This window comes from Bordetella genomosp. 2 (genome assembly GCF_002261345.1).
Lineage (GTDB): Bacteria > Pseudomonadota > Gammaproteobacteria > Burkholderiales > Burkholderiaceae_B > Bordetella_A.
Map to the genome: position 1 here is coordinate 1,063,007 of NZ_NEVT01000003.1, position 115,343 is coordinate 1,178,349.

A 115,343-nucleotide genomic window follows, 5' to 3' on the forward strand; every position below is an offset into this window, starting at 1 on the left:
GGCCGAATATACGGCGCCCGACACGATCCCCGGTTTCGAGCGCGAAACCGGCATCAAGGTGCGCTACGACGTCTACGACAACAACGACACCCTGCAGGCCAAGCTGCTGACCGGCAAGTCGGGCTACGACGTGGTGGTGCCATCCACGCACTACGCCTCGCGCCAGATCGAGGCCGGCCTGTACCAGAAGCTCGACAAGTCCAAGATTCCCAACTGGAAGCACCTGGATCCGGACATCATGGCGCTGGTGGCGTCCGTCGATCCCGGCAACGAGCACGTCATCCCCTGGGGCTACGGCACCAACGGCCTGGGCTACAACGTCACCAAGGTCAAGGAAATCATGGGGCAGGACGCCGACCTGGCCAACTGGGACATGCTGTTCAAGCCCGAGAACGCGGCCAAGCTGAAGGACTGCGGCATCTCGGTGCTGGACGAGGCGGCGCAGGTGTTCCCGGCGGTGCTCAAGTACCTGGGCAAGGATCCCAACAGCGACAACCCGGACGACTACAAGGCCGCGCTCGACCTGCTCAAGCAGATCCGCCCGTACATCCGCCAGTTCAGCTCGTCGGGCTACATCGACGAGCTGGCCGTGGGCGACCTCTGCATGGTCTACGGCTTCTCGGGCGATGTGATGATCTCCCGCAAGCGCGCGCAGGACGCCAAGCGTCCCTACGAAATCAACTACTTCATCCCGAAGGGCGGGGCGCCGGCCTGGTTCGACGTGATGGCCATCCCCAAGGACGCGCCGCACCCCGAGGCCGCCCACGCGTTCATCAACTACATCGAGACGCCCCAGGTGCATGCCGCCATCACCAACACCATGTTCTACCCGAACGCCAACAAGGCGGCGCGCGAGTTCGTGGTGAAGGACGTGGCCGACAATCCCATGATCTACCCGCCGGCGGACGTGGCCAAGACGCTCTATGTGATCAAGGCCCAGCCCCTGAAAATCCAGCGCCTGCAGACCCGCATGTGGGCCGAACTGAAGTCCGGACGATAGCCATCATGAGCGAAAGCCGTTACGCGGCGCAGCATTCGGCCGACCCCGACGAGTTCGTCCGGGTGGCCGACCTGGTCAAGATCTTCGGCGACGTGGTCGCCGTGCGCTCGGTCAACCTGGCGGTGCGCCGCAACGAGATCTTCGCGCTGCTGGGCAGTTCCGGCTGCGGCAAGTCGACGTTGCTGCGCATGCTGGCGGGCTTCGAGGAAGTCACCTCGGGCCAGATCGTGCTCGATGGCGAGGACATCACCGCCGTGCCGCCGTACCGGCGCCCGGTCAACATGATGTTCCAGTCGTACGCGCTGTTCCCGCACATGACGGTCGAGGCCAACGTGGCCTTCGGCCTCAAGCAGGAAGGGGTGGACCGCGCCGAGATCCACGACCGCGTGTTCGAGGCGCTCGACCTGGTCCAGATGGCCGGCTATTCGCGCCGCAAGCCCCACCAGCTGTCGGGTGGCCAGCAGCAGCGGGTGGCGCTGGCGCGCAGCCTGGTCAAGCGGCCCAAGCTGCTGCTGCTGGACGAGCCCATGTCGGCGCTCGACAAGCAGATCCGCCAGAAGACCCAGATCGAGCTGGTCAAGATCCTCGAGCAGGTGGGCGTCACCTGCATCATGGTCACGCACGACCAGGAAGAGGCCATGACCATGGCGCACCGCCTGGCCGTCATGACCGAAGGCCAGATCGTCCAGTGCGGCACGCCCCAGGACGTCTACGCCTTCCCGAATTCGCGCTTCGTGGCCGGCTTCATCGGCTCGACCAACCTGCTCACCGGCACCATCGTGGTCGACGAACCCGACCACGTCGCCATCGAGTGCGCCGAGCTGACCCGCCCGCTGTACGTCAGCCACGGCGTCAGCGAGCCGCTCGGCATGGAAGTGCACGTGTCGATCCGGCCCGAGCGCCTGGTGGTGTCGCGCACCCAGCCCGAAGGCGAGTACAACTGGGCCCACGGCATGGTCAGCCACATGGCCTGGATGGGCAGCTACGCGCTCTACCAGGTGCGGCTCGATTCCGGCAAGATCGTCGAGGCCAGCGTGCCCAGCCTGCAGCTGGCCCAGATCGACGCGCCGGGCATCGACGAGGAAATCTTCGTCAGCTGGGACGCCGACAGCGCGACGGTGCTGGCCTCATGAAGCCGTCCTCGCTGCGCGACTGGATGCCGTCGGGGCGCACCCTGGCGGTGGCGCCGCCGTTCCTGTGGCTGGCGCTGTTCCTGCTGGTGCCGTTCCTGCTGGTGCTCAAGATCAGCTTCGCCGAGCTGCAGTTCGGCATCCCGCCCTACACGGCGCTGGCCGAGTTCAAGGACGAGGCCGTGCAGCTCAGCCTGCACCTGCGCGGGTACATCCTGCTGTTCACCGACAGCCTCTACCTGGCCACCTACCTGAATTCGCTGAAGATGGCGGCCGTCACCACGGTGTGCTGCGTGCTGATCGGCTATCCCATCGCGTACTACATCGCGCGCTCGTCGCCGTCGATACGCAACGTGCTGCTGCTGGGGGTGATCCTGCCGTTCTGGACCTCGCTCCTGCTGCGGGTCTATGCCTGGGTGGGCATCCTGCGCAACGACGGCCTGCTCAACAAGCTGCTGATGGGCCTGGGCATCATCTCGAGCCCGCTGGAAATCTACCGGACCGACCTGGCGGTGTACATCGGGCTGGTCTATGCCTACCTGCCGTTCTTCATCCTGCCGCTCTACGCCAACCTGGTGAAGATGGACCTGCGCCTGCTGGAAGCGGCCTACGATCTCGGCGCGCGGCCCTGGCAGGCGTTCTGGCGCATCACGGTGCCGCTGTCGCGCCCCGGCGTGATCGCCGGCGCCATGCTGGTGTTCATCCCGTCGGTGGGCGAATACGTCATCCCGGAAATGCTGGGCGGGGCCGACACCCTGATGATGGGCCGCGTCATGTGGAATGAATTCTTCAACAACGCCGACTGGCCCATGGCCTCGGCCGTCACGTGCGTGATGGTGCTGTTGCTGCTGGTGCCCCTGGCGCTGTTCCAGTACAACCAGGTGCGCCAGCAGGAAGCCCTGCAAAGGGGGCGCGCATGAAAGGGCCCAACAAGACCGCGCGCGGCCTGGCGCTGGGGCTGGGGTATTTCTTCCTGTACGCCCCCATCCTCAGCCTGATGGTGTTCTCGTTCAACGATTCGCCGCTGGTCACGTCCTGGAGCGGTTTCTCGCTGCGCTGGTACGGCTCGCTGCTGAACGACAGCGCGCTGCTCAGCGCCGCCTGGCTGTCGTTCAAGATCGCCGCCCTGACCGCCACCGCGGCGGTGGTCATCGGCACCTGGGCCGGCTACGTGCTGGGCCGCATGGGCCGGTTCCGCGGCTTCGCGCTGTACGTCGGCATGCTGAGCGCCCCGCTGGTCATTCCCGAGGTCGTGCTGGGCATCTCGCTGCTGCTGATGTTCGTCGAGATGCGCGGCGCGCTGGGCTGGCCGGCCGAGAACGGGGCGTTCACCATCTGGGTCGGCCATGTCACGCTCTGCATGGCGTTCGTCGCCGTAGTGATCCAGGCGCGCATCCGCGACCTCGATCGCTCGCTCGAAGAGGCCGCGCTCGATCTCGGCGCCACGCCGCTGACCGTGTTCTTCCGCATCACCCTGCCGCTGATCGCGCCGGCGCTGGTGTCGGCCTGGCTGCTGTCGTTCACCTTGTCGCTGGACGACGTGGTGCTGGCCTCGTTCCTGTCCGGGCCGGGCTCGACCACGCTGCCCATGGAAGTATTCTCGCGCGTGCGGCTGGGGCTCAAGCCCGAGGTCAACGCGCTGGCCACCCTGTTCATCCTGGCGGTGGGCACCTGCGTGATCCTGGTCAACCGCCTGCAACAGCGCAAGGAAGCAGATTCCAGATGAAGCCGCAAGCTACCCTCTATGGCCTGAACAAGTGCAGCACCTGCGTCAAGGCGCGCGACTGGCTGTCCGCCCACGGCGTGCCCCACGAGTTCATCGATTACCGCGACCATCCCGTGCCGGCGGCCACCCTGAAGGCCTGGGCCGGCAAGGTGGGCGGCTGGGAAAAGCTGGTCAACCGCACCTCCATGACCTGGCGCAGCCTGTCCGAGGACCGCAAGGCCGCGCAGAGCGACGCCGACTGGACCCGCCTGATCGCCGACTATCCCGCGCTGGTGCGCCGGCCGGTCACGGTCACGCCCGACGGCGAAGTCACGGTCGGCTTCTCGGAAAAGCGCTACGGCGAGCGCTTCGCCTGAAGATGGCCGCCGCCTCCGCCCGGCCGCGCGCCGCCGCGCCACGCGGCAAGGCCCCCGGGCCCGCGCTGCCCGACAGCTTCTTCGACCGCGATCCGGCCCAGCTGGCGCGCGAGCTGCTGGGCAAGGTGATCCGGCGGCGCCTGGACGGCCTGTGGCTGTCGGCCCGCATCATCGAGACCGAGGCCTACTACCTGGCCGAAAAGGGCAGCCACGCCTCGCTGGGGTATACCCACAAGCGCCGCGCCCTGTTCATGGACGGCGGCACCGTCTACATGTATTACGCGCGCGGCGGCGACTCGCTGAATTTCAGCGCGGGCGGGCCGGGCAACGCGGTGCTGATCAAGTCGGGCCATCCCTGGGTCGACGACGTCTCCGGGCCGGACGCGCTGGCCCGCATGCAGGCGCTCAATCCGGACGCGCGCGGCCAGCCCAGGCCGCCGGCGCGGCTGTGCGCCGGGCAGACGCTGCTGTGCCGCGCGCTGGGCTTGAAAGTGCCGGACTGGGACGCGCGCCGCTTCGACCCTGCCGAGTTCTTCGTCGAGGACGTCGGCCAGGCGCCCGAACGGCTGGTCTGCACCACGCGCCTGGGCATCCCGGCGGGCCGCGACGAGCACCTGCGCTACCGGTTCGTGGACCCCGCCTACGCGGCCTTCTGCACGCGCAACCCGCTGCGGCGCGGCCAGCAGCCGGGCCGCGACTACGACTGGATGGACCGCTACGGGGCCGTCCTGGCCTGAGCCGCGCGCGCTTCGTCGTACTGGCGCTGCAGGCGCGCGCGCCATTGCGCGTATTTGCGGTGCATGCGGCGCTTGTTCAGCCGCTTGCTCCAGGCATACAGGGGAATCAGCGGCAGCACGCCGAACCCGTCGATCAGGTACATGCCGGGCTTGCCGTCGGCATTGCGGCCCAGGGCGATGTTCTTGGCGGACATGTCGCTGATCACGATGTGGGCGTCGATCAGGTCCTCGAAGAACGCATCGAGCTGGTCGCTCAGCGCCGGGCCGATGCCGTCGCGCGCGATGACCTGCGCCAGGGTGGGCGCCAGCCCGCCGTCCTCGCCGGTGATCTTCTCGACCAGCTGGCCCAGCCCGAGGGTGGTCTGCGCCAGGCCGACCACGCGCGCCATGGGGACGTTCCAGACGCCCGACGGCACTGTGGTGGTGGTGACGTATTCGGCCAGTTCGTCGAGATAGACGCGATAGGCGCTCTCGCGCTGGAACTGCTTGTAGAAGCGCTTGAAGGGCTTGCGTTCCAGGTAGGCCGCGTAGGCTTCGGTGTTGATCACCTTGATCAGCAGTGAGGGCTCGTTGGGATGCTGGAACACGTAGCGGTCGGCGCCCCGGGCCAGTACCTGCGCGCCCGCCAGGTCGAGCGGCCCGAACACCGCGGCGTAGCCGGCCGACGGCGCCGCCGCGGGCGGCAAAAGGTCGAGCTGGCGGCCCCGCCCGCCGTGCGGGCCGGTGGTCAGGGTAGGGGAGTCGTGTTGCACAATAATGTCGGCGGGCGTTTCTCGTTGTCCTGCGATTGTCGAAGTTACGGGGGTTTTGCGCAACTTGGCGGCGCGGACGGCGCCGTCGGCCCGCCTACAATGCCGCTTTCAGGAGAATGCCCTTGATCGAAGCCTTGCCCTGGATCGCCGCCGCGGCGGCCGTGGCGACCTTGCTGGTGGCCGTGGGCCTGTGGCTGCGCCCGCCCGCCGACCCGCGCGTGACGCGACTGTTCGACGAGATGGACCGCCTCGAGCGGGCCCTGCGCGCGGGCCTGGACGAAAGCCATCGCGGGCTGCGCAGCGAGTTCGCCGAATCCACCCGCGGCGTGCGCGCCGAGCTGGCGCAGGGCCACGAGGCGCTGCGCGGGGCGCTGGCGCGCGATGCGCTGGCGGCGCGCACGGAATATGCGGATTCGCTGGCGCGCTTCGCGGCCCAGTTCGGCGAGCGGCTCGAAGGGCTGGTGGCGCTCAATGACCGCCGCATGCAGGAAGTGCGCCACACGGTCGACCAGCGGCTGCAGGCGCTGCAGGCCGATAACGGCGCGCGGCTCGATGAAATGCGCCGTACGGTCGACGAGAAATTGCACGCCACGCTGGAGCAGCGCCTGGGCGAGTCGTTCAGGCTCGTCTCCGACCGCCTGGAGGCGGTGCACAAGGGCCTGGGCGAAATGCAGTCGCTGGCCGCCGGCGTGGGCGACCTCAAGCGCGTGCTCACCAACGTGAAATCGCGCGGCACCTGGGGCGAGGTGCAACTGGCGCGGCTGATCGAGGACACCATGACGTCCGACCAGTACGCCGCCAACGTCAAGCCGGTGCCGGGCAGCGACGCCGTGGTCGAGTTCGCCATCCGGCTGCCGGGCCGCGCGGCCGGGGCCGAGCCGGTCTGGCTGCCGATCGACGCCAAGTTTCCCAAGGAAGAGTACGAGCGCCTCATGGAGGCCTACGACGCCGTCGACCCCGACGGCGAGCGCGCGGCCGGCGCGGCGCTGGCGCGCGCCGTCGAGCTGCAGGCGCGCCAGATCGCGGCCAAGTACGTGGCGCCGCCGCACACCACCGACTTCGCCATCATGTTCCTGCCCACCGAGGGCTTGTACGCCGAAGTGCTGCGGCGCCCCGGCCTGCTCGACAAGCTGCAGGGGCTGCGGGTCAACGTGGCGGGCCCGAGCAACCTGGCGGCCATGCTCAACAGCCTGCAGATGGGGTTCCGCACCCTGGCCATCGAACAGCGTTCCTCCGAGGTGTGGCAGGTGCTGCGCGCGGTCAAGACCGAGTTCGCCAAGTTCGGCGATTCCCTGGCCAGCGTGAAGAAGAGCCTGGAGTCCGCCAGCAACAAGCTGGGGCAGACCGAAGTGCGCACGCGCGCCATGCTGCGCAACCTGAAGACCGTCGAGGCCCTGCCCGACGGCGACGCGGAGCGGCTGCTGGGGCCGGCGGCGCCGGCGGGCGACGACGAGGCCTGAGGCGGTCCCGGGCGCGCATGCCCGATGCCCGGGCGATGCTTGCGCCGCCACATCAAAAGTGCTAACGGTGAAGTCTATCGTTGTGCCGCGCCGGAGGCCGCCATGCCGTCGTTCCAGACCCACGCCGTTTTCAACCAGGCCGCGCCCCTGGAGGACTATTCGCTGTACGACACGGACACGGTGCTGCAGCAGGCGGTGCAGCGCGAAGGCGCGGCCGCCTGGACGGACGGCTTGCGCGAGCACGGGGCCTGGCTGGGGAGCGCGCCCACCCTGGCCGCGGCGGCGCAGGCCAACCGTTTGCCGCCGCGCTGGCAAGGCTACGACCGCAATGGCCACCGGGTCGACCAGGTGGAGTTCGACGGCGCCTGGCATGCCTTGATGACGGGCATCGTGGCGCGCGGGCTGCACAGCCGGGCATGGCTCGAGCCCGCCCCGGGCGCGCAGGTGGCGCGCGCCGCGGCGTACCTGATGCAGGGCCAGGTCGAGGCCGGCACCTTGTGTCCCACCACCATGACCTTCGCCGCCGTGCCGCTGCTGCAAGGCGAGCCGGCCGGCGCCATCGACTTCGCGCGGCATTGGCTGCCGGCGCTCGGCTCGCGCGACTACGATGCCCTGGACGCGCCCGTGCCCGGCAAGCGCGGCGCCCTGATCGGCATGGGCCTGACGGAGAAGCAGGGCGGCTCGGACTTGCGCGCCATCACCACGCAAGCGGTCGCGGAGGGCCCGGGCGGACGCGGCGCGGTCTACCGTCTGACCGGGCACAAGTGGTTCTATTCCGTGCCGCATGCCGATGCGCACCTGGTGCTGGCCAATACGGAGGCCGGCCCCGGCTGTTTCTTCGTGCCGCGCTGGACGCCCGACGGCCCGCGCAATGCCGTGCGCATCCGGCGCTTGAAAGACAAGCTGGGCAACCGCAGCAATGCCAGCGGCGAAGTGGAGTTCGAGGAAGCGTGGGGCATGCTGATGGGCGAGCCCGGCCGGGGGCTGCCGCTGCTCTTGCAGATGGCCGCCACCACCCGGCTGGACTGCGTGCTGGGCAGCGCGGCGCTGCTGCGCCAGGCGCTGGCGCAGGCCTGCCATCATGCGGGCCAGCGCCAGGCTTTCGGCCGCGCGCTGTCCGGCCAGCCATTGATGCGCCAGGTGCTGGCCGACCTGGCCCTGGAGAGCGAGGCGGCCACCGTCTGGGCCATGCGGCTGGCCCGCGCCGTGGACGAGCGCGGCGACGCCGGCGCGCGCGCCCTGGTGCGGGTCGGGACGCCGGCGGCCAAGCTATGGGTGTGCAAGCGCGCCATTGCCGCCATCGGCGAGTGCATGGAGGTCTGGGGCGGCAACGGCTACGTGGAAGACGGTCCGCTGCCGCGCCTGTATCGCGAGGCGCCGGTCAATTCCATCTGGGAAGGATCGGGCAACATCATGGCGCTGGACGTGCAGCGCGCCCTGCAGCGCGAGCCCGATTGCCTGGCCGCCCTGCAGGCCGAGCTGGAGCCGGCGCGCGGCGCCTGGGCCGCCTATGACCGCGCCTGGGACGAGTGGTGGGCGCTGGCGGCCGGGCCGGCCGGACCGTCTCCCGACGCCGCCCAGGCGCGCCGGGTGGCGGCCGGCCTGGCCCGGCTGTGGCAGGCCGCGCTGCTGATCCGGCACGCGCCGCCGGCCGTGGCCGACGCCTACGTGGCCAGCCGGCTGGCGTGTCCGGGCGGCATCGCCGGCGAGCTGCCGCCGGGCATCGACCTGGACGCCATCCTGGCGCGCGCCTGGCCGGGTATCTGCTAAATTGCTGCGCTGGCACTCATGAACCGCGCGCCCGGCGCGCCATCGCACCATGCTCACTCAGCAAGAACTCAAGCAGCAGGCCGCCGACGCGGCGCTCGCCCTGATCGAACCCCTCATCGGCCCGGACGTCGTCATCGGCGTCGGCACCGGCTCCACGGCGGACCTGTTCATCGACGGGCTGGCCCGCTTCAAGGGGCGGCTGCGCGGCACGGTGGCCAGCTCTGAACGCAGCGCCGCCCGCCTGGCCGGCCACGGGCTGGCCGTACTGGACTTGAACGACGTGACGGCCATGCCCGTGTATGTCGATGGCGCGGATGAGATCGACGCCCGCCTGCACATGATCAAGGGCGGCGGCGGCGCGCTGACGCGCGAGAAAATCGTGGCCTCGGTGGCCGAGCGCTTCATCTGCATCGCCGACGAATCCAAGCTGGTGGAACGCCTGGGCGGCTTCCCGCTGCCGGTCGAGGTCATCCCCATGGCCCGCCAGGCGGTGGCGCGGGCGCTGGCGGCCCTGGGCGGCCAGCCGCGCCTGCGCGACGGCTTCACCACCGACAACGGCAACGTCATCCTGGACGTGGCGGGCCTGCGCATCGACGACGCGCCCGCCCTGGAGGCCGCCGTCAACAACCTGCCGGGCGTCGTCACCTGCGGGCTGTTCGCCCGCGCCGGCGCCGACGTGGCCCTGCTGGCCACCCAGGACGGCGTGCGGCGCCTGGACCGCGCCTAGGGGGCCGGTCCGCTCCAGCCGCCCGGCGCCGGCGGGCAAGCCAGGCGCGGCTTGCCGGTCTTCCGGGGGCGATTCATAATCCTGTCATACTCGAGTCATAACCTTGCGGGTCGGCGGGCCCCTCATCTCGCACCAGAAAGGGCAGTGCCATGAATACACCTACGCAGGGAGTCCGGATGACGGAGCACACCAACAAGCAATTCGACGCCGACCTGGAAAGCGTCCGTTCGCAGTTTCTGCAAATGGGCGGCGTGGTCGAGGCCATGATCCAGGAGTCGATCGACGCGGTTCCCACCGGCGACCTGGAGCTGGTCGAGAAGGTGCGGGAACGCGAAAAGCAGGTCAATCGGCACGAGGTCGAGATCGACGAGCGCATCAGCCTGATCCTGGCGCGCCACCAGCCCACGGCCATCGACCTGCGCACGCTGCTGGCGGTGTCCAAGATGCTCACCGACATGGAGCGCTGCGGCGACGAGGCCGAGAAAATCGCCAACACCGTGCGCCGCATGTACGAGGCCGAGCAGCGCCACATCCCGGTCATCGAGCTGCGCCACATGGCCAACAGCGTCGGCCGCATGCTGCACAACGTGCTGGATGCCTTCGCCCGGCTCGATCCGGTCCAGGCGGCGCAGGTGGTGCGCAGCGACAAGGAAGTCGACCGCGAATGGAAGGGCGCCCTGCGCAACCTGATCACCTACATGATGGAAGACCCGCGCACCATTTCGCGGGCCATCGACATGGTGTTCATCGCGCGCGCGCTCGAGCGCATCGGCGACCACGCCAAGAACATGGCCGAACGGGTCATCTACATGGTGAAGGGCGCCGACGTGCGCCATACCGGCGTCAAGAACGCCGAGCGCCAGGCTCGCGGCGAGGAAGACGAGCCGGCGCCGGCCCAGCAGCAGCCGGCCGGCGAAGCCTGAGCGGCGGTCGCGCGGTTCGCGCCCATGAAAAGGCCGCCCCTCGGGGCGGCCTTCGGCTTGCGGCGACGGTTCAGGCCGACGGCGGCACGAAGCCCTGGGCCTCGACGCTGCCGTCTTCGAACAAGTAGCGTTCCATCTGCTGCTGCAGGTACTTGCGGGCCCGGGCGTCGGCCAGGTTGAGGCGGTTTTCGTTCACCAGCCGGGTCTGCACCTGTTTCCAGTCTTCCCAGGCTTCCTTGGAGACGCTTTGCCAGATGCGCGTGCCGAGTTCGCCGGGATAGGGCGGGTAGTCCAGCCCTTCGGCCTCGCGCTTGAGTTTTACACAGTTGACGGTACGGGACATGGTTCGCTGCCGGTTTCAATGATGGACTTGCCATTTTAGCGGCCTGCGGCCCGGCTTGCCGCCCGGCCGCGGTTACAAACCCGGGGCCGCTCAGAGTTTCTTGATGAAAACCAGGCTGTTGCGCGAGCGGTTGTAGTTGTTCTGCTTCTCGCGCGGCAGGTCGGCGATGCCGCCCGGCACGAAGCCGCGCTTCATGAACCAGTGCGAAGTGCGGGTGGTAAGCACGAACAGGCGCCGCGCGCCGATGGCGCGCGCGCGCGATTCCATGTGGCGCAACAGCAATTCGCCCTCGCCGGAGCCTTGCCATTCGGGATGCACGATCAGGCAGGCCATTTCCGCCATGTGCTCGTCGGGATAGGGATGCAGGGCGGCGCAGCCGTAGATGACGCCGTCGTGCTCCAGCACCGTGAAGCGCTCGACTTCGCGCTCGATCACGCTGCGCGGGCGCGGCACCAGGGTGCCGTCCGCTTCGAGCGGCTCGATCAGGCTCAGGATGGCGCCGACATCGTCGAGGGTGGCGGGGCGCAGGTCGTCGAGGGTGTCCTCGACCACCATGGTGCCCACGCCGTCGTGGGTGAAGATCTCCAGCAGCACGCTGCCGTCCAGCGCGTACGGCACCACGTGGGCGCGCGCCACCCCGCGCTTGACCGCCAGCGAGGCGTGGCGCAGGAAGAAGGCCGTGTCTTCGTCCAGGTCGCCCTTCTGCAGCAGCGCGTCGGCGTCGATCCGCGCCAGCTCGGTATCCACCGAGCCGTCGGGCAGCAGCACGCCGGGCGAGCCGGACAGGAAGATCAGCTTCTCGGCGCGCAGCGCCACCGCGACGCTGGTGGCGAGTTCTTCCATGGCCAGGTTGAAGGCGTCGCCGGTCGGGGAAAAGCCGAGCGGCGAAAGCAGCACCACCGAGGAGCCTTTTTCGATGGCGAACTTCAGCGCGTCGACGTCGATCTTGCGGACCTGGCCGGTATGCTTGTAGTCGATGCCGTCCACCACGCCGGTAGGCCGGGCGGTGACGAAATTGCCCGAGATGACCCGGATGTGCGAATGCGACATGGGCGTGTTGGGCAAGCCCTGGCTGAAGGCCGCCTCGATGTCCAGGCGGATCTCGCCGGCCGCCTCCTTGGCGCATTCCAGTGCCGCCGGGTCGGTGGGCGCCAGGCCGCGGTCGAATTGCTGCGTGTAGCCTTTCAGGCGCAGCTGCTCGTTGACCTGCGGACGCGAACCGTGCACCAGCACCAGCCGCACGCCCAGCGCCGACAACAGGGAGAAGTCCTGCACCAGCGCATTCAGGGCGCCGGCCTGCACCAGCTCGCCGCCGAACGCCACCACGAAAGTCTTGCCGCGGAAGGCATGTACGTAGGGGGCGACTTCGCGGAACCATCGGACGAATTGCGCGGGGGCGAATTCGGGGGCATCTTGGGCGGAAACGGTGTCGGGTTCCAGGTCGGGCATGATGTGGCGGAAGGGCTTCCTGAGCAGTCGGTGGGCGCGCCCCGCGGGCGCGGCCGGCGCCGCGGTACGCGGCGCTCGCGGAAATTATAGGACTGCGCGCCCGGTTTGCCCGCGCCGTTCTGGCGCGGGCGGGCGTGCGCGCAACACTGTAGGGCCGGCCCTACAGGGTGCCGGGGTACAGGCCGCCGTCCAGCACCAGGTTCTGGCCGGTCATGAAGCCGGCCTGGGCGCTGCACAGGAACGCGCAGGCGTCGCCGAACTCGGCCGGATCACCGAAGCGCCGCGCCGGGATGCCGGCCTGCCGCGCGGCCATCACGTCGGCGACGCTGCGGCCGGTGTCCTGGGCGGTCTTGGCGGCCGTCTGGGTCAGGCGGTCGGTGGCGAAGGGACCGGGCAGCAGGTTGTTGATGGTGACGTTGTGCGCCGCCACCTGGCGCGCCAGCCCGGCCACGAAGCCGGTCAGGCCGGTGCGCGCGCCGTTGGACAGGCCCAGGATGTCGATCGGCATCTTGACTGCGGCGGAAGTGATGTTGACGATGCGTCCGAAGCGGCGCTCGATCATCTTGTCCACCGTGGCGCGGATCAGCTCGATGGGCGTCAGCATGTTGGCGTCCAGCGCCGCCACCCAGTCGTCGCGCGACCAGTCGCGGAAATCGCCGGGCTTGGGGCCGCCGGCGTTGGTGACCAGGATGTCGGGGGCGGGGCAGGCCGCCAGCGCGGCGGCCCGGCCCGCCGGCGTGGTGATGTCGGCGGCCACGGTCGTCACGCGCGCGCCGGTTTCCGCGCGGATGGCGGCGGCGGCCGCCTCCAGCGCTTCCTGGCCGCGCGCCAGCATCACCACTTCGGCGCCTTCGCGCGCCAGCGACAGGGCGCAGGCGCGCCCCAGCCCCTTGCTCGATGCGCACACCAGCGCGCGCTTGCCCTCGATACCCAGATCCATCGCTATCCTCCAGTAAGGCCGCCGCTGCGGCGAGATCACAAATTTTTATAATAGGTGTTCATAGAATAGAACGCACCCAATGCCCGAAGTCTCCCGACCGCCCGCGCGCGGCGCCGCGCCGCGCCCGGAGCGGCCCATTCCCGCCATCACCTATCCCGAAGACCTGCCCGTCAGCGCGCGGCGCGGCGAGATCGCGCGCGCCATCGCCGCGCACCAGGTGGTGATCGTCAGCGGCGAGACCGGCTCCGGCAAGACCACCCAACTGCCCAAGATCTGCCTGGAGCTCGGGCGCGGCCGCCAGCGCATGATCGGCCATACGCAGCCGCGCCGGCTGGCCGCCACGTCGGTGGCCAGGCGCATCGCCGAAGAGCTGAACACGGCGCTGGGCGAGGTGGTGGGCTACCAGGTGCGCTTCAATGACCGCACCGGCCCCAACGCCTCGGTCAAGCTGATGACCGACGGCATCCTGCTGGCCGAGTCGCAGCGCGACCCGCTGCTGCGCCGCTACGACACCATCATCATCGACGAGGCGCACGAGCGCAGCCTGAACATCGACTTCCTGCTGGGCTACCTGAAGCAGTTGCTGCCGCGGCGGCCCGACCTGAAAGTCATCATCACCTCGGCCACCATCGACGCCGAGCGCTTCGCGCGCCATTTCGCCGCCGCGGAGGACGCGCCGGCGCCGGTCATCGAAGTGTCGGGCCGGCTTTATCCGGTCGAAGTGCGCTACCGGCCGGTGCGCCAGGACGACGCCGAGGACGGCGCCGCCAGCGGGGCGCGGCCGAACCGCGAGCGCCTGGCCGGCGACGAAGAGCGCGACCTGATCGACGCCATCGTCGACGCGGTCGACGAGTGCGCCCGCCATGGCCCGGGCGACGTGCTGGTGTTCCTGCCCGGCGAGCGCGAGATCCGCGAAGCGGCCGAGGCGCTGCGCAAGCACCATCCGGCCGGCACCGGGATACTGCCGCTGTACGCGCGCCTGTCGCAGGCCGAGCAGGAACAGATCTTCCATCCGCGCGGCAATGCGCGGCGCGTGGTGCTGGCCACCAACGTGGCCGAGACGTCGCTGACCGTGCCCGGCATCCGCTTCGTGGTCGACAGCGGCCTGGCGCGCATCAAGCGCTACTCGTGGCGCAACAAGGTCGAGCAGCTGCGCATCGAGCCCATCAGCCGCGCCTCGGCCAACCAGCGCGCCGGTCGCTGCGGGCGCGTGGGCCCGGGCGTGTGCATCCGGCTGTACGACGAAGCCGATTTCAACGCGCGCGCGCCGTTCACCGACCCGGAGGTGCTGCGTTCCTCGCTGGCGTCGGTGATCCTGCGCATGAAGTCGCTGAAGCTGGACGACATCGAGCAGTTTCCCTTCGTCGAGGCGCCGCCCGGCCGCGCCATCGCCGACGGCTATCACCTGCTGCAGGAGCTGGGCGCGATCGAGCTGGCCGTGCCCGACGAGGATGCCGACGAAGGCGGCGAGGGCGCGCGCACGGGCTCTTCCTTCGTCCTGACGCGCACCGGCCACGAACTGGCCAAGCTGCCGGTCGATCCGCGCATCGGCCGCATGATCCTGGCCGCCCGCGAACAGCAGTGCCTGACCGAGATGCTGATCATCGCCGCGGCCCTGTCGGTGCAGGACCCGCGCGACCGTCCCATGGCAGAGCGCGAGGCCGCCGAGGCCGCGCATGCCAAGTTCGCCGACGACAAATCCGAATTCGTCTCCTTCCTGAAGCTGTGGCGCTGGTACGGCGAGCAGGTGCAGCACAAGGCGTCGCAGCGCAAGCTGGTGGCGCTGTTGCGCCAGAACTTCCTGTCGCCCGTCCGGCTGCGCGAATGGCATGACGTACATACCCAGCTCGCCGCGCTGGTGGGCGAGCAGGGCTGGCGCGTCAACCAGGCCGAGGCCACCTACGAGCAGCTGCACCTGGCGCTGCTGTCGGGCCTGCTGGGCAATATCGGCTTCAAGGGCGACGAGGGCGGCATGTATCGCGGCGCGCGCGACATCCGCTTCCACATCCATCCGGGCTCGCGCCTGGCCAAGAAGGGCGGCCGCTGGATCGTGGCGGCCGAACTGGTCGAGACCACGCGCCTGTACGCGCGCTGCGTGGCGCGCATCGAGCCGACCTGGCTCGAGCGGGTCGCCGCGCACTTGCTGCGCCGCAGCTGGTCCGATCCGCGTTGGGAAAAGAAGGCCGGGCAGGTGGTGGCCAACGAGCGCGCCACGCTCTACGGGCTGGTGGTCTATGCCGGCCGCCGCGTCCACTACGGGCGCGTCAACCCGCAGCATGCGCGCGAGCTGTTCATCCGTGAGGCCCTGGTGCCTGGCGAGATCGACACGCGGCTGCCGTTCGTGGCGCACAACCGCAAGCTGATCGCCGGCATCGAGAAGCTCGAACACCAGGCGCGCCGGCCGGACATCCTGGTCGACGACGCGCTGATCTACGCGTTCTACGACCGGCAGTTGCCCGACGGCATTTCGCAGACCGCCACGCTGGAAAAATGGGTGCATGGCCTGGACAAGCAGGCCGCCGCCGCGCTGCTGCTGACGCGCGACGAGCTGATGCGGCACGAGGCCGCCGGGGTCACCACCGACGTGTTCCCCAAGCAGGTCGAGTGGCAGGGCGTGACCATGCCGCTGGACTACCATTTCGAGCCGGGCTCGCCGCGCGACGGCGTGACGCTATCGGTGCCGCTGTTCGCGCTGAACCAGATCGACCCGGCGCGCTGCGAATGGCTGGTGCCCGGCATGCTCAAGGAAAAGGTGCATCTGCTGCTGAAGTCGCTGCCGCAGAAACTGCGGCGCCACTGCGTGCCGCTGCCCGACTATGCCGCGGGCTTTTATGAGCGCTGGTTCGAGCGGCTGGCCGACCCGCAGCGCGGCCTGGTCGACGCGCTGATCGCCGACATGTGGGAGCAGGTGCAGGTGCGCCCCGCGCCGGGCGATTTCAAGCAGGAAACCCTGCCGGCCCACTTGTTCATGAATTTCAAGGTGGTGGACGAGCACGGCCGCATGCTGGCGGCCGGCCGCAACCTGGCGCAGCTCAAGGCCGAATTCGGCAAGCAGGCGCAGGCTACGTTCCAGCAGTTGGCGGTGCGCGACACCGAGGTGGCGCAAGCCCTGGCGCACGAGAACCTCACGTCGTGGTCGTTCGGCCCGCTGCCGGAGATCATGGAGATCAAGCGCAAGGGCCAGTCGGTGATCGGCTACCCGGCGCTGGTCGACCGGGGCGCGCATTGCGACCTGGACGTTTTCGACGACCCCGACGAGGCGCGCCGCCATCATCGCGCCGGGCTGCTGAAGCTGTTCCGGCTGGGCTTGCGCGAGCAGGTGAAGTTCCTCGAGAAGAACCTGCCCGACCTGACCAAAATGAGCATGTTCTACATGAACCTGGGCACGCAGGAGGAATTGCGCGACCAGATCATCGATTGCGCCCTGGCCCAAGCCTGCCTGGCCGAGCCCTGGCCGGCCGACGCCGAGGCCTTCGAGGCGCGCCGCCAGGAAGGCAAGGGCCGCCTGGGCCTGCTGGCCCAGGAAGCGGCGCGCCTGGCGCACGCGGTGCTGGCGGAGTACGCCGCCTTGCAGCGCAAGCTGCCGCAGGCCAAGCCGCATGCGGCCGCCTACGCCGACCTGCAGCAGCAGATCGGCGCGCTCATGCCCAAGTGGTTCGTGCGCGATACGCCGCATGCGCAGCTGGCGCATTTTCCCCGCTACCTGAAGGCGGCGGTGGCGCGCATCGACAAGCTGCGCGCCGATCCGGCGCGCGATGCGCGGCTGATGGCCGAGATGGCGCCGCTGCTGACCCAGTACCAACGCGCCCGCGCCGCCCTGAAAGGCGCCCCTGACCCGCGCCTGGACGAGTTCCGCTGGCTGCTGGAAGAACTGCGGGTGGCGCTGTTCGCCCAGGAACTGCGCACGCCCATGCCGGTGTCGGTCAAGCGGCTGGCCAAGGCCTGGGAGTCGATGCGGCGCTAAGGCCGCTGCCCCCAAGGGCCTCGCGCTGCCCGCGCCGCTCATCGCGCGGGCAGTTGCCGGTGCTCCAGCCTGCTCAGCAGGCGCACCACCGGCCACAGCAGGGCCAGGTAGAACAGCGCCGCCAGCACGATGGGCGAGGGGTTGTACACCAGCGATTGGGCGTCGCGCGCCACGCGCAGCAGCTCGGGCAGCGCCACGGCGCTGGCCAGCGTGGTCAGCTTGACCACTTCCAGCGTATTGCTGATCAGGTCCGGCATGACATTGCGGGCGGCTTGCGGAATCTGCACATACCAGAGCGCCTGCCAGTTCGACAGTCCGGTGGAGCGGGCGGCCTCGATCTGGCCGCGCGGCACGCTTTCCAGGCCGGCGCGGAACACTTCGCCGTAATAGGAGGAGTTGTTCAGCATGAAGCCGATCGCCACCGCCAGCAGCTTGGGCAGTTCCAGCCCCAGGAAGGGCGAGCCGAAGTAGATGAAGATCAGCAGCACCAGCGGCGGCAGGGCGCGGAAGAAATCGATGTAGACCGCCAGCAGCAGGCGCGCCCAGCGGCGCTTGAGAGTGATCGACAGCACGCCGATCAGCAGGCCCGAGACCAGGCCCACCGGAATGACCAGGGCCGACAGCAGCAGCGTGCGGCCCAGGCCCTGCAGCAGGTAGGGCGCGACGTTCTTGTAGACATTCAGGTTGAAGAAGTTCTGCAGGATTTCATCCATGCCGTTTCCCCCGGGCCGTGCAGCGCGCCGCCGCGGCGTGGCGGCCGGCCGGTATTGGTATCAGTGCTTCCATTTGAAGCGGGTCTCGGTCCAGCGGCCCAGCAGCACGACCGGCACGAAGATCAGCAGGCTGGCCACCGCCGCCAGGGTCAGCGGCGTGGCGTTGCCCGCGTTGCTGCTGGCCGATTGGGCGTTGTTCAGGACTTCGCTCAGGCCGACCACGGAACCGAGCGCCGTGCTCTTGGTGATGGCGATGACGCGATTGGTGAGCGGCGCGACCGTCAGGCGCAAGGCTTGCGGCATGATCACGTAGGCCATGCTTTGCAGCCAGTTGAGCCCGGTGGAGCGGGCCGCCTCGCCCTGGCCGCGCGGCACCGACAGAATGCCGGCCCAGAAAATCTCCTCGGCGAAGGCGGCCAGCACCAGCGACAGCGACAGCCAGCAGGCGGTGAAGGCCGGCATGGCCAGGTTGATGTACGGGAAGGCGAAGAACAGCATCATGATCACGACCAGCGGCGGCAGGGCGCGCAGGATGTCGGCGAAGCACACGATCAGGAAGCTGAGCGGCCCGATGCGCGCGGCGCGCAGCACGGCCAGCGCCAGGCCGAGCAGCACGCCGGTGACGGCCACCGCGAGGCCGAGCTGCAGGGTCACCCACATGCCCGCCAGGATATCGGGCAGGTAGCGCCAGGCGATTTCGGCGTTGAAGAAGGAGAACAGCAGGGCGTTGAGATCCATCGGCGTCGTCGCGGCCGCCTCAGGCGGCATGTTCGGCCATGCGCGCCAGGAAGGCCTGGGTGCGCGGCTGGCTGGGGTGATTGAAAACCTGCTGCGGCGTGCCCTGCTCGACGATCACGCCGCCGTCCATGAAGACCACCCGGTCCGCCGCCGCCTTGGCGAAGCCCATTTCGTGGCTGACCACCATCATGGTCATGCCGTCCTGCTTGAGCTCGCGCATCACGTTGAGGACGCTGCCCACCAGTTCCGGGTCAAGCGCGCTGGTGGGCTCGTCGAACAGCACCACCTTGGGCCGCAGCGCCAGCGAGCGGGCGATGCCGACGCGCTGCTGCTGGCCGCCCGACAATTGATCGGGGTAGGCGGCCGCCTTGTCCGCCAGCCCGACCCGCTCGAGCGCTTCCAGGCCGCGCCGGTCGGCCTCGGCGCGCGGCAGCTTCTGCACCTTGCGCAGCGCCAGCGTGATGTTCGACAGCACGGACATGTGGCGGTACAGATTGAAATGCTGGAACACCATGCCGATGTTCTGGCGGATGCGGTTCAGCTCGGCGTCGGCGGCGGTAATCTCGTCGCCGTCGACATGGATGGTGCCGGCGGTCGGCTCTTCGAGCCGGTTGCAGCAGCGCAGCAGGCTGCTCTTGCCGGAGCCGGACGGGCCGATCATGAAGACCAGCTCGCCCTTGGCGACGTCCAGGTCGATGCCCTTGAGGACCGGATTGTCGCCATAGGCCTTGTACAGGCCGGCGATCTTCAGGATCGGTTCGTCCATGCAATGCTCCTCGTGATGACGGGGCGGCGCGCGGCAGGCCCGCGCGCCCGTGCTAGTTGCAGCGCAGTTCGGCCGGCGTGGCGTCGTAGCCGGGCAGCCCCGGCACGCCCTGGCCGGGCGCCACGGTCACGGCCGCCGAGCCGGGCGCCGGCGTGAAGCCGAACCATTTCTGTGCCAGCTTGGCGACGGTGCCGTCCTGCTTGAGGCATTTCAGCGCCATGGAAACGCGGTCGCGGCCGGCCTTGTCGTCCAGCCGGAACGCCAGCGCCCAGACCAGGCCGGTTTCGATGGTGTAGGTGGTGCGCACCGCCGGATTCTGCTTGGCGACCCAGGCCGCCACGGTGTTGCCGGCCAGGTTGGCGTCGGCGCGGCCCGCCTGCACGGCCTGGACCGCGTCCGCGTTGGAGGCGTACACGTCATAGGTGAAACCGTACTTCTGCGCATTGTCGCGCGCCCAGTGCTCGTAGGCGGAGCCCTTGTTCACCGCCAGCTTCTTGCCCTTGAGGTCGCCCAGCCCGCTGATGTCGGCGGCCTGCCTGGGCACCACGAAGGTGTAGTCGGTGTTCAGATACCCCTCGGAAAACAGCAGCGCGCGGGCGCGCTCTTCGGTGGCGGTGGTGGGCGCCAGCACGAAATCGTATTTTTTGGCGTTCAGCCCGGGGATCAGCGCCGCGTACTCCGTGCCTTCGATGTTGATGGTGGTGCCCAGCTGCTTGGCCAGCGCCTGGCCCAGCTCGATGTTGAAACCGTCCAGGCCGCCGCCCAGCTTCGGCATGGCGTGCGGCGCGAACGTGGCGTCGACGCCGCTGGTCAGCGGGCGTTCGGCATGGGCATGGCCGGCGGCGGCCAGCCAGAGCATCAGGCCGCAGCGGCCGGCCAGTGTCAGGGTGCGGGTAAGGCGGTTCATGTCGGGTCCTTTACGGAAGAGGGGCGCTGCCCAGCGCCGGGCCGGCGCCCGTGCGCTCGAGGATCAGGCCGTAGTGCTCCGGCCGGCGATGGGCCGCGAAGTTGAAGATGTGCTGCTTGAATGTGTCGGCCAGGGCCAGGTCGGCCTGGCAGACGATCACCTCGTCTTCCTCGCTTTGCGCCTGCGCCACGATTTCGCCGGTCGGCGCGACGATGGCCGACCCGGCGATCAGGTGGCTGCCATCTTCGATGCCGGCCTTGCCGGCGGCCGCCACCCATACCGCGTTCTGGTAGGCGGCCGCCTGCAGGCTGAGCAGATGGTGGAACATGCGCAGGTGGCTCGGTTCATTCCAGTGGATGTTCACCGAGGGCGTGTTGTAGCCGAGCGCGACGATCTCGGCGCCCTGCAGCGCCATCACGCGCCAGGTTTCCGTCCAGCGGCGGTCGTTGCACAGGCACATGCCGATGCGGGTATTCATGGTTTCCCAGACGTTGAAGCCTTCATTGCCCACTTCGAAGAACTTCTTCTCCAGGTGCTGGAATGGCGCCTGCGGCTTGTGGTCGCTGTGGCCCGGCAGGTGGATCTTGCGATAGCGCCCGACAATGCGGCCCTCCGCGTCGACCAGGATGCTGGTGTTGAAACGCCGGCCGTCGGCGGCGATCTCGGCATAGCCCAGGTAGAAGCCGATGCCCAGCCCGCGCGCCGTCTCGAACAGGATGCGGGTCTGCGGGCCCGGCATCTCTTTCTCGAAGTAGCGTTCCATCGCCTCTTCGTCGCTCATCCAGTAGCGCGGGAAGAAGGTGGTCAGGGCCAGCTCGGGGAACACCACCAGGCGGGCGCCGCGCGCGTGGGCCTCGCGCATCATCGCCAGCAGCCGGGCGACCGTCTGGCTGCGCGTTTCCTGGGGCTGGACCGGCCCCATCTGGGCCACGGCCAGGCCGAACGGACGTTTGCTCATGGAATCATCCTTGTCTGGACAGGCTGTTCGTGAAGTACTTGCGCACCAGCGCGTTGGGGTTGCCGTTCAGGCGCTGGCGCAATACGGGTTCGGGCGTGCCGCGTTGCAGGAACCGGCCGCTGCCGCGCTCGACCTTCAGTTCGCCATCCTCGACCGCGACCCGGCCGCGGCTGACCACTACTTCGGGCCAGCCGCGCACGGTCTTGCCCTCGTACGGCGTGTAGCCCACGTTGTCGTGCAGCATGCGGGTGGAGATCGTGACTTCGCGCTCGGGGTTCCATATGGCGAGGTCGGCGTCGGCGCCCACCGCGATGGTGCCTTTCCTGGGGTACAGCCCATAGGTGCGCGCGTGGTTGGTGGCGGTCAGCGCCACGAAGCGCTCGATGGAGATGCGTCCGGCCAGCACGCCTTCGGAGAACAGCAGCGGCATGCGCACCTCCAGCCCGGGCACGCCGTTGGCGACGTCCTTGAAGGTGGTCTGGTCGCCCTTGGGCAGCTTGCCGCTGGCGTCATAGCGATAGGGCGCGTGATCCGAGGAGTACAGCTGCAGCGTGCCGTCCGTCAGGCCCTGCCACACCGCCTGCTGCGAGGCCGCGTCGCGCGGCGGCGGGCTGCAGCAGTACTTGGCGCCCTCCAGGCCGGGCAGGTCGATGTCGCCCGCCTCCAGGAACAGATACTGCGGGCAGCTCTCGGCGTGGATCGGCAGGCCGAGAGCCTGCGACGAATGCACCACCTGCACCGCTTCCAGGCCCGCCACGTGCACGATCAGGATCGGCACGTCCATCATGCGCGCCAGCGCCACCGCGCGGTGGGTGGCCTCGCTCTCGGCGAGCGGCGTGTGCGCCACCGCGTGGTACTTGGGCGCGGTCATGCCGCGCTCGACCAGGCGGCGCGCCACCCAGCGGATCATGTCGTTGTTCTCGGCGTGGACCATGACCAGGGCGCCTTCGCGGTCGGCCACTTCCAGCACGTCCAGCAGCTGGTAGTCGTCGAGCTTCATGCGGTCGTAGGTCATGAAGACCTTGAACGAGGTGATGCCGCTCTTGATCAGCTCCGGCAGGTCGCGCTGCAAGGCCTGTTCGGTGGGGTCGGACAGGATCAGATGGAAGCCGTAGTCGATCACCGCCTTCTCGGCGGCGCGCCGCGCGTAGTCGGCCACCACCTCGGGCAGCTTGTCGCCGCGATGCTGGGCGGCGAACGGGATGATGCAGGTGGTGCCGCCGAACGCCGCCGACACGGTGGCGCTGTAGAAATCGTCGGCGCACATGATGCCCATGCCCGACAGCTGCTCGACATGGCAGTGGCTGTCGATGCCGCCGGGCAGCACCCAGCGGCCCGCCGCATCGATGTCGCGGCGGCCGGGCGGCAGTCCCGGGCCGAGCGCCGCGATCACGCCGTCGCGCACGCCGATGTCGGCGTGGAAGGTGTCGCTGGCCGTGCTGATGCGGCCGTTGCGGATGGTCAGGTCGAAGGGAGTGTCGGTCATGGCTGCCGCCCCTCAGGCCGAGATGTCCTGGCGGCCGCCGGCCGCCAGCGCCAGGCCGACGCGCCGCACGGTGGCTTCCAGTTCGGCGGCGGTCGCCGGGTCGATGCGCATGCCCGGGGCGCGCAGGGCGTGGCTCTTGATGGCGCCGCGGCGCTGGTAGACGTACTTGCGCAGGGCCAGGCCGATCTTGGGCTGGAATTCGTAGCGGATCAGCGGGCAGTAGCGGTCGAACACCGCCGCCGCGCCGGCGTGGTCGCCGCTGGCATAGCGCTCGTAGATGGCCACCAGTATCTCCGGGAAAGCGAAGCCCGTCATGGTGCCGACGGCGCCGCGCTGCAGCTCTTCCAGGAAGTACACGCCGCCCAGGCCGCCGAAGATCTTCATCGCCTCGTCGCCGGCCAGCTCGCGGATGCGGCTGATCTTCTGCGCCACCGGCGGCTCTTCCATCTTGATCATGTGCACCCCGCCCTCGCGGCCGAGCCGCGCCACCACTTCGGGGCGGATCTCGGTGCCGAACGAGTCGGGAAAATCGTGGATCACCACGGGAATCTTCACCGCGTCGGCGACCGCCTTGTAGTAGTCGAACAGCAGCGCGTCGCCGGCGTTGTCGAGCGGCGCGGCGAACACGGCGTCGGCGCCCAGGTCCTGCGCCTCGCGCGCCTGCTCGATGGCGCCGGCGATGCCGTGGGCGCGCACGCCGACCCAGACCGGCACGCGGCCGTCGGTATGCTTGACGAAGGTTTCCAGCACCTGCCGGCGTTCGGCGCTCGACAGCTTGTGCAGCTCGCCCAGGAAGCCCAGGATGGCCAGGCCGGTGACGCCGGTCTCGAGCAGGAAGTCGACCAGCGAGCGGATGCTGTCGGTGTCCACCGCCAGCGCATCGTCGAAGGGCGTCGGGCAAATGGTGAAGACGCCCTGGGCGTCGGGTATGGCGGCCATCATCTCTCCATCAGGATGCGTGGAAAACCGAAATCGGCAACTGCGTTTCGGATGTCATCCTAATGCGGAAGTTTTAGACCTCCACTTGCTTTTTTATTGCCTTTGTATAACAGCCTGTTAAGTCAAGGTTTACCCTTGGCAGGGCTTTCCCGCATTGGCTCCGTCAGCTCGAAGCCCTGCTCGCGCAGGGTGCGGCGCAGCGCGTCGACGAAATCCTGCGCCAGCTGCGACAAGGGCTCGAAGCGCGATTGCACCAGGTTGGCGGTGAGTATCTTGGCCTGGTCGATGGGCCGCACCACCAGGTCGCCCGAGCCGCGGCTCTTGACGGAAAACTCGTCGACGATGGCGATACCGGCGCCGGCCTGCACCAGCGAGCAGGCGTTCTGCGGCGAACTGACTTCCACCGCCAGGCGCCGCGTATGGCCGGCCTCCCGGTACATTTCCTCGACCAGCGTGCCGAACGGCGTGTGGATGCCGTACGAAATCAGCGGATACGGCTGCATGTCGGCGATCGACAGCAGCGAACGGTGCGCCAGCGGATGGTTGTAGGGACAGATGCACACCAGGCGCGCCTGGCCGACCGGCTGCGACAGCAGGTTGGGGTGCTGGACCGGCAGGATGACCACGCCGAGTTCGGCGTGATTGTCCAGCAGCATCTGCGTCAGCGGCTGGTAGGTCAGCGGCTGGAATGTGACCTTGACGTCGGGATGGGTGGCGCGAAAGCGCGCGATCGACAACGGGATCAGCATGTGCCCGATGCTCGGGCTGGACACCAGGTGCAGGATGCCGCTGCGCCGCTCGGCCAGTTCCGAGGCCAGCTCGCCGACGCGCCGCACGCCGGCGTACACGGCCTCGACCTCGCGGAACAGCTGGCGCGACTCGGGCGTGGGATAGAGGCGTCCCTTGATCCGTTCGAACAGGGTGAACCCCAGCCGCTGCTCGGTGTGCGAGAGCAGGCGGCTGACCGCGGGCTGCGAGACGAACAGCAATTTGGCGGCGCCGCTGATCGAACCGGTGGTCATGACAGCGCGAAAGACTTCGATCTGCCGGAGATTCAATTGCATGACGGGTGGGCCTCCCTGGGCCGAATGCTACATAACAAAGGGTTAAGGGTGTCGCACAAATCGACAATACTTGCTTATCGGCCGGCACGGCTAGACTGCTTGCCGTACGCAATGCGGCCGCGCGGCCGATGCGCCCGTCGAGGACAGCCGAATGGAACAGACCCTGTTTGTCATCAATCCCAATTCCACCCAGGCGGTGACGGATGCGTTCGACGCCGCCCTGGACCCGCTGCGCATGGGCGACGGTCCGCGCATCCAGTGCCTGACGCTGGCCGAGGGGCCGGCCGGGGTGCAGACCCAGCTGGACGTGGAAAGCGTGACGCTGCCGCTGGTGCGCCTGGTGCGCGAGCTGGACGCCAGGCATGGCGCGGCGGCCGCCGGCTACGTGATCGCCTGTTTCAGCGATCCCGGGCTGCACGCGGTGCGCGAGGCGACCGCCAAGCCGGTGCTCGGCATCAGCGAGTCCGGCATGCTGACCGCCCTCACGCTGGGGCAGCGCGTGGGCGTCATCGCCATCCTGCGCCAATCGCTGGCGCGCCATGGCCGCATGTTCGGCGCCATGGGGCTGGCCGGGCGGGTGGCGGCCGAATTGCCGCTGGATCTGGGCGTGGTGGAGCTGTCCGACGCCGCGCGCACGCGCGAGCGCCTGCTGCAGGTGGGCCGGCGCCTGCGCGACGAGCACCAGGCCGACGTGCTGGTGCTGGGCTGCGCCGGCATGGCGGCGTACCGCGGCTGGCTGCAGGAACAACTGGGCGTGCCGGTGGTCGAGCCGACCCAGGCGGCCACCGCGCTGGCGCTCGGCCGCATCCGGCTCAACTGGCATGGTGCCTGAGGCCGCCATGCGCATTCCGGAGCTGATAGAGCGCCTGACGCATCTGGTGGGCGACGACGGGCTGGTGCTGGATGCCGAGGGCCAGGCAGCCTACGTGCGCGACTGGCTCGGCAAGTGGCAGGGCAGCACGGCGGTGGTGGCGCGGCCGCGCAACGCCGCGCAAGTGTCGGCGGTGATGCAGCTATGCCACCAGACCCGCACGCCGGTGGTGCCGCAGGGCGGCAACACCGGCATGAGCGGCGGCGCCACGCCGGACGGCAGCGGCGCCCAGGTGATCCTGAGCCTGAATCGCATGAAGCGCATCCGCGAGGTCGACCCGGTCAACAATACCCTGTGCGCCGATGCCGGCGTGCTGCTGGCCGAGGTGCAGGAAGCCGCCCGCGCCGCCGGCCGGTTCTTCCCGCTCAGCCTGGGCGCGGAAGGCAGCTGCACCATCGGCGGCAACCTGGCCACCAATGCCGGCGGCACGGCGGTGCTGCGCTACGGCAACGCGCGCGACCTGGCGCTGGGGCTGGAGGTGGTGCTGCCCGACGGCCGCATCTGGAACGGGCTGCGCGGCTTGCGCAAGGACAACACCGGCTATGACCTGACCAGCCTGTTCATCGGTTCGGAAGGAACGCTGGGCATCATCACCGGCGCCGTGCTGAAGCTGTATCCGGCCGCGGCCGGCCGCGCCACGGCCTGGGGCGGCGCCGCCACGCTGCCTGCGCTGGTGCAACTGCTGACCCGCCTGCAGGCGGCCTGCGGCGAACGCCTGACCGCATTCGAGATGATGTCGGCCAGCTGCCTGGAACTGGTCCTGGCACACGTCAGCGGCGCGTCCAGCCCGCTGGCCGGACGCCACCCGTACTACGTGCTGTTCGAATTGACCGACACCGAACCGTCCGGGCTGTCCGCCCTGATGGAGCAGGCGGCCGGCGCGGCGCTGGCGGAAGGCCTGCTGCAGGACTGCGCCATCGCGATGAATGAAGCGCAGGCGCGGGCCATGTGGCGGCTGCGCGAGGGCATCTCGCAAGCCCAGGTGCGCGCGGGCAAGGCGGTCAAGCACGACATCGCCTTGCCGGTGTCGCGCCTGGCCGCTTTCGTGGAAGAGGCGGGTGCCGCGCTGGCGGCGGAATTCCCCGCGCTGCCGGTGGTGAACTTCGGCCACATCGGCGACGGCAACCTGCACTACAACGTGCTGCTGCCGCCGGATGTGGCGGCGCCGGAATACGCGCGGCTGACCGCCGCCCTGAACCGCCGGGTGCACGACCTGGTGGCGCAGCTCGACGGCAGCATCAGCGCCGAGCACGGCGTGGGGCAATTGCGCCGCGACGAACTGCGGCGCTACAAGTCGCCGGTGGAAATGGACCTGATGTGGATGATCAAGCGGGCGCTGGACCCGAACCACCTGATGAACCCGGGCAAGCTGCTGTAGCCCGGCCTGCCGCGACGCGGCTACAGCGTGGTCTTGTCGACCAGTTCGTCCTTGCCGTAGAACTTCACGCCGATGTGGATGCGGTCGCGGCCCTGCGAGCGCCGGTGGCGGTTGGTGTCGCGCAGTGAATACACGCAGCCGCAGTATTCCTGCTGGTAGAAGTTCTCGCGCTTGCTGATCTCGATCATGCGCTGCGAGCCGCCGCCCTTGCGCCAGTTGTAGGTCCAGTAGACCAGGTCGTCGTAGCGGGCCGCCGCGCGCTCGCCGCAGCCGTTGATCTGGTTCATGTCCTTCCAGCGCGAGATGCCCAGCGAGCTGGTGATGGTGTCGAAGCCATGCTCGTGCGCGTACAGCGCGGTGCGCTCGAACCGCATGTCGAAGCACACGGTGCAGCGTTCGCCGCGCTCGGGTTCGTTTTCCAGCCCCTTGACCCGCTCGAACCAGTTGTCCATGTCGTAGTCGGCGTCGATGAACTCGATGCCGTGCTGCTCGGCGAAGCGGATGTTCTCCTGCTTGCGGATCTCGTACTCTTTGACCGGGTGGATGTTGGGGTTGTAGAAGAAGATGGAATAGTCGATGCCGGAGGCCTGCATGGCTTCCATGACCTCGCCGGAGCAGGGCGCGCAGCACGAATGCAGCAGCACCTTGCGGCGGCCGGTGGGCAGTTCGAGTTTGGGGCGCACGAATTCGGACATGGCGAAGCAGTATTGCAGCGGTAAAAACCGTTATTTTACGCCGGGTTGGACGCCGCCGCCGGGTTGTCTCCCAGCACCGCGCGCCATAGCGCGTCGACCGCCGCGCGCTCGTCGACCAGCTGGTCCTGCGGCACCCGCGCCTTTTCGGTGCCCTGCAGGCGCAGCTGGTGCTGGGTGCGCCGCAGCGTGCGGTAGGCGTCGCCGGCCCGCTGCGCCAGCTCGGCGGGAATCAGCCCGGCCTCGCCGGCCAGGCGCAGCAGGGCGATGTTGCCCAGGTTGTTGACCAGCACCCGGTGCGTGCCGGCATGGCACAGCACCAGGTACTGGGTCACGAATTCCACGTCCACCATGCCGCCGCGGTCGTGCTTCAGGTCGAAGTCGCCGCTATGGTTCGGATGGCCGGCGCTGATCTTGTCGCGCATGGCCAGCACTTCCCGGCGCAGCGCCGCCGTGTCGCGCGGCTGCACCAGCACCTCGGCGCGGATGCGCTCGAAGCGCGCGCCCACCGCGGTATCGCCCGCCGCATAGCGGGCCCGCGTCAGCGCCTGGTGTTCCCAGGGCCAGGCATGCTTGAGCTGGTACTGCTCGAAGGCCTCGACCGAGACCGCCAGCAGGCCGGCCTCGCCATCGGGGCGCAGGCGCAGGTCGGTCTCGTACAGCCGCCCGGAGGAGGTCATGGTGGACAGCCAGGAGGTCATGCGGCGGCCCAGCTTGGCGTAGACCTCGGCCGCATCCTCGCGCGGGTCGTCGAACAGGAACACCAGGTCCAGGTCGGAGGCGTAGCCAAGTTCCTTGCCGCCCAGCTTGCCATACGCGATGACCGCGAAGCGCGGCTCGGCGCCGGGCAGCTTGTTGACCAGCGGCCAGGCGCGCCGCACCGTCTCGGCCAGCAGCATGTCGGCCAGCGCGGAAAGCTGGTCGGCCAGTTTCTCGACCGTGAGCTCGCCTTCCAGGTCTTGCGCCAGCAGCTGGAAACTGGCCTGGCGCTGCACATCGCGCATCAGGTTCATCTGGCGTTCGATGTCCGGCTCGCCGTCGGTCAGCCGGCAGGCGTCCAGGTCGGCCGCCAACTGCTGCGCCATCTGCGCGAAATCGAGCGGCTCGAACAGCGTGCGCCAGTCGATCAGGCTGTCGAGCAGCAGCGGGTGCTGGGTCAGGTACTGGGCCGCCCACGGACTGGCGGCCACCATGCGGGCGACCCGCGCCAGGGTGTCGGGGAACTCGGCCAGCAGGGCCAGGTAGGCGCTGCGCTGCGCGATGGCCTCGATCAAGTCGAGCAGGCGCACCGCGGCCTGCGCGGGCGCGCCGGTCTGGCGCGCGGCCGCCAGGGCCGCCGGCAGCAGGGCCTCCAGGCGGCGCCGGCTGCTCTCGGGCAGGCTGCGCACGCGATGGCTGTCGAGCAGCGATTCGGCGCGGCGCAGCAGGTCGTCGGCCGCGTCGCCGTAGGCCTGGCGGATCTGCTCGCCCAACTGGCTTTCGGCGTCGCCATTGCCGCCCGCCGCGGCCGCCACCGCCATGGACGGCGTGCCGCTGTCCTCCGCGTCGCCCATGCCGGCCAGCCGGAATGCGTTGCGGAACATCTGCGAAACGAAGGCGCGGTGCCCGGCCAGCGTGCGCTCGAATTCGCCGGCCTCCAGACCGAGCGCCGCGCCCAGCTGCGCGCGCTGGCCGGGGTCGCCGGGCAGTAGATGGGTCTGTTCGTCCTCGCGGTATTGCAGCGCGTGTTCGACGCGGCGCAGGAACCGGTAGGCCTGTTCCAGGCGCTGCGCGTCGTCGGCGCTGATGAGGCCGGCGGCGCGCTCCGCATGCAGGGCCTGCAGCAGGCCGCGGCGCTGCAGCGCCGGCATGCGGCCGCCGCGCACCAGCTGGAACAACTGCACCACGAATTCGATCTCGCGGATGCCGCCGTCGCCCAATTTGATGTTGTTGGCGCTGTCCACGCCGTTGCGCGCCAGCGCGCGCCGCTGCCAGTCCTGGCGGATGCGCTCGCGCAGCGCCCGCAGCGAGGCCAGCGCGTCGAAGTCGAAGTACTTGCGGTAGACGAACGGGATGCGCAGGCTTTCCAGTTGGCGCGCCTGCGGCGCGGCGTCGCTGTCGGGGAAGGCCTGCGCCGGGATCAGCCGCGCCTTCAGCCAGGCATAGCGTTCCCATTCGCGGCCCTGGGCCACCAGGTAGTGCTCGAACGCGTCCAGGCTCCAGGCCGGCGGGCCGGCGTCGCCATCGGGGCGCAGCCGCAGATCGGTGCGGAACACCTGTCCGTGTTCGTCGGCTTCGGACAGCACCGGCATCATGCGCCGCGTCAGGCGTCCGTAGAACTCGTGGTGGCTGATGCGGCGCGGCCCGTCGGTCTCGCCTTCCTCGCCATAAAGCATGACCAGGTCGATGTCGGACGATACGTTCAGTTCGCCGCCGCCCAGCTTGCCCATGCCGACGATCAGCATTTCCTGGGGCGCGTCGGTGGCCGGGTCGCGCGGGATGCCGTGCACGGCGGCCAGTTCGGCCGCCACGCTGCGGTAGGCGCCGGCCACGGCGAGGTCGGCCAGCGCCGTCATGGCGCCGCCCACCTCTTCCAGGTCGGCCAGGCCGGCCAGGTCGCGCACCATCAGGGCGGCGAAGGTCCGTTCGCGCAGCTTGCGCAGGGTTTCCCGGCACAGCGCCACCGGCAGCACGTCCGGCGCGCCGGCGCCGGCCAGTTCGGCCTGCCAGGACGCCAGCGCGTTGGGGGTGACCGGATGGCGCGCGGCGGTTTCCAGCCAGGCGGCCAGGTCGGGGTGGGCATCGACGCGGCGGCGCAGGTAGCCGGACCAGGCCAGGGCGGGGGCGAGCAGGGAAGCGGGCATGATGCGAACAGGCAGACGGGAGAGCGCGTTTCGGGTATAAGGGGACGATACCCCAAGACGCCTTCGCTGCCCACTGATCCGTGTCCTTGTCTGCCAAAGTCATCCGCTGTCTGCTCTGGAGCGTGCTGGCCGTCTACATCGTCGCGGCGCTTCTGCTGCTCGGACTGCGGTACTGGGTGCTGCCCGACATCGACCAGTGGCGCCCGCGCATCGAGGCCTACGCCAGCGAAGCGCTGGGGGCCCAGGTCTCGATCGACCGCATCGAGGCGGACTGGCGCGGCCTGAACCCGCGCCTGACACTCACGGGCGTGGCCATCCACGACACACAGCCCGAACCGGTGCTGGCCTTGCCGTCGGTCTCGGCGGTGCTGGGCTGGCGCAGCGTCGTGCTGCTCTCGCCGACGTTGCTCAGCCTGCGCATCGAGGGGCCGGAACTGCTGCTGCGGCGCGATGCCGGCAACCGCTTGTGGGTGGCCGGCCGCTCGGTGGACCTGGACGCCGCCGGCGACGGCCGCCCGCCGCGACTGCTGCAATGGCTGGCCGGGCAACGCGACATCGCGCTGGTCGACGCCACGCTGCATTGGCGCGACGAACGGCGCGGCGCGCCCGATATCGCCCTGCGCAACGTGAACCTGCGCTTGCACAATGGCGCCTTGTCGCATCGCTTCGCCTTGAGCGCCGAGCCGCCCGCCGGCCTGGCGCGCGACCTGTCGCTGCGCGGCCGCTTCGCGCGCAACCCGTTGCTGACCGGGCAGCAGCGCTTCACCGGCGAGCTGTATGCGGAGGTCAACGATGCCGAGCCGTCCGCCTGGGCGCCCTGGCTGGCGGTGCCGCCGGTGGCCGGGCGGGCGGCGGCGCGCGCCTGGCTGACCCTGGACCAGGGCACGGTGACGGATGTGACGGTCGACACCTCGGTGCGTGGCGTGCATTGGCAGGCCGAAGGAGCAACCGCGGGGTTCGGCCTGGACGAGGGCACGCTGCGCCTGCAAGGGCCGCCAGGCGCCGTGGTGCAGTTCGCCGACATCCCGCTGGCGCCCGGCGGCGACGGTGCCGGCCTTGCGCTGCGCGGCGAACTGGCGGGCCTGCGCATCGACCTGCCGGGGCTGTTCGATCCTGCGCTGCTGCAGGCCGACACGGTGCGCGTCGACGCCAGCGTGCGGCGCCCGGCGCAGCAGCCGGCGGTCGTGGATGTGCGTCAGCTCGACATCGTCAATGCCGACCTGGACGCGCGCCTGCACGGCCGCTGGACGGCGCAGGGCAGGACCGCGGCCGGCACGGCCGATTTCGGCGGCAACCTGGCGCGCGCGGCGATGCCGGCCATTCACAAATACTTGCCGCTGACCGTCAATGCCGATGCGCGCGAATGGCTGGCGCGCGGCCTGCCGGCCGGCCAGGCGCGCGACGCCTCGGTGACGGTCAAGGGCGACCTCGACGATTTTCCCTTCGGCCGGCCCGACGACACCGGCCAGTTCCGCATCGCCGGCGCCTACGACGGCGCCATTGTCGACTACGCGCCGGCGCGCGGCGACCGCAAGGGCTGGCCCCGGCTGGAGAACCTGGCGGGCCATTTCGCGGTGGACAAGGTCAGCCTGTCGGTCGACAGCCCCGGCGGCGCCATCATCCGCACCGGTGAAGGACATACGGTGGAACTGGGGGCGGTCACCGCGTCCATCCCCAACATGGAAGAGCGCGCCACGCTGTACATCGACGGCGCGACGTCGGGGCCGGTGCCCGCGTATCTGGCGCTGGTCGACAACTCCCCGCTGGGCCGCCTGCTCGACGGCGCCCTGGATGAGGCGCAGGGCAGCGGATCCTGGCAGGTGCCGCTGAAGCTCGAGGTGCCGCTGCTGGACGCCGAGGAAACCAAGGTCGACGGCCGCATCGTGTTCGGCGGCGACACGTTCCGCTTCGTGCCGGAGATGCCCGAATTGCGCCAGGCGCAGGGCGAGCTGCATTTTTCCGAGCGGGGCGTGCGCACCGACGGCGTGCGCACCGAATTCCTGGGCGGGCCGGCGCGCATCGCCGGCCAGCTGGAGCAGCGCGGCGATGCGCTGCGCTTCGACGGCACGCTGACCGCCGCGGGCCTCAAGCAGCTGGCCGACAGCCCGGTCATGGCGCGTTTCTCCGGCCAGACGCCGTACCGCGGGCAACTGTCGTACGGCGCCGGCGGGGCGCTGGATATTGCCGTCGAATCCGATCTCGCCGGCCTGGGCATCGACCTGCCGGCCCCGGTGGGCAAGGCCCGCGCCGCCGCGCGACCGCTCAAGGCGCGCTGGGGCCCGGCCGCCGGCGCGACCGGCCGCGACCAGCTGTCGGTCGCCCTGGGGAGCGACATGACGCTCCTGCTGGAGCACACCCGCGGCGCGCGCGGCGGCCCGTATTTCCCGCGCGGCGCGCTGGGTGTCGGCCGGGCGGCCGCGCTGCCCGCCGCCGGCCTGGCGGTGGATATCGCCGCGCCCGAACTGGACCTGGATGCGTGGGAAACGGTGGCCGACAGCGCCGCGCCCGCGCAGGACGGCAAGCAGGACGGCCGCGTGCTTCCCGAACTCAGCCGCATCGACCTCGAAACCGCGCGGCTGCGGGTGGCGGGGTGGGACCTGGACGAGCTCACGCTGCATGCCACCCGGCCGCAGCCGGCGCACTGGCAGGTCGACCTGCGTTCGCGCCAGGCGGCCGGATCGCTGGCGTGGCAGGAGGCCTCCGGCGCGATCGCCGGCCAGGTCACGGCGCGGCTGTCGCACCTGGCGCTGGGCAGCGAGGAAGCGTCGGAATCGCCGGCCGACGACACGCCCATGGCCGATGACGACCTGTCCGACATTCCCGCCGTCGATTTGCGCGCCGAGCATTTTTCCCTCTATGGCCGCGACGTCGGCGCGCTGGAACTGCTGGGCACCAATCTCGAGCGGGGGCGGCTGTGGCGCCTGGACAAGCTGCGCATCGCCAACGACAGCGCCACCCTCGACGCGTCGGGCAACTGGCGGCTCGACGGCGCCCAGCGCGGCCTGTCGGTCGAGGCCACGGCCCAGTTCAAGGACCTGGGCGGGTTCATGGACCGTATCGGCTACAAGCAGATGGTCGCCGGCGGCAGCGGTTCGGTGCATGGCAAGCTGACCTGGCGCGACCTGCCCTGGACGCACAATCTCGCCAACATCGACGGGCAGGCGCGCATCAGCCTGGACAACGGCCGCTTCCTGAACGTCAATTCGCGCAGCGCCCGGCTGCTGGAGCTGCTCTCGCTGCAATCGGTGCAGCGCCTGGCCAAGCTGGAATTCAATCCGGCCAACCTGCTGCGCGACGGCTTCCCGTTCGACACCATCCGCGGCGACATGGCGCTCAGCCGCGGCATCCTGCACACCGAGGGCTACAAGCTCAACGGCCCGGTCGCGACCATCGTGCTGGCCGGCGACACCGACATCATCGCCGAACGCTGGGACCTGAACGCGGTGGTGATCCCCAACCTGGACGCCAGCGGCGCGGCCGTGGCCACCGCGCTGGCGGTCAACCCGCTGATCGGCCTGGGCGCTTTCGTGACCCAGTGGCTGCTCAAGCAGCCACTGGCGCGCGCCATGACCATGGAGTACACGGTGACCGGATCATGGGACGACCCCAAGCTGGCGCCGGTCGAGTCCAAGGCCCAGCAGACGCCCAAGCCGGTCGAGGACCACATCGAGCATTGAGCCGGCCTTGCCGGATCCCGCCGGCCCGTTCCGGGTGCGCCCGGCCGCCGCGGGCCGCTTACCGTTGGGCGGCCAGCACCGCCGCGAGGCCTGCCCGCAGGTCCTGGACGAAAGGCCCCGGGACCTCCAGCGACGGAAAGTGCCCACCGCTTGCGGGCGTGCCCCATCGGACGATCCGGCGGTACCGCGCTTGCGCCCACGGGCGCGGGCATTTTTCGATGTCGCGGGGATAGATGCTGATGGCCGCCGGGACGTCGACCCGCAGCGCGGGGTCGAGCGAGTCGTGGCTTTCGTAGTAGATGCGGGCCGCGGATGCGCCGGTGCGGGTCAGCCAGTACAAGGTGACGTCGTCAAGAATGCGGTCTTTGGAAATCGTCTCGAATGGGCTGTCTTCGGTGTCCGTCCATTCGGCGAACTTGTCGAGGATCCAGGCAAGCAGCCCGACCGGCGAGTCGACCAGCGAGTAGCCGATGGTCTGCGGCCGGGTGGCCTGCTGCTTCGCATACGCCGCGCGGTAGCGCCAGAAGTGGCGGGTTTCCTCGGCCCATTGGCGTTCGGCCGCCGTCAGCCCGTCCAGGGGCAGTCCGGGCGGCGCCTGCGCCAGCGTCGAGTGGATGCCGAGCACATGCGCCGGAAACCGGCCGCCGAGGATGGTCGTGATCACCCCGCCCCAGTCGCCGCCGTGGGCGAGGAAGCGGTCGTAGCCGAGCCTGCCCATCAGTTCCACCCATGCGGCGGCGATCTTTTCGGTGCCCCAGCCGGTGGTGGCCGGCTTGTCGCTGTAGCCGAAGCCCGGCAGCGATGGCGCCACGACATGGAATGCCGGGGCGCCGGCATCCGGCGGGTCCGCCAGTTCGTCGATGACATCGGCGAACTCGGCAACGCTGCCCGGCCAGCCGTGCGTCAGGATCAGGGGAGTGGCGTCCGCGCGCCCGGACCGGCGGTGCAGGAAGTGGATGCCCAGGCCGTCGATGGTGGTGCGGAATTGGCCGATCCGTTCGAGGCGCGCCTCGAACGGCCGCCAGTCGTACCCGGTGCGCCAGTAGTCCACCAGGCCGGCGAGGTCGGCGAGCGGGACGCCCTGGTCCCAGCGGCGCGGGCCGGGCGGGGCGCGATGGACCGTCTCGGCTTCCGGCAGCCGCGCCGCGGCCAGGCGCGCGCGCAGATCGTCGAGATCGGCCTCGCTTGCGCGGGCTTCGAACGCTTGTATGTCGCTGCTTGAATAGGGCATGGGACCTCCGGGCTATCGGGGTGCCGGCCATGGCTATTGTGAACCGGCTAAGATGGTTCTAACATGTGCGCCATGACAACGTCAATCAAGCCCGGCGGCTCCCTGCGTGCCGGGTTCCCCGGTTTTCGCCTCGGCAGCGTGCTGGCGACCAGCTTCACGGGAACCCTGACAGAGCGCCAGGGCAACGCCGTGGAGCGCATCCCCACGCCGCGCCGCCTGATCGACTGGCTGGCCGTGTACGGCTTGGCGGTGGATTCCTGCAGCGCTGCCCAGCTCGGGCTCGCCCGCGAGCTGCGGGAGGCGATCCACGCCGCCGCGACCGCGGCCGCGATGGGACACGCCCTGCCCGCGTCCGCCATCCAGGTCATCAATGCGTGCAGCGCGCGGGGCCGGGCCGCCGCGATCCTGACGCCCGAGGGCCAACGGCAATGGCGGCTCGGCCCGCCACGTCGCGTGGAAGATGCCCTGAGCGTGATCGCCGCCGATGCGATCGGCATCATCGCCGGCGAGCGGGACGGAAAACTGGCCTTGTGCGCCTCGCCGACCTGCCGGGCCGCCTTCTTCGACACGAGCCAAAGCCGCACCCGCAGATGGTGCGACATGAACACATGCGGAAATCGCCAGAAGAAAGCGCGCTTCAATGCCAATCGGCGCGACAAGCCGGCCGGGGAGGACGCCGGACATTGAGCCGGGACAAGGAGGGAGGTGGTGCGAATGGTGCAGGTGTCAGACACCTCTGCGAGGTGTCTGACACCTGGCAAGGCATGACCGGGTATCCCACGATCGGGGACGCGCGGATCCGGCTCCGCCGGTCCGCAGCGTCGCCCCCCCTGGGGGGGAAGCGCGCAGCGCTCCGGGGGGGGACCCTACTTCTTCATCATCTCGAAGAATTCGGCATTGGTCTTGGTGGCGCGCATCTTGTCCAGGATGAATTCCATCGACTGGACTTCGTCCATGTCGTGGATGAACTTGCGCAGCACCCACACCTTCTGCAGCAGCTCGGGCTTGATCAGCAGTTCTTCGCGGCGCGTGCCGGACTTGTTCAGGTTGATGGCCGGATAGACGCGCTTCTCGGCCAGGCGCCGTTCGAGGTGCACTTCGGAGTTGCCGGTGCCCTTGAATTCTTCGTAGATGACCTCGTCCATGCGGCTGCCGGTCTCGATCAGCGCGGTGCCCAGGATGGTGAGCGAGCCGCCTTCCTCGAGGTTGCGCGCCGCGCCGAAGAAGCGCTTGGGACGCTGCAGGGCGTTGGCGTCGACGCCGCCGGTGAGCACCTTGCCCGAGGCCGGCACCACGGTGTTGTAGGCACGGGCCAGGCGGGTGATGGAGTCCAGCAGGATCACCACGTCTTTCTTCATCTCGACCAGGCGCTTGGCCTTCTCGATGACCATTTCGGCGACCTGCACGTGGCGGGTGGCCGGCTCGTCGAAGGTGGAGGCGACCACTTCGCCGCGCACGGTGCGCTGCATCTCGGTGACTTCCTCGGGGCGCTCGTCGACCAGCAGGACGATCATGACGGCGTCGGGGTAGTTGGTGGTGATGGCGTGGGCGATGTGCTGCATCATCACCGTCTTGCCCGACTTGGGGCTGGCCACGATCAGGCCCCGCTGGCCCTTGCCGATGGGGGCGAAGATGTCCATGATCCGGCCGGTCAGGTTTTCTTCGCTCTTGATGTCGCGTTCCAGGCGCAGCGGCTGGTTGGGATGCAGCGGCGTCAGGTTCTCGAACATGATGCGATGCTTGATCGCCTCGGGCGCCACGCCGTTGACCTTGTCGACCTTGACCAGGGCGAAGTAGCGTTCGCCGTCCTTGGGCGTGCGCACCTCGCCTTCGATGGAGTCGCCGGTGTGCAGGTTGAAGCGGCGGATCTGCGACGGCGAAATGTAGATGTCGTCGGTGCTGGCCAGGTACGAGGTTTCGGGCGAACGCAGGAACCCAAAGCCGTCGGGCAGGACTTCCAGCACGCCATCGCCGAAAATCTGTTCGCCCTGCTTGGCGCGCCGCTTCATGATGGCGAACATCAGCTCTTGCTTGCGCAAGCGGTTGGCGTTTTCGATTTCCAGGCCGGCGGCCATTTCCAGCAACTGCGAGACGTGCAGCGCCTTCAGTTCATTGAGGTGCATCGCGGTGAAAGGGGGAAAGTAGAGAAGGGCTCTGGCGGCGGGCCACGGACGGGCCCGCGCGGTACAAAGGCGCCGGCGGCGCCGGCGCGTGCGTGTGGTTTACAGCGCGTAGTTTACAACGTTACAGCGCGCCGTCCAGGAAAGCGGTCAGTTGCGACTTCGACAGGGCGCCCACCTTGGTGGCGGCGGCCTGCCCGTCCTTGAAGAGCATCAGGGTGGGAATGCCGCGGATGCCGTACTTGGCGGCGGTGCCCTGGTTTTCGTCGACGTTGAGCTTGGCGACCGTCAGGCGGCCGGCGTATTCGGTGGCGACCTCTTCGAGGATCGGCGCGATCATCTTGCAGGGGCCACACCAGGCGGCCCAGTAGTCGACCAGCACGGGCTGGCTGGACTTGATCACATCGGCATCGAAGCTGGCGTCGCTGACGTTCTTGATTTGCTCGCTCATGGTGATTCTCGGTTCAGCAGCATGGGTCACACCTTGCGGCCCTGCCGTTTTGTTCTACTGATAGGTTGGTAAGGGTTAAGCATACCACTGTTGATAACAACAGGGTTTGCCGGTTTTGTGTAGGATTGGCGACGCGGCCCGGGGAGCAGGGGCCGGCGCTTGCCGGCGCCGCCGCCTCCGGGCCGCCAGATTTGTCATCGTACCGAATTCGGGGCTGGTCAGGTCGTGCGCATCCCACCTCGGGCCGCGCAGAATCTGGACTTGTCCTTAAAATGTCGGTTTTTTTCCACAGATGTTGGGGATAACTTGGCTACACCACGTTACACCGAAGCCTCCATCCGGGTCCTGAAGGGCCTGGAGCCGGTGCGCCAGCGCCCGGGCATGTACACCCGCACCGAAAATCCGCTGCACGTCGTGCAAGAGGTCATCGACAACGCCGCGGACGAGGCGCTGGCCGGCTACGGCAAGCAGATCCAGGTCACCCTGCATGCCGACGCCAGCATCTCGGTCGAGGACGACGGCCGGGGCATCCCGGTCGGCCTGCACCCCGAAGAGAAGGCGCCGGTGGTCGAACTGGTCTTCACCCGCCTGCATGCCGGCGGCAAGTTCGACAAGCAGGGCGGCGGGGCGTATGCGTTCTCGGGCGGCCTGCACGGCGTGGGCGTGTCGGTCACCAATGCGCTGGCCACGCGGCTCGAGGTCGTGGTCTGGCGCGATGGCGGTTCCAACCGCCTGGTCTTCAAGGGCGGCGACGTGGCCGAGCCCCTGGCCCCGTATCCCGAGGCAGGCCGCAAGAAGTCCGGTACCCGGGTGCGGGTCTGGCCCGATCCCAAATATTTCGACAGCGCGCAGATCCCCCTGGGCGAGCTGACCCACCTGCTACGCAGCAAGGCGGTGCTGCTGCCGGGCGTGAAGGTCAGCCTGACCGTCGAGAAAACCGGCGACACCAAGAGCTGGCAGTATGAAGACGGCCTGCGCGGCTACCTGGCCGAGGCCCTGGCCGGCGCCGAGCTGATGGTGCCTTTCTTCGAGGGCCAGCAGTACGCCGGCGCGGACCACGAAACCTTCGCCGACGGCGAGGGCGCGCAGTGGGTGGTGGCCTGGACCGAAGACGGCAACGCCGTGCGCGAGTCCTACGTCAACCTCATCCCCACCCCGGCCGGCGGCACGCACGAGTCGGGCCTGCGCGAGGGCCTGTACGGCGCCGTCAAGGGCTTCGCCGAGCTGCACGGCCTGCTGCCCAAGGGAGTCAAGCTGCTGCCGGAAGACGTGTTCGCCCGCGCCAGTTTCGTGCTGTCGGCCAAGGTGCTCGACCCGCAATTCCAGGGACAAATCAAGGAACGGCTCAACAGCCGCGACGCCGTGCGCCTGGTGGGCGGCTTCTCGAAGAGCGCGCTCGACCTGTGGCTGCACAGCAATGTCGAATACGGCAAGAAGCTTGCCGAGCTGGCCATCCGCCAGGCCCAGGCGCGCGCGCGCTCGGCCCAGAAGGTCGAGAAGCGCAAGAGCTCGGGGGTGGCGGTGCTGCCCGGCAAGCTGACCGACTGCGAATCCTCCGACGCCAGCCGCACCGAGGTCTTCCTGGTCGAGGGCGACTCGGCCGGCGGGTCCGCCAAGATGGGCCGCGACAAGGAATTCCAGGCCATCCTGCCGCTGCGCGGCAAGGTGCTCAATTCCTGGGAGGTCGACCGCGACCGCCTGTTCGCCAACAACGAAATCCACGACATCGCCGTGGCCATCGGGGTCGACCCGCACGGCCCGAACGACACGCCCGACCTCTCCGGGCTGCGCTATGGCCGCATCTGCATCCTGTCGGACGCCGATGTCGACGGCTCGCACATCCAGGTGCTGCTGCTGACGCTGTTCTACCGGCATTTCCCCAAGCTGGTCGAGGCCGGCCACGTCTACGTGGCCAAGCCGCCGCTGTTCCGGCTGGACGTGCCGGCCCAGGGCAAGCGCCCGGCGCGCAAGATCTACTGCCTGGACCAGGGCGAGCTCGAAGCCGCGCAGGACAAGCTGCGCAAGGAAGGGGTGCGCGAGGGCGCCTGGAGCATCAGCCGCTTCAAGGGCCTGGGCGAGATGAACCCGGAGCAGCTGTGGGAAACCACCATGAACCCGGACACCCGCCGCCTGTTGCCCGTCGGCTACGGAAGCCTGACGCCCGAGGACACCACCCGCATGTTCGACATGCTGATGGGCAAGGGCGAATCGTCGCAGCGCCGCGCCTGGATCGAAGAAAAGGGCAACCTGGCCGAACTCGACATCTGAGCCGCGCCCCGGGCCGGCTCCCTGACAGTACACGCAACCGCTTAGACACATGACCGACAGCAATCAACCCGGCCTGTTCGACGAGGCCGCCGGCGAGGCCGACGAGGCCATCACGCTGGCCCGCTACGCCGAGCAGGCTTACCTGGACTACGCCGTTTCCGTGGTGCGCGGCCGCGCCCTGCCCGATGTGGGCGACGGCCAGAAGCCGGTGCAGCGCCGCATTCTCTATGCCATGCAGGACATGGGCCTGGGCCCCGGCGCCAAGCCGGTGAAATCGGCCCGCGTGGTCGGCGACGTGCTGGGCAAGTACCATCCGCACGGCGACCAGGCAGCCTACGACGCCATGGTGCGCATGGCGCAGGATTTCTCCCTGCGCTATCCGCTGATCGACGGCCACGGCAATTTCGGCTCGCGCGACGGCGACAACGCCGCGGCGATGCGCTACACCGAGGCGCGCCTGACGCCGTTCTCGCGCCTGCTGCTGGACGAGCTCGACGAGGGCACGGTCGATTTCGCGCCCAACTACGACGGCAGCCAGCAAGAACCGCAGATGCTGCCGGCGCGCCTGCCGGTGATGCTGCTGAACGGCGCCTCCGGCATCGCGGTGGGCATGGCCACCGAGATCCCGTCGCACAACCTGCGCGAGATCGCGCAGGCCTGCGTGGCGCTGCTCAAGCAGCCCAAGCTGCCGGACGAGGACTTGTACGCCATGGTGCCGGGGCCGGATTTCGCCGGCGGCGGTCAGATCATCACGCCGGCGGCCGACATCGCGCAGATCTACGCCGGCGGGCGCGGCTCGCTGAAGGCGCGGGCGCGCTGGCAGTTCGAGGAACTGGCGCGCGGCCAGTGGCAACTGGTGGTTCACGAGCTGCCGCCGGGCACGTCGTGCCAGAAGGTGTTGGAAGAGATCGAGGAAATCACCAACCCCAAGGTCAAGGCCGGCAAGAAGAGCCTGACGACCGACCAGCAGCAGGGCAAGGCGGTCATGCTGAACCTGCTGGACGCGGTGCGCGACGAATCGGGCAAGGATGCCGCCGTGCGCCTGGTGTTCGAGCCCAAGACCTCGCGCGTGGACCGCGACGAGTTCGTCAACACGCTGCTGGCCCAGACCAGCATGGAAAGCAGCGTGCCGGTCAACCTGGTGTGCATCGGCACCGACGGCCGGCCGCGCCAGAAGGGGCTGCGCGACATCCTCACCGAATGGCTGGCGTTCCGCACCGACACCGTGGTGCGCCGCACCCGCCACCGCCTGGACAAGGTCATCGACCGCATCCATGTGCTGGAAGGGCGCATGGTGGTGTACCTGAACGTCGACGAGGTCATCCAGACCATCCGCGAGTCCGACGAGCCCAAGGCCGCGCTGATGCAGCGCTTCAAGCTGTCCGAGCGCCAGGCCGAGGACATCCTGGAAATGCGGCTGCGCCAGCTGGCACGCCTGGAAGGCATCAAGATCGAGCAGGAATTGGCCGACAAGCGCGACGAGCAGGCGCGCCTGCAGGAGCTGCTGGACAACCCCGCCTCGCTCAAGCGCCTGCTGATCAAGGAGATCGAAGCCGACGCCAAGCAGTACGGCGACGAGCGCCGCACGCTCATCGAGACCGCCGAGCGCGCGGTGCTCGAGACCAAGGTGCTGGACGAGCCGGTGACCGTCATCGTGTCGCAGAAGGGCTGGCTGCGCGCCCGCCAGGGACACGGCCACGATGCCTCGCAATTCGGCTTCAAGCAGGGCGACGACCTGTACGGCGCGTTCGAGTGCCGCACCACCGACACGCTGATCGCGGTGGGCGACAACGGCCGCGTCTATTCGGTGGCCGTCGCGGGCCTGCCGTCGGCGCGCGGCGACGGGCAGCCGGTCACCACCATGATCGACCTGGAGCCGGGCACGCGCATCGTGCACAGCATCGCCGCGGCGGCCGATACGCGCTGGCTGCTGGCCACCCAGCGCGGCTTCGGCTTCGCGACGCGCCTGGGCGACATGGTGTCGCGCCAGCGCGGCGGCAAGCAGTTCATCACGCTCGAACAGGGCGATGCCCTGCTGCGGCCGGTGCCGCTGTTCGAGGGCGCGCGGCAGCTGGCGCTGCTGTCGGCCAAGGGCAAGTTCCTGGTGTTCGGGCTGGACGAGGTCAAGACGCTGGCGGGCGGCGGCCGCGGCACCATCCTGATCGGCCTGGACGCCGCCGACAAGCTGGCCCAGACCGTGCCCGTGGGGCCGGCCGGCCTGCGCGCCGCCGGCATCTACCGCAACAAGCCGACCGAGGACATCCTGGCCGGCGCGGCGCTCGAGGCCTACGTAGGCAAGCGCGCCCGCAAGGGCCGCGCGCTGGACGTGCGGCCCAAGCAGCCGGTGCTGTCGCCGGTACTGTGAGGGAACCGCGCGCTAGGGGTCTCGCGATAGGTGTCTGACACCCTCATGCGGCACGCGTGGCTTGCCCCGGGTGTCTCGGGGGTGTCAGACACCTGACTCCGGACGCCTGGTCGCCCGCCTACGTGATAGGTGTCTGACACCCCTATGCCGCGATAGCGGCTTGCCCCGGGTGTCTCGGGGGTGTCAGACACCTGGCTCCGGACGCCTGGTCGCCTGCCTACGTGATAGGTGTCTGACACCCCTATGCCGCGATAGCGGCTTGCCCCGGGTGTCTCGGGGGGTGTCAGACACCTGACTCCGGACGCCTGGCCCCCAGGCGCCTGCGCCTTCAGCGCAGGATCGCCACGCCGTCCGCCGCCTTGACTCCCTGGCCCTCGGGCAGCACGAACAGCGGGTTGATCTCCGCTTCGGCCAGTTTGTCCCCGAGTTCCTCCGCCATGTGGGCAAAGGCCAGGATGGCGTCGACCAGGGCCGGGATGTCGGCGCGCGGCGCGCCCCGGTAGCCTTCGAGCAGCGCGCGGGTCTTCAATTCGCGCACCATGGCCTCGGCGTCGGCCCGCGTCAGCGGCAGCAGGCGCAGCGCGGTGTCGTCGAACAGCTCGGCGGCGACCCCGCCCATGCCCAGCAGTATCGCGGGGCCCAGTTGCGGGTCGTGGTGCAGGCCCAGGATCATCTCCACGCCGCCGCGCACCATTTCCTGGACCAGCAGACCCTCGATGGGCGCATCGGTGGCGGCGCGCACGGCCTGCAGCATGGCCTGGCCGCGCGCCTCGACCTCGGCCGCCGGCACGCCGACCGCGACGCCGCCGATGTCGCTCTTGTGCGCCAGTTGCCGCGACAGCGCCTTGATCACCACGCGTTCGCCCAGCGCCGCGGCGGCCGGGCCCGCCTCGGCCGGCGTGGCGGCGATGGCTTCGCGCACGGTGGGGACACCGAAGCGCGCGAACAGCGCCTTGCTGTCGGCCTCGTGCAATGGGCCGGCGGGCAGGGCGCGCGCCTGGGCGCCGGCTTCCCGCCGCGCGGCGTCATCGGCGGGCGCGCCGCAGGCCGGCGTGGCGGCGGGCGCCGCGCGGCGCGCCAGCATGGCGGCGAATGCCGACGCGCAGCTCTCGGGCGCCGCGAAGGCAGGAATGCCCTGGCGGTTCAGGTCCGCCACGATGTGCGGCGCATGCGGGCTGACGTAGACCAGCACGGGCTTGTCGCTGTCCCGCAGGCAATCGCGCACGGCGCCGGACACCAGCCCGGGATGCTGCAGCGACGACGATCCGGCGATGACCACCGCGCCGTCGTAGCCCGGGCTGGCCAGCAGTGCGCCGAGCGCGCCGCGCAGCAGCTCGGGCTTGAGCCCGGCCAGGGTCAGGTCGATCGGATTGCGGCTCAGCACGGCGTCGCCGCCGCTTTCCAGCGCGTCCAGCCGCGCCGCGGTCGCGCCATCGGGGGCGGGCGTGTCCAGGCCGGCCAGGCCGCAACTGTCGGCCACCAGCGTGCCGGCGCCGCCGGTGGAGGTCAGGATGGCGATGCGCCGGCCCGCCAGCCGCCGGCCGGTGGCCAGCGCCGCCGGAATGTCCAGCAGGTCGGCGAAAGTCTGGGCGCGAATCACGCCGCATTGCGCGAACAGCGCGTCGTACATGCGGTCGGCGCCGGCCAGCGCGCCGGTATGCGACACCGCCGAGCGCGCGCCGGATTCCGACCGGCCCACCTTGAACACGACCAGCGGCTTGCCCAGCCGCGCCGCGCGCACGGCTGCGGCGCGGAAGGCGGCCGGCTTGCGCAGGCCTTCGATATACAGCGCGATGACGGCGGTGGCCGGGTCGTCCAGCAGGCTCTCGACCAGGTCGGCCACATCCAGGTCGGCCTCGTTGCCGGTCGAGACCAGTTTCGAGAAGCCGATGCCGCGGCTGGCGGCGCGCGACAGCATGGCCCCCAGCACGCCGCCGCTCTGCGACACGACGGCGATCGAGCCGCGCTGCAGGTCGTCCATTTCCAGCGCGCCGCTGGCCGACAGCGTGATGCCGTCGGTCAGGTTGACCAGGCCGATGGTATTGGGTCCCAGCAGCGGCATGTCGCCGGCGGCCTCGCGCAGCGCACGCTGCCGTTCCGCGCCGGCGGCGCCGGTTTCCTGGAAGCCGCTGGCCAGCACGATGGCCGCGCCGGCGCCGCGCCCGGCCAAGTCCCGCACGGCCTGCGCCGCGCGCGCGGCGCCCAGCAGCACCAGGCCCACGTCGGGTGCTTCGGGCAGGGACGCCACATCGGCATAGCAGGGCAGGCCGGCGATCGTCTCGCTGCGCGGGTTCACCGGATAGATCCGGCCTGCGTAGCCGTGCTTCTGCAAATAGGCGATCGGGCGGCCGGCGGTCTTGGCGGACTCCGACGAGGCGCCGATCACGGCCACGCTGCGCGGCCGCAGCAGGGAATCGAGCTGTCGCATGGTCTTGCCTACCTCTTGGCCGCGGTCTTGGCCAGGAACGCCGCCACCGAGGCGCGGTGTTCGGTCGTGGTGTAGCAGACCGCCTGGGCCTGGCTGCTCATGGCGAACGATTGCTCGGCGCTCAGCTCGAACGTCTGGTTCAGCATGGTCTTGGACAGCGCCAGCGCCGTCGGCGAGCCGTGCGACAGTTCGGCCGCCCAGGCGCGCGCCTGGGCCAGCAGCGTATCGGCCGTGGCGACGCGGTCGATCATGCCCAGCGCCAGCGCTTCGTCGGCCGCCACGCGCCGGCCGGAGAAGATCAGCTCCTTGGCGCGCGCCAGGCCCACCCGGCGCGGCAGGAAATACATGCCGCCGCCGTCGGGAATCAGGCCCCGGTGGATATACGTCATCGACAGATGCGCGCTGTCGGCCGCGATGACGAAATCGCACGACAGCGCCATGTCGCAGCCCAGCCCGGCGGCGGCGCCGTTGACGGCGGCGATGGTGGGCTTGGGCAGCTTGAACAGCGCGGTCACGGCATGATGCGTGCGCTGCTGGCGCGTCCAGCCGTTGAAGGCGACTTCGCCGGCCGGGGCGTCCAGGCGCGCCTGCATGCCCTTGATGTCGCCGCCGGCGCAGAAGGCCGGGCCAGCGCCGGTGACGACCAGCGCGCGTATCGCCGGGTCGCGCGCGGCGCGGTCGAGCGCCTCCAGCAGTTCGCCGCGCATGGCGTCGTCGATGGCATTGCGCACGGCGGGACGGTTCAGCGTCAGCACGCCGATGCCGTCCTCCACGCTGAGCAGGATGGCGGCGGTAGACGGGGGCTCAATAGGGGACATGGTCGATCCGGATGACAGGGGATAGGATGGAAGGTCAGTTCTGCTGCAGATGGGCGTCGCGCACCACTTGGCTCCAGCGCTGCTCCTCGGCTTTGACGTAGCTGGACAATTGCTGCGGCGGGCCGGCGTCCACCACCAAGCCCTCTTCGGCCACGCGTTCCTGGAAGGCCGGGGTGCGCACCGCGTGGGCGATGGCCGTGTGCAGCCGCTGCACCGCGGCTTCCGGCGTGCCGGCCGGCGCATACACGCCATACCAGCTTTCCGCCTGGTAGCCCGGCACGCCCGCCTCGGCCACGGTGGGCAGGTCGGGGAAGGCTTTCGAGCGCTCTGCCGACGTGACCGCCAGCGCGCGCAGCTTGCCGCTCTTGATGTGGGACGCGACGCTCGCCACGGTGGTGAACATGAGCTGGATCTGCCCGCCCATCAGGTCGTTCAGCGCCGGCGCGCTGCCCTTATAGGGCACGTGCACCAGGTCGACCTTGGCCAGGTTCTTGAACAGCTCGCCGGCCAGGTGCGCCGAGGTGCCGTTGCCGAACGACCCATAGTTGAGCGTGCCGGGCTTGGCGCGCGCCTCGTCGAGCAAGTCCTGGACACTGTGGAACGGCGATTGTGGATTGACCACCAGCACATTGGGCGAGTGCGCCACCAGCGCGACCGGGGTGAAGGCGCGCTCGGTGTCGTACGGCAGGTTCTTGTGCAGCGACGGGTTGACCGCGTGGGCGAAGGTGGCCATGACCAGCGTATAGCCGTCGGGTTCGCTGCGCGCGACGAACTGGGTGCCGATCACCGTGCCGGCGCCGGGGCGGTTCTCGACGATGACGGTCTGGCCCAGGTCCCGGCCCATGCCTTCGGCCAGCACGCGCGAGACGATGTCGGTGCCGCCGCCGGGCGCGAAGGGCACCACCAGCGTGACGGGGCGTTCGGGAAATGCGGCCCGCGCGGGATGGCTGCCCAGCGCCACGGCGGCGGCGGCCAGCACGCCGGCCAGCAGCCGCGGCGCGCGGCGCGTCCGGTCGGGGGAAGGGAAAAGCGGCATGGCTGTCTCCAGGATTTTTCGTCAGCGTTCCGTCGGGAGGCGGAACTGCAGCGAAATTGTGAGACGGCCGGGGCGGGGCGGACAATCAACAATTTGTCCGCCCCAGACTGACTTATTGTTGGGCTCGGGCCTGCGCCAGCGTCTGCAACAGCCAGGCGCGGAAGATGCGCAGCGCCGGGGATTCGCGCCGCCCGCGGGGTCGCACCAGGTAGTAGCCGCCCGGCAGCGTATGCGTCAGGGCGAAGGGCGCCACCAGCGCGCCCGAATCCAGGTAGCGCCCGACCAGCGCGCGGATGCCGATGGCGCAGCCCACGCCCTGGATGGCGGCTTCGTAGGCCATGGCGGAGTTCTCGAATTTCAGCACGCGCAGGCCGCCATCGCCGCGGCCGGCCGCCGCCAGCCAGGCCGACCAGTCGTCCGGCCGCGCCAGCGAATGCAGCAGCGTCACGCGCCGCAAGTCGCCCGGGCCGCGCAGGTTGCCCACCGTTTTCAACAGGCTCGGGCTGATGACCGGCAGCAATTCGATGGGGGCCAGGAAGTCGCTTTCGTAGTCGGGCCAGGCGCCGGTGCCGGAGCGGATCGCAGCATCCAGGTCGCGGTGCGCGAAATCGACCGCCTGGGTCGACGCGGACAGGCGGACTTCGATGCCCGGGTGTTTTTCGTGAAAGCGCGACAACAGCGGAATCAGGCCATGCTGCGCGAAGGTGGTGTAGGCCTGGATGGCCAGCACGTCGGGGCGGTTGCGGCGGCTGACCAGCGCGGCCGCGTGCGAGATTTCATCGAAGGCGCGGCCGACCGCGGGGTAGAGGCGGGCGCCCGCGTCGGTGAGCTCGATGGAGCGCGGGCCGCGCCTGAACAGTTCCACGCCCAGGTAGCCTTCCAGCACCCGCACCTGGCGGCTGATGGCGACCTGGGTGACGTTCAGCTCCTCGGCCGCCCGGGTGAAACTGAGCAGGCGCGCCGCGGCCTCGAAGGCGCGCAGGGGGTTCAGCGGGACGGGAACGCGTTTCATGGGGCGATTCTAATCGCCGGCGGGGGCTGCCTTCAGTTCGCGCCGCAGGATCTTGCCCACCGGCGAGCGCGGCAGCTCATCGCGGAACTCGACGTGGCGCGGCACCTTGTAGCCGGTCAGGTGGGCGCGGCAGTGCGCGATCAGGGCCTGGGCATCCAGCGCCGGGTCGCGGCGGATGACGAACAGCTTGACGGCCTCGCCCGAGCGCGCGTCGGGCACGCCCACCGCCGCCACTTCGCGCACGCCCGGGTGCAGCGCCGCGACGTCCTCGACCTCGTTGGGGTATACGTTGAAGCCCGACACCAGTATCAGGTCTTTCTTGCGGTCCACCAGGAACACATAGCCGCGCTCGTCCACGTAGCCCATGTCGCCGGTGCGCAGGAAGCCGTCGGGATAGAAGGCCAGGGCGGTTTCGTCCGGACGGTTCCAGTAGCCCGCCATGACCTGCGGGCCGCGCACGCACAGTTCGCCCGTCTCGCCCACCGGCAGCTCGCGGCCGTCGTCGTCGCGCACCGACAGCTCGGTAGAGGGCACGGGCAGGCCGATGGAGCCGGTGAATTCCGGCGCATCCAGCGGGTTGATGGTGACGGCCGGGGCGGTTTCGGTCAGCCCGTAGGCCTGGGCCAGCGTCACGCCGGTGGTCTCGCGCCAGCGCTGCGCCACGGCGCGCTGCACGGCCATGCCGCCGCCCATGGTCAGGCGCAGCCGGGAGAAATCCAGCCGCGCGAAGCCGGGCTGGTTCAAGAGCGCGCAGAACAGCGTGTTGACGCCGGTGATGGCGCTGAACGGCGTCTTGCGCAAGGCCTTGATGAAAGCCGGCAGGTCGCGCGGGTCGGCGATCAGCAGGTTGCGCGCGCCCAGCTTGAGGAAGACCAGGCAATTGGCGGTCAGCGCGAACACATGGTAGAGCGGCAGCGCCGTGACGACGCATTCCTCGCCTTCGCGCACCAGGTCGCGCACCCAGGCGTGCGCCTGGCACAGGTTGGCCAGCATGTTGCCGTGGCTCAGCACCGCCGCCTTGGCCACGCCGGTGGTGCCGCCGGTGTACTGCAGGAAGGCCGGATCGGCCCGCGTCAGCGCCGGCGCCTGCCAGGGCAGCCGATGGCCGGCGGCCAGCGCCCGGCCCAGCGGCACCGCGCCCGGCAGCGACCAGGCGGGCACCTTGCGCTTGATGTGCCGCACCGCGAAATCCACCGCGCGTCCTTTCAGCGGCCCCAGCAGCTCGCCCACCGAGGTGGTCACGATGTGCCGCAGCGGCGTCTGCGGCAGCGCGCGCTGCAAGGTGTGGGCGAAGTTCTCGGCGATGACGATGGTCTCGGCGCCGGCGTCCGCCAGCTGGTGGGCCAGTTCATGAGCGGTGTAGAGCGGATTGCAGTTGACCACGGCGCAGCCCGCGCGCAGCGCGCCGAACAGGCACACCGGATACTGCAGCAGGTTGGGCAGCATGAGCGCGACCCGGTCGCCCCGCCGCACGCCGCGCGCTTGCAGCCATGCCGCGAAATCGCGCGACAGGCGATCCAGCTGCGCGTAGCTGAGCGTGGCGCCCATGCTGATGTATGCCGGCAGGTTCGCGAAGCGCCGGCAACTGTCGTCCAGCACGGTCAGCAGCGAATCGTACGGCGAGGTGTCGATCTCGGCGGGCACGCCGGGCGGATAACTGTCGAGCCAGATCCGTTCCATATTGTTTGCTCGGTCTCCTCAGGGCCCTGGCGGCGCGCCTGCGGCGTCGCCAGCCCGGGCCTTGTTCTTGTAGAACTGCTTGTCGGCGATGTACACCGTGCGCTCGACCACGGCGTACACCACGCCCTCGCGGTCCTTGAGCTCGACCACGTACACCCGGGTGGTCTCGTGCCGGTGCGCCAGTTCGGCGCGTATGGCGGCGATGTCGGCGCGGTCGATGCGGAAGTCGGCGTACAGCGTGCGGTAGGCCGGCTTGCGATAGCGGATGGTGGCCGCCTTGTCCCACACGATGGCGCCCGACCCCAGCGCCGACATCAGCAGCGTGGGATGGGCGCCGTCGGTCACCGCGAACAGCGAGCCGCCGTACATCGAGCCGACGATGTTGCGCGTGCGCCGGACCAGCGGCAGCTTGATGCGCAGATGCGTGAAGTCCGGCGCAACGTGCATGACCCGTCCGCCGGTGGCCCGGAACGCCGGGTGCAGGTTGAACCCGGCGCGCATCAGCCGGGCCCGCCACCTGGGCGGCAGCTTCTGGAACCAGTATGGCTTCACGGCGGCTATAGCGCCTCGAAGATGCCCGCCGCGCCCATGCCGGTGCCCACGCACATGGTGACCATGCCGTACCTGCCGCCGGTGCGGCGCAGGCCGTGCACCACCGTCGCGGTGCGGATCGCGCCGGTGGCGCCCAGCGGGTGTCCGAGCGCAATCGCGCCGCCCAGCGGATTGACCTTGGCGGAGTCGAGCTGCAGGTCGCGGATGACGGCCAGGGACTGCGCGGCGAAGGCTTCGTTCAGTTCGATCCAGTCGAGATCTTGCTGCGCGATGCCGGCGGCGGCCAGCGCCTTGGGAATGGCCAGCTTGGGGCCGATGCCCATGATCTCCGGCGGCACGCCGGCCACCGCGAAGCCGGCGAAGCGCGCCAGCGGCGCCAGGTCGAGCTCGCGCACGACCCGTTCGGACACCAGCACCACGGCCGCCGCGCCGTCGGACATCTGCGAACTGTTGCCGGCGGTGACCGAGCCGCGCGCAGCGAAGACCGGGCGCAGCTTGGCCAGCGCTTCCGCGCTGGTGTCGGGGCGCGGGCCTTCGTCGCGCTCGGCCAGGCGCTCGGCGGTGCGTACGGCGCCCGCCTCGCCCGGCAGGTGCGACACCACGGTATAAGGGGTTATCTCCGCGTCGAAATGGCCGGCGGCGATGGCGGCGCAGGCCTTCTGGTGCGACGCCAGGGCGAAGGCATCCTGGTCCTCGCGCGAGATGTTCCATCGGGCCGCGACTTTCTCGCCGGTCAGGCCCATGCCGTAGGCCATGCCGAGGTGTTCATCGCCGGCGAAGATGGCGGAGTTGATGGCGACCTTGTTGCCCATGATCTGCGGCATGGCGCTCATGGATTCGGTGCCGGCGGCGATCATCACGTCGGCCGCGCCCAGGCGGATGCGCGCCGCCGCGTCGGCCACCGCCTGCAGGCCCGAGGCGCAAAAGCGGTTGACCGTCACGCCGGGCACGTTGTCCGGCAGGCCCGCCAGCAGCAGGCTCATGCGCGCCACGTTCATGCCTTGTTCGGCTTCAGGCATGGCGCAGCCGGCGATCACGTCCTCGACGCGCGCCGGGTCCAGCGCCGGCACCTGCGCCAGCGCGGCGCGCAGCGCCGCGGCCAGCATGTCGTCGGGCCGCGTGGCGGCATAGATGCCGTTGCGCTTGCCCACCGGCAGGCGGGTGGCGGCCACGATATAGGCGTCCTGGATCTGTTTGCTCATCTTGGTTCCTCAATTGCGCAGCGGTTTGCCGGTTTCCAGGGTGTGGCGGATGCGCGCCTGCGTCTCGGGCGTGCGCAGCAGCGCCACGAACTCGCGGCGCTCCACCGCCAGCAGCCATTCCTCGTCGACGCGTGTGCCGGCCTCGACCTCGCCGCCGCACAACGCCACCGCCGCGGCATGCGCGACCCGGTAATCGTGCGCGCTGATCATGCCGCCCTCGCGCATGTTCACCAGCACCATGTCGAAATTGGCGATGCCGGTGCGCCCCGCCACCGGCACCGCGCGCGCGCGGAGCGGCGGCGCGTGGCCGGCGTCGGCCGCCGCGCGCGCCTGGCGCAGGGCCACCCACAGCAATTCGTCGGGATGGAACACCACCGGGTCGCCGGCTTGCGCGTAGCCCATGTCGATGGCGTGCAGGGCGCTCTTGGCGACCTGCGCGGTGGCGATGTTCTGGAACACCGGCTGCAGGTACGGGAAGACTTCGGCCGGCGTGGCGGTGGTGGCGGCCAGGGCGGCGGCGCGCACGGCCAGCGCCTTGCTGCCCCCGCCGGCCGGCACTAGGCCGACCCCGGCCTCGACCAGGCCGACGTAGCTTTCCAGCGCCAGCACGCGGTGGCTGCAGTGCATCAGGAACTCGCAGCCGCCGCCCAGCGCCATGCCTTGCACGGCAGCCACCGTGGGCACGCGCGCGTAGCGCAGCGCCAGCGAGGCGCGCTGGAATTTCTCGACCGTGGCTTCCAGCAGGTCGAACTGGCCGGCGGCGCAGGCTTGCGCCACCTGCGCGAGGTTGGCGCCCACCGCGAACGGGGCTTCATGCCACAGCACCAGGGCGTCGAGCTCGCGCTCGCTGTGGGCGACCGCTTGCATGACGCCGTCCAGCACCTCGGCGCCGATCGTGTGCATCTTGGAGGTGAACGACAGGATGCCGATGCCGGCATCGACCTCCGGCAGGTGCCACAGGCGCACGCCGTCGTTTTCCCATAGCGTCGCGCCGTGCGCGGCCGCGGCCTCGCCGGCCACGCGTTCGGGGAACAGCTGGCGGGCGTAGACCGGCAGCGTCGAGCGCGGCTGCGGCTGGCCGGTGCGCGGCGAGTACGAGCCTTGTTCGCCGTGCACGCCGGTGCGGCTGTCTTCGCGCGCCCAGGCCGGCAACGGCGCGCCGCTCATGGCGCGGCCGGCGGCGATGTCCTCGGAGACGGCGGCGGCAATGGCCTGCCAGCCGGCGGCCTGCCAGGTCTCGAACGGCCCCTGCGACCAGCCGAAGCCCCAGCGCATGGCCAGGTCCAGGTCGCGCGCGTTGCCGGCGATGTGCTCGAGCTGGAACGCGCTGTAGTGGAAGATGTCGCGGAACAGGCTCCACAGGAACTGCGCCTGCGGGTGCGCGCTGGCGCGCAGCGCGGCAAAGCGCTGCGCCGGGTCGCGCTGCTTCAGGATGGCCTCGACCTCGTCGGCCACCGCGCCGGCCGCGGGACGGTAGTCGCCGGCGGCCGGGTCCAGCACGCGGATCTCCTTGCCGACCTTGCGATATACGCCCGCGCCGCTTTTCTGGCCCAGCGCGCCGCGCGCGATCAGGGCGTCGAGCCAGGCGGGCAAGCGGAAATGCGCATGCCAGGGGTCGTCCGGCAGCTTGTCGCGCATGGTGCCCACCACGTGGGCCAGCGTGTCCAGGCCGACCACATCCGCCGTGCGGTAGGTGGCGCTCTTGGGCCGGCCGATCTTCGGGCCGGTCAGGGCGTCGACTTCGTCGAAGCCCAGGCCCAGGCGCTCGGTATGGTGCAGCGCCGCCAGGATGGAGAACACGCCGATGCGGTTGGCGATGAAATTCGGCGTATCCAGCGCGCGCACCACGCCCTTGCCCAGCCGCGTGGTCAGCCAGCTTTCCAGGTCGTCGAGCACGGCGGGCCGGGTGTGCGGCGTGGCGATCAGCTCCACCAGCCGCATGTAGCGCGGCGGGTTGAAGAAGTGCACCCCGCAGAAGCGCGGGCGCAGCGCGGCGGGCAGGGCATCGGCCAGTTCGCCGATCGACAGGCCGGAGGTATTGGAGGCCACGATGGCGTCCGCCCCGACGTGCGGCGCGATGCGTTCGTAGAGCGCCGTCTTCCAGTCCATGCGCTCGGCGATAGCCTCGATCACCAGGTCGCAGCCGGGCAGGCGGTCGAGATGGTCGTCGTAGTTGGCCGGCGTGATCAGGTCCAGGCGCGACGGGCTGGCCAGCGGCGCGGGCTCGAGCTTCTTCAGGCCGGCCAGCGCCTTGTTGGCGATGGCGTTGCGTTCGCCTTCCTTGGCGGTCAGGTCGAACAGGGTCACTGGCACGCCGGCATTGGCCAGGTGCGCGGCGATCTGCGCGCCCATGACGCCGGCGCCGAGCACGGCGGCGTGTTTGACGATGAACTTGCTGCTCAAAATGGTCTCCTTGAGGGCGGCGGGCGCGCGGCCGGGCCAGCGGCCGCGGCCTGCGCCGCGGGTGTGCCCGATGCGGCCGTCAGAACCGGGTGGACACCTGGATGCCCAGGATGTTCCCCTTGCTGCGGTAATCGCCGGCGACGCGCCCCTTGGTGAGCGCGCTGCCCGAGTCGGTGTCGATGTCGGTATCGCGCAGATAGAGGTAGGTGTAGCCGACGTCGATGCGGGTGTCCTTGCTTGCCTGATACTGTACCCCCGTCGAGAACCACCAGCGGTCGGTGTCGGGCAGCGAGGTGGGCCGGTCGGACGGGTTGTGCACGGGGGACTGGTCCCAGGCCACGCCGAAGCGCCATTTCCATTTGGGCGCGAACTGGTAGTTGGCGCCCAGCGCGACCCGCCAGCTGTCGCGGAACTCGAGCGGCAGCGTGTCGGTGGGGCCGCCGTCGTTCTTGATCTTCAGTTCCTGGATGCTGCTCCAGCCGGTCCACGACACATCGGCCAGCAGCTCCCAGCGCTCGTTCAGCTGGTGCGCGGCGCTCAGGATCAGCGTATCGGGCAGGTCGACCGAGGCCTTGGCGTCGTACGACAGCGAGCGGCCCGGCGCGAACCCGTCGATGTCCGTGTCGCCCTTGGCCTTGTGCTTGATCTTGGACCGGTACGACAGGCCGATGCGGGTGTCCTCGGTGGGCTGCAGCATGATGCCGGCATTCCATCCCCATGCATCGCCGTCCAGGTTCAGGTCGGCGTCGCCCGGCAGGAATGGCCCCATGGGCGTGACCGGCACCACCACCTTCTTGGTGTACTGCGCGTCGATGTACTGGTAGTTGAGGCCGAAGCCCATCGAGAACTGGTCGTTGACCTTGTAGGCCACCGACGGGTTGATATTGATGGTCTTGATGTCGAACTTGGTGGAATGGTATTGGCCGACCCAGTCGTCGTCGTATTCGGTCATCAGGCCGAAGGGCGCGCCCACGCCGACGCCGACGAACCATTTTTCCGTGAGCTGCCACGAGAAGTATGCATTGGGCACCACGCCCAGGTTGCCGGCATCGCCGCCGTTGCCGCCGGTGGGCGCGCCGCCGCCCAGCGCCAGCGGGTTGCGGCTATTGCCGTTGTCGCGGAACTTGAACGACGGCCAGATGGCGTTGACCCCGGCCGACACGTTGAAGCCGGGCAGGTAGGTCATGCCCGCCGGATTGAAGTAGATGGTGCTGGCGTTCTCGGCGACAGCAGCCGAACCGGCATAGGCATTGCCCAGGCCGCTGGCGTTCTGTTCGAGCAGCTGGAATCCCGCCGCATGGACGGCGCCCGTGCCCGCCGCCGCAAGCGCGGCGGACAGGGTAGTCAATGCCAGTGATGCTTTCTTCATGGTGTGTCTCCTCCTTCAGGCGGGAAAAAGCTTGTCTCGCTGCGATGGCGTGTTGTGATTTATGGCGCGGCCGGCGGCGTGGCCGCGGCCTGGTCGGTTGTCCGGGCGGCGGGCGCGCTGGCCGTGGCGTGATAGTGCAGCGGCCCGCCGGTGAAGGGCGCGAAGCCGGTGCCGAAGATCACGCCGGCATCGGCCAGGTCGGCGTCGGCCACCACGCCGTCGCGCACCTGCTGCTGGGCGCGTTCGATGAGCGGGCGCACCAGGCGCAGCGCCAGGCCGGCCGGCGGCGTGCCGGCCTGGCCCTTGCCGGGCTTGCCGCCTTGCCACGCGTAGAAACCGCGGCCGGTCTTGCGCCCCAGGTCGTTGCGCGCGACGCGCTCGGACAGGCAGCGCGGCGACTCGGCCTGGTCGGTGAGCTGGCGGCCCGCCGCCATGGCGATGTCCAGGCCGACGGTGTCGGCCAGTTCGAGCGGCCCCATGGGCATGCCGAAGTCCGTCATGGCGCGGTCGACGGTCTCGGGCGCCAGCCCCTCGTCGACGCAGCGCATGGCCTCGAGCAGGTAGGGGGCCAGCACCGCGTTGACCAGGAAGCCCGGCGCGTCCCGCACCGGCAGCGGCAGCTTGCCGATCTGGCCGACGAAGGCGCAGGCGCGCGCCTGCGCGTCGCCGCCGTCGGCGCCGGCCCGCACGACTTCGACCAGCGGCATCTTGGCCACGGGGTTGAAGAAATGGATGCCGACCAGCCGTTCGGGCTGCGCCAGGCCCTGGCGCAGCGTGGCCAGCGACAGGCTCGATGTATTGGTGGCCAGCAGCGCGCCCGGCTTCAGGCGCGGTTCGATGGCGCGGTAGAGCGCCTGCTTGGCGTCGGCCTGTTCGGTGATGGCCTCGATGACCACGTCGGCGCGCGCCACGCCGGCGCCGGCCGGATCGGGCGTCAGCCGGTCGGCGGCGGCCCGCGCGGCGCGCGGGTCCTTGAGCTTGCGCGCGAACAGGTCGGCGGCGCGGCCGATGGCCGGCGCGATGCGCGCCGCGTCCTGGTCCTGCAGGGTGACGGCCAGGCCCTTCAGCGCGCACCAGGCGGCGATGTCGCCGCCCATGGTGCCGGCGCCGACCACGTGCACGTGCCTGACCGGCGCGGCGTCGGCGGCCGGCTTGCCGTTGGTCTTCAGGCGCTCCTGCAGCCGGAATACGCGCAGCAGGTTGCGCGCGGTGTCGGAGGTGAGGATGCGGTCGACGATGTCGGGCGCGCGCAAGGCATTGCCGCCATGGCGCGCCCACAGCGTGACGATGGCCGCGGCGGCCGGATAGTGGCCCTGCGGATCCTTGGCGGCGACCTGGCGCAGCGCGCGCCGCTCGACCAGCAGCTTGAGCGGCCAAAGGTCCAGCCAGCCGGCCGGGCCGCGCGCGCGCCGCGGCGCCTTGCCCGAGCGCACCTGGGCGCGGGCCGCCGCGTCGGCCAGCCGCGGCGGCACTTTCGCGTCGACCAGGCCCAGCGCCGCGGCCCTGCGCGCGTCGGCCGGGCGGCCGGTCAGCATCATGTCGAGCGCCGCCGGCGGGCCGATCAGCGCCGGCAGGCGGCGCATGCCGCCCCAGCCCGGGAAGATGCCGAGCATGACCTCGGGCAGCGCCAGCGACGTGCCGGGCTCGTCGACGGCCAGCCGGTAGCGGCAGGCCAGGGCCAGTTCCAGCCCGCCGCCCAGGCAGTGGCCGCGGATCAGGGCCAGCGTGGGATAGGGCACGGCGGCCAGGCGATTGAACAAGTGCCAGCCGCGCTCGACCAGCGCGCGGGCCTGCCCGGGCGTGCGCAGTTCGGAGAATTCGTCGACGTCGGCGCCGGCGATGAAGCCGGCCGCCTTGCCGGAGCGGATCACCAGCCCTTGCGGGGGATCGGCCTGCAGCGCGTCGAGCACGGCGGAGAATTCGGCCATGACCTCGGCCGACAGGGCATTGACCGCGGCGTCGGCCCGGTCGAGCGTGAGCCAGGCCAGCCCGTCGGCATGGCGTTCGAGCCGCCAGTGGCGCCAGGCATGAGGCGTTGCGGTGTTCATGGAGTGGCCTCCGTCTCGACCAGCATGGCGCCGCCCTGGCCGCCGCCGATGCAGATAGCCGCCATGCCGCGCCGCAAGCCGCGTGCCCGCAGCGCCTGCAGCAAGTGCAGCACGATGCGGGCGCCCGAGGCGCCGACCGGATGGCCCAGCGCGATGGCGCCGCCATCGACGTTGAGCCGGGACTGGTCGAGCAAGCCCCAGGCGCCGGTGCCCAGATGCTCGCGGCAGTACGTTTCATCTTCCCACGCCGCCAGGCAGCCCAGGACTTGCGCGGCGAAGGCTTCGTTGATTTCCCACAAGTCGGGATCGTTCAGCGCCAGCCCGTGGCGCTGCAGGATGGGCGTGGCCGCATGCACCGGGCCGAGGCCCATCTGGGCCGGGTCGAGCCCCGCCCATTGCGCGTCGACGATGCGTCCCAGCGGTTGGAGGTTCCAGCGCCGGACGGCGTCTTCCGAGGCTAGCAGCAGCAGGGCCGCGCCGTCGGTCACTTGCGAGCTGTTGCCGGCGGTGATGTTGCCCCAGGGCTTGTCGAACACCGGCCGCAGCTTGGCGAGCCGTTCCGGCGTGGAGTCGTCGCGCACGCCGTCGTCCTCGGCGTACAGGGTGCCGCGGGCATCCACCAGCGGCACGATCTCGCCGAGCGCCCCGGCGGCGCGGGCGGCCAGCACGCGCGCATGGCTGCGCGCCGAGTAGGCGTCCATCGCGGCGCGGTCGATGCCGAAGCGCGTGGCGAGGTTCTCGGCGGTCTGGCCCATCGACAGGCCCACCACCGGGTCGGTCAGCCCTTTGACCAGCCCGATGACCGGCGCCAGGCCGCGCCACGGAAAGCCGCGCAGCGCGGCCAGCCGCTGGCCAGCGCCGCGCGCGGCGTACCAGCGCGCCAGCCAGCGCGTCATGGCGTCGGACACCAGCAGCGGCGCGCGCGACAGGGCATCCACGCCGCCGGCCAGCACCAGCGAGGCGCGCCCGGTCTGGATATCGGTCATGGCGGAATCGAGCGCCTGCATGCCCGAGGCGCAATTGCGCATGACCGTCCAGCCCGGCACGCGATGGCCGCAGCCGAGCCGCAACGCGATGACGCGGCCGATGTTGACTTCGTCGGGCGAGGGCGCCGCGCAGCCGATGATGACCTCGTCCAGGTCGGTGGGCGCGAAGGGCTGGCGCAGCAGCAGCGCGCGTCCGGCCTGCACCGCGAGATCGGCGGCCGAGAACGGGCCGGGCGCGTTGCGCGCCTTCAGGAAAGGGCTGCGCGCGCCGTCCACGACATAGATGGGAGAAGGTGTCATGGGGGCTCCTTTGCGGGATATCCTACGCTGCTTTGCGCTGTGCGCCAGGCTGGAGCGCGCCGGTGATGCCAAAATCAAACGGAAAATCGTCGACGCGGATCACCCGGTCGCGCAGCGCGTCGCGGCGCTTGATCAGCTCGTAGTCGGCGCGTTCGATGCCGCCCGCCGCATACGCCGCGTCGGCCAGGTCGCGCACATTGGCGCGCGGGTCGCCGTCGAGCGCGCCGGTCTTTTCGTAGGCGCGCAGCCGCGCGTCGGCCGGCTCGGCCGCCAGCGTGGCGGCCAGGGCCTGCTCCAGCGCGCCGACCGGTTCGTCGGCGCCGGCCGGCAGGTGGCAGCTGGCGGTCAGGCGATCGCGTGCCGCGCCAGGCTCGGTGAGCAGGCGCGCGACCTGCTGGCCCAGAGCATCGCTGGGCGCGCGCTCAGGCTGGCCCCAGGGGAACACCACGCGGCGCAGCGCCCAGGCCATGGCACGGCTCGGCAGATTTTCCAGCACGCCGTCGAAAGCCTGCTGCGCGCGCAGCAGGGCGTCCTGCAGCGCCCAGTGCGCCAGCGGCGCGTCGGCGGGCTGCCGGCCGTCGTCCTCGAAGCGCTTGAGCACCGCCGAGGCCAGGTACATCTGCGAGAGAATGTCGCCCAGCCGCGCCGACAGGCGTTCGCGGCGCTTGAGGCTGCCGCCGAGCAGCGCCATCGATGCGTCGGACAACAACGCGAAAGCGCATGAATAGCGGCTCAGCTGCCGGTAATAGCGGCGCATCTCGGGCGCCGCGGCGGCCGGCGCGCGGGCCAGGCGCGCGCCGGTCAGCGCATGGCCCGCGGCGCGCAGGGCGTTGCCGGCCACGAACGCCACATGGCGCCAGAATGCGCGGTCGAACGCGTGCAGGCCGCGCTGCGCGTCGGCGTCGCCGGCGGCCCGCATTTCCGCCAGCACATAGGGATGGCAGCGGATCGCGCCCTGGCCGAAGATGATCAGGCTGCGCGTCAGGATGTTGGCGCCTTCCACCGTGATGCCCACCGGCACCTGCTGGTAGGCGCGGCCCAGGAAGTTGGACGGTCCCAGGCAGATGCCCTTGCCGCCGATCACATCCATGCCGTCGTTGACCACCTGGCGCGCGCGTTCGGTGACGTGGTATTTGACGATGGCCGATACCACCGAGGGCTTTTCGCCCAGGTCCACCGCGCCGGCGGTCATGACGCGCGCGGCATCCATCAGGTAGGTGTGGCCGCCGATGCGCGCCAGCGCTTCCTCGACGCCCTCGAAGCGGCCCACCGGCGTGCGGAACTGGCTGCGCACGCGGGCATAGGCGCCCACGGCGCGCGCGGCCAGCTGCGACATGCCGGTATTCGACGCGGGCAGCGAAATGGAGCGGCCGGCGGCCAGGCATTCCATCAGCATGCGCCAGCCCTGGCCGGCCATGGCCGGGCCGCCGATGATGAAGTCCAGCGGCATGAACACATCGGTGCCGCGCGTCGGGCCGTTCATGAACATCGCATTCAGCGGGAAATGCCGGCGCCCCGTTTCGACGCCGGGGTGGTCGTGCGGCACCAGCGCGCAGGTAATGCCCACATCGGCCGGCCCGCCCAGCAGGCCGTCCGGGTCGTAGAGCCGGAATGCCAGCCCCAGCAGCGTGCAGACCGGCGCCAGCGTGATGTAGCGCTTGTCCCAGGTGACGCGCATGCCGAGCACTTCGCGGCCTTGCCAGAGGCCCTTGCAGACGATGCCGCGATCGGGGATGGCGGCCGCGTCGGAGCCGGCCCACGGGCTGGTCAGCGCGAAGGCGGGCACTTCCTCGCCGCGCGCCAGGCGCGGCAGATAATGGTTCTTCTGCTCCTCGGTGCCGTAGTGCAGCAGCAATTCGGCCGGCCCCAGCGAATTGGGCACCATCACCGACACGGCCAGCGCCGATGAGCGGGTCGACAGCCGGGTGACGACTTGCGAATGCGCGTAGGCCGAGAAGCCCAGGCCGCCGTACTCGCGCGGGATGATCATGCCCAGGAAGCCGTTGCGCTTCAGGTAGTCCCAGGTCTCGGCGGACAAGTCGTAGCGCTTGTGGGTGACGTCCCAGTCGTCGACCAGGCGGCAGGCCTGCTCGGTTTCATTGTCCAGGAAGCGCTGTTCGTCCTCGGTCAGGCGCGGGCGCGGCAGGGCCAGCAGGCGGGCCCAGTCGGGGCGGCCCCGGAACAGCTCGCCTTCCCACCACACGGTGCCGGCCTCCAGCGCGTCGCGCTCGGTATCGGACATTTGCGGCAGCACCTTGCGATAGGCATTGAACAGGGGCCGGGACAGCAGCGCGCGCCGTACCGGCCGCACGCCGAGCAGGATGGCGGCCAGTACCGCCAGGATGCCGACCGTAAGCAAGAAACCGCTCATATCGTCTTGTCTCCGTTATATGCGTGCGCGGGCGGGATCAGCCCGCGGGATGTTGCGGCAGCGGGGCGCGCAGGCCGCCCAGCAGGAAACTCATCAGGCGCGGCAGCAGCCGTTCGGGGTCGTGCTCGCGGTCGGTGTCTTCCAGGCTCCAGCCCATGGCCAGCCGCAGCACTTCCGTGCCCACGATGGCGTACGAGGTGGCCCCCAGCATGAACTGGAAGCGCCAGATCACTTCGGCGCGCGGCACGTCGGGCAGGGCCTTGAACAGCGCCGCCTGGTAGCGTTCCATGACGTCCGCGTATTCCTCCGCCACCAGCGCGCGGATGAACCCGGTCGGGTCGGTCATGGTGCGTTCGAGCAGCGGCAGGAAGTTCTTGCCGGCGTGATCCGGACTGGCGGCCAGGCGCAGCAGCGTGCCGAAGAAGGCGTCGACGATCTGCGACGGCTTGAGCGGCTGGCCGCCGGCGCGCGCCTCGAGTTCGTCGAGCAGGCGCAGGCGTTCCTGGTTCAGCACCGCCAGGCGGCGCTTGAGCACCGCCTGCACCAGGGCTTCTTTCGAGCCGAAGTGGTAATTGACCGCCGCCAGGTTGACGCCGGCTTCGCTGGTGATCTGCCGCATCGAGGTGCCGTCGTGCCCCTGCCGGGCGAACAGGGCCTCGGCCGTGTCGAGAATGATCTCGCGGGTGGAAGGGGAACTGAGTTCGCTCATGGTTCGATTCATTCAAACGTTCGTTTTAACTCTGATTATAGAAAGGCGCACCCACAATGCCAGTCCGCATTAACCCCAATACGGTGATTCCGCCGCCGCCCCTGACAAAACCCCAATGCGAGGCGGGTCGGGCCCGGCAAGCGGATGCCGGAGCGGTTACAGTCATGGCTGGCGCCGCGGCGACATGCGGCGCGGGCTATGCAGAGGTTTTGCCATGAATGATTCGTCCCATTTGCCGCCGGCGCACTGGAACCTGGACAGCATCGTCTCGGGGCTGCGCGCCGCGCGCGTCGACTGGCGCGGCCCGCGCGGGCGCCTGCGCGAAGACGCCGGCAACCGCGAGTTCCCCTCGCAGGAAAGCCTGCGCGTCATCGTGCGGCAACTATGCGGGGCCTTGTTCCCCATGCGCCTGGGCCCCATCGACCTACGCGAAGAAGTCGAGGACTTCTATGTCGGGCACACCATCGGCGCGGCGCTCGACGCCTTGCTGCACCAGGTCTGCCTGGAACTGCACCACATGGGCCGCAACGCGCCCGAACCCGAGCCGGAGGCCAGCCTGCGCGCGCGCGCCACGCAGATCGTGCGCCAGTTCGGCGCCGCATTGCCGCAGGTGCGGCGCGCGCTCGACCTGGACGTGACGGCCGCCTACCAGGGCGACCCGGCCGCGCACAGCGTGGACGAGGTGCTGTTGTGCTATCCCGGCGTCAGCGCCATGATCCACCACCGGCTGGCCAGCGTGCTGTACAAGCTGGGCGTGCCCATGCTGGCGCGCATCGTGGCCGAGATCGCCCACGCCGACACCGGCATCGATATCCACCCCGGCGCCACCATCGGCAAGAGCTTCTTCATCGACCACGGCACCGGCGTGGTGATCGGCGAGACGGCCATCATTGGCGACCGCGTGCGGCTCTACCAGATGGTCACCCTCGGGGCCAAGCGTTTCCCGCCGGGCGAAAACGGCGAGCTCAAGAAGGGCCTGCCGCGCCACCCGATCATCGAGGACGACGTGGTGATCTACGCGGGCGCCACCATCCTGGGCCGCGTCACCATCGGCCACGGTTCGACCATCGGCGGCAATGTCTGGCTGACGCGCAGCGTGCCGCCCGGCAGCAATGTCACGCAGGCCAGCCTGGTCAGCGACATGCCCGACTGCGGGCTGGGCGGCGCCTAGCGTTCGATGGACCAGCCCGCCCGCGCATCGGCCGCGCCGCCGGCCCAGGACGCGAATGCGCCGGACCTGGCCGCGCTGGGCCGGTTCATCGAGGGCCACGCCGGCCTGTTCGTGTTGACCGGGGCCGGCTGCAGCACCGGTTCCGGCATTCCGGACTACCGCGATGCCGACGGCCAATGGAAACGCAGTCCGCCGATCGACTTCCAGGCGTTCATGGGCAGCGAGCAGGCGCGGGCGCGCTATTGGGCGCGCAGCGCCGTGGGCTGGCGCCGCTTCGGCAATGTGCGTCCGAATGCCGCGCACCGGGCCCTGGCGTGGCTGGAGGCGCAAGGCCGGCTGGCGCTGCTGGTCACGCAGAACGTCGATGGCCTGCACCAGGCCGCCGGCAGCCGCGAGGTGCTGGACCTGCACGGGCGGCTCGACGAAGTGCGCTGCATGCGCTGCGACTGGCGCGGCCCGCGCGCCGCGTGGCAGGTGGAACTGGACGGCCGCAATCCCGGCTGGGCCATGCTGGACGCGGCCGATGCCCCCGACGGCGATGCCGACCTGGAGGGCGTGGATTTCTCGTCCTTCGACGTGCCGGCCTGCCCGCGCTGCGGCGGCATCGTCAAGCCGGATGTGGTGTTCTTCGGCGAAAGCATCCCGCCCGAGCGCGGCGCCCGCGCGCGCGCCGCGCTGGCGCGGGCCGGCGCGGTGCTGGTGGTGGGGTCGTCACTGATGGTGCATTCGGGCTATCGGTACGTGCGCGCCGCGGCCGAGGCGGGCCTGCCCATCGCGGCCCTGAACCTGGGCCGCACGCGCGCCGACGCCTTGTTCAGCCTGAAAGTGTCGCGTCCCTGTGCGCCGGCGCTCGACGCGCTGTACGGCCCGTTCGCCGAGCAAGCCTGATCGCAAAATGCAAGTGCTTGGCCTGCCTGGCCTTTTTGCGGATGGCCCCAGGCTGTCCATAGGGTTGTCCACAGAAACTGGGGATAAGCCGGGCGCAGCTCAGGCGGGCGGGAAGTCGTCGCCCATCAGGGCCCGGCGCGCGGCATGCCAGCTGCCGACGTCGGGGGCGTACAGCAGGCCGCCGGCGCGGTGGGTGGGCTTGTAGGGGCTGGCATCGAAATGGGCCGAGAAGCCGCCGGCTTCGCGGTGCAGCAGCCAGCCGGCGGCGTGGTCCCAGGGGTCGAGCTTGTTGTAGAGCATGACGTGGCAATGGCCGGCGGCCGCCAGGCGGTATTCGTGCGCGGCGCAGCGCAGCGACGCGGTGGTGGCCAGCGCGCCCAGGTTGCCGTTGACCGTGGCGCGCAGCGGCTCGGGCAGGGCGCCGGTGGAGATCAGGCCGTCCATGTCGTGGGGCGGGGCGGGCTGGGCCACCTTGAGCGGGGTCTGGGTGCCGTCGCCGGCTTCGGACCAGGCGCCTTCGCCGCGCACCGCCATGGCCCAGTCGTGCGCCACCGGGTCGTAGATGACGCCGGCCAGCACGTCGCCGCGATGGCACACCGCCACCATCATGCCGAATAGCGGCAGGCCGGCCACGAAATTGCGGGTGCCGTCGATGGGGTCGATGAGGAAGGCCAGGTCGGCGTCGACCAGCATGTTGAGCAGCGCCGGATTGCGGGCCGCGGCTTCCTCGCCGACCATCACGGCGCCCGGGTGCAGCTTGGCCAGGCGCGCGGCGATGAAGCGCTCGGCCGCTTCGTCGGCGTCGGTGACGAGATCGCGCGGCGAGCTCTTGCTGTGCACCGCATCGGCCGGCAGCCTGCGAAAGCGCGGCATGACCTCGGCCTGTGCGGCCTCGGCCAGGATCGCGGCGATGCGGCGGGTGTCTTCGCGGGTATAGGATCGGGTCATGCCGGACTCTTCGGAAAGAGCCGCAAATCTAGCATGTTTGGATGGCGGGCAGGTTGATGCGCCGCCGGGTCCCGGCCCGGCCGGCGCGGGAGAAGGTGTCGGACACCTGTAGCCGAGTGTCTGACACGCGAGCGGAGGGGAAGGTGTCTGACACCCCATGAGACGGGCCCTGCCTGCCTGGGGCATCCCGGGGGTGTCAGACACCTGACAGCGACACTGGCCGCGGCGGGTGTCAGCTACCTGCGCCTGGCAAGCTCACGCGCCCAGGTCGACGCACAAGTACTTCAGTTCCAGGTATTCCTCGATGCCGTACTTCGAGCCCTCGCGGCCCAGGCCCGATTGCTTGACGCCGCCGAACGGCCCGACTTCGTTCGAGATGATGCCGGTGTTGATGCCGACGATGCCGTACTCGAGCGCTTCGGACACGCGCCAGATGCGCGCGTAGTCGCGCGTGTAGAAGTACGCGGCCAGGCCGAAGATGGTGTTGTTGGCCTGCTCGAGCACTTCGGCTTCGGTCTCGAACTTGAACAGCGGCGCCACCGGCCCGAAGGTTTCCTCGACGGCGAAGCGCATCGAGGCGGTGACGTCGCGCACCACGGTCGGCTGGAAGAACGTGCCGCCCAGCGCATGCGGCTGGCCGCCGGTGACCACCTTGGCGCCCTGCGCGGTGGCGTCGGCGATGTGTTCCTGCACCTTGGCCACGGCATTGGCGTCGATCAGCGGGCCCTGCACCACGCCATCGGCGAAGCCGTCGCCCACTTGCATGGCTTCCACCTTGGCGACCAGCCGCTTGACGACTTCTTCGTAGACGCCCGCCTGCACGTAGATGCGGTTGGCGCATACGCAGGTCTGCCCGGCATTGCGGTACTTGGAAGCGAGGATGCCGTCCACCGCGCGGTCCAGGTCGGCGTCGTCGAACACGATGAACGGCGCGTTGCCGCCGAGCTCCAGCGAGAGCTTCTTGATGGTGGGCGCGCATTGCTCCATGAGCGTGCGGCCCACTTCGGTGGAGCCGGTGAAGCTGAGCTTGCGCACGACCTCGCTTTCGCACAGCGCCGCGCCGATCTCGCGCGAACTGCCGGTGATGACGTGGAATACGCCGGCCGGCACCCCGGCTTCCTCGGCCAGCACGGCCAGCGCCAGCGCGGTCAGCGGCGTCTGCTGGGCCGGCTTGACCACCATGGTGCAGCCGGCCGCCAGCGCCGGCCCGACCTTGCGGGTGATCATGGCGGCGGGGAAGTTCCAGGGCGTGATGGCGGCGGTGACCCCGATGGGCTGCTTCAGCACCATCAGGCGCTGGCCGCCCTTGGGGCTTTGCAGGATGTCGCCGTCGATGCGCTTGGCTTCTTCGGCGAACCATTCCAGGAACGACGCGGCGTAGGCGATCTCGCCGGCCGCTTCGGTGACCGGCTTGCCTTGCTCGGACGTCATGATGGCGGCCAGGTCCTGCTGGTTGGCCATCATCAACTGGGCCCATTTCAGCAGGATCGCGCCGCGTTCCTTGCCGGTCTTGGCGGCCCAGGCGGGCAGGGCGGCGGCGGCGCTGGCGATGGCCTGTTCGGTTTCCTTGCGCCCCAGCTTGGGCACCGAGACGATGGTCTTGCCGGTGGAGGGGTTGTCGACCGGGATGGCGGCGGCGCCGCCGGCGCCGACCCATTTCCCGTCGATGTAGCAGGCGTCGCGCAGCAACTCAGCGCGCTTGAGCGGATGGGACAGTTGCGACATGAATGCTCCTTGATATGGAAAGCGCGAAAACGGCTCGCCGGCCCGCCGCGTCCGGGCGGGCGCGGCGGGCCGGTGGTGGTCCGGAGGATGCCGCCTTCAGGCGGTCAGGACATCGGCGAGGATATCCAGGGCCCGTTCGAACTGGGCATCCGGGATGGTCAAGGGATACAGGAAGCGCAATACGTTTCCGTATACACCGCAGCTTAGCAAAATCAGGCCGCGCTTGAGCGCTTCGTCCTGCACGCGCTTGACCGCCTGGGCGTCGGGTTGGCCGGTGGCGGGGTCGTTCAGCTCCAGCGCGACCATCGAGCCCAGCCCGCGCACATCGGCGATGGCGGGGCAGCGGGGGCGCAGGCTTGCGAGGCGTTCCTGCAGGCGGCGGCCCAGCTCCGCGGCGCGCTCGCACAGCCGCTCTTCCTCGATCACGCCGAGCACGGCGTGCGCGGCCGCGATGGCCAGCGGGTGGCCGGCGTAGGTGCCGCCCAGGCCGCCCGGGGCCGGGCCGTCCATGACCTCGGCGCGGCCCACCACGCCCGAGATCGGGAAGCCGCCGCCCAGGCTCTTGGCCATGGTGATCAGGTCGGCCTCGACCGCGTGGTGCTGCATGGCGAACAGTTTGCCGGTGCGCGCGAAGCCGGTCTGCACTTCATCGGCGATGAGCAGGATGCCGTGCTCGTCGCAGACCTTGCGCAGCGCGTTCATCAGCTCCGGCGGCGTGATGTTGAAGCCGCCTTCGCCCTGCACCGGCTCGATGATGATGGCCGCCACGCGCTTGGGGTCGATGTCCGATTTGAACAGCAGGTCGAGCGCCTTGAGCGAGTCGGCCACGCTGATGGCCTGCGTGGCGTTGGGAAAGGGCACGTGGTAGATGTCGCCCGGCATGGGGCCGAACGCCAGCTTGTAGGGCGCCACCTTGCCGGTCAGCGCCATGCCCAGCATGGTGCGGCCATGGAACGAGCCCGTGAAAGCCACCACGCCCGAGCGGCCGGTGTAGGCGCGCGCGATCTTCACGGCGTTCTCGACCGCCTCGACCCCGGTGGTGAAGAAGGCGGTCTTCTTCAGGCCGCCGATCGGCGCCAGGGCGTTGATCCGCTCGGCCAGCGCCACGTAGCCTTCATACGGCACGATCTGGTAGGCCGTATGGGTGAACGCCTCGAGCTGGGCGGCCACGGCGGCCTTGACCTTGGGGTGGCGGTGGCCGGTGTTCAGCACGGCGATGCCGCCGGCGAAATCGATGTATTCCTTGCCGGTATGGTCCCACAGCGTGGCGTTTTCCGCGCGCACGGCATAGAAGTCGCACATCACGCCCACGCCGCGCGGCGTGGCGAGCGAACGGCGCGTGTTCAAGTCTGGGTTCTGCATATCAACAACCTCGATGGCAAACGGTCTGGGCCGCGCGAATGCGGCGGGAAGCGCCGGCGCCGCCGGGCGGCGCCTGTCAGCGGGTTATTTAATGCTAAGATGGCTCCATTCGTAGGAACCACTACAGCAAAACGAGTAGAACCAATTGCGATCCCTTGCCGGCGACCTCCTGCAGCTGCGGCTGGGCGAACCCGGCGACGGGCCGATGAACAAGCGCCTGTACCAGGGCATACGCGAAGCCATACTCGAAGGCGCCATCCCCGCCGGCACGCGGCTGCCCGCCTCGCGCGACCTGGCGACCGAACTGGGCATCGCGCGCAATACCGTGGTGCACGTGTACGGCCAGTTGCTGGCCGAGGGCTACACCTACAGCCGCCAGGGCAACGGCACCTTCGTCACCGATTCGGTGCCCGATACCTACCTGGCCAGCGGCCGCGGCCGGCGCCACGCCAGCGCCGCGCAGCCCGGCGCCGCGTTGTCGCGGCGCGGCGCGCAGATCGTCGACGAGGTCTCGGCCTCCCCCTACCAGTGGGGCGCCTTCATGCCCGGCGTGCCCGACGTCACCGAGTTCCCGCACAAGAAGTTCGGCCGCATCGTCAGCGCACTGTGGCGCGACCCCGCGCCGGACATGCTCAGTTATTCGTACGGCGGCGGCCTGCCGGCGCTGCGCGAGGCGCTGGCCCAGCACCTGGCGCTGACGCGCTCGGTCGATTGCGAGCCGGACCAGATCATCATCGTGGAAGGGTCGCACCAGGCCATCGACCTGGCCACCCGCATCCTGGGCGACCCGGGCGACGTGGCCTGGGTGGAGAACCCCGGATACTGGGGCGCGCGCAGCGTGCTGGCGGCCAACGGCATACGCATCGTGCACCAGCCGGTCGACGAGGAAGGCATGCAGGTGCCGACGCAAGCCGACGGCGCGCCGCCGCGGTTCGTCTTCGTCACGCCGTCGCACCAGTATCCCCTGGGGCCGGTAATGTCGCTGGCGCGGCGCCGGCAACTTCTGGCCATGGCGCGCGGCTGGGGCAGTTGGATCATCGAGGACGACTACGACAGCGAGTTCCGCTTCTCGGGCCGGCCGATTGCCTCGCTGCAAGGCCTGGAGCCCGACGCGCCGGTCATTTACCTGGGCACGTTCAGCAAGACGCTGTACCCGGGCCTGCGGGTGGGCTACCTGGTGCTGCCCAAGGCGCTGACGGCGGCATTCCAGGCGGCGCACGCCGAACTCTACCGCGAGGGCCACCTGATGACCCACGCGGCGCTGGCGGCCTTCATCGCCGAAGGCCACTATGCGGCGCACATCCGCCGCATGCGCATGCTGTACGCGCGCCGGCGCGCCATCCTGGTCAATCTCATCGAGCGCCGCCTGGGCGCGCAATGGCTGCATCGCGATTCCAGCGACGCGGGGCTGCACCTGGTGCTGAACTTGCCGCCCGACATGGACGATGCGCGGGTGGTAGAGGTGGCGCGCGCGCGCGGCGTGCTGACGCGGCCGCTGTCGCGCTACTACGCGGCGGGCACGCCGGGGCGCCGCGGCCTGCTGCTGGGCTATGCCTGCGTGCCCGACAGCGAGATCGCGCGCAAGTTCGAGGTGGTGCTGCAGAGCCTGGCCCAGGTCGACCGGGAAGGGTAGGCGCGGGCGCGCCGCGCCATGCCGGCCAGGCGCGCGGTCATGCCGACACGGCGTTCTTGAGGTAGCCGATGAAGGCCTTGCACGCTTGCGGCAGGACGCGGCCGGCCAGGGTCTGCACCTCGAAATGGCGTTCGTTCATCTCGCGGTCGCGCAACGCGACGGCGACGATGTTGTCCCAGCGCAGGCGGTTGCGGATCGCCAGCTCGCCGCAGAACGTCACCCCGCCGCCCGCGCTGGCGAAGCCCACCAGCGCGTCCAGGCGCTGGCTGGTGAACACCGGCTCGCACGGCAGCTGCTGGCGGCTGCAGCTGATGTCGATGAGCTGCCGCAGCGTGGTGTCGCCATTCGGCAGGGCCAGCGGATAGGCGACCACCTGCGCCAGCGACAAGGCCCGCCGCCCGGCCAGCGGATGGTCGCGCGCCAGCACCGCGCGTATCGGCGCCGGGCTGCGCAGTTCGACCCGGATGCCGCGCTGCGACGCCAGGCCCAGCGTGATGCCGATATCGGCCTCGCCGTCGCGCACGCGGCGCGGGATGTCCTGCTGCGAGCACGCCTCCAGCGAGAAGCGGATGCCGGCGTACTGGCGGCGAAACGCGCTGATCACGGCCGGCAGGAAGTCCGAGGCATAGCCTTCGGTCGTGACCAGCCGCACCTGGCCGTGGCGCAGCCCGCGCAGCGCCTGGATCTCCTCGACGATGCGGTCGGTGTCCTGCTGCATGCGGCCGGCATGCGCGGCCAGCAGCTCGCCCGCGGCATTGAGCGCCATGCCGCGCGCGCGCCGCTCGAACAGCAGCGTGTCCAGTTCGCGTTCCAGCCGGGCGATCTGCCGGCTGACCGCGGACGGCGCGACCTCGAGCCGGGCGGCCGCCGCGCTGACCGAGCCGGTACGCACCACTTCCAGGAAATAGCGCAGCGCCATTTCCTGGAGTACCTGGGTATTCATCATGCGGCTCCTGGGCAAGGTTTGCGTTTGGCGCAATGAATCATTCTAACCATTGATCTTGCTGCACGGCTCGGTCTGCGCCTAGGATGAGCGGGCCTGCCATAGCACGAGATTCTTGCCGCCAGATGACTGCCGCCGATCCGTCCCGTCTCCTGCATGCCTTGCGGCGGGCCGAGCCCCTGCTGTGGGTCCGGCCGGACGCCTGCGCCGATGCCGGCGCGCCCGCGCCTGTCACGGCCGCGCAGGTGGAGCAGGCGCGCCTGCGGACGGCGCGCTTCGCGCCGTTGCTGGCAGAGCTGTTTCCCGAATTGCGCGCCAGCGGCGGCGCCATCGAGTCGCCGCTGTTGCGGGCCGACGCGATGCAGCAGGCGCTGGGCTTGCCGGCCGCCTGCGGCCGCCTGTGGATCAAGGCCGACCATCAGTTGCCGGTGGCCGGCTCCATCAAGGCGCGCGGCGGCATACACGAAGTGCTGGAGTTCGCCGAGAGCCTGGCGCTGCGCGAAGGGCTGCTCGATGCCGGGGACGACTATCGCAAGCTCGGCGGTGCGGCGGCGCGCGCCTGTTTGGCCCGCTACCAGGTCGCCGTCGGTTCCACCGGCAACCTCGGGCTGTCGATCGGCGTCATGGCGTCCGCGCTGGGCTTGCGCGCGGCGGTGCACATGTCGGCCGACGCCAAGCCGTGGAAGAAGGCGCGCCTGCGCGCCCGCGGCGTGCGGGTGATCGAGCACGCCGGCGACTACGAGCAGGCGGTGGCGGCCGGCCGGGATCAACTGCGGGCCGATCCGCGCGGCCACTTCGTCGACGATGAGCGCTCCGCGTCGCTGTTCGTCGGTTATGCGGCCGCCGCCTGGCACCTGCGTACCCAGCTGGACGCCGAGGGCATCCGCGTCGATGCGGAACATCCGCTGTTCGTCTACCTGCCGTGCGGCGTGGGCGGCGCGCCTGGCGGCATCGCCTACGGCCTGCGGCAGATCTTCGGCCCGCATGTGCATTGCTTCTTCGCCGAGCCCACCCAGTCGCCATGCTTCCTGGCGCGCATGATGGCCGGCTGCGGCCAATTGCCGCCGCTGGCCGGGCCGCCCTCGGTGTACGACCTGGGGCTGCGCAACCAGACCGAAGCCGACGGCCTGGCCGTGCCGCGCGCCTCCGAGCTGGCCTACGCGGCGGTGGGCGCATGGCTGGACGGCGTCTATACGGTGGCCGACGAACGCCTGTTCGCCGACCTGGCGCGCCTGCACGACAGCGAGGGGCTGCGCATCGAGCCGTCGGCCGCGGCCGGTTTCTGCGGCCCCGCCCACCTGTGCGGCAGCGAGACGGGGCGGGCCTGGCTGCGCGCCCGTGGGCTGAGCGGCCGCCTGGCGCGCGCCACGCACCTGGCCTGGACCACCGGCGGGCTGTACGTGCCGGACGACGAATACGCGGGTTTCCTGCGTCGCGGCCGGCAGGCCGCGGCCACTCCCTGAGCGCGGCGCAGTCCGTGCCAGCCTTTCCACCACCCCAACCTCGAGTACACCCATGAAAATCCCGTTTCTCGGTGCCAGTCTCGCATGTGCCTGCCTGCTGGGCGGCGGCGCGGCCGCCGCCGCGCAGGAGACTTATCCCAGCCGCCCCATCACCCTGGTCGTGCCGTTTCCGCCCGGCGGCGCCACCGACGTGGTGGGCCGCGTCGTGGCCAAGACGCTGGGCGAGCGGCTCGGCCAGACCGTGGTGGTCGAGAACCGCGCCGGCGCGGGCACGGTCATCGGCGCGGGCCACGTGGCCAAGTCGCCCGCCGACGGCTACACGCTGCTGGTGAGCTCGGGCAGCACCTTCACGGTCAACCCGGCGATCCGCAGCAACCTGCCCTATGATTCCGTCAAGAGTTTCGAACCCATCGGCATCGTCGGCCGCTCGGGCCTGGCCTTGCTGGCGAACCCGCAGGTGCCGGTCAAGAACCTGCAGGAATTCGTCGCCTACGTGAAGGATCCCGCCCATGGCAAGCCGCCGTACGGGTCGTTCGGCACCGGCACGACCTCGCATTTCGTCGGCGAGGCCCTGCTGGCGGCCGCCGGGCTGCAGATGACGCACGTCCCCTACAAGGGCAGCGCGCCCGCCATGACCGACCTGATCGGCGGCCAGATCCCCTTTTCGGTGGACACGGTCGCGGCCGCGCTGCCGCAGGCCCGGCAGGGCAAGATCCGCGTGCTGGCCATCTCCGCGCCCAAGCCGTCGGCCTTTTTCCCGGACGTGCCGACCATGGCGCAAGCGGGATACCCGAGCGTGAACATGGACACCTGGCTCATGATGGTGGCGCCGCGCGGCTTGCCGGCCCAGACCAAGGCCCGGCTCGAAGCGGCGCTGCGCGATACGGTGGCCGACCCCGAGGTGCGCAAGAATCTGGAGGCGCTGGGCTTCGAGCCGGATTATTCCGACGCCGCCGCCAGCGAGGCCCTGATCCGCAGCGAGCTGGTCTTGATGCGCGAGATCGCGCAGCGCGCCAACATCAAAGTCGAATGAGGAGTGGCAGAATGGCATTGGACGAATCCCTGGTGTCGCTTTCCGCGGTCGAGCTGCGCCGCCTGATCGGCGCGCGGCAGGTGTCGCCGGTGGAACTGCTGGAGGCCTGCATCGAGCGGATCGCGCAGGTCAACCCGTATATCAACGCGGTGACCGCCACCGCCTACGAGCGCGCGCGCGAGGAGGCGCGCCAGGCCGAGCGCGCCGTGCTGGCGGGCCAGCCGCTGGGGCTGCTGCACGGCCTGCCGCTGGGGGTGAAAGACCTGGAGCCGACCGCCGGCGTGCTGACCACGTATGGATCGCCGCTGTACCGCGGCCATGTGCCGGCCGAGGATGTGGAACTGGTGGCGCGCCTGCGCCGGGCCGGCGCCATCGTCGCCGCCAAGACCAACGTGCCCGAGATGGGCGCCGGCGCCAACTCGCGCAATGCGGTGTGGGGCGCCACCGGCAATCCGTTCAATCCCAACCTGAATGCCGGCGGCTCGTCGGGCGGCTCGGCCGCCGCGCTGGCGTGCGACATGCTGCCGGTGTGCACCGGCTCGGACACCGGCGGCTCGCTGCGCATCCCGGCGGCCAAGTGCGGCGTGGTCGGCTTCCGGCCGTCGCCCGGGGTGGTGCCCAGCGCCCGCAAGCCGCTGGGCTGGACGCCGATCTCGGTGGTGGGGCCGATGGGCCGCACCGTGGCCGACGCGTGCCTGCAACTGGCCGCCTCGGCCGGCGCGCATGCCGGCGACCCGCTCAGCTACCCGCTGGACCCGCTGCAATTCCTGCAGCCGCGGCCGGCCGACCTGGGCGCGCTGCGCGTGGCCTACACCGAGGACTTCGGCGCCTGCGCGGTGGACGACGGCATCCGCGCCGCCTTCCGCGCCAAGATCGCCGCCATGCGCCACTTGTTCGCCGCCTGCGATCCGGTGGAAATGCAACTGGGCGAGGTGCATCGCTGTTTCGACGTGCTGCGCGCCGAGGCATTCGTGGCCGGCATGCGCGACGCCTACGAAAAGGACCCGGACAGCCTGGGGCCCAACACCCGCGCCAACTACGAGATGGGCGCGGCCATGAGCCTGCTGGACAGCGCCTGGGCGCAGGCCGAGCAGACCCGCGTGCTCAAGCGCTTCCAGCAGGTCTACGCCGATTACGACCTGGTGCTGGCGCCCACCACGCCGGTCTCGCCGTTTCCCTGGACGCAGCTGTATGCCGACACCATCAATGGCGAACCGCAGGAAAACTATTACCGTTGGCTGGCGCTGACGTATGTCGTGACGCTGACCACGCACCCGGCCCTCACGCTGCCGTGCGGCCGCGACGCGCAGGGCATGCCGTTCGGGCTGCAGGTGATCGGCCCGTTCCGCGCCGACCTGCAGGTGCTGGCCGCCGCGCAGGCCATGGAGCAGGCCTTCGCCGGCATCGAGGCGCTGCGCCGGCCGCTTCCCGACCTGGCCGCCCTGCGTCCCGCCGAGCCTGCGCTGACGTCGATCATCACCGCGCCGCCCACGCTGCCGGCCGGCGGGCAGGGCGGGGCGGTGTCGGCGGTGTAGCGGCTACGACCGGGCCAGCGCCGCCGCCAGGCCGGCGGCGTTGCGCATGCCCTGGTCCTGGTAGTTGGTGTTGAGCACCGCGTGGGCCTGCCGCACGCGCTCGGCCAGGCGCTTGAGGCGCTCGGCCAGTTCGGCCAGCTCGGCCGGCGAGTATTCGTACTGGAAGCGGCCGGACGAGGCGCCGGTCATGTTGTTCCATGCGGCGGCATTGCGTCCGTGCAGGCGCACGACGGCCAGCTCGGGATGGGTGGTTTCCCAGACGGCCGGCACGGTGTTGTCGGAGCCCTGGGGAGCGTCGACCACCGTGTGCACCGCGCCCAGCTCGCGCTCGAAGGCGAGCGTGGAGGCGCTGGCGGCGGCGCTGTCGAACCAGCTGCGATGGCGGAACTCCACCGCCATCAGGTGTTCGTCCAGGTGGCGCGCGCAGTCGCGCACCAGCGCCATGCCGCGCGCTTCGCGCCGCACCCAGGGGGCGAACTGGAACTGCACCGCGCCCAGCTTGCCCGCCAGCCGCAGCGGTTCCAGCGCCACCAGGAAGCGGCGCCACAGTTCGTCGCGCAGTTCGGCCGGCACTTGGCCGTAATAGAGCGTGGGCGCGCCGCGCGCGGGGCTGCCGGGTGGCGCCGGCGCGTCGGCGTCGTCGCCGGACGCGCCCAGTTCGCGCCGGATATCGGCGGGCAGGGCCCGCAGCGGCGCGGCATGGCCGGTGAACAGCCGGAACGCCTTGACGTTGAAGACGAAGCGGGCCGGGGTGCGGGTGGCCCAGGCATGCGCCATGTGGCCGCTGGGCAGGCCATAGTAGGTGGCGTCGACCTCGGCCATGCCGAACTGCCCGGCATAGTGGCGCAGGCGCGCCTCCGGCGTGCGCACGTGCGGCGGGTAGAAGCGGCCGCAGGCCAGCAGGGTGGGGTCGGTCCAGGAGGCGGTGCCGGTCAGGATGGACATGGCGGGCAGGCGGCCGGCGCCGCGGGCTGCGGCGTGCGCGGGCCCGGGGCGGCGGCGGTGGTCGAGTTCCGGTTATATTCTGTATGAATATACGGTATTGTCTTCGTCCTTCCCCATGTCCGGTTCTCCTGATCCCGCCGCTGCCGGCGCCGCTCGCGGCGACGCCGATTACCTGTCCGACCTGAACCCCGCCCAGCGCGAGGCGGCCGAGTTCGGCGTGGGCGATCCCGCCGCGCCCGCGCTGCTGGTGATCGCCGGCGCCGGGTCGGGCAAGACCAGTACATTGGCGCATCGCGTGGCGCACCTGATCCTCAACGGGGCCGACCCCCAGCGCATGCTGCTGCTGACGTTCTCGCGGCGCGCCGCCCAGGAAATGGAACGCCGCGTCGGCACGGTGCTGCGGCGCGTGATGAAGCTGCATCCCACCCAGCAGGCGCCCGCGTTGCCGTGGGCGGGCACCTTCCACAGCATCGGCGCGCGCCTGCTGCGCGACTGCGCCGGCCGCATCGGCCTGGCCGAAAGCTTCACCATCCACGACCGCGGCGACGCCGAGGACCTGATGGGCATGGTGCGCCACGAGCTGGGCCTGTCTGCCACCGCCGAGCGCTTTCCGCTCAAGGGCACCTGCCTGGCGGTGTATTCGCGCGTGATCAACAGCCAGGCCCCGGTGGCCGAAGTGCTGAAGGACGCCTATCCGTGGTGCGCGCAATGGGAAGACGCGCTCAAGCGGCTGTTCGCCGCCTATGTGCAGGCCAAGCAGGACCAGCAGGTGCTCGACTACGACGACCTGCTGCTCTACTGGGCCGAGATGATGCAGGACGAAACACTGGCGCGCGACGTCGGGGCGCGCTTCGATCACGTGCTGGTGGACGAATACCAGGACACCAACCGCCTGCAGGCCGCCATCCTGCTGGCCATGAAGCCCGACGGCCGCGGTCTGACCGTGGTGGGCGACGACGCGCAGTCGATCTATTCGTTCCGCGCCGCCACGGTGCGCAATATCCTCGATTTCCCGTCGCAGTTCGCGCGCCCGGCCCATATCGTCACGCTCGAGCGCAACTACCGCTCGACCCAGCCCATCCTGGACGCCTCCAATGCCGTGATCGGCCTGGCGCGCGAGCGCTACACCAAGAACCTCTGGACCGACCGCGCCTCCACCCGCCTGCCGGCGCTGGTGACGGTCAGCGACGAGGCGGGCCAGGCGCGCTGGGTGGCCGACCAGGTGCTGGCGCGGCGCGAAGAGGGCGCCACCTTGAAGTCGCAGGCGGCGCTGTTCCGCGCGTCGAGCCACAGCGCGGCGCTCGAGCTCGAGCTGACGCGGCGGAACATTCCATTCGTCAAGTTCGGCGGCCTGCGTTTCCTGGAGGCCGCCCATATCAAGGACGTGCTGTCGCTGCTGCGCTGGGCCGAAAACCCGCGCGGCCGGCTGGCGGGCTTCCGGGTGGCGCAGCTGTTGCCCGGCATCGGGCCGGCCATCGCGGGCCGGCTCATGGACGCGCTGGCCGAGGCGGCCGATCCGCTGGCGGCGCTAAGCGATTTCAATCCGGGCGCCGCCGCGCGCGGCGACTGGCAGGCCTTCGCCCACACCTATGCCGCGCTGCGCGCGCCCGGGCTGCAGTGGCCCGGCGACCTGGACCTGGCGCTGCGCTGGTATGCGCCGCAGCTCGAGCGCCTGTACGACGATGCGCGGGTGCGCAAGGCCGACCTCGACCAGTTGGCGCGCATCGCCGCCGGCTATGCCAGCCGCGAGCGGTTCCTGACCGAACTGACGCTGGATCCGCCCGACGCCACCAGCGCGGAGTCCGGGCCGCCGCTGCGCGACGAGGACTACATGATCCTGTCCACCATCCATTCGGCCAAGGGGCAGGAATGGAAGTCGGTCTATGTGCTCAACGTGGTGGACGGCTGCATCCCGTCGGACATGAGCACCGGCAGCGCCGAGGAAATCGAGGAAGAGCGCCGGCTGCTGTATGTGGCCATGACGCGCGCCAAGGAGCACCTGCAGCTGATCGTGCCGCAGCGCTTTTATGTGCACCAGCAGACCGGCCTGGGCGATCGCCATGTCTACGGGTCGCGCACGCGCTTCATTCCCGAGCCGCTGCTGCCCTTGTTCGAGTCACTGTCCAAGCCGCCGGAACTGCCGTTCGGCCGCGGCCGTCCGCCGCAAGAGGCGGCGCCGCGCATCGACGTGGCGCAGCGGGTCCGCAAGCTGTTCTCGTGAGCTATCATGCCCCGGTCGCCCGCGCCAGGGCGCGCTCCGGAGGTCCGCATGCCGCACAATGAATCCGCTGCGCCGCAGCCGCAAGGCGAAGTGGTCGCCTCGGTGGCCTATGAACGCGGCGAGCGCGCGCACGACGTGCCCATCGAGGGCATCAAGTCGTACACCTGCCAGGACGAGAACCTGCTGTGGATCGGCCTGCGCAACCCGGGCGAGGAACTGCTGCGGCGGGTGGCCGACGACCTCGGCATCAAGCCCAAGGCGCGCGACGAAATGCTGGAAACGCACCGCCGGCCCAAGATCATCGATTTCGGCAGTTGCGTGCTGATCGTGGCCGTCACCGTCGAGGTCGAGCAGGACCGGCCCGTGTTCGGCGAAACCCAGATCGTCATCGGCCGGGGCTACCTGGTGACCGTGCGGCGCGGCGCCACGGCCAGCCACAGCCAGCTGCGCGAACGTCTGGAAAGCGCGCCGGACCTGCTGCGGCGCGGCAGCGACTATGTCGCGTCCGAGTTGCTGGACCTGCTCATCGACCGCTATGTCGCGGCCGCCGCGAAACTGGAAAGCGTGGTCGAGGGCGCCGAGCAGAAGCTGATGATCCGCGGCGCCAAGGACTCGGACATCCGCAAACTGTACCGGCAGCGCCGCGACCTGCTGCGCATCCATACCGTGATCGCCCCGCTGGCCGAGATCTGCCGGCGCCTGGCCACCATGGACATGTCCACTGTCGATGCCAACGCGCGTCCGTACTTCGCCGTAGTGGCCGACCGGGTGCTGCGGGTCGACGAGCTGATCAACGCGTTGCGCGAGGCGCTGGCGTTCGCCTTCGAGGCCAGCCTCATGATCGCGCAGACGCAGCAGAACGACATCACCCGCCGGCTGGCGGCCTGGGCCGCCATCCTGGCGGTGCCCACCGCGGTGGCCGGCATCTACGGCATGAACTTCGAATTCATGCCTGAACTCAAGACCCACTGGGGCTACCCGGTCACGCTGGGCGCCATCGCGACCGCCTGCGGGGTGCTGTACTGGCGCTTCCGCAAGGCGGGCTGGCTGTAGCGCCGGCCGCGTTCCGCCGCCGGCGCGCTCTGTGGCACACTGCGGGCCACTGGATTCTTCGGGGCACACATTTTGCGCAAGCAGTATTCGTTCGGCCGGCTGGGCCGCAGGGTGGGCGGCATCGTGGGCGTCGCCCTGGCCGCCGCGCTGGTCCATTGGTTCCAGGGCGGCCGGGAGCAGCCCGCGCCCGCGACTGCGCCGGCCGGGCAGCCCACGCCGGCCGTGCCGCCGGCGGCCGGCGCCGTCCCGCCGGGGCGCTACGCGCTGACCGGCGAAATCGTCAAGGTGGCCGATGGCGATACCGTCACCCTGCGGGTCAATGGCCGCCAGCACCGCATCCGCCTGGACAGCATCGACGCGCCCGAGGACGGCCATAGCCCGCGCGAGCCCGGCCAGCCGTACGCCGAGGCGGCGCGGCGGCACCTGGAACAATTGGTGGGCGGCAAGACTCTCACCGCGCAGTGCTATGAACAGGACCAGTTCGAGCGCGATGTGTGCGCGCTGATGCTGCCGGACGGCAACTCGGCCAACCGCGCCCAGGTTGCCGCCGGCTATGCCTGGGCCTACACCGCGCGGCGCGGCGATTACCTGCGCGACAAGGCCATGCGGGGCCTGCAGGACCAGGCCCGGCAGGCCCGGCGCGGGCTGTGGGAGCATCCGCGGGCCACCGAGCCGTGGAAATGGCGCTACGAATGCTGGCGCAACCAACGCTGTCAATAGCTTGTCCAAGGGCAAACCGCCCGGCGCAAGCCCGGGCTTGCCTGGATGGGGCGCGCGGGTGGCCTTTGCTATGCTGTGCGCCGGGCTGTATGCAGGATAACGCGACGGAAATGGTTCTATGGGTGCATGGCTGCGGGGGATATCGATAGCGGCGCTGGCGTCGGTGCTGGCATTGGCGGGTTGTTCACGGGACCCGATCAACAGCCCCTATGAAACCGGCGCGCTGGCCGAGAACACACTGTACACCGCGTTCGTCAAGCGTTCGCCCAAGTACCTGGACCCGGCGCGGTCTTATTCCACCGACGAAACGCCGTACACCTACAACATCTACGAGCCGCTGTACGGCTATCAGTACCTGAAGCGGCCCTACGAGCTGGTGCCGCGCGCCGCGGCGGCCGTGGCGCAGCCGCGCTACCTGGACGCGCAAGGCCGGGTGCTGCCGCAGGACGCGCCCGGCCAGCAAGTCGCCGAAAGCGTCTACGACATCCAGATCCGTCCGGGCATCCGCTTCCAGCCGCACCCGGCCTTCGCCCGCGATCCCGACGGCGGCTACACGTATTTCCCGCTGCAGCCGGGCGAGCTGGACGACAAGTTCTACTTGCCGGATTTCCCCCGCACCGGCACGCGCGAGCTGACCGCCGCCGACTACGTCTACGCCTTCCGGCGGCTGGCCAGCCCCCGGGTGGCCTCGCCGATCTATTCGGTGATGGCCAACTACGTCATCGGCATGCAGGACTACAGCGAACGCCTGCGCCAGCGCGACGAGGCGCTGCGGCGCGGCCTGCCCGCCGGGCAGCGCGACCTGCCCTGGCTCGACCTGCGCGAGACCGACGGCTTCGACGGCGTGCAGGCGCTGGATGCGCACACGCTGCGCATCCGCATCAAGGGCAAGTATCCCCAGTTCAAGTACTGGCTGGCCATGACCTTCACGGCGCCCATCCCCTGGGAGGCCGACCGCTTCTACAGCCAGCCCGGCATGGCCGGGCACGACCTGTCGCTCAACACGTGGCCGGTGGGGACGGGCCCCTACATGCTGGTCGAATCGCTGCAGAACCGCCGCCATGTGCTGGCGCGCAACCCCAACTTCCGCGGCGAACCGTATCCCTGCGAGGGCGAGCCGGCCGACCGCGCCGCCGGGCTGCTGACCGATTGCGGCAAGCCCACGCCGTTCGTCGATCGCGTGGTGTTCAGCGTCGAGAAAGAAGCCGTGCCGCTGACCGGCAAGTTCATGCAGGGCTATTACGACATCCCGCAGGTCGAGCGCGGCGAGTACGGCGTGGCCATGCTGGTGGCCGCCGGCGACTCGCCCGACAAGGCGAAGCGCTACCGCGACCACGGCATCCAGCTGCCCACCGCCATCGAGACCTCCAGCTGGTACATGGGGTTCAACTGGCTGGATCCGGTGGTGGGCCTGGGCGATACGCCCGAGCAGCAGGAGAAGAACCGCAAGCTGCGCCAGGCCATCAGCATCGCCTTCAATTGGGAAGAATACGTGGCCGTGTTCGAGAACAGCCAGGCCATGGTGGCGCATGGGCCGGTGCCGCCGGGCGTGCTGGGCTACCGCGAGTTGCCCGAGGGCATGAACCCGGTGGTGTACCGGGAAGTCGACGGCCGGGTGCAGCGCAAGCCGATCGAGGTCGCCAAGCAACTGCTCGCCGAGGCCGGCTACCCCAACGGCCGCAACGCCGAGACCGGCGCGCCGCTGGTGCTGTACTACGACGCCATGACCGGCGGCGGGGCCAATCCGCAGTTCGACTGGATGCGCCGTCAGCTGGCCAAGATCGGCATCCAGATGGATGTGCGCTCCACCGACTACAGCCGCTTCCAGGACAAGATGCGGCGCGGCACCGCGCAGATCTTCTACTGGGGCTGGGTGGCGGACTACCCCGATGCCGAGAACTTCCTGTTCCTGCTGTACGGGCCGAACGGCAAGGCCAGGCACGGCGGCGAGAACGCCGCCAACTACGCCAACCCCGAATACGACCGCCTGTTCGAGCAGATGAAATACCTCGACGACGGCCCCGAGAAAGAGGCGGTCATCGCCCGCATGGTCGCCATCGTGCAGCGCGACGCGCCGTGGATGTTCGGTTATTTCCCCATGTCCGGCGGCGCCTACCAGCAGTGGGTGGGCAATGCCAAGCCCACCCAGATGGTGCGCAACACCTTGCAGTACGTGAAGATCGACCCGGCGCTGCGGGTCCGCAAGGTGCATGAATGGAACACGCCGCTGTGGTGGCCGCTGGGAGTACTGGCCGTGCTGCTGGCGCTGGCGATCTGGCCATCCTATGTGGCGCTGAAGCGGCGCGAGCGCCAGACGGCCTTCGGGCCCGGCGCCGCGCCCGCCCGATCCAAGGAGCAACAGCCATGACCGGCTACATCATCCGCCGCCTGCTGTACGGGGTGCTGATCCTGGTCGGCGTCAACCTGTTCACTTTCATTCTGTTCTTCGCCGTCAACACGCCGGACGACATGGCGCGCCTGGCGATCGGCGGCCAGCGGGTCAGCCAGGAAGCGATCGAGCGATGGAAGGTCGAGCACGGCTACGACAAGCCGCTGTTCGTCAATACCGGGGCCGAGGGCGCCGCGCGGCTGACCGATACGGTGTTCTACCAGCGCTCGGTGCCGCTGCTGGCGCTGGAGTTCGGCGCCTCGGACGCCGGGCACGACATCGGCCGCGAGATCCGCATGCGCATGGGCCCGAGCCTGGCGCTGGCCATCCCCACCTTCATCCTGGGCCTGTTCGCCAGCGTGGCGTTCTCGCTGCTGCTGGTGTACTTCCGCGCCACCCGGCTGGATTTCTGGGGCGTGGTGCTGTGCGTGATATTGCTGTCGATCTCCAGCCTGTTCTACATCATCGCCGGGCAATGGATGTTCTCCAAGGTGTTGCGGCTGGTGCCGTATTCAGGCTTCGCCGGCGGGCTGGACGCGGTCAAGTTCCTGGCGCTGCCGGTATTGGTGGCCATCGTCTCGCGCCTGGGGCCCGAGGCGCGCTTCTACCGCGCGCTGTTCCTCGAAGAGGCCGGCAAGGACTACGTGCGCACGGCGCGCGCCAAGGGCCTGGCCGAACGCGTGGTGCTGTTCCGCCACGTGCTGCGCAACGCCATGCTGCCCATCCTGACCGGCACCGTGTCGGCCATTCCGCTGCTGTTCATGGGCAGCCTGATCGCCGAGTCGTTCTTCGGCATCCCCGGCCTGGGCAGCTACACCATCGACGCCATCAACGCGCAGGATTTCTCCATCGTGCGCGCCATGGTGTTCCTGGGGTCCGCGCTGTATATCGTGGGCCTGATCCTGGCCGATATTTCCTATACGCTGGCCGACCCCCGCGTACGCTTCGAGTGACCGCCATGCCCAAGTTTGTATTCCTCTGGACCGATGTGGCGCTGTTCCTGCTGGTGGCGGGCGTGTTGGGCTATGCCTGGCGCGTGCGCCGCAGCCCGGCCTTGCGCGCGACCTGGGCGCGCGTGGGGCGCGACGCGCCCGCCATGAGCTCCGCCGTGATCCTGCTGGCGTTCGTGGCGGTGGGCCTGCTGGACTCGATCCACTATCGGCCGCAACTGCCGCCCGCGCCGGGCGCTCCGGCCGACGCGCCGCCGATCTATGCCCCGGCGGTGCGCTCGGCGCTGGACGGCCTGCTGGACGGCACGGTGCTGGCGCGTCCCGAAAAGACCTACTCCGCGCCGCTGGCGGCCCGCCAGTTCACCAAGGAAACCGAGCTGATCGACGGCCAGCCGGTGCGCGACTTCCCGCGCCTGCGCAGCGGCGGCGCGCACCTGGCCGAGCCGGACACCGAGCGCTGGCCCGACGCCTTGCGGCGCCTGGCCTGGGGCCTGGCCGGCGGCGCGGCGGCGGCACTGGCGGGCGGCGTGCTGTTGTGCGCAGGGCTGGCGCGCGGCCGCGCCTCATGGCGCCAGGCGCTGGCCGACGTGGCCGGCGCGCGCACCGACATGCCGTGGCGCGCCATGTGGATCACTTTCGCGCTGCTGTGCCTGGTGGTTGGCGCGGTGGCCGGGCTGGCGACCGGCTATCACGTCTTCGGCACCGACCGCACCGGCAACGATGTGCTCTGGCAGGCGCTGAAAAGCGTGCGCACGGCGCTGGTCATCGGCAGCCTGACCACGCTGGCCATGCTGCCGCCCGCCATCGGCTGCGGCATCGCGGCCGGTTATTTCAAGGGCAGGATCGACGACGCGATCCAGTATGTCTACACCACGCTCACGTCCATTCCGGGCGTGCTGCTGGTGGCGGCCTGCGCGCTGATGATGCAGGTCTACATCGACAGCCACCCCGACCTGTTCGATACCTCGGCGGCGCGCGCCGACCTGCGCCTGTTCCTGTTGTGCATGATCCTCGGGCTGACTGGCTGGTCGGGCCTGTGCCGGCTGCTGCGCGCCGAGACCCTCAAGCTGCGCGAGCTCGAGTATGTGCAGGCCGCGCGGGCCTTCGGCGTATCGCACTGGCAGATCATGCGGCGCCACCTGCTGCCCAATGTGATGCACATCGTGCTCATCACGGTGGTGCTGGAATTTTCCGGGCTGGTGCTCTACGAGGCCGTGCTGTCCTACCTGGGCATCGGCGTCGATCCCAGCATGAATTCGTTCGGCTCCATGATCGACAGCGCGCGGCTGGAGATGTCGCGCGACCCGATGATCTGGTGGAACCTGCTGACCGCGTTCGTGTTCATGCTGGCGCTGGTGCTGGCGGCCAACCTGTTTGCCGACGCCGTGCGCGAGGCTTTCGACCCGCGCGCCCGCCGCTATCGGCCGGCCCGCCTGGCCGAAGCCGGCGCGGCGCCCGTCGCCGATGCGGGAGCCCCGCGATGAGCCGGCCCGCCGACGCCTTGCTGGCCGTGGACGGCCTGGACGTCGCCATCGCCGGCGAATCCGGCTTGACGCATGCCGTCAAGCGCCTGCAGCTGGCCATCGCGCGCGGCGAGACATTCGCCCTGGTGGGCGAGTCCGGTTGCGGCAAGAGCATGACGGCGCTGGCGCTGCTGCGGCTGCTGCCCGACGCCGGCCGCATCGTGGGCGGGCAGATCGACCTGGGCGGCCAGGACCTGAACCTGCTGCCCGAGAGCGCCATGCGCGGCGTGCGCGGCGGGCGCATCGGCATCATCTTCCAGGAGCCCGCCACCAGCCTGAATCCCGTCATGCGGGTGGGCGAACAGATCCTCGAGACGCTGACCGCCCATACGCCGCTGCGCGGCGCGGCGGCGCGCGCGCGCGCCATCGACTGGCTGCGCCGCGTCGGCATCCCGGAGCCGGAGCGCCGCATCGACGATTATCCGTTCCAGTTCTCGGGCGGGCAGAAACAGCGGGTGATGATCGCCATCGCGCTGGCCGCCGAGCCGGCGCTGCTGATCGCCGACGAGCCCACCACGGCGCTGGACGTGACCGTGCAGGCCCAGGTGCTGGACCTGCTGGCCGATATCCAGCGCGAGATGGGCATGGCCATCCTGCTGATCACCCACGACCTGGCGGTGGTGCGGAATGTGGCGCGGCACGTGGCCCTGATGCGCGCCGGCGAGATCGTCGAGAGCGCGCCGGCCGATGCGTTTTTCGAAGCGCCGCGCCATCCGTATGCGCGGCAGCTGTTCGATGCCATTCCCACCTACGAGAAGCGCGGCCGGCCGCTGGCCGGCGGGCCGGACGCCACGCCATCCGCGCCGCCCGCGCCGGCGGGCGAGGTGGTGCTCGACGTGCAGGAACTGCTGGTGCATTACCCGGTGCGCAAGGGCCTGTTGCGGCGCATCGATTCCTGGGTGCAAGCCGTCAATGGCGTGACGTTTTCATTGCGCGCCGGCGAAACCCTGGCGCTGCTGGGCGAGTCAGGCTGCGGCAAGACCACGACTGGCAAGGCGCTGCTGCGGCTGGCCGAGGGGGCCAGGGTCGAGGGCAGGGCGCTGCTGCAGGGGCGCGACCTGCTGCGCGCCGGCCACCGCGAACTGCGCCGCATGCGGCAGGACATCCAGATCGTGTTCCAGGATCCGTTCGCCTCGCTGAACCCGCGCATGCGGGTGGGCGACATCCTGGACGAAGGCATCGCATCGCTGCGTCCCGACCTGGCCCAGCCGGCCCGCCGCGAGCGCGCGCAAGGCCTGCTGCGGCGCGTCGGGCTGCCCGACGACACGGCCAGCCGCTATCCCCACGAATTCTCCGGTGGGCAGCGCCAGCGCATCGCCATTGCGCGCGCGCTGGCGGTCGAGCCCAAGGTGCTGATCTGCGACGAGCCCACCTCGGCGCTGGACGTTTCCGTGCAGGCGCAGATCCTCGACCTGCTGCGCGAGCTGCAGGCCGAGCTGGGCATTGCCTATCTGTTCATCACGCACAACTTCGGCGTGGTCGAGTACCTGGCCGACCGCATCGCCATCATGCACGAAGGCCGCATCGTCGAAGAGGGCGATGCCGACGCCGTGCTGCACGCGCCGCGCCACGAAATGACGCGCCGCCTGCTGGACGCCGTGCCCAGGCTGACGTTCGGCAAGCAGGCGTGAATGGCGCGCCCGGCCGGGGGCCTGGGAACGAAAGGTGTCCAGGGGAAGGTGTCTGACACCCCTTGAACCGTCCGGCGCACGCCGCGACCGCCGCATGGGGTGTCAGACACCTGGCGCGGACCTAGGAACGAAAGGTGTCCAGGGAAAGGTGTCTGACACCCCTTCGAACCGCCCGGCGCATGCCGCGGCTGCCGCATGGGGTGTCAGACACCTGGCCTATCGAGGAAGATGCCTGACACCTGACCTATCAAGGAAGCTGCCTGACAGCTGGCCCGTCAATCATCCCACCGCTGGGCATTGCGCGTTTCCAGCCACGCGCGGGTATCGTGCCGCAGCGCTTTCAGGCATTGCGCCAGGAAGTTGTGCACGGTTTCCAGTTGGGTGGTGTCGAAGTTGCGCGCCAGCAGGGTGACTTCGCGGGCGATGGCTTGCCGTTCGGCCAGTAGCGGCCTGCACCGTTCCTGGACCGGCCGGATCACGATGACCCGGCGGTCCAGCGGATGCCGGCCGCGCGCGATGTAGCCGGCTGCTTCCAGCCGGTTGATCAGCGCCGTGGCGCCGCCGGGGCTGATGCCCATCAATTGCGCCAGTTGACCGGTGGGCAACGACTCGAACTCCAGTACCAGGTCCAGCGCCTTGAGGTCGGCCAACGCCATGTCCATCCTCTCCGCCAGCGCGGCCTGGCAGGCCGCGGTGTAGGCGGCGAATTGCCGCCCCAGCATCAATGCGATGTCGTCGATCATGTCGGGCCGTGTCTCGTCGCTTTCCGAAACCGGTACGGAAGGACGGCGGAAGGGCGCCACGGAATCCAGGTATTGCAGCATGGGTTCACGCTCCGTTCACCGTCCGCCCGGTCACTTGGCGCCGCCGTTCAGGCCGCCCAGCAACCCCCCGACCAGGCCGCCCAGCAGGCCGCCGTTGCCGCCGCTGCCGCTGTTGTCGCCCAGCCCGCCCGTCAAGCCCCCGACCAGCCCCGTGACCGGCGCCAGCAGGCCGGCGCCATTGGCGCCGCCGCCAGCGTCCGTGCCGCCTGCCAGCCCGCCCGTCAGGCCCGCCACCAGGCCGGTGACCGGGGCCAGCAGGCCGTTGTTGGCGCCGCCGTTGCCGCCGAGCCCGCCGGTCAGGCCACCCACCAGGCCGGTCACCGGGGCGAGCAGGCCGCCATTGCCGGCGCCGCCGCCCAGTCCGCCCGTCAGCCCGCCGACCAGGCCAGTCACCGGGGCGAGCAGGCCGCCATTGTCGGCGCCGCCGCCCAGTCCGCCCGTCAGCCCGCCGACCAGACCGGTCACCGGGGCCAGCAGGCCGCCTTCGCCGCCCAGTCCGCCGGTCAAGGAGGCCACGGCGGCGGTGGTGTGATTCAGCGTGGCGCCCAGCGGGTTGGGGTTGCCCGGTCCATGCAGCACGCCGCCCAGGCTGGCCACGGCATTGCCGAGGTTGTTCACCACGCCGTTCAACGGCGTGCCTCCGGGCAATTGCCCCTCGACGCCTGCCAACGTGCCGCCGATGCTGGTCAGCAGGCCGGCCACGGGTGCGCCCAGGCCGGTGGCCGCGCCCACTTGCTGGGTCACGTCCGTCACCTTGCCGGCCACCGGGCTGACCACGTTGTCGAGGCTGGCGCCGACGCCGCCCAGGGCGGGGTTCAAGCCCAGCGGCAGCACGTTGTCCACGGTAGTGCCGACATTGGCCAGGGCCGGTTCCAGCAACGGCTGGCCGTCGCCCAGGCTGCCGGTCAAGTTGCCGACCAGGCCCGTGACGGGATTGAGCAGCCCGCCTTCGCCCGCCAGCGCGCCGGTCAGCGCGCCCACGGCGCTGGTGGCATTGCCCAGCACCGTGGTCAGCGGCTGGGGATTGTCGGGATTGGCGTTGAGCAGGCCTCCCACGCTGGCGACCGTGTCGCCCAGGCCGCTGACCAGCCCCCCGACGCCGGCGCCGAGCCCGCCGGGCAGGCCGGTGCCGGTGACGGTGTCGCCCAGGTTGCCGACCACTCCGCCTACCTGGGTAAGCACGCCGTCCACGGGCGCGCCCAGCCCGGTGGCGGCACCGACTTGCTGTGTCAGGCCGGTGACTGTGTCGACCACCGGGGCGAGGGTGGGATCGAGCGCCTCGCCGACGCCCGCCAGGGCCTTGCCCAGGTCGAGCGGCGCGACGTTGTCGACTGCCTGGCCGGTGTTGCCGAGCGTGGTCTCCAGCAGGCCGGGCGGCAGGGCGGCAGGCGTATCGCCCCCACCACCACCGCCGCCGCCATTGCCACCGCCATTGCCACCGCCATTGCCACCGCCGCCGATGCCCGGCGGGATGCCGGCGATCGCGTCATCGCCGCCACCGCCGCCGCCGCAGGCGGCCAATGCGGCTGACAGCGCAACGGCGAGGGCCGTGCGGGCCAGCAGATGCGGAACACGACGAAGGTCGGAAGTTGTTGCGGGCATGATTGCACTCCTCTTAGTGGTCTATTCGGCGTCACTTGCGCCGGAACTTCCCCTCTGGAGCACGAACCGTGCCAAATCTCGAAACCGCCGGAAAAATCCTGTTTCGATGGTCGGAAGAAATCAGGAAACCCTCATCGGATCAAGGGCTTGGCGGAAAAATCAGAATGTCGCTCAAATTGGAACATCCCGAATCTGGGATGTCGGCAATCCTGCGAACGTTACGATTTCGTGGCCAAGTCACGTTACATCGGGGGCGATGTTACGTAACGTTGCCGATGCGGCGGCGCGCGGGCAGGTCTTCAGAAAGCGTCGTAGAAGAGTGAATAGTTGGCGTTGAACCGCAGGTCGCGATCGCCGTCGTCGACGCGGCGGGCGCCCACCGGCTTGGCCATGTTGACGTCGAACAGGTAGTACTTGTCGTCGGTGAAGCGCAGGCCCAGCCCCACCGAGGACAGGTGGCCGGGGTTGTTCTCCTGGATGGCGCGGTTGTTGTACCAGGTGCGCGCATAGTCCACCACGGCATAGGGCTGTACGCTGTTCAGGTGCTTCCATCCCACGCCGAAGCGGCGATTGATCTCGGCCGACAGGCCCACCCCCTTGTCGCCGCTTTTCTCGCCTTGGGGGTAGCCCAGCGCATAGCGCCAGCTGCCGTACGACACTTGCTCCGAACTGGGCAGCACGTCGTCGCTATATTGCGCCGCGCCGCGCAGCACCACCCCGAGCTGGCCGGGCAGCGTGAAAGTCTGCTTCAGGTCGAGGTTGTAGCGGGTGAAATTCAGGTCCACCTGGGCAACGCCGCTGTAGCCATAGTTGGTATCGACGGTCTTGTCGGCGCCCAGGCTGTTGAATCCCTGCGATATCCCCAGGCCCACTTCGGTCGAGCGGGTCGGCAGGAGATCGCGATAGCGCAGTTCCACGGTCGCGGCCCGCACGTCGACATCCTGCTGCAGCCAGTAATCGGTGCCGCGCAGCATATAGCGGTCGGTCGCATCCACTGCGTACATGCCGGCCGAGGCAGTCAGCGAACGGCGGTTGTTCAGCAGCAGCGGATAGCTCAGCCCGAGCGCCACGCGGTTGTTGGTGACTTCGCGATCGTAGCCCAGCCGCTCGACCGCGTCGTCCTGCGGCCGCGACCGGTAGTGGTGCCCCCGGGCGTACAGGGCCAGCCCGTCCGGGCCCAGCGGCACCGTGGCTTCGAGCGCGATGTAGCGCACGTCGTCGCTGTTGAGCGGCACGCTGCTGGTCAGCTTCACCTGTTCGCCCAGCGGCGTGAGACTGTTGCCCGCCACATTCACCAGGGGCTGCATGCCGGTGCCCAGGTCCACCAGGCCGCCGTTGGCCGTGAGCGGGCGCCGGGTGGCCGCCAGCACCAGTTCGGTGGCGCCGTCGGCGCGCCGCGGCAGTTCCAGGCTGGGCTGGAATCGCACGCCCGGCACGGCGCGCATCAGGTTGAGTACGCGTTCGAGCGTGGCCTGCGTGAGCGGCCGTTCTTGCAGCAGCGGCGCGGCCAGGTCCTGCAGGCGGTCGCGCGCATTGCCGATATCGCCGTCGATGCGCACGTTGCCGACATAGCCCTCGACTACGGTGACCGTCACCAGTCCGCCGGCGAACGACTGGTTTTGCAGCAGGGCGAATGACAGGGGGTAGCCGCGCGCGCGGTACAGCGCGGTGATCTTGTCCACCTCCTGCACCAGCGCGCCAACCGTGGTTTCCTTGCCTGCCAGCGGCGCGAGCAGGTTCGAGATGTCATCGAAGGGCAGGGCGCGCACCCCGGACACATCGAAGCTGCGCGGCACCAGGCGCTGCGCCAGCCGAGCCTGCACGGCGCGCTGTTCCGGCGTGGGGACTTGCAGGGCGGGCTGCGGCTGGGGGGCGCCGCTGGCGGCGGGCGTCTGGATGTGGGGCAGCGCGTCGACCGGATTGCCGCGCAATGGGCCTTCGCCATGCGCCGTGCCGGCCGCCAGGGCGAGCAGGAAAGGGGAGGCCAGAACGCCTGTGCGCGAGGAAACAATCATGGGCCGCAGTCCACGGGGGACAAGACGGCGGCCGCAGGGGAAGGCGAGCCGCCAAGTTGAAACAAAAAACTAATATCTATTCTTAATGTTGCCACAACGCATCAGTTATGCCGAGTGCAACGTAATAAAAAAACACAAAGTTGAATATTTGTGTAGTCTATAAGGGCAATACTTGCCAGTATGTAACGAATATTCGGCATTTTGTTGTTTGTTTTGGGGCTTATCTGGACTTATTGTGCAGATAAGTTAGTATAGTTGGAAATATAAACATAAATTACGTAATAACCCTGATGTTGTTCTCCAGTTATTAGTTGAAACTATCTTGAACGTTATGCAACTTAAAGAGTTGCGATTCGTTGCTCATATTTCATTGTGAAACCAGACGCATGCCCCTCTCGTTGGTCTCGCCGCTGAGCGCGGGGCCTGTTGTCGATCGGAAGCTTTCATGACTCCTGGCGAAGTCGTTCCCCTGTCATTCAGCGCGGGCCTGGTCGTCTTGTCGTTCCTGACCGCGGCATATGGCGCCTATGTCGCGCTGCGCGCGGCCGCGCAGATCCGCGCCGCCGCGGCCGACGGCGTGTCCTGGCTGCCCAGTGTCGGCATTGCCGCCGTATCGATGGGCGGCATCGGCATCTGGAGCATGCATTTCATCGGCATGCAGGCGCAGGCCATGCCGTTCGAGGCGGGCTACCAGGTATGGCTGACGCTGCTGAGCTTCCTGTTGGCCGTGGCGTGTTCCGGCCTGGCGCTCTGGTATGTCGCCCGCGGCCGCTTCTCGGCGGCGCGCTGCCTGGCGGGCGGCATCATCGCCGGCCTCGGCATTGCCGCCATGCACTACGTGGGCATTGCCGCCATGCGCATGCCCGCCCTGTTCCTGTGGAGCCTGCCGCTGATCGTGCTGTCGGTGCTGATAGCGGTGGCGGCGGCCACCGCCGCGCTGTGGCTGGCCTTCAATGTGCAGACCGCCTGGCAGCGGGTGCTGGCTGCGGTGGTGATGGCCGCGGCGGTCTGCGGCATGCATTACACGGCCGCGGCGGCCGGCGTGATGGTGTGCACCGCGCCGCGCGAATCCGGCGGCCTGCAGATCGGCGGCGCGGCGCTGCCCTATGTGGTGTTCGCGCTGTCGATCGTCGCGCTGGCGCTGTTGCGCTGGCAGCTGCACCGCTCGTCCCTGCGTTTTCGCCAGCAGCTGGCGCGGCGCGTGGACGCGCTGATTGGGTCCGGTGCCGCGGCGGCGGCGGGCGATGCGTCCGCCGGCCTGCCGCGGCGCGGGTAGAGATCCCGGCAGTGCCGGGATGGTGAGGGGCGGCGCCGCATGGGATGGCGCCGGCCGGGTAGTCGTGAAGGCTTGCGTAGGCCTGGAGAACAAAATGAAAGAGCAATTGATGCGGTTCTGGAAGGATGAGGAGGGCGTGACGGCCCTGGAATATGCGATCGTCGCGGCGGTGCTGGTGGTGGCCGTCGGCGCGGCGATCTGGGCGCTGGGAGACGATCTCAAGGCCTTCTTCGAAGGTATCGGCACCAAACTGGATGACGCCGCCACCAAGCCGAAGTAATGGTCGGGGCGTGGGCAAATGTGTCGCGGCGGCGGTGCCGGCCGGCTCCGGTAAGGACGGTCCGGCTCTGCACCGTTGCGCGGGATGCGCGTGAAGCATGGAACTGTCCGCAGGGGTAGCGTTGTGGTGGCTGCTATTCACGTCCTGGAACCTGGCGCTGGCCCATGGCGACCTGCGCCGCCGCAAGGTGCCCAACAGGCTCGTCGTGAGCGGACTTTGCGGCGTGCTGCTGTGGGCGGGCGCCGCTGCCTGCGTCGCCGGCTGGCGCTATCCGCCGCTGTGGCCTGGCTGGCCGGCTGCCGCGGGCGGCTTCCTGATGGCGGTGCCATTCTTCCTGCTCTGGCAGCGTCGCTGGATGGGGGCGGGCGATGTCAAGGCCATCGCCATCCTCGGGCTGGCGATGGGCCCGGCGCGCCTGGTGCTGGCGCTGGCGCTCGCCAGCCTGGTGGCCGGCGCGCACGCGCTGCTGTATCTGGCCGCGGCGCGCCGCCGGAGGCCGCCGGCCCGGCTGCGCCAAGTGCCCTACGCCGCCTATATGGCCCTGGGCGCACTCAGCGCGGTGTTTATTCCCTTGAGTTCGGCCTGGTGTTTCTGGTGTTTTTCATGATCCTGTACGCGATCATCACCTACGGCCTGGTATTCACCGCCCAGCAATCGCTCAACCTGGCGGCGCAGGATGGCGCGCGCAAGGCGCTGCAATGGCAGACGGGCGAGGCGCACATGCTGGCACGCGCCAATGCGGCGCGCGATGCGGCGCTGGACCGCGCCGGCTGGATCGCCGCCATGTCGGCCGCGCCCCTGCGGGTCGCGGTATGCGGCAGCGCCGGCGCGTTGAGCGCCGCCGGCGGCGGCGCGTGCGGGGGCGCCGTGCTGGCGGCGGACCAGCTCGAAGTGCGCATTTCCTATGCCTATGCGAACCACCCCCTGGTTCCCGCGCTGCCGTGGATCGGCGCGGCCATGGTGCCGGACGAACTGAGCGCCCGCGCCACCGTGCGGCTGGGGCTGTTGCAGAGCGCGGGGAGCGCCACATGAATATCCGGCGCATCGTGCCCGCCGCGACGCGCGGCCGCCAGGGCGGCGTGGCCGCCATCGAATTCGCGCTGGTGGTGACCTTGATGCTGTTGTTGCTGCTGGCCGTCGTCGGCTACGGGGCGTTGTTCTGGACCCAGCAGCAATTGTCGGCCGCCGCCGGCGAGGGCGCGCGCGCCGGCATGCTGGCGCGCTACGCGGGGCGCGCCGACGTGCAGGGCGCCGCGTGCGACGCCGCCCTGGATGTGTTCGGTCCGGCCACCCGGGTGGCCTGCAACCGCGCGGCGGGACCGGCGGCCTGCGCCTGGACGGGCGCGGGCGGCGCCGCGGTGGGCTGCGTCGATGTGGTGCTGCGCTACGACATGGCGCAGTGGCCATTGCTGCGGTCCTTCCACGGCCTGCTCGACCTGGCGACCGGCGGGGCGGCCGACGGGCTGGTGCCCGTCACGCTGACCGCCCGCGCCGTCATTCAAATTACACAGGAGCCGCTATGACCGGCCTGACCAAGATCCTCGCCGCGGTGCTGCTGGCGGCAGGCGTGGTGTTGACATTTCTCGCGTATCACCTGGCCACGCGGCCCGCGCCCGCGGCGGTCGCGGCGCCGGCGGGCGACGGCGCGTCCGCCGCGCCCGCGTCCGCGCCCGCATCCGCCGGGCCCCGATACCCGGACGTGCTGGCGGCGACCGCCATCGCGGCCGGCACGCGCCTGGAGCCGGCCATGTTGAAGGTCGAGCAATGGCCGGTTTCGCTGAGCCAGGGCTATGCCAGGCCCGAGGACCTGTTGGGCGAGGTGGCGCGCCTGGACATCGCGGCGGGCGAGCCCGTCACGGGGCAATTCCTGGCGCAGGGCCTGGCGCGCCAACTGCGGGCCGGCGAGCGCGCCGTGGCGGTGCCGGTCGATGAGATCGTCGGCGCCGGCAATCGTGTCATGCCGGGCGATCTGGTCGATGTGTTCTTCGCGCTCGAGAAGAATCAGGAAGTGCAGGGCACGCAAGTCCGCCTGCTGCAGTCGCGCGTGCGCGTGCTGGCGTACGGCACGCAGTCGGTCGACGGCCCGCCGGTCGCGTCCGACAAGCCGGCCGTGCAGCGCGGCGCCCAGCAGCCCGCCCGTTCGGCGCTGCTGGCGGTGCCGGTGGAGCGCGTCAACGAGCTGCTGCTGGCCAGCCGCTCGGGCCATCTGCAGCTGGCCTTGCGCGCGCCGGACGACGAGGTATTGCCGGATCGCGACCTGTTCTTGCCGCGCCAACCCGTCATGACGGCGCGCAACGGACTGAGCGCCGCGCAAGTCGAGGCGCTCCAGACGGGGCCCAACCGCGCTTATGCGGGCGACAGCCTGGCCCAGCTCGACGGCCCGGCCCCCGAGCCGGTCAAGCGCGCCGCGGCGCGCCCGGCCGGCGCCGGCGGACGCAGCATCGAGATCCTGCGCGGCGACAGCGCGCAGCACGTGCGTTACTGACCCGGCCGCCCCAAGCCCAGGCCGCCGCCGATTTCCCATTCCCAATGTCGACCCGGATGAACCCCAGAATGCGCGCCCCCCTGATCTGTTTCGCCCTGGCGCTGGCCGGCGTTTTGTACGGCGCGCCGGCGGCGGGCCAGGATCGTCCCGCCACCGCGGCCGCGCAGGACATCAGCCTGCCGGTCAAGGGCCAGCACTTGCTGCCGCTGCCGGGCACGCCGACGCGCATCGCCGTGGCCGATCCCGCGGTGGCCGACGTGAAGATCCTGCCCGCGGCGGCCGGCCGGCCGGCCGCCGTGATGCTGATCGGCAAGCAGGCCGGCACCACCGAGGTCCAGGTATGGGCGCGCGGCAGCCGTACGCCGATGGCGTGGACGGTCCGCGTGGCCGGCGCGGTGCAGGCCGAGCTGGCGCGGCGCGGCCTGGCGGGCGAGGCGCAGGTCGACGTAGCCGGCGCGCATGCGGTGGTGTCCGGGCAGTCGCAGTCGGCGTTGGCGCACCAGAACGCCGTGGCCGCGGCGGCTGCCGCGGTGGGCGGCCAGCAGGTCGTCGACGTGGCGACCGCCGGCCCGGGCGGTGTGGTGCAAGTGGAAGTCAAAGTCGTGGAGCTGTCGCGTTCCGTGATGAAGCAGGTCGGCCTGTCGATGGCGGGCAGCGCCGGCGGCTGGGGCTTCGGCACGCGCACCGCGCCGGACGGATTCAACGTGCCGGGATCGATCGCCGGGCGTGGGCTGCTGGGCGAGGGCTTCAGCCTGCTGTTCGATTCGAACGATTTCGGCGCGACGTTGCGCCTGCTGCAGAGCAACGGCATGGCGCGCGTGCTGGCCGAGCCGACGCTGGTGGCGCTGAGCGGCCAGAGCGCCAGCTTCCTGGCCGGCGGCGAGATTCCGGTGCCGGAATCCGGCGGGCTCGGCACGCAGAACGTGGTGTTCAAGCCGTTCGGCATCGGCCTGACCGTCACGCCCACCGTGCTCTCGCGCGAACGCATTGCGCTGAAGGTCGCGCCGGAAGCCAGCGAGCTTGACTACGTCAACGGCATTCCCATCGTCAACGGCGAGAACACCACGCTGATCCCCGCGCTGCGCACGCGCCGGGCCGACACCATGGTCGAGCTGGGCGACGGCGAGAGTTTCGTCATCAGCGGGCTGGTGTCCCGCCAGACCAAGGCGTCGGTCAACAAGGTGCCGTTTCTGGGCGAGCTGCCGATCATCGGCAGCTTCTTCCGCGGCATCGAGTACTCGCAGGAAGAGCGCGAGCTGGTCATCGTGGTGACGCCGCGCCTGGTGCGGCCCATCGCGCGCGGCGTGTCGCTGCCGCTGCCCGGCGAGCGCCAGGAGCAGGCCGACAGCCTGGCCAACGCCTGGGGCTATTACCTGATGGGGCCGGCTGGCGGTCAGCAGGTGCCCGGCTTTTCACGGTGAACATCATGAAGGCATATTCCACAGAACTTGCCGGGCTCCAGAGCGGTATCCGGTTCCTCTTCTGCTCCAGGGGCGATGCCCTCGCGGCGCAGTTGAGCCAGGCCCTGGGCCCGATCGGCGTGCTGACGCAGGAATCCCCCTCGCTGGAGCACCTGGCGCGGCGGCTGGCCGACATCGAACCCAAGGTGATCTTTCTCGATTTCACGCTCAACAGCAACGAGCCGGGCAAACTGCTGCATTCGGCCGACCTGGCCCGCACGCTGGCGCGCGTCGCCCCGGACATCCCGCGCGTCGCGGTCGGGCTGCTGGGCCAGCCCGAAGGCGCCATTGCCGCGCTGCGCGCCGGCGTGACCGATTTCGTCGACCCGTCGGTCGCGCCGCACGAGGTGCGGGAGGTGGTGCAGCGGCTGCTCGACGTGCCGGCGTTCGGCGCGGGCGAGGCGGGTTCGCGCCGCGACGTGCTGCTGATCGGCGCGCGCGCCGGCGTCGGCACCAGCACGCTGGCCGCCCACCTGTCGGGCATCGCCCAGGAACGCTATGCGCAGGTCCATGCCGCCGCGCCCGGCGCGGCGCCCGTCAAGCCGGCAGAACCGGGCGCCGCGCTGCCGCCGGCGGCGCGCGTGGCCTTGCTGGATCTCGGGTGGCCGATCGGCGACGCGCAGCTCTATGTCAACGTGGCGGGCGATTTCGATTTCGCCGAGGCGACCCGCAACCTGCAGCGCCTCGACGCGACCCTGCTGGGCTCGGCCATGGCGCGGACGCGCGAAGGATTGGGCGTCATGGCCCTGCCGCGCGACCTGGCGCAGATGAACCACATCTCGCCGTCCGATTCGCTGCTGGTGTTCGAGCGCCTGCGCCAGCACTTCGGCCTGCTGGTGACCGACACCGGCGGCTTTTCCAACATGGACTTCGTCGCCGGGCTGGCGCGTTCGTCGCGCACCATCTGGGTTGTCACCGACCAGAGCGTCAGTTCGCTGGTGGCGCTGTCCGGCGTGCTGCAGGACCTGGAGCGGCGCCACGTCGACCGGGCCGGCATCGGGCTGGTGGTGAACCGCTATGACGAGCGCTACGGCATGACCGCCCAGCAGATCGCCGAACGCTTCCGGCTGGAACTGGTGGGCACGCTGCCCGACCGCACCCTGGCGTTGATGGTGTGCACCAACCAGGGCCGCCTGTTGCACCAGGATGCCGAGCGCGACGTCTATGTGCGCGGCGTACAGGGCCTGATGGAAAAACTGTGCAATGACACGCAGCAGTCCGCCGGGCGCGGCAGCTGGCTGGCGACCTGGCTGCCCGGCGTGCATCGGCGCATGCTGGTCAGCAACTGACCGGCGCCCGGAGGCCGCCGCGCCGGCCGCGCGTTGGCGGGCGGACTGAAACAGGACCCGACATGATCATGACAGCGACGATCCCATTCGGCCAGGAAGGCGACAACAGCTTTGTCGGCTCCGCGCGCTACCAGGAAATCAAGACGGCGGCGTACGAGCATCTGCTCTCGCGCATCGAGGAGCTGGGCGCCGAGTTCGGCCGCTGGGCCCGCGAGGCGATCCAGGACTTCGTCGATATCGAGGTCGCCAGCTTCGCGCGCACCCGGCGCGTCGCCATCAACGAGAGCGAGATGCGGCACATCGCCGCGGCGCTCACCAAGGAGCTGGCCGGGCTCGGCCCGCTGGAGGACTTGCTGGCCGACCCGGCCGTGGAAGACATCCTGATCAACGGCCACGACAACGTGTTCGTCTCGCGCGGAGGCGTGTTGGCGCGCGAGACGCTGGGGTTCTCGGACAACCAGCATGTGCTGCGCATCGTGCGGCGCATCCTGGCGCCGATCGGCCGGCGGCTGGACGAATCCAGCCCCATGGTGGACGCCCGCCTGCCGGACGGCGGGCGCCTGAACGTGGTGATCGAGCCGCTGGCGGTGGACGGGCCGATGGTGTCGATCCGCAAGTTCCGCAAAGACCCGCTCAAACCGGCCGACTTGCTGACGCTGGGCACGTTCAATGAAGAAATCTATCGCCTGCTCAGCGCCGCGGTCGCCAATCGCTGCAACATCCTGGTGTCCGGCGGCACCAGCTCGGGCAAGACCTCGCTGCTCAATGCGCTCGCGTTCTTCATCCCGGCCGGCGAACGGGTGGTCACGGTGGAGGACACCGCCGAGCTGTCGCTGAATCATCCCCACGTGGTGCGGCTGGAGTCGCGCCAGGGCGGCTTCGACGGCAGCGGCCTGGTCACCATCCGCGACCTGATCCGCAACAGCCTGCGCATGCGGCCCGACCGTGTCGTGGTGGGCGAGGTGCGCGGCGCCGAAGTGATGGACATGCTGCAGGCCATGAACACCGGCCACGAAGGCTCCATGGCCACCATCCACGCCAATTCGCCGCGTGAATGCCTGTACCGCATCGAGATGCTGGCCGGCTTTGCCGGTTTCCAGGGCAGCGAAGACAGCCTGCGCCGGCAGATCGCCAGCGCCCTCGACTTCATCGTGCAGATCGGCCGGCTGCCCAACGGCAAGCGGCGCGTGCTTTCCCTCACCGAGGTCACCGGCATGGGCGACAACGTCATCGCGACGCAGGAACTCTACCGGCACGAACTTTTCGTGACGCCGGACGGCGAGGAGAAGGACAACTGGCAGTGGCTGGGGGTGCACCCGCATACGCCGAAGCTGGCCAAGCTGCGCGACGAGCTGCGCGCCAGCGTGGCCGCCCAGGACGAGCCGTCCGGCGGCGGTTTCTGGGGGCGGAGGCGCTGATGGCGGCCGCATGGACCACCGCGCTGCTGGCGCTGGTCATGGTGCTGGGCGCGGCGCTGCTGTGGCGCCAGGCCGGCCGCGGCGCGCGGCGCCAGGCCAGCTCGGTGTTCCTGGAGCGCCAGCTCGCGCAGGGCCAGGCAGGTGCCGCGCCGGCCGCCGGCGACCCGACCGATGCGCGCCGCGCGGCGTTCAGCAGCGGCGTGGCGCGCTGGGATACGCTGCTGCGCTGCGCCGGCATCCGGCAGACGGCGGGCCTGTATGCCGGCGCGGCCGGCATCCTGGCGCTGGGCGTGGCCCTGGCCGGGCTGCTGGGCGGCATTGTGTCGGCCGGCGCGGCCGGCGTGATGCTGCTGGTGGCCATGTATTTCCTCATCTGGCTGCGCGCCGACCGGCGCCGCGCGCGCATGTTCGACCAATTGCCCGAGATGCTGGACAACATGGTGCGGCTGATCACCATCGGCAACAGCATGGCCGCGGCGTTCCAGGCGGCCGCCGCCAATACCAGCGAGCCGCTGCGCGAAGTGGTCGAGCGGGCCGCCCACCTGAGCCGCTCGAGCCAGGAGCTGGACGCCGCGCTGGCGCAGGTGGCGCGCCAGTACGACTTTGAAGAGCTGCGCCTGCTGGCGGCGGTGGTGCGGGTCGCCCAGCGCTTCGGCGGGCGCAGCGACGTAGTGCTCGAGCGCATGGCCGAGTTCATGCGCGACGTGGCGCAGGCGCGCTGCGAGCTGGCGGCATCGTCGGCCGAGATCCGCCTGTCGGCCTGGGTCCTGGCGCTGCTGCCGCTGGGGATTGCCTGCTACATCATGCTGACCAATAACGCCATGTTCATGACCATGTGGGACGACCCGCTGGGGTTCAAGATGCTGATGGCCGGCCTGGCCCTGCAGTTGCTCGGCTCGTACTGGCTGTACCGCATGACCAAGTCGATATGAGGGCTGCGCCATGGATATCCTGACTGCCGCCAACCCGTCCATGTTGCTCGCCGCCGGCGTGCTGCTGATCGCGCTGGCGCTGCTGGCCGCCGGCCTGGGCATGGTGCTGCGGCTGCGCGGGCAGTCGCGCACGCTGCGCGTGGTCGAGCAGGCGCTGGCCGCGCGCGCCGGCGCGGCCGCCGGGCCGGCCGGGTCCGGGCCCGCCGAGGCTTCCGGCCGCATGGGCGCGCTGGCGCAGGGGGCCGATGCGCTGGGCCGGCGCCTGGGGCGGGGCCGGCTCGCCGAAGCGCTGCTGCCCGCCGAAGACGCCAAGCTGCTCGACCTGGCCGGATACCGCGACATCGCCCGCGCGCGGGCGCGCTATGTCGCGCTGCGCTTCGCGCTGGCGGCGGGCCTGCCCGTGGCCGCGCTGCTGCTGCGCGGCGCCTGGCTGGGCCCGGGCTCCATGCTCGCCACGCTGTCGACCCTGTTCATCGGCTTCGCGGCGGGCTATCTGTTGCCCAAGCTGCTTCTTGCGCGCCGCGTCGCCGCGCGCAAGAAGCAGGCCGCCAAGGAACTGCCGTTGCTGATCGACCTGTTGCGGCTGCTGCAGGGAGTAGGCCTGTCGGTGGACCAGAGCCTGCACGTCATCGTCAGCGATTTCTCGCCGGTGCTGCCGGTGCTGGGACATGAGCTGGGCGCCGCCACGGCCGTCTATGCGCGCGGCCGCACCCGCGAACAGTCGCTGGCCCGGCTGTCGCAGGATTTCGACGAAGACGACCTGGCGGCGGTGTGCCGGCTGATCGTGCAGGTGGACCGCCATGGCGGCGCGGTGCAGGAACCGCTGAACCGCTTCGCGCAGCGCGTGCGCGACCGGCGCCGCTTCGAGCTGCGCGAGAAAATCGGCCGGCTCACCGTGAAGATGACCGGGGTCATGATCATGACCCTGCTGCCGGCCTTGCTGATCGTGACCGGCGGCATGGGCGTCCTGTCGGTCATGCGCGGCCTGTCGCGCATCGCGGGAGGAATGTGATGAAGCTTCGATGGCGGCTGGCGCTGTTGCCCTGCGCCGCGGCGCTGGCGGGCTGCCAGGGCGGCGGCGCGCAGACGGCCTGGGCCCTGATGCAGCAACAGCAGCAGGAGCAGGCCCTGGTGCGGCAGGCCGAAGACCAGGCCCAGGCTGGCGCCGAACCTTCCGAGCCCGGCCTGATGCTGGCCATGATCCGCGCCACGCAGGCGCAGGGACGCCACTTCGCCGCGCTGGCCTACATCGATGCCTATCGGCAGCGCTTCGGCGCCAACGATGAGCTGGTCGCGTTGCAGGCCGACGCGCTGCGCCGCACCGGCCAGGATGCGCAGAGCGAAGCGACCTACCGCAAGCTGCTGGGCGGCAGCCAGGCCGCGCTGGGCTGGCACGGCCTGGGCCTGCTGGCGGGCGCCCGCGGCGACTATGCGCAGGCCGCCCAGGACCTGGAGCGCGCCGTCCGGCTGGCGCCCACCGATGCCCAGATGCTCGGCGACCTCGGCTACGCGCGGCTGCGCGCCGGCGACAGCGCGGGTGCGCGCGTGCCGTTGGGCCAGGCCGCCGAACTGGATCCGGGCAATGCCAGGGTGCTGGCCAACCTGGCATTGCTGCTGCTGGTCGAAGGCCAGCCCGCGCAGGCGCAGCAACTGATGGACCGCGCCAGCCTCGGACCGGAGGCGCGCAGCCAGGTGTTCCAACTGGCCGGGCAGATACGCGCCGGCGATGACGATGCGCCGCGTGCCGGCGTGGTGCGGCCGGTCGTGCAGGCGTCCAGCGGCCGCGATGTGGCGCTGCCGATGCTGCAGCCGACCATGGACCGCACGCTCAACCCGCCGCTATCCCAATGACCGCCGCGTCCCCCGACCCCGCACAACCCGAAGAGGCAACCATGCTCCGATATTTCCCGCGTTACCTGGTCCTGATCGCGGCACTGCCGTGGGCGGCGTGCGCCCAGATGAACGCGCCGCTGACCGGCGCCGCCGCCCCGCAGCCGGCCGGCCCGGCAGCCGCGCAGCCGCTGCCCGACCGGCCGGTCGTGCGGCAAGTGCAGACGCCCCTGCCGGCCGCGCCCGCCGCGGCGCCGCGCGCCGCCGGCCACGCCGCGGTCGGCGATGTCACGCGCGCGCTGCTGGCGGCCCAGGCCGACGGCCGCCGCGCCGGCGGCGCCCTGCCGATTCTCGGGCCGGTCGCCACCGCGTCCTGGCAGCGCTATCTGGAGAGCTTCCGCCAACCCATCCCGGAATGGTTCAGCGAGAAGGTCAAGATCGAAGGGCAGTAGGGCGGCGCCACCGATGATCCGGCTATCGCGCCTGTCGCCGCGCCCACCAGCGCGCCAACGCGGCTCCATCACCGTCATGGCGGTTTTTGCCGTGCTGATCGGCATGGTGGTGCTGCTGTCGGCGCAGGTCGGCTATCTGTTCTACATGAAGCGCGAGCTGCAGAAGGCCGCCGACCTGGCCGCGCTGTCGGCCGTGCAGGTGCTGGCGCCCAGCGGCAGCCTGGCGGATTGCGCCGCGGGCGCGCCGGTGCACGCGGCCGCGCAGGCCAGCGCCGTCGCCAATGTGCCGGGGTTCGTCGATGCCATCACGGCGGCCGACATCAGCGTCGACTGCAAATTCTGGGACCCGGCCCGCGCCGACGCGTCGGGCACGCACTTGTTCGATCCCGACGCGGCCGGCGGCGGCCGCGCCAACGCAGTGCGGGTGCGCATCGACAAGACGCTGAGCGCGCTGATCCCCGGCGTGATCAGCGGCTGGGCTGGCGGCACGCGCGCCAGCGTCGTGGCGGTGGCCGCCACGACCGCCCCGACCGCCGCCTTCAGCGTTGAATCGCGCTTGCTGCGGCTCGCTTCGGACGGCCTGCTCGCCAAGCTGCTGGCGTCGCTGGGTGCGACGCCGGGCCAGCTCGCCGTGCTCGATTCGGCCGGCCTGGTCAATCTCGACATCACGCCTTCGGGCCTGCTGCAGCAATTGGGCCTGCCGCTGACCCTGTTGTCCGGCATCGGCACGCCGGAGCAGCTGGCCGCCCTGGAGGCGGTGTCGCTGGGCGACTTGCTCGACGCCACCCTGGCGCTGGTCAAGCGCACCCAAGGCACGGCGCAGGCGCAAATCGGCCTCCTGTCCGACATCGTCCAGGTGCTGCTGGACGTGGCGCCGCTGGATATTCCCATCAAGCTGTTCGGCGACGGCGGCGTGCTCGACGCTTCGCTGGCCACCGACGCGCAGTCTGCCCTGCTGGCCGATGTCAAGGTCATGGACCTGCTGCAGACCAGCCTGATGATTGCCAACGGCGACAACCTGATCAACCTGGGCCTGGATGTGCCCATCCTGGGAGTGCAGAGCCGGGTGCGCGTGGTGGAGCCGCCCTCGATCGCGGTGGGCGGGGTCGGCACGCGCGCCAGCACTGCGGGCGTGCGCGTCTACCTGCGCCTGCGGACCGACGACATTCCCGTGGTGGGGCCGCTGCTGAGCACCCTGGGCACCCGCGTGGACCTGCCGCTGATCATCGAGGCCGGGCAGGCCGACGCGACGCTGACCGCGCTGTGCGAGGCGCCGTTGGCGCCGCGGCAGGCCCGTTTCGAGGTGCGCTCGTCGGTGGCCAATGTCTGCTTGGGCGGCTTCCCGGCCATGGATCCGGCCAATGCCGAATCGTTCTTCTCGCGCGCCAATGCCTGCGTGGAAAGCGGATTCGTCGAGGTGGGGCGCCACCAGGTATTGAACGTGCTGGGCATCCTGCCGCTCACCAGCCGGGTGACCTTGCCGGTGTTCCGCGCCGGGGATCCGCTGCCGGTGACGCTGACCGAGCCGCCTTCGGGCGAAGCCAGCAAAACGGTGCAGGCCACCGACCTGGACCTGGCGGCGTTGACCGCGAATGTCGCCGATGCGGTGATCGGCGGCATCCTGGGCGACCTGCTCACCAACGGCGCTGTGCCGACCGCGGCGCAACGCAAGGAGCTGGCCGCGCAACTGGTGGGGCCGTCGCCGCACGGCCGCTCGATCACGGAAGTGGTCAATGAGCTGCAGTGGTCCGGCGCCGCCATGGACCGGCTGGGCCAGCGCATGCGCCAGGGCGGCCTGACCGGCGTGCTGGGCGGCACGCTGCAGGTGGTCGGCAATGTGCTGGGCTCGCTGCTGTCGCCGGTGCTGGACATCGCCTGCGGCGTGGGCGGCCTGTTCGGCAGCATCAAGGAGTGCCGCGTCAACACGGTGGCCGACCTGGCGCTGACCGGCGGCAACGCCATCAGCGGCCTGGCCAGCATCGTCGTCGCGCTGCTCGAACCGCTGCTGTCGCCGCTGTCGATGCTGCTGCAGCAATTGCTCAACCTGCTCGGCCTGAACCTGGGCGAGACCGACATATCCCTGTTGTCCGTGGATTGTGGCAAGCCGCGGCTGGTGTATTGACATGAACATGCAGAATTCCCGCTGGCCGGACGCGGAGGGCGCGAGCCATGCGTAGCAAGCCCATCCGCGACGATTTCGACCTTTATGTATGGGAAGGCGCGTCCGACATCGCCGCGCGCGCCGAGCGCTGCCTGGCGGGCATGGACGTCACCGTGGTGCGCGCCGACGCCGCCACGGCCTTCCCGCCGCCGCGCGACATGGCGCGCGCCGCGATCGCCCTGGTGTCGGTATCGGTCATGGGCGACAAGCGCTTCAGCGGCTACGACTGGCTGGCCGCGCAGGGCATGCCGGTGATCTGGGTGGCGGCCGAGCCGCGCGGCAACGATCCGCGCTTCTATCCGCCGGCGTATTCGTACATCCTGCCGCCGGCCTTCACCACGGCCGAGCTGCGCCGGCAACTGGTCGAGCTGCTGGGGGCGCTGGACGGCGCGGACCGTCGGGCGGCGCGCCACGAGCAGCCGTTCGTGGCCGTATCGGAGCCGATGCGCGCCTTGCTGGCCGAAGCCCGCATGTTCGCCGATTGCCGCAGCAATGTGCTGATCCATGGCCAGACCGGCGTGGGCAAGGAGCGCGTGGCGCGCCTGCTGCACGAGTGCGCCGCCTGGGCCGACGGGCCGTTCGTGGCGGTCAATTGCGGCGCCATTCCCGAGGGATTGTTCGAGGCGCATTTCTTTGGCCATGCCAAGGGCGCCTTCACCGGCGCGGTCGGCGCGCACAAGGGCTACTTCGAGCAGGCCGACGGCGGCACGCTGTTCCTCGACGAGATCGGTGACCTGCCGCTGTACCAGCAGGTCAAGCTGCTGCGCGTGCTGGAGCAGAACGCGGTGACCCGGCTGGGCTCCACGGTCGAGGTGCCGGTCGACTTCCGCCTGGTGGCGGCCACCAACAAAGACCTGCGCGCGCTGTGCGCGCAGGACGAATTCCGCTCCGACCTCTACTACCGGCTGGCGGTCATCGAGCTGTACATCCCCAGCCTGCAGGAACGCGGCTCCGAGGAAAAGATCGCCATCTTCCGCGCGCTGCTGGAGCGGCACGGCCTGGGCGCGGACGACCCGCCGCCCGGCTGGCTGCTGGAGCGGGTGGCCTGCACGGTGTATCCCGGCAACGTGCGCGAGCTGGCCAACGTGGTCGAGCGCGTGGCGATCGTGCGCCGCCAGCTCCAGGGATGGGACCGGCCGCGCATCGAGCAAGTATTCGACCGGTTGGGTGCTGGTGCGGTCCTCGCCGCCGCGCCGCCGGCCAGCGGCATGGCCGACACCTGGTCCGACGCCGAGCGCGCCGAACGCAACCGCATCCTGGCGGCGCTCGAGGCGCACGGCTGGCGGCGCCAGGACACGGCGCAGCACTTGGGCATCAGCCGCAAGGTGCTGTGGGAAAAGATGCGCAAGCTGCGGCTGGGCAGCAACCAGGGCGAGCCGGCCGAGGGGCTGGCGGAGCCGTTCTAGCGGCCAGTGCGCCACGGCATAGGAAGTTAGTAAATTAAATAAATTGGTATAGTTTCGAAACAATCACTTGGGGAAGGCATGAAAGTCCATCATCTTCATCGCGCCGCGCGCCTGGCGGTGCTGGGCACGGCGCTATCGGGCCTGGCGGCCTGCGCCAGCGCACAACAGCCGGAAGCCGCCCGTCCGCCCGTGCAACAGGTGGAGAGCCGGCAGGCCGGCGATACGCCGGTGACGCCGCCGGCGCCGGCGGCCAAGCCGAATTCCACCATCGCCGAATTGCAGGCCCTGATCCAGAACCGGCAGGTGTCGGAGCTGCGCACCACCTACAACGGCACCTACGGCGCGAGCCTGTTGTTCAAGCCCGACGACCTCACGTATTACGCCGCCTTGTTCCAGCAGAAAGACTTCTGGCGCGTGGTGCAGACCAAATCGGACAAACAGGCCGAGGCGACCTATCGCGCCTTCGCCGAACAGTCGGCCGAACTGGCGGAGGTCGACATCAGGCGCATCAAGCTGCAGGCCGAATACGCGCATTCCGAGCGCCTGCTGGCCGAACGCAGCAACGAACTGGCCACCCTGCAGGCCGACCAGTCGCTGCGGCGCCAGCAGGAACAACAAGTGGCCGCCCGCCAGGAACAGGCGCGCCAGCAGGCCGCGGCCCTGGCCCAGCAACAGCAGCAGATGCGCGCCGAACTGCAATCGATGCAGCGTCAGATCGACGCGCTGCAGGCGCAGCAGGCCGAACTCGAGCGCGGCGAGGCCGCGGCCCGCCGCAAGGGCGCCGGCAAATAGCGGCCGGCCGGGCCCTATTGCAGCCGGTCGTCGTCGAGGAAGTCGGGCAGCGCCATGACGTCGATGCCTTCTTCGCTGAGCGAGGCGCGTTCTTCGGGCGTGGCGGTGCCCCGGATGGGGCGGTCGTCGGCGTCGCCGGCATGGATGCGGCGGGCTTCTTCGGCGAAGCGCGGGCCGACGTTCTCGGTCTTGCGGATCATTTCGCGGATCTGGCGCAGCACGGCCGCCTGCATGCGGGCCATGGCGGCCGGGTCGCCGCCCGCGGCGGGCTTGCCGCCGTCGGCGGGCGCGGCCGGCGCATGCAGGTGGGCCACGTTCAGGTGCGGCGCCGACAGGCGCTTGGTCACCTTGGCCGACGCGCAGACCGGGCACGTGACCAGCCCGCGCGCCTGCTGCGCGTCGTAGTCTTCGTGCGAACCGAACCAACCCTCGAAAAGGTGGTCCTGGTCGCATTGCAGGTCGAATACTTTGAGTGCCATGATGGAAATATGGGGGCGCAAGCCTGGGAAAACAAGCTTTTTCCGGGCGGCGCCCGGGCAGGTGTGGCGCTTCAGCAATAACGGCGCCTTGCGGCGCCGTCAGGGTCGTGCTGCTCGCGGCGCGCCCGCCGCCGGCGTTCAGTTCACGCGGCTGCGGTATTCGTTGGTGCGCGTGTCGATCTCGATCTTGTCGCCGATTTCGCAGAACAGCGGCACGTTCAGCTCGAAACCGGTGTTGATCTTGGCCGGCTTGAGCACCTTGCCCGAAGTGTCCCCACGCACGGCGGGCTCGGTATAGGTGATCTCGCGCACCAGGATGGTGGGCAGTTCGACCGAGATGGCGCGGCCTTCGTAGAACACCACTTCGACCGGCATGGCTTCTTCGAGGTAGTTCAGGGCGTCGCCCATGCTCTCGGCTTCGATCTCGTACTGGTTGTACTCTTCATCCATGAAGACGTACATGGGATCGGCGAAGTACGAATAGGTGCATTCCTTGCGGTCCAGCACCACGACGTCGAACTTTTCGTCGGCCTTGTAGACCGATTCGCTGCCCGAGGCGGTGAGCAGGTTTTTGAATTTCAGCTTGACGACGGCCGCGTTGCGGCCCGACTTGTTGTATTCGGCCTTCTGGACGACGAGGGGATCCTTGCCGACCATGACCACGTTGCCGACTCGCAATTCCTGAGCGGTTTTCATCGATTAAAAAACTCCGGGTGATATAGCGCGCTCGCCGTGCTTGCGCGCAGGTGCCGGCATGGCGGGCCCGCGTGCCCCGGGAGGCTGTCAAAGTCGAGGCCTGGCTCGCCGCAACATGCGCGGGCAAAGGAACTCGGAAAACTCTCTATTCTAGCGTTTCTTGGATAATTCTGCGCAAAAATCGGCCAAGGTGTCCCCTAAATCGGGGTGGGCGGCCTGCGCCGCATCCCAGGCGCGGGCGGCATCCTGCCAGGCGACCCAGGCCGCGGCCTGGAGCGCCGCCGGCAGGGCCGCCGCGGTGGCGGCGTCCGCCCCGGCCGGCGCGTTCCAGGCGCGGATCAGGGCTTCGGCCTGCGGCGGCGCCGGGTAGCGCGCCAGCCAGGCGGCGAGCTTGTCCAGGTGCACGTCCTCGTCCTGCGGATAGATCTGCCAGACCAGCGGCCGGGCCGCCCAGGCGGCCCGCACGAAGGAATCCTCGCCGCGCACGAAGTTCAGGTCGGCGCACCACAGCAGCCGGTCGAACTCGGGTTGCGGCACGAACGGCACGCGCGCCATCCACAGGCGGTTGCCGGCCGGCACGGCCTGCTCCAGGCCGGCCGCCACCCCTTCGGGCGCCAACAGCAGGGTGGGGCGTTCGTCGCGGGCCAGCGCCGCGCACAGCGCCGGCGCCGGCGCGTGCGGGTAGCAGAACAACGTGACCAGCCGGGCGCCCGCCTGCCAATGCGCCAGCGCGGCCGGCGCCAGCCCCAGGCCGCGCAGGAAGTCCCGCTGGGCGCCGCGCGATGCCTGCAGCGCGTCGCGCTCGGCGCTCAGGCCGGGTTCGCGCAGCAGCCCGCCGGTGGCGGGCGTGAAGCCGGGGAAGAAGAAGTGCTTGACCAGGCCGTCGGGCCGCTGCGACGGCAAGCCGTGGCAGCTTTCCACCCAGGGTTCGGCGCTGAGGTATTCGAGGTTGATCCAGACCGGCTTCGCGGCGCGCATGGCCTGCACGAAATCGGCCGGCGGATCGCAGGCGAACGCTTCGATGACCACGTCGCCCGGCGCCAGGTCCGGCTGCGGCGCGGCCGTCCAGTGGACGATGTCGATATCGCTGTGCGCCTGTCGCGCGGCGTCGGCCCGGATGCCGGGCTGGATGCGGGCGAAGGCGCGCAGGTCGTCGACCCACAGGCGCACCCGCCAGCCCCGCCCGTGCGCCAGCCGCCGCGCCAGGCGCCAGCAGACGCCGATGTCGCCGTAGTTGTCGACCACGCGGCAGAAGATGTCGGCCCGCATGGCTCGGCCTGCCTCAGTGGAACTTGGCCGGGGCCGTGTCGGCGTCCTCGGGCAGTTCGGCGTGCACCAATTCGCCCAGCGGGTTGGGGAAGTGCGGCGCGCCGCAATCCTCGCAGTATTCGGGCGGCAGCACGCCGGGGATGCGGCGCACGTCATGCACGCCGTACTCCTTGAGCAGCGCGGCGATCTCGTCGACGGTGTCGGGCATGTCTTCGTCGGCGGGCTGGTCTTCTTCGCGGCCATACAGCGGCCAGACGCAGCCGTAGTAGACGTCGTTGCTGTTGCGGGCGGTGAAGCCGATGCGGTATTCGTCGATGCGCACGTCGCCGCAGCCCGCCACCACGGCGCGCAGCTCGGACGGCGCGAGGTTGACCGCGCCTTCCAGCCAGTTGACGGCGGCGCGCAGCGACAGCGGCCGCACGCGGCGATCGGCCTCGCGGTTGCTGACATAGTAGGCGTCGGGCAGCAGGCACTCGATGCCGCAGCCGGGCAGCAGGCCGGCCAGCGTCGGCTGGGCCTGCTCGACCCATTGCGCCAGGCAGGTCTCGCGGCTGTGGCCGGCCTCGCCGGGTTGCTCCTGCCAGCGGAACAGCGGCGCGCCCTGCGGCACGGCCACGGCGGCCACGACATAGCGGGTATCGGCCAGCATGTTGGCCGTCTCGGCTTCGTCGTTCAGTGTCGGCTTGACGGTTTCGGCGCCCAGCGCCTGGCTGCCCAGCCGCTGCAGCCATTGCCAGGTTTCCGAGAATGTGCGCGGCATCTGGTCGATGCTGACCAGCCATGGCATCAGCGCCACCCGCGCGCCCTCGGCCAGGATGTGGCCGTGCAGCTGGGCCAGCAGCGCCTGTTGCGCCGCCGCCGGGATGGCGCCGGTCGGGATGGTGTAGCGCGTCCAGGCCACCACCGGCGCGACCACCAGCAGCACGTCGTAGCGCTGGCCGTTCTTGTCGATCTGCATCGATTCGGACAAGGTCTCGGCCTGTTCGATCAATACTTCGTAGGCGCCTGGGTCGCGCTGGGCCAGGTGGTCCAGCGCGGCTTCCAGCGGGCCGTCCTGGCCGCCGCGCAGCAGTTTCGGAATGGCCTCGCCGAGCAAGGATTCCCAGTACAGGTCTTCGACCCGGCTGCCGGAGCGGTTCAGCGACTGGGCAAGCGCCACCAGGCGCGACGCGTCGCGGTTCAGGCGGGGAGAGGAGGGGCTGCGGGCTCGGGCCATGTGTTGTTGCGGGTGTCCAAAAGAGTAGGGGCGGAACCCGCTAGTTTAACGCCGGCCGGCCCGGGCCCGCCCCGTCGGGGGGCGGGCCGGCGGCCGCGTCAGGCGGCCAGCAGTTGACGCAGCACAAACGGCAGGATGCCGCCATGCTGGTAGTACTCGACTTCGATCGGCGTGTCGATGCGCAGCAGCACCGTCACGTCCCGGCGCGAGCCGTCTTCGCGGTGGATGGTCAGCGTTACGTCCTGCATGGGCTTGATGCCGTTCTCCAGGCCGGAGATGTCATAGGTTTCGCGGCCGGTGATGCCCAGCGACTCGACGCTGTCGCCGCCCTTGAACTGCAGGGGCAGCACGCCCATGCCCACCAGGTTGCTGCGGTGGATGCGTTCGAAGCTGCGCGCCACGACCGCCTTCACGCCCAGCAGCTGGGTGCCCTTGGCCGCCCAGTCGCGCGACGAGCCGGTGCCGTATTCCTCGCCGCCGAACACCACGGTGGGCGTGCCCTGCGCCACGTACTTCATGGCCGCGTCGTAGATGGACATCTGCTCGCCGCCGGGCTGGAACAGGGTTTCGCCGCCCTCGAAGCGGCTGCCGTCCGGCAGCGCCGGGATCATCAGGTTCTTGATGCGCACATTGGCGAAGGTGCCGCGCATCATGATTTCATGGTTGCCGCGGCGCGACCCGTAGCTGTTGAAGTCGGCCTTCATGACGCCGTGTTCCTTCAGCCACTTGCCGGCCGGCGAGGTTTCCTTGATGGAGCCGGCCGGCGAGATGTGGTCGGTGGTGACCGAGTCGCCGAAAATGCCCAGCGCCCGCGCGCCGCGGATGACCGGCATCGCGCCCGGCGTCATGCCGAAGCCTTCGAAGAAGGGCGGTTCGGCGATGTAGGTGGATTCAGGCCAGTTGTAGGTGTCGCCCGTGACGCCCTTGATGTTCTCCCAGAGCTTGCCGGGGTTCGACTTGACCTGGCCGTAGTTGGCCTGGAAGGCCTCGGGATCGAGCGCATGCTTGATCAGCGCCTGCACTTCCTCGGTGGTGGGCCAGATATCGCCCAGCCACACGTCGCCGTTCTTGCCGCGGCCCACCGGCTCGGTCATCAGGTCGCGCGTGATGGTGCCGGCCAGCGCGTAGGCCACCACCAGCGGCGGCGAGGCCAGGAAGTTGGCCTTGATGTTCGGGTGGATGCGGGCCTCGAAGTTGCGGTTGCCCGACAGGACCGCCGCGCAGACCAGGTCGTTGCCCAGGATGGCTTCGTTGAGGTCGGGTGCCAGGTCGCCCGCGTTGCCGATGCAGGTGGTGCAGCCGTACGCGGCGACGTCGAAGCCGAGCTTTTCCAGGTAGGGCAGCAGGCCGGTCTTGGTCAGGTATTCGGTGACCACGCGCGATCCGGGGGCGAGCGAGGTCTTGATGTGCTTCGGCACCGTCAGCCCGGCTTCCACCGCCTTCTTGGCCAGCAGGCCGGCCGCCAGCAGCACGCTGGGGTTCGACGTGTTGGTGCACGAGGTGATGGCGGCGATCAGGATGTCGCCGTTCTTGATCTTGGTGCCGGCGCTGGTGGTGAAGGTCTGGCCCAGCTTCTCGGCCGGCTGGTTGAAGCCGTTCTCGGCCACCGGCTTGGAGAACAGGTCGATGAAGGTGCGCTTGACGTTGCCGATCTCGATGCGGTCCTGGGGGCGCTTGGGGCCGGCCAGCGACGGCGCCACGGTGGACAGGTCGAGCGTCAGCAGCTTGGTGTAGTTGATGTCCTTGGCCTTGGGCACGCCGAACATCTTCTGGGCCTTGAAATAGGCTTCGAACGCGGCGATTTCTTCCGGCGTGCGGCCGGTGCCCTTGAAGTATTCGATGGTGCGGTCGTCGACCGGGAAGAAGCCCATGGTGGCGCCGTACTCGGGCGCCATGTTGCCGATGGTGGCGCGCTCGGCCACCGACAGGCTGGCGGTGCCTTCGCCGCAGAATTCGACGAACTTGCCCACCACCTTTTCACGGCGCAGCATCTCGGTGATGGTCAGCACCAGGTCGGTGGCGGTGACGCCGCCGCGCAGCTGGCCCTTGAGCTCGACGCCCACCACGTCCGGGGTCAGGAAATACACCGGCTGGCCCAGCATGCCGGCCTCGGCCTCGATGCCGCCCACGCCCCAGCCCACCACGCCGATGCCGTTGATCATGGTGGTGTGGCTGTCGGTGCCCACCAGCGAATCGGGGTAGTAGACGTTGTTCTTCTGGTGCACGCCGCGCGCCAGGTATTCCAGGTTGACCTGGTGCACGATGCCGAAGCCCGGGGGCACCACGCCGAAGGTGTCGAAGGCCTGCATGCCCCACTTCATGAACTGGTAGCGCTCCTGGTTGCGCTTGAATTCCAGCTTCATGTTCAGGTCCAGGGCGTTCTTGGTGCCGAAGTAGTCGATCATGACCGAGTGGTCGACCACCAGGTCGACCGGCACCAGGGGCTCGATGCGCTTGGGGTCCTTGCCCATCTTGTCGGCCACCGAACGCATGGCGGCGATATCCGCTAGCAGCGGCACGCCGGTGAAGTCCTGCAGCACCACGCGCGCCACCACGAAGGGAATCTCGTCTTCGCGCTTGGCGTTGGCCTGCCAGCTGGCCAGTTGCTTGATGTGTTCTTCGGTGACCTTCTGGCCGTCGCAGTTGCGCAACACCGACTCGAGCACGATGCGGATCGAGACCGGCAGACGCTGCACGTCCACCCCCAGGGCTTTGCCCAGGGCCGGCAGGGAATAGAACTGACAGGACTTGCTGCCGATCTTGAAGTTCTGGAGGGTATTGAACGTGTTGTGCGGCATGATGGGGACTCCGTGGGTTTGGGACCGCGTAAAGCTGCCATTTTCTGGCGTTTTGGCGCGCTTGTCATTGTATGTGAGACACCGCTGCCTGGGTCCTTATGTCTTATATCTTATATAAGACTTGCGCCGCGGGTCAAAGTTCCCCTGGCCCGGGTGGGGGCATGCCCGCGTCGGGCAGCCGCGCACGCAAGAAATCGATGAAAACCCGCAGTTTCAGCGCCATGTGCGCGCGGTGCGGGTAATACAGATAGAAGCCGGGAAAGGTCGCGGTCCAGTCCTGCAGCACCGGCACCAGCGCCCCGTTCGCCAGGTGCGCAAGAATGGGATCTTCCAGGACATGGATCAAGCCCAGCCCGTCCAGCCCGGCCTGCACCATCAGCGCGAAATCGTTGGTGACCAGCCGGTGCGGCACGTCCACTTCGAGCAACTGGCCGTCGGGCCGCTGGTATTCCCAGCGGTACAGCGTGCCGCGGCTCTCGAAGCGGGTGCCGATGCAGTCGTGGCCGGCCAGGTCGGCCGGGCTGGCCGGCGGTGGGCCGCCATGGCGGCGGAAATAGGCGGGCGAGCCCGCGGTGACCATGCGCTGGTTGCGGCTGATGCGTACCGCCACCATGTCGCGCGCCAGGTTCTCGCCCAGCCGGATGCCCGCGTCGAAACCGCCCGCCACCAGGTCGGACAGGCCGTCGTCGAGCACCAGTTCCAGCGTGATGCCGGGATAGCGCGCCTGGAATTCGGCCAGGTGCGGGGTAATGAGCAGGCCGCAGGCTACCCGCGAGCTATTGATGCGCAGCGTGCCGGCCGGGTGGCCGCGCGCCGCGTCCAGGTCTTCGAGCGCCTCGCCGATGGCGCCCAGCGCCGGGCGCACGCGTTCCAGCAGGCGCTGGCCGGCCTCGGTCAGCCCGACCCGGCGGGTGGTGCGGTTGAGCAGGCGCACCCCGAGACGCGCTTCCAGCCCCCGCAGCGTCTGCGACAGGGCCGAGGCCGATACCCCCAGTTCGGCCGCCGCGCGCGTAAAGCTGCCGTAGTGCGCCACGCGCGCGAAGGCGTGCACGGCGGGCAGCAGGTGGGCAGGGAATTCCATGGCGTGCCAATTATGAAGTACAGCTTCACAAGGCATCAATCCTGATGCTATTTTTCTTAGCGGTCCGGGGCCCTAGAGTACGGCCATGGCGGTCGCATTCCGCGTCGTCGCCAACTCGATCTCGGGGAAACATGACCATGAATCACTATGTCACGCTGGGCCGTTCCGGATTGCGGGTCAGCCCGTTCTCGCTGGGCACCATGACCTTCGGCAACGAATGGGGCTGGGGCGCCGAGCAGCCAGTGGCGCGCCAGCTGTTCGATCAGTACCGCGCCGCGGGCGGCAACTTCATCGACACGGCCGACATGTACACCAACGGCACCAGCGAAAGCTGGCTGGGCCAGTTCGTGCAGGAGAGCGGCGGCCGCGACCAGCTCGTGATCGCCACCAAGTATTCATACAACGCCCAGCCGGGCAACCCGAATGCCGGCGGCAACCAGCGCAAGAATTTCCAGCGCGCGCTGGAAGGATCGCTCAAGCGGCTGCGCACCGACTACATCGATCTGTATTACCTGCACACCTGGGACCGCCTGACGCCGGCCGACGAGGTCATGCGCGCCATGGACGATGCCGTGCGGGCCGGCAAGATCCGCTACGTCGGCCTGTCGGACGTGCCTGCCTGGTACGCGTCGCGCGCGCAGACGCTGGCGCAGTGGCGGGGCTTCGAGCCGGTGGCCGCGCTGCAGCTCGAATACTCGCTGGTCGAACGCAACGCCGAACGGGAATTCGCCGACCTGGCGGTCGAGCAGGGCATGGGCATCGTGCCGTGGAGCCCGCTGGCGATGGGCCTGTTGTCCGGCAAGTACCGGCCGAGCGGGGACGGCAGGTTCGGCGAGGGGCGGCTGCAAACCGTGGCGGGCGACCCGGCGCCGGGCTTCGATCGCTTTACGGAGCGCAATTTTGCCATCGTGGCTGAATTGGAACGCGTGGCGGACGAGCTCGGCAAACCGATGGCGCAGGTCGCGCTGAACTGGCTGGCGGGCAGGAAGGGCGTGTCCAGCATCATCCTGGGCGCCACCAAGCCGGTGCAATTGCAGGAGTCGCTGGCCTCGCTCGAATTCGCGCTGCCCGATGAGGCCGTGCGGCGGCTCGACGCCGCCAGCGCGCCGGCCGCGCCGTTTCCCTATTACATGTTCGCCGACGTGCAGCAGCGGCGCATCCACGGCGGCGTGCAGGTGGCTTCGCGTCCGGCGGGATATGCGCCGGCCACCGTTATCAGCGCGTCGGCCGAGGCCTAGCCGCGCTGTTCGCCGGCTTCCTGCCACGGGCCGGGAGCGGCGCGCGGGGCGGTTCAGGGCAGGGCGTCCAGCCGTCGATCCAGCGCGGGAGTGTCCGGCAACGACAGGCCGAATGCGTCGCGCAGCACCGCGCGGATGTCGGCGGCGGTGGCCAGCCGGCGCCTGGTGCTGGGGCCGTCCAGCCGATGCTCGGCGTAGTCGCGGCCTTGCAGCGCCAGGCGGCCGCCCGGAATCGGGCGCGCCGCGACCAGGCCGGTCACGAAATGCGAATCCGGATGGGTGGAAAGATAGTAGTTGCTGACTTCGTAATCGACCTGGTAGGCGGGCTGCAGGTCGAAGCGGTACAGCGTGCGCCACTGTCCCTGCACACGGCTTTGCAGGCGCCAGAATGCGTCATCGCGCAGCAGGCGGAACTGCCCGTGCGGCGTGTCCTGGGCGAGACCGGCAAGCAGGTGCAGTGCGCCGGTGGGCGTCTGTCCGCCGAATCCCACGTCCACGATACGCGGCCCGTCGTCCAGCCGCACCGCCAGCAGCATGTGGGAACGCGGGGTGA

The 115,343-nt window shown here is 69.9% G+C and carries 92 protein-coding genes (2 of these 92 running past the window's edge); 47 read left to right on the plus strand and 45 right to left on the minus strand.

All coding sequences use genetic code 11. The annotated features are described in order from the left end of the window. The 6 genes in view from CAL24_RS07175 to CAL24_RS07200 are tightly spaced (at most 5 nt apart) and all read left to right on the plus strand, a layout consistent with a single transcriptional unit that may run on beyond the window. On the plus strand, positions 1-1,000 hold the 3' portion of the coding sequence (locus CAL24_RS07175; protein ID WP_094806203.1) for a polyamine ABC transporter substrate-binding protein. 104 nt of this gene lie to the left of the window's left edge; the window shows 1,000 of its 1,104 coding nt (coding positions 105-1,104); the start codon falls outside the window, past its left edge; the stop codon is at positions 998-1,000. A 5-nt stretch (positions 1,001-1,005) separates the two neighbouring features. Continuing rightward, positions 1,006-2,133, plus strand: coding sequence for an ABC transporter ATP-binding protein (locus CAL24_RS07180; RefSeq protein WP_028354173.1), 1,128 nt, complete (start codon positions 1,006-1,008; stop codon positions 2,131-2,133). Next, the gene (locus tag CAL24_RS07185) at positions 2,130-3,050 is read left to right on the plus strand and encodes an ABC transporter permease subunit (RefSeq protein ID WP_028354172.1); all 921 of its coding nucleotides are present in this window, start codon (positions 2,130-2,132) and stop codon (positions 3,048-3,050) included. Before CAL24_RS07180 ends, CAL24_RS07185 begins: the two co-directional genes overlap by 4 nt. Further along, positions 3,047-3,856: an ABC transporter permease subunit gene (locus tag CAL24_RS07190; RefSeq protein WP_028354171.1), complete on the plus strand. Its 810-nt coding sequence runs from the start codon at positions 3,047-3,049 to the stop codon at positions 3,854-3,856. Before CAL24_RS07185 ends, CAL24_RS07190 begins: the two co-directional genes overlap by 4 nt. Further along, positions 3,853-4,212, plus strand: coding sequence for a Spx/MgsR family RNA polymerase-binding regulatory protein (locus tag CAL24_RS07195; protein WP_028354170.1), 360 nt, complete (start codon positions 3,853-3,855; stop codon positions 4,210-4,212). Before CAL24_RS07190 ends, CAL24_RS07195 begins: the two co-directional genes overlap by 4 nt. Positions 4,213-4,214: 2 nt before the next feature. Continuing rightward, the gene (locus CAL24_RS07200; protein ID WP_028354169.1) at positions 4,215-4,949 is read left to right on the plus strand and encodes a DNA-3-methyladenine glycosylase; all 735 of its coding nucleotides are present in this window, start codon (positions 4,215-4,217) and stop codon (positions 4,947-4,949) included. Here the strand turns inward: CAL24_RS07200 and CAL24_RS07205 are convergent. Continuing rightward, positions 4,928-5,635: a YrbL family protein gene (locus CAL24_RS07205; RefSeq protein ID WP_094806512.1), complete on the minus strand. Its 708-nt coding sequence runs from the start codon at positions 5,633-5,635 to the stop codon at positions 4,928-4,930. The two genes, CAL24_RS07200 and CAL24_RS07205, sit on opposite strands and share 22 nt — an antisense overlap. Before the next feature lie 182 nt (positions 5,636-5,817). Here CAL24_RS07205 and rmuC point away from each other — a divergent pair, with 182 nt between their 5' ends. From rmuC to phoU, 4 genes are all read left to right on the plus strand, one after another. Further along, positions 5,818-7,161, plus strand: coding sequence for a DNA recombination protein RmuC (rmuC, locus tag CAL24_RS07210; protein ID WP_038853407.1), 1,344 nt, complete (start codon positions 5,818-5,820; stop codon positions 7,159-7,161). Between the two features lie 102 nt (positions 7,162-7,263). Continuing rightward, complete coding sequence (locus CAL24_RS07215) at positions 7,264-8,931, plus strand: isovaleryl-CoA dehydrogenase (RefSeq protein ID WP_094806205.1); 1,668 nt, start codon at positions 7,264-7,266, stop codon at positions 8,929-8,931. 49 nt (positions 8,932-8,980) lie between these two features. After that, entirely contained in the window at positions 8,981-9,658 is a 678-nt protein-coding gene (gene rpiA, locus CAL24_RS07220; RefSeq protein ID WP_028354166.1) for a ribose-5-phosphate isomerase RpiA, read from the plus strand. 176 nt (positions 9,659-9,834) lie between these two features. Beyond that, positions 9,835-10,581, plus strand: a complete 747-nt coding sequence (phoU, locus tag CAL24_RS07225) for a phosphate signaling complex protein PhoU (protein ID WP_028354165.1) — start codon at positions 9,835-9,837, stop codon at positions 10,579-10,581. 70 nt (positions 10,582-10,651) lie between these two features. Here phoU and CAL24_RS07230 read toward each other — a convergent pair whose 3' ends face one another. The 3 genes from CAL24_RS07230 to CAL24_RS07240 form a co-directional block, all read right to left on the minus strand. Beyond that, on the minus strand, positions 10,652-10,924 hold the full coding sequence (locus tag CAL24_RS07230; protein ID WP_028354164.1) for an oxidative damage protection protein: 273 nt from the start codon (positions 10,922-10,924) through the stop codon (positions 10,652-10,654). Positions 10,925-11,014: 90 nt separating this feature from the next. Continuing rightward, positions 11,015-12,373 (minus strand): amino-acid N-acetyltransferase, encoded by a 1,359-nt coding sequence (gene argA / locus CAL24_RS07235; protein ID WP_094806207.1) that lies wholly within the window; start codon positions 12,371-12,373, stop codon positions 11,015-11,017. A gap of 160 nt (positions 12,374-12,533) precedes the next feature. Beyond that, entirely contained in the window at positions 12,534-13,313 is a 780-nt protein-coding gene (locus CAL24_RS07240) for an SDR family oxidoreductase (protein WP_028354162.1), read from the minus strand. A gap of 79 nt (positions 13,314-13,392) precedes the next feature. On the opposite strand from CAL24_RS07240, the gene hrpA reads away from it, so the two are divergent. Next, a complete protein-coding gene (gene hrpA / locus CAL24_RS07245) occupies positions 13,393-17,277 on the plus strand; it encodes an ATP-dependent RNA helicase HrpA (protein ID WP_094806209.1) in 3,885 nt (1,294 codons plus the stop codon). Positions 17,278-17,315: 38 nt separating this feature from the next. Here the strand turns inward: hrpA and CAL24_RS07250 are convergent, their stop codons facing one another. The 8 genes from CAL24_RS07250 to CAL24_RS07285 form a co-directional block, all read right to left on the minus strand. After that, positions 17,316-17,990, minus strand: coding sequence for an amino acid ABC transporter permease (locus tag CAL24_RS07250; protein WP_094806210.1), 675 nt, complete (start codon positions 17,988-17,990; stop codon positions 17,316-17,318). A gap of 60 nt (positions 17,991-18,050) precedes the next feature. After that, positions 18,051-18,728 carry an amino acid ABC transporter permease gene (locus CAL24_RS07255; protein WP_094806212.1) on the minus strand — a complete coding sequence of 226 codons (678 nt, stop codon included), beginning with the start codon at positions 18,726-18,728 and terminating at the stop codon, positions 18,051-18,053. A gap of 19 nt (positions 18,729-18,747) precedes the next feature. Continuing rightward, positions 18,748-19,494, minus strand: a complete 747-nt coding sequence (locus CAL24_RS07260) for an amino acid ABC transporter ATP-binding protein (RefSeq protein ID WP_028354158.1) — start codon at positions 19,492-19,494, stop codon at positions 18,748-18,750. A 52-nt stretch (positions 19,495-19,546) separates the two neighbouring features. Next, a complete protein-coding gene (locus CAL24_RS07265) occupies positions 19,547-20,401 on the minus strand; it encodes a transporter substrate-binding domain-containing protein (protein WP_028354157.1) in 855 nt (284 codons plus the stop codon). Positions 20,402-20,411: 10 nt separating this feature from the next. Next, a complete protein-coding gene (locus CAL24_RS07270; RefSeq protein WP_094806214.1) occupies positions 20,412-21,359 on the minus strand; it encodes an N-carbamoyl-D-amino-acid hydrolase in 948 nt (315 codons plus the stop codon). A gap of 4 nt (positions 21,360-21,363) precedes the next feature. Beyond that, the gene (gene hydA / locus CAL24_RS07275; RefSeq protein WP_094806215.1) at positions 21,364-22,845 is read right to left on the minus strand and encodes a dihydropyrimidinase; all 1,482 of its coding nucleotides are present in this window, start codon (positions 22,843-22,845) and stop codon (positions 21,364-21,366) included. Between the two features lie 12 nt (positions 22,846-22,857). Next, entirely contained in the window at positions 22,858-23,784 is a 927-nt protein-coding gene (locus CAL24_RS07280; RefSeq protein WP_249278484.1) for a dihydrodipicolinate synthase family protein, read from the minus strand. A 122-nt stretch (positions 23,785-23,906) separates the two neighbouring features. Beyond that, a complete protein-coding gene (locus CAL24_RS07285; protein ID WP_028354153.1) occupies positions 23,907-24,848 on the minus strand; it encodes a LysR substrate-binding domain-containing protein in 942 nt (313 codons plus the stop codon). Between the two features lie 151 nt (positions 24,849-24,999). Here CAL24_RS07285 and CAL24_RS07290 point away from each other — a divergent pair, with 151 nt between their 5' ends. Together CAL24_RS07290 and CAL24_RS07295 are read left to right on the plus strand one after the other, a co-directional pair. Beyond that, positions 25,000-25,680, plus strand: a complete 681-nt coding sequence (locus CAL24_RS07290; RefSeq protein WP_094806219.1) for an aspartate/glutamate racemase family protein — start codon at positions 25,000-25,002, stop codon at positions 25,678-25,680. A 7-nt stretch (positions 25,681-25,687) separates the two neighbouring features. Continuing rightward, positions 25,688-27,097 (plus strand): FAD-binding oxidoreductase, encoded by a 1,410-nt coding sequence (locus tag CAL24_RS07295; RefSeq protein WP_094806513.1) that lies wholly within the window; start codon positions 25,688-25,690, stop codon positions 27,095-27,097. A 20-nt stretch (positions 27,098-27,117) separates the two neighbouring features. Here the strand turns inward: CAL24_RS07295 and CAL24_RS07300 are convergent, their stop codons facing one another. Continuing rightward, positions 27,118-27,792, minus strand: a complete 675-nt coding sequence (locus CAL24_RS07300) for an epoxyqueuosine reductase QueH (protein WP_028354150.1) — start codon at positions 27,790-27,792, stop codon at positions 27,118-27,120. Positions 27,793-27,827: 35 nt separating this feature from the next. Next, on the minus strand, positions 27,828-30,632 hold the full coding sequence (gene glnE, locus CAL24_RS07305; RefSeq protein ID WP_028354149.1) for a bifunctional [glutamate--ammonia ligase]-adenylyl-L-tyrosine phosphorylase/[glutamate--ammonia-ligase] adenylyltransferase: 2,805 nt from the start codon (positions 30,630-30,632) through the stop codon (positions 27,828-27,830). A gap of 80 nt (positions 30,633-30,712) precedes the next feature. On the opposite strand from glnE, the gene CAL24_RS07310 reads away from it, so the two are divergent. Further along, positions 30,713-34,309: a YhdP family protein gene (locus tag CAL24_RS07310; protein WP_094806221.1), complete on the plus strand. Its 3,597-nt coding sequence runs from the start codon at positions 30,713-30,715 to the stop codon at positions 34,307-34,309. A 58-nt stretch (positions 34,310-34,367) separates the two neighbouring features. On the opposite strand, the gene CAL24_RS07315 is transcribed toward CAL24_RS07310, so the two are convergent. After that, complete coding sequence (locus CAL24_RS07315) at positions 34,368-35,540, minus strand: epoxide hydrolase family protein (protein WP_094806222.1); 1,173 nt, start codon at positions 35,538-35,540, stop codon at positions 34,368-34,370. 72 nt (positions 35,541-35,612) lie between these two features. Here CAL24_RS07315 and CAL24_RS07320 point away from each other — a divergent pair, with 72 nt between their 5' ends. Then, positions 35,613-36,227, plus strand: a complete 615-nt coding sequence (locus CAL24_RS07320; protein ID WP_249278485.1) for a CGNR zinc finger domain-containing protein — start codon at positions 35,613-35,615, stop codon at positions 36,225-36,227. A gap of 179 nt (positions 36,228-36,406) precedes the next feature. On the opposite strand, the gene rho is transcribed toward CAL24_RS07320, so the two are convergent. Together rho and trxA are read right to left on the minus strand one after the other, a co-directional pair. Continuing rightward, positions 36,407-37,663: a transcription termination factor Rho gene (gene rho, locus CAL24_RS07325; RefSeq protein WP_026638361.1), complete on the minus strand. Its 1,257-nt coding sequence runs from the start codon at positions 37,661-37,663 to the stop codon at positions 36,407-36,409. A 121-nt stretch (positions 37,664-37,784) separates the two neighbouring features. Further along, positions 37,785-38,111, minus strand: coding sequence for a thioredoxin TrxA (gene trxA, locus CAL24_RS07330; protein ID WP_028354145.1), 327 nt, complete (start codon positions 38,109-38,111; stop codon positions 37,785-37,787). Positions 38,112-38,417: 306 nt separating this feature from the next. Between trxA and CAL24_RS07335 the strand changes: the two genes are divergently transcribed. Both CAL24_RS07335 and parC read left to right on the plus strand, forming a co-directional pair. After that, positions 38,418-40,379 (plus strand): DNA topoisomerase IV subunit B, encoded by a 1,962-nt coding sequence (locus CAL24_RS07335; protein WP_170947037.1) that lies wholly within the window; start codon positions 38,418-38,420, stop codon positions 40,377-40,379. Between the two features lie 49 nt (positions 40,380-40,428). Beyond that, entirely contained in the window at positions 40,429-42,744 is a 2,316-nt protein-coding gene (gene parC, locus CAL24_RS07340; protein ID WP_028354143.1) for a DNA topoisomerase IV subunit A, read from the plus strand. Between the two features lie 328 nt (positions 42,745-43,072). Here the strand turns inward: parC and CAL24_RS07345 are convergent, their stop codons facing one another. From CAL24_RS07345 to CAL24_RS07405, 13 genes are all read right to left on the minus strand, one after another. Next, positions 43,073-45,172 (minus strand): acetate--CoA ligase family protein, encoded by a 2,100-nt coding sequence (locus CAL24_RS07345; protein ID WP_094806224.1) that lies wholly within the window; start codon positions 45,170-45,172, stop codon positions 43,073-43,075. Between the two features lie 8 nt (positions 45,173-45,180). Continuing rightward, on the minus strand, positions 45,181-45,990 hold the full coding sequence (locus CAL24_RS07350; RefSeq protein WP_094806226.1) for an enoyl-CoA hydratase/isomerase family protein: 810 nt from the start codon (positions 45,988-45,990) through the stop codon (positions 45,181-45,183). Between the two features lie 34 nt (positions 45,991-46,024). Continuing rightward, positions 46,025-47,026: a tripartite tricarboxylate transporter substrate binding protein gene (locus tag CAL24_RS07355; RefSeq protein WP_051439347.1), complete on the minus strand. Its 1,002-nt coding sequence runs from the start codon at positions 47,024-47,026 to the stop codon at positions 46,025-46,027. Between the two features lie 112 nt (positions 47,027-47,138). Next, entirely contained in the window at positions 47,139-48,038 is a 900-nt protein-coding gene (locus CAL24_RS07360; protein WP_028353618.1) for a LysR substrate-binding domain-containing protein, read from the minus strand. Between the two features lie 9 nt (positions 48,039-48,047). Further along, positions 48,048-49,718, minus strand: coding sequence for an AMP-binding protein (locus CAL24_RS07365; protein ID WP_094806228.1), 1,671 nt, complete (start codon positions 49,716-49,718; stop codon positions 48,048-48,050). 18 nt (positions 49,719-49,736) lie between these two features. After that, the gene (locus CAL24_RS07370) at positions 49,737-50,270 is read right to left on the minus strand and encodes a PaaI family thioesterase (RefSeq protein ID WP_028353616.1); all 534 of its coding nucleotides are present in this window, start codon (positions 50,268-50,270) and stop codon (positions 49,737-49,739) included. 5 nt (positions 50,271-50,275) lie between these two features. Continuing rightward, positions 50,276-51,472, minus strand: coding sequence for an acetyl-CoA C-acyltransferase (locus CAL24_RS07375; RefSeq protein ID WP_094806230.1), 1,197 nt, complete (start codon positions 51,470-51,472; stop codon positions 50,276-50,278). 9 nt (positions 51,473-51,481) lie between these two features. Continuing rightward, positions 51,482-53,875, minus strand: a complete 2,394-nt coding sequence (locus CAL24_RS07380; protein WP_094806232.1) for a 3-hydroxyacyl-CoA dehydrogenase/enoyl-CoA hydratase family protein — start codon at positions 53,873-53,875, stop codon at positions 51,482-51,484. Between the two features lie 79 nt (positions 53,876-53,954). Then, positions 53,955-55,244, minus strand: a complete 1,290-nt coding sequence (locus tag CAL24_RS07385; protein ID WP_170947038.1) for an OmpP1/FadL family transporter — start codon at positions 55,242-55,244, stop codon at positions 53,955-53,957. 59 nt (positions 55,245-55,303) lie between these two features. Then, positions 55,304-57,292, minus strand: a complete 1,989-nt coding sequence (locus CAL24_RS07390; RefSeq protein ID WP_094806234.1) for a 3-hydroxyacyl-CoA dehydrogenase NAD-binding domain-containing protein — start codon at positions 57,290-57,292, stop codon at positions 55,304-55,306. After that, entirely contained in the window at positions 57,289-58,578 is a 1,290-nt protein-coding gene (locus tag CAL24_RS07395) for an acetyl-CoA C-acetyltransferase (RefSeq protein ID WP_094806236.1), read from the minus strand. Before CAL24_RS07395 ends, CAL24_RS07390 begins: the two co-directional genes overlap by 4 nt. 22 nt (positions 58,579-58,600) lie before the next feature. Next, positions 58,601-60,949 (minus strand): acyl-CoA dehydrogenase, encoded by a 2,349-nt coding sequence (locus tag CAL24_RS07400; RefSeq protein WP_094806237.1) that lies wholly within the window; start codon positions 60,947-60,949, stop codon positions 58,601-58,603. Between the two features lie 37 nt (positions 60,950-60,986). Continuing rightward, the gene (locus CAL24_RS07405) at positions 60,987-61,658 is read right to left on the minus strand and encodes a TetR/AcrR family transcriptional regulator (protein WP_094806239.1); all 672 of its coding nucleotides are present in this window, start codon (positions 61,656-61,658) and stop codon (positions 60,987-60,989) included. Positions 61,659-61,872: 214 nt separating this feature from the next. Here CAL24_RS07405 and epsC point away from each other — a divergent pair, with 214 nt between their 5' ends. Then, the gene (epsC, locus tag CAL24_RS07410) at positions 61,873-62,829 is read left to right on the plus strand and encodes a serine O-acetyltransferase EpsC (protein WP_028353609.1); all 957 of its coding nucleotides are present in this window, start codon (positions 61,873-61,875) and stop codon (positions 62,827-62,829) included. 6 nt (positions 62,830-62,835) lie between these two features. Continuing rightward, positions 62,836-63,717, plus strand: coding sequence for an NAD-dependent protein deacetylase (locus tag CAL24_RS07415; RefSeq protein WP_094806241.1), 882 nt, complete (start codon positions 62,836-62,838; stop codon positions 63,715-63,717). Between the two features lie 99 nt (positions 63,718-63,816). On the opposite strand, the gene CAL24_RS07420 is transcribed toward CAL24_RS07415, so the two are convergent. From CAL24_RS07420 to CAL24_RS07430, 3 genes are all read right to left on the minus strand, one after another. Continuing rightward, positions 63,817-64,665, minus strand: coding sequence for an inositol monophosphatase family protein (locus CAL24_RS07420; protein ID WP_028353607.1), 849 nt, complete (start codon positions 64,663-64,665; stop codon positions 63,817-63,819). Positions 64,666-64,920: 255 nt separating this feature from the next. Beyond that, the gene (locus CAL24_RS07425; protein ID WP_028353606.1) at positions 64,921-66,390 is read right to left on the minus strand and encodes an NAD-dependent succinate-semialdehyde dehydrogenase; all 1,470 of its coding nucleotides are present in this window, start codon (positions 66,388-66,390) and stop codon (positions 64,921-64,923) included. Positions 66,391-66,486: 96 nt separating this feature from the next. Next, entirely contained in the window at positions 66,487-67,752 is a 1,266-nt protein-coding gene (locus CAL24_RS07430) for a 4-aminobutyrate--2-oxoglutarate transaminase (protein WP_028353605.1), read from the minus strand. Positions 67,753-67,897: 145 nt separating this feature from the next. Between CAL24_RS07430 and CAL24_RS07435 the strand changes: the two genes are divergently transcribed. After that, positions 67,898-69,385 (plus strand): PLP-dependent aminotransferase family protein, encoded by a 1,488-nt coding sequence (locus CAL24_RS07435; protein WP_432759279.1) that lies wholly within the window; start codon positions 67,898-67,900, stop codon positions 69,383-69,385. A gap of 37 nt (positions 69,386-69,422) precedes the next feature. Here CAL24_RS07435 and CAL24_RS07440 read toward each other — a convergent pair whose 3' ends face one another. Further along, complete coding sequence (locus tag CAL24_RS07440; RefSeq protein WP_028353603.1) at positions 69,423-70,328, minus strand: LysR family transcriptional regulator; 906 nt, start codon at positions 70,326-70,328, stop codon at positions 69,423-69,425. A gap of 125 nt (positions 70,329-70,453) precedes the next feature. Between CAL24_RS07440 and CAL24_RS07445 the strand changes: the two genes are divergently transcribed. The 3 genes from CAL24_RS07445 to CAL24_RS07455 are packed head-to-tail and all read left to right on the plus strand — an operon-like array spanning position 70,454 to position 74,359. Further along, the gene (locus CAL24_RS07445) at positions 70,454-71,791 is read left to right on the plus strand and encodes a D-serine ammonia-lyase (protein ID WP_094806242.1); all 1,338 of its coding nucleotides are present in this window, start codon (positions 70,454-70,456) and stop codon (positions 71,789-71,791) included. Positions 71,792-71,843: 52 nt separating this feature from the next. Continuing rightward, the gene (locus CAL24_RS07450; protein ID WP_028353601.1) at positions 71,844-72,824 is read left to right on the plus strand and encodes a Bug family tripartite tricarboxylate transporter substrate binding protein; all 981 of its coding nucleotides are present in this window, start codon (positions 71,844-71,846) and stop codon (positions 72,822-72,824) included. A gap of 11 nt (positions 72,825-72,835) precedes the next feature. Next, positions 72,836-74,359 (plus strand): amidase, encoded by a 1,524-nt coding sequence (locus CAL24_RS07455; RefSeq protein WP_094806244.1) that lies wholly within the window; start codon positions 72,836-72,838, stop codon positions 74,357-74,359. 3 nt (positions 74,360-74,362) lie between these two features. On the opposite strand, the gene CAL24_RS07460 is transcribed toward CAL24_RS07455, so the two are convergent. Further along, positions 74,363-75,304: a DUF72 domain-containing protein gene (locus tag CAL24_RS07460; protein ID WP_094806245.1), complete on the minus strand. Its 942-nt coding sequence runs from the start codon at positions 75,302-75,304 to the stop codon at positions 74,363-74,365. 115 nt (positions 75,305-75,419) lie between these two features. On the opposite strand from CAL24_RS07460, the gene CAL24_RS07465 reads away from it, so the two are divergent. From CAL24_RS07465 to CAL24_RS07495, 7 genes are all read left to right on the plus strand, one after another. After that, positions 75,420-77,525: an ATP-dependent helicase gene (locus tag CAL24_RS07465; protein ID WP_094806247.1), complete on the plus strand. Its 2,106-nt coding sequence runs from the start codon at positions 75,420-75,422 to the stop codon at positions 77,523-77,525. Positions 77,526-77,573: 48 nt separating this feature from the next. Beyond that, positions 77,574-78,578, plus strand: coding sequence for a magnesium and cobalt transport protein CorA (locus CAL24_RS07470; protein ID WP_028353597.1), 1,005 nt, complete (start codon positions 77,574-77,576; stop codon positions 78,576-78,578). A 72-nt stretch (positions 78,579-78,650) separates the two neighbouring features. After that, a complete protein-coding gene (locus CAL24_RS07475; protein WP_231501690.1) occupies positions 78,651-79,298 on the plus strand; it encodes a thermonuclease family protein in 648 nt (215 codons plus the stop codon). A gap of 118 nt (positions 79,299-79,416) precedes the next feature. Further along, positions 79,417-81,666, plus strand: a complete 2,250-nt coding sequence (locus CAL24_RS07480; RefSeq protein WP_094806249.1) for an ABC transporter substrate-binding protein — start codon at positions 79,417-79,419, stop codon at positions 81,664-81,666. Continuing rightward, positions 81,663-82,640 (plus strand): ABC transporter permease, encoded by a 978-nt coding sequence (locus CAL24_RS07485; RefSeq protein WP_028353594.1) that lies wholly within the window; start codon positions 81,663-81,665, stop codon positions 82,638-82,640. The genes CAL24_RS07480 and CAL24_RS07485 overlap by 4 nt, the downstream gene beginning before the upstream one ends. 5 nt (positions 82,641-82,645) lie before the next feature. Further along, positions 82,646-84,121, plus strand: a complete 1,476-nt coding sequence (locus CAL24_RS07490; protein WP_028353593.1) for an ABC transporter permease — start codon at positions 82,646-82,648, stop codon at positions 84,119-84,121. Next, positions 84,118-85,791, plus strand: a complete 1,674-nt coding sequence (locus CAL24_RS07495; protein ID WP_094806250.1) for an ABC transporter ATP-binding protein — start codon at positions 84,118-84,120, stop codon at positions 85,789-85,791. The genes CAL24_RS07490 and CAL24_RS07495 overlap by 4 nt, the downstream gene beginning before the upstream one ends. Before the next feature lie 275 nt (positions 85,792-86,066). On the opposite strand, the gene CAL24_RS07500 is transcribed toward CAL24_RS07495, so the two are convergent. From CAL24_RS07500 to CAL24_RS07510, 3 genes are all read right to left on the minus strand, one after another. Beyond that, positions 86,067-86,615, minus strand: coding sequence for a MarR family winged helix-turn-helix transcriptional regulator (locus tag CAL24_RS07500; RefSeq protein ID WP_051439344.1), 549 nt, complete (start codon positions 86,613-86,615; stop codon positions 86,067-86,069). 30 nt (positions 86,616-86,645) lie between these two features. Next, on the minus strand, positions 86,646-88,217 hold the full coding sequence (locus tag CAL24_RS07505; protein WP_094806252.1) for a collagen-like triple helix repeat-containing protein: 1,572 nt from the start codon (positions 88,215-88,217) through the stop codon (positions 86,646-86,648). A gap of 299 nt (positions 88,218-88,516) precedes the next feature. Continuing rightward, the gene (locus CAL24_RS07510; protein ID WP_094806254.1) at positions 88,517-90,232 is read right to left on the minus strand and encodes a ShlB/FhaC/HecB family hemolysin secretion/activation protein; all 1,716 of its coding nucleotides are present in this window, start codon (positions 90,230-90,232) and stop codon (positions 88,517-88,519) included. A gap of 445 nt (positions 90,233-90,677) precedes the next feature. On the opposite strand from CAL24_RS07510, the gene CAL24_RS07515 reads away from it, so the two are divergent. The 16 genes from CAL24_RS07515 (at position 90,678) to CAL24_RS07585 (ending at position 106,013) form a co-directional block, all read left to right on the plus strand. Continuing rightward, the gene (locus CAL24_RS07515; protein WP_051439342.1) at positions 90,678-91,508 is read left to right on the plus strand and encodes an MHYT domain-containing protein; all 831 of its coding nucleotides are present in this window, start codon (positions 90,678-90,680) and stop codon (positions 91,506-91,508) included. A 94-nt stretch (positions 91,509-91,602) separates the two neighbouring features. Continuing rightward, entirely contained in the window at positions 91,603-91,788 is a 186-nt protein-coding gene (locus tag CAL24_RS07520; protein WP_028353589.1) for a Flp family type IVb pilin, read from the plus strand. Positions 91,789-91,885: 97 nt separating this feature from the next. Continuing rightward, positions 91,886-92,395, plus strand: coding sequence for a prepilin peptidase (locus CAL24_RS24280; protein WP_028353588.1), 510 nt, complete (start codon positions 91,886-91,888; stop codon positions 92,393-92,395). Continuing rightward, positions 92,392-92,820, plus strand: a complete 429-nt coding sequence (locus CAL24_RS24285; RefSeq protein WP_038853196.1) for a TadE/TadG family type IV pilus assembly protein — start codon at positions 92,392-92,394, stop codon at positions 92,818-92,820. The genes CAL24_RS24280 and CAL24_RS24285 overlap by 4 nt, the downstream gene beginning before the upstream one ends. Then, positions 92,817-93,311, plus strand: a complete 495-nt coding sequence (locus CAL24_RS07530) for a TadE/TadG family type IV pilus assembly protein (RefSeq protein ID WP_051439341.1) — start codon at positions 92,817-92,819, stop codon at positions 93,309-93,311. The genes CAL24_RS24285 and CAL24_RS07530 overlap by 4 nt, the downstream gene beginning before the upstream one ends. Beyond that, the gene (cpaB, locus tag CAL24_RS07535; protein WP_094806258.1) at positions 93,308-94,273 is read left to right on the plus strand and encodes a Flp pilus assembly protein CpaB; all 966 of its coding nucleotides are present in this window, start codon (positions 93,308-93,310) and stop codon (positions 94,271-94,273) included. The genes CAL24_RS07530 and cpaB overlap by 4 nt, the downstream gene beginning before the upstream one ends. Before the next feature lie 68 nt (positions 94,274-94,341). Further along, positions 94,342-95,694: a type II and III secretion system protein family protein gene (locus tag CAL24_RS07540; RefSeq protein WP_231501689.1), complete on the plus strand. Its 1,353-nt coding sequence runs from the start codon at positions 94,342-94,344 to the stop codon at positions 95,692-95,694. Beyond that, complete coding sequence (locus tag CAL24_RS07545; RefSeq protein ID WP_038853193.1) at positions 95,691-97,022, plus strand: pilus assembly protein CpaE; 1,332 nt, start codon at positions 95,691-95,693, stop codon at positions 97,020-97,022. Before CAL24_RS07540 ends, CAL24_RS07545 begins: the two co-directional genes overlap by 4 nt. A gap of 62 nt (positions 97,023-97,084) precedes the next feature. Beyond that, positions 97,085-98,440: a CpaF family protein gene (locus CAL24_RS07550; RefSeq protein WP_028353582.1), complete on the plus strand. Its 1,356-nt coding sequence runs from the start codon at positions 97,085-97,087 to the stop codon at positions 98,438-98,440. After that, positions 98,440-99,372, plus strand: a complete 933-nt coding sequence (locus CAL24_RS07555) for a type II secretion system F family protein (RefSeq protein ID WP_094806261.1) — start codon at positions 98,440-98,442, stop codon at positions 99,370-99,372. The genes CAL24_RS07550 and CAL24_RS07555 overlap by 1 nt, the downstream gene beginning before the upstream one ends. Before the next feature lie 10 nt (positions 99,373-99,382). After that, complete coding sequence (locus CAL24_RS07560) at positions 99,383-100,384, plus strand: type II secretion system F family protein (RefSeq protein WP_094806263.1); 1,002 nt, start codon at positions 99,383-99,385, stop codon at positions 100,382-100,384. After that, on the plus strand, positions 100,384-101,223 hold the full coding sequence (locus CAL24_RS07565; RefSeq protein ID WP_094806265.1) for a tetratricopeptide repeat protein: 840 nt from the start codon (positions 100,384-100,386) through the stop codon (positions 101,221-101,223). The genes CAL24_RS07560 and CAL24_RS07565 overlap by 1 nt, the downstream gene beginning before the upstream one ends. 41 nt (positions 101,224-101,264) lie before the next feature. Beyond that, positions 101,265-101,654, plus strand: coding sequence for a DUF3613 domain-containing protein (locus tag CAL24_RS07570; protein ID WP_094806266.1), 390 nt, complete (start codon positions 101,265-101,267; stop codon positions 101,652-101,654). Positions 101,655-101,667: 13 nt separating this feature from the next. Further along, positions 101,668-103,776: a pilus assembly protein TadG-related protein gene (locus CAL24_RS07575; RefSeq protein ID WP_094806268.1), complete on the plus strand. Its 2,109-nt coding sequence runs from the start codon at positions 101,668-101,670 to the stop codon at positions 103,774-103,776. 47 nt (positions 103,777-103,823) lie between these two features. Further along, a complete protein-coding gene (locus CAL24_RS07580; RefSeq protein WP_094806270.1) occupies positions 103,824-105,221 on the plus strand; it encodes a sigma 54-interacting transcriptional regulator in 1,398 nt (465 codons plus the stop codon). 78 nt (positions 105,222-105,299) lie between these two features. Beyond that, complete coding sequence (locus tag CAL24_RS07585) at positions 105,300-106,013, plus strand: DUF2968 domain-containing protein (protein WP_028353575.1); 714 nt, start codon at positions 105,300-105,302, stop codon at positions 106,011-106,013. Between the two features lie 14 nt (positions 106,014-106,027). On the opposite strand, the gene CAL24_RS07590 is transcribed toward CAL24_RS07585, so the two are convergent. The 6 genes from CAL24_RS07590 to CAL24_RS07615 form a co-directional block, all read right to left on the minus strand. Further along, positions 106,028-106,492 (minus strand): DUF1178 family protein, encoded by a 465-nt coding sequence (locus tag CAL24_RS07590; RefSeq protein WP_028353574.1) that lies wholly within the window; start codon positions 106,490-106,492, stop codon positions 106,028-106,030. 138 nt (positions 106,493-106,630) lie between these two features. After that, positions 106,631-107,188 carry an elongation factor P gene (gene efp, locus CAL24_RS07595; RefSeq protein ID WP_028353573.1) on the minus strand — a complete coding sequence of 186 codons (558 nt, stop codon included), beginning with the start codon at positions 107,186-107,188 and terminating at the stop codon, positions 106,631-106,633. Between the two features lie 150 nt (positions 107,189-107,338). Then, on the minus strand, positions 107,339-108,457 hold the full coding sequence (gene earP, locus CAL24_RS07600) for an elongation factor P maturation arginine rhamnosyltransferase EarP (protein WP_094806271.1): 1,119 nt from the start codon (positions 108,455-108,457) through the stop codon (positions 107,339-107,341). Positions 108,458-108,470: 13 nt separating this feature from the next. Next, entirely contained in the window at positions 108,471-109,673 is a 1,203-nt protein-coding gene (locus tag CAL24_RS07605) for a DUF2863 family protein (RefSeq protein ID WP_028353571.1), read from the minus strand. A 98-nt stretch (positions 109,674-109,771) separates the two neighbouring features. Next, the gene (gene acnA, locus CAL24_RS07610; protein WP_028353570.1) at positions 109,772-112,471 is read right to left on the minus strand and encodes an aconitate hydratase AcnA; all 2,700 of its coding nucleotides are present in this window, start codon (positions 112,469-112,471) and stop codon (positions 109,772-109,774) included. Between the two features lie 133 nt (positions 112,472-112,604). Further along, positions 112,605-113,552, minus strand: a complete 948-nt coding sequence (locus tag CAL24_RS07615; protein WP_094806273.1) for a LysR family transcriptional regulator — start codon at positions 113,550-113,552, stop codon at positions 112,605-112,607. 137 nt (positions 113,553-113,689) lie between these two features. Between CAL24_RS07615 and CAL24_RS07620 the strand changes: the two genes are divergently transcribed. Further along, complete coding sequence (locus CAL24_RS07620) at positions 113,690-114,790, plus strand: aldo/keto reductase (RefSeq protein WP_249278486.1); 1,101 nt, start codon at positions 113,690-113,692, stop codon at positions 114,788-114,790. A 53-nt stretch (positions 114,791-114,843) separates the two neighbouring features. On the opposite strand, the gene CAL24_RS07625 is transcribed toward CAL24_RS07620, so the two are convergent. Continuing rightward, on the minus strand, positions 114,844-115,343 hold the 3' portion of the coding sequence (locus CAL24_RS07625; RefSeq protein ID WP_212591728.1) for an arylamine N-acetyltransferase family protein. Its footprint extends 346 nt past the window's final position; the window shows 500 of its 846 coding nt (coding positions 347-846); the start codon falls outside the window, past its right edge; it ends in the stop codon at positions 114,844-114,846.

Excerpts from the sequence above, each read along its gene's own strand:
- CAL24_RS07490 (WP_028353593.1), top strand. The coding sequence starts at position 82,646 with ATGCCCAAGTTTGTATTCCTCTGGACCGATGTGGCGCTGTTCCTGCTG.
- hydA (WP_094806215.1), bottom strand. The coding sequence starts at position 22,845 with ATGACCGACACTCCCTTCGACCTGACCATCCGCAACGGCCGCATCAGC.
- efp (WP_028353573.1), bottom strand. The coding sequence starts at position 107,188 with ATGAAAACCGCTCAGGAATTGCGAGTCGGCAACGTGGTCATGGTCGGC.
- CAL24_RS07190 (WP_028354171.1), top strand. The coding sequence starts at position 3,047 with ATGAAAGGGCCCAACAAGACCGCGCGCGGCCTGGCGCTGGGGCTGGGG.
- CAL24_RS07385 (WP_170947038.1), bottom strand. The coding sequence starts at position 55,244 with ATGAAGAAAGCATCACTGGCATTGACTACCCTGTCCGCCGCGCTTGCG.
- CAL24_RS07255 (WP_094806212.1), bottom strand. The coding sequence starts at position 18,728 with ATGGATCTCAACGCCCTGCTGTTCTCCTTCTTCAACGCCGAAATCGCC.
- rmuC (WP_038853407.1), top strand. The coding sequence starts at position 5,818 with ATGCCCTTGATCGAAGCCTTGCCCTGGATCGCCGCCGCGGCGGCCGTG.
- acnA (WP_028353570.1), bottom strand. The coding sequence starts at position 112,471 with ATGCCGCACAACACGTTCAATACCCTCCAGAACTTCAAGATCGGCAGC.
- CAL24_RS07460 (WP_094806245.1), bottom strand. The coding sequence starts at position 75,304 with ATGTCCATCCTGACCGGCACCGCCTCCTGGACCGACCCCACCCTGCTG.
- trxA (WP_028354145.1), bottom strand. The coding sequence starts at position 38,111 with ATGAGCGAGCAAATCAAGAACGTCAGCGACGCCAGCTTCGATGCCGAT.
- CAL24_RS07265 (WP_028354157.1), bottom strand. The coding sequence starts at position 20,401 with ATGAACCGCCTTACCCGCACCCTGACACTGGCCGGCCGCTGCGGCCTG.
- CAL24_RS07250 (WP_094806210.1), bottom strand. The coding sequence starts at position 17,990 with ATGGATGAAATCCTGCAGAACTTCTTCAACCTGAATGTCTACAAGAAC.
- CAL24_RS24280 (WP_028353588.1), top strand. The coding sequence starts at position 91,886 with ATGGAACTGTCCGCAGGGGTAGCGTTGTGGTGGCTGCTATTCACGTCC.
- CAL24_RS07515 (WP_051439342.1), top strand. The coding sequence starts at position 90,678 with ATGACTCCTGGCGAAGTCGTTCCCCTGTCATTCAGCGCGGGCCTGGTC.
- rpiA (WP_028354166.1), top strand. The coding sequence starts at position 8,981 with ATGCTCACTCAGCAAGAACTCAAGCAGCAGGCCGCCGACGCGGCGCTC.
- CAL24_RS07555 (WP_094806261.1), top strand. The coding sequence starts at position 98,440 with ATGGCGGCCGCATGGACCACCGCGCTGCTGGCGCTGGTCATGGTGCTG.
- CAL24_RS07320 (WP_249278485.1), top strand. The coding sequence starts at position 35,613 with ATGACAACGTCAATCAAGCCCGGCGGCTCCCTGCGTGCCGGGTTCCCC.
- CAL24_RS07215 (WP_094806205.1), top strand. The coding sequence starts at position 7,264 with ATGCCGTCGTTCCAGACCCACGCCGTTTTCAACCAGGCCGCGCCCCTG.
- CAL24_RS07415 (WP_094806241.1), top strand. The coding sequence starts at position 62,836 with ATGGACCAGCCCGCCCGCGCATCGGCCGCGCCGCCGGCCCAGGACGCG.
- CAL24_RS07185 (WP_028354172.1), top strand. The coding sequence starts at position 2,130 with ATGAAGCCGTCCTCGCTGCGCGACTGGATGCCGTCGGGGCGCACCCTG.
- hrpA (WP_094806209.1), top strand. The coding sequence starts at position 13,393 with ATGCCCGAAGTCTCCCGACCGCCCGCGCGCGGCGCCGCGCCGCGCCCG.
- earP (WP_094806271.1), bottom strand. The coding sequence starts at position 108,457 with ATGCGGGCCGACATCTTCTGCCGCGTGGTCGACAACTACGGCGACATC.
- CAL24_RS07400 (WP_094806237.1), bottom strand. The coding sequence starts at position 60,949 with ATGAGCGGTTTCTTGCTTACGGTCGGCATCCTGGCGGTACTGGCCGCC.
- CAL24_RS07500 (WP_051439344.1), bottom strand. The coding sequence starts at position 86,615 with ATGCTGCAATACCTGGATTCCGTGGCGCCCTTCCGCCGTCCTTCCGTA.
- CAL24_RS07575 (WP_094806268.1), top strand. The coding sequence starts at position 101,668 with ATGATCCGGCTATCGCGCCTGTCGCCGCGCCCACCAGCGCGCCAACGC.
- CAL24_RS07520 (WP_028353589.1), top strand. The coding sequence starts at position 91,603 with ATGAAAGAGCAATTGATGCGGTTCTGGAAGGATGAGGAGGGCGTGACG.
- CAL24_RS07200 (WP_028354169.1), top strand. The coding sequence starts at position 4,215 with ATGGCCGCCGCCTCCGCCCGGCCGCGCGCCGCCGCGCCACGCGGCAAG.
- CAL24_RS07450 (WP_028353601.1), top strand. The coding sequence starts at position 71,844 with ATGAAAATCCCGTTTCTCGGTGCCAGTCTCGCATGTGCCTGCCTGCTG.
- CAL24_RS07495 (WP_094806250.1), top strand. The coding sequence starts at position 84,118 with ATGAGCCGGCCCGCCGACGCCTTGCTGGCCGTGGACGGCCTGGACGTC.
- CAL24_RS07405 (WP_094806239.1), bottom strand. The coding sequence starts at position 61,658 with ATGAGCGAACTCAGTTCCCCTTCCACCCGCGAGATCATTCTCGACACG.
- CAL24_RS07270 (WP_094806214.1), bottom strand. The coding sequence starts at position 21,359 with ATGAGCAAACGTCCGTTCGGCCTGGCCGTGGCCCAGATGGGGCCGGTC.
- CAL24_RS07620 (WP_249278486.1), top strand. The coding sequence starts at position 113,690 with ATGAATCACTATGTCACGCTGGGCCGTTCCGGATTGCGGGTCAGCCCG.
- CAL24_RS07540 (WP_231501689.1), top strand. The coding sequence starts at position 94,342 with ATGCGCGCCCCCCTGATCTGTTTCGCCCTGGCGCTGGCCGGCGTTTTG.
- CAL24_RS07285 (WP_028354153.1), bottom strand. The coding sequence starts at position 24,848 with ATGCAATTGAATCTCCGGCAGATCGAAGTCTTTCGCGCTGTCATGACC.
- phoU (WP_028354165.1), top strand. The coding sequence starts at position 9,835 with ATGACGGAGCACACCAACAAGCAATTCGACGCCGACCTGGAAAGCGTC.
- argA (WP_094806207.1), bottom strand. The coding sequence starts at position 12,373 with ATGCCCGACCTGGAACCCGACACCGTTTCCGCCCAAGATGCCCCCGAA.
- CAL24_RS07580 (WP_094806270.1), top strand. The coding sequence starts at position 103,824 with ATGCGTAGCAAGCCCATCCGCGACGATTTCGACCTTTATGTATGGGAA.
- CAL24_RS07485 (WP_028353594.1), top strand. The coding sequence starts at position 81,663 with ATGACCGGCTACATCATCCGCCGCCTGCTGTACGGGGTGCTGATCCTG.
- CAL24_RS07510 (WP_094806254.1), bottom strand. The coding sequence starts at position 90,232 with ATGATTGTTTCCTCGCGCACAGGCGTTCTGGCCTCCCCTTTCCTGCTC.
- CAL24_RS07430 (WP_028353605.1), bottom strand. The coding sequence starts at position 67,752 with ATGCAGAACCCAGACTTGAACACGCGCCGTTCGCTCGCCACGCCGCGC.
- CAL24_RS07480 (WP_094806249.1), top strand. The coding sequence starts at position 79,417 with ATGGGTGCATGGCTGCGGGGGATATCGATAGCGGCGCTGGCGTCGGTG.
- parC (WP_028354143.1), top strand. The coding sequence starts at position 40,429 with ATGACCGACAGCAATCAACCCGGCCTGTTCGACGAGGCCGCCGGCGAG.
- CAL24_RS07465 (WP_094806247.1), top strand. The coding sequence starts at position 75,420 with ATGTCCGGTTCTCCTGATCCCGCCGCTGCCGGCGCCGCTCGCGGCGAC.
- CAL24_RS07360 (WP_028353618.1), bottom strand. The coding sequence starts at position 48,038 with ATGAAACGCGTTCCCGTCCCGCTGAACCCCCTGCGCGCCTTCGAGGCC.
- CAL24_RS07280 (WP_249278484.1), bottom strand. The coding sequence starts at position 23,784 with ATGGCCGCCATACCCGACGCCCAGGGCGTCTTCACCATTTGCCCGACG.
- CAL24_RS07615 (WP_094806273.1), bottom strand. The coding sequence starts at position 113,552 with ATGGAATTCCCTGCCCACCTGCTGCCCGCCGTGCACGCCTTCGCGCGC.
- rho (WP_026638361.1), bottom strand. The coding sequence starts at position 37,663 with ATGCACCTCAATGAACTGAAGGCGCTGCACGTCTCGCAGTTGCTGGAA.
- CAL24_RS07240 (WP_028354162.1), bottom strand. The coding sequence starts at position 13,313 with ATGGATCTGGGTATCGAGGGCAAGCGCGCGCTGGTGTGCGCATCGAGC.
- CAL24_RS07590 (WP_028353574.1), bottom strand. The coding sequence starts at position 106,492 with ATGGCACTCAAAGTATTCGACCTGCAATGCGACCAGGACCACCTTTTC.
- CAL24_RS07260 (WP_028354158.1), bottom strand. The coding sequence starts at position 19,494 with ATGGACGAACCGATCCTGAAGATCGCCGGCCTGTACAAGGCCTATGGC.
- CAL24_RS07180 (WP_028354173.1), top strand. The coding sequence starts at position 1,006 with ATGAGCGAAAGCCGTTACGCGGCGCAGCATTCGGCCGACCCCGACGAG.
- CAL24_RS07375 (WP_094806230.1), bottom strand. The coding sequence starts at position 51,472 with ATGAGCAAACAGATCCAGGACGCCTATATCGTGGCCGCCACCCGCCTG.
- CAL24_RS07565 (WP_094806265.1), top strand. The coding sequence starts at position 100,384 with ATGAAGCTTCGATGGCGGCTGGCGCTGTTGCCCTGCGCCGCGGCGCTG.
- CAL24_RS07290 (WP_094806219.1), top strand. The coding sequence starts at position 25,000 with ATGGAACAGACCCTGTTTGTCATCAATCCCAATTCCACCCAGGCGGTG.
- CAL24_RS07530 (WP_051439341.1), top strand. The coding sequence starts at position 92,817 with ATGAATATCCGGCGCATCGTGCCCGCCGCGACGCGCGGCCGCCAGGGC.
- CAL24_RS07315 (WP_094806222.1), bottom strand. The coding sequence starts at position 35,540 with ATGCCCTATTCAAGCAGCGACATACAAGCGTTCGAAGCCCGCGCAAGC.
- CAL24_RS07560 (WP_094806263.1), top strand. The coding sequence starts at position 99,383 with ATGGATATCCTGACTGCCGCCAACCCGTCCATGTTGCTCGCCGCCGGC.
- CAL24_RS07605 (WP_028353571.1), bottom strand. The coding sequence starts at position 109,673 with ATGGCCCGAGCCCGCAGCCCCTCCTCTCCCCGCCTGAACCGCGACGCG.
- glnE (WP_028354149.1), bottom strand. The coding sequence starts at position 30,632 with ATGCCCGCTTCCCTGCTCGCCCCCGCCCTGGCCTGGTCCGGCTACCTG.
- CAL24_RS07300 (WP_028354150.1), bottom strand. The coding sequence starts at position 27,792 with ATGTCCGAATTCGTGCGCCCCAAACTCGAACTGCCCACCGGCCGCCGC.
- CAL24_RS07230 (WP_028354164.1), bottom strand. The coding sequence starts at position 10,924 with ATGTCCCGTACCGTCAACTGTGTAAAACTCAAGCGCGAGGCCGAAGGG.
- CAL24_RS07295 (WP_094806513.1), top strand. The coding sequence starts at position 25,688 with ATGCGCATTCCGGAGCTGATAGAGCGCCTGACGCATCTGGTGGGCGAC.
- CAL24_RS07345 (WP_094806224.1), bottom strand. The coding sequence starts at position 45,172 with ATGCGACAGCTCGATTCCCTGCTGCGGCCGCGCAGCGTGGCCGTGATC.
- CAL24_RS07570 (WP_094806266.1), top strand. The coding sequence starts at position 101,265 with ATGCTCCGATATTTCCCGCGTTACCTGGTCCTGATCGCGGCACTGCCG.
- CAL24_RS07195 (WP_028354170.1), top strand. The coding sequence starts at position 3,853 with ATGAAGCCGCAAGCTACCCTCTATGGCCTGAACAAGTGCAGCACCTGC.
- CAL24_RS07365 (WP_094806228.1), bottom strand. The coding sequence starts at position 49,718 with ATGGAACGGATCTGGCTCGACAGTTATCCGCCCGGCGTGCCCGCCGAG.
- epsC (WP_028353609.1), top strand. The coding sequence starts at position 61,873 with ATGAATGATTCGTCCCATTTGCCGCCGGCGCACTGGAACCTGGACAGC.
- CAL24_RS07355 (WP_051439347.1), bottom strand. The coding sequence starts at position 47,026 with ATGCCGCTTTTCCCTTCCCCCGACCGGACGCGCCGCGCGCCGCGGCTG.
- CAL24_RS24285 (WP_038853196.1), top strand. The coding sequence starts at position 92,392 with ATGATCCTGTACGCGATCATCACCTACGGCCTGGTATTCACCGCCCAG.
- CAL24_RS07395 (WP_094806236.1), bottom strand. The coding sequence starts at position 58,578 with ATGACACCTTCTCCCATCTATGTCGTGGACGGCGCGCGCAGCCCTTTC.
- CAL24_RS07550 (WP_028353582.1), top strand. The coding sequence starts at position 97,085 with ATGATCATGACAGCGACGATCCCATTCGGCCAGGAAGGCGACAACAGC.
- CAL24_RS07470 (WP_028353597.1), top strand. The coding sequence starts at position 77,574 with ATGCCGCACAATGAATCCGCTGCGCCGCAGCCGCAAGGCGAAGTGGTC.
- CAL24_RS07420 (WP_028353607.1), bottom strand. The coding sequence starts at position 64,665 with ATGACCCGATCCTATACCCGCGAAGACACCCGCCGCATCGCCGCGATC.
- CAL24_RS07440 (WP_028353603.1), bottom strand. The coding sequence starts at position 70,328 with ATGAATACCCAGGTACTCCAGGAAATGGCGCTGCGCTATTTCCTGGAA.
- cpaB (WP_094806258.1), top strand. The coding sequence starts at position 93,308 with ATGACCGGCCTGACCAAGATCCTCGCCGCGGTGCTGCTGGCGGCAGGC.
- CAL24_RS07390 (WP_094806234.1), bottom strand. The coding sequence starts at position 57,292 with ATGAACACCGCAACGCCTCATGCCTGGCGCCACTGGCGGCTCGAACGC.
- CAL24_RS07350 (WP_094806226.1), bottom strand. The coding sequence starts at position 45,990 with ATGTCCCCTATTGAGCCCCCGTCTACCGCCGCCATCCTGCTCAGCGTG.
- CAL24_RS07455 (WP_094806244.1), top strand. The coding sequence starts at position 72,836 with ATGGCATTGGACGAATCCCTGGTGTCGCTTTCCGCGGTCGAGCTGCGC.
- CAL24_RS07445 (WP_094806242.1), top strand. The coding sequence starts at position 70,454 with ATGACTGCCGCCGATCCGTCCCGTCTCCTGCATGCCTTGCGGCGGGCC.
- CAL24_RS07425 (WP_028353606.1), bottom strand. The coding sequence starts at position 66,390 with ATGTCGCAACTGTCCCATCCGCTCAAGCGCGCTGAGTTGCTGCGCGAC.
- CAL24_RS07585 (WP_028353575.1), top strand. The coding sequence starts at position 105,300 with ATGAAAGTCCATCATCTTCATCGCGCCGCGCGCCTGGCGGTGCTGGGC.
- CAL24_RS07505 (WP_094806252.1), bottom strand. The coding sequence starts at position 88,217 with ATGCCCGCAACAACTTCCGACCTTCGTCGTGTTCCGCATCTGCTGGCC.